The sequence below is a fragment of the Pseudomonas sp. KH_024_B2 genome (assembly GCF_057839965.1).
In genome coordinates this window covers 2,659,235-2,774,577 of sequence record NZ_CM174502.1, presented here as the reverse complement: position 1 = coordinate 2,774,577, position 115,343 = coordinate 2,659,235, and the positions used below count along the sequence as shown (strand labels likewise).

The following is a 115,343-nucleotide window of genomic DNA, read 5'->3' as shown; positions in this document are numbered from 1 at the left end:
CCGCGAAGTAGGAGGATTTGTCATGACTATTACCAACGATCCGATTGTTATTGTCAGCGCCGTCCGCACCCCGATGGGTGGTTTTCAGGGCGAACTGAAAAGCCTGAGCGCGCCGCAACTGGGTGCCGCAGCGATCCGCGCTGCCGTCGAGCGCGCCGGTGTTACACCTGATGCGGTGGAAGAAGTGTTGTTCGGTTGCGTGCTTTCGGCCGGTCTCGGCCAGGCGCCTGCGCGACAGGCGGCACTGGGCGCCGGGCTCGACAAGTCGACCCGCTGCACCACGCTCAACAAGATGTGTGGTTCGGGCATGGAAGCGGCCATTCTGGCCCACGACATGCTCGTTGCCGGTAGCGCCGACGTGGTGGTGGCCGGCGGCATGGAAAGCATGTCCAACGCACCGTATTTGCTGGACCGCGCCCGCAGTGGCTTGCGCATGGGCCATGGTCAGGTGATCGACCATATGTTCTTCGACGGTCTGGAAGACGCCTACGACAAGGGCCGCCTGATGGGCACCTTCGCCGAGGATTGCGCGCAAGCCAATGGCTTCAGCCGCGAAGCCCAGGACGCCTTTGCCATTGCCTCGACGACCCGTGCCCAGCAGGCCATCAGCGACGGCAGTTTTGCCGCCGAGATCGTGCCGTTGCAGGTCATGGTCGGCAAAGAGCAGAAGCTGATCATCGACGATGAACAACCGCCCAAGGCCAAACTGGACAAGATTGCCGGGCTGAAACCGGCGTTCCGCGAAGGCGGCACGGTGACCGCGGCCAACTCCAGTTCGATTTCCGACGGTGCGGCGGCATTGGTCTTGATGCGCCGCTCCGAGGCTGAAAAACGCGGCCTCAAACCGCTGGCAGTGATTCACGGCCATGCGGCGTTTGCCGACACCCCCGGGCTGTTCCCGGTGGCCCCGGTCGGTGCGATCAAGAAGCTGATGACGAAGACCGGCTGGTCGCTGGATGACGTTGAACTGTTCGAAGTCAACGAAGCCTTTGCGGTGGTCAGTCTGGTGACCATGAGCGAACTGGAAATCCCGCATGAGAAAGTCAATATCCACGGCGGCGCCTGTGCTTTGGGCCATCCGATCGGTGCGTCCGGTGCGCGGATTCTGGTGACATTGCTTTCGGCCTTGCGCCACAAAGGCCTGCACCGTGGTGTGGCGGCGATTTGCATCGGCGGCGGCGAAGCCACGGCCATGGCCGTTGAATGTCTGTATTAAGGAATCCTTATGCTCCCGACTGACGAACAACTACAGATCAGCGAAGCGGCCCGGCAGTTTGCCCAGGAACGGCTGAAACCGTTCGCCGCCGAGTGGGACCGCGAACATCGCTTCCCCAAGGAAGCCATCGGCGAGATGGCCGAGCTGGGCTTCTTCGGCATGCTGGTGCCGGAGCAGTGGGGCGGTTGCGACACCGGTTACCTGGCCTATGCCATGGCCCTGGAAGAAATCGCCGCCGGGGACGGCGCCTGCTCGACCATCATGAGCGTGCACAACTCGGTGGGTTGCGTGCCGATCCTCAAGTTCGGCAACGATCAACAGAAAGAGCAATTCCTTAAACCGCTGGCCAGCGGTGCGATGCTCGGGGCCTTTGCCCTGACCGAACCGCAGGCCGGTTCCGACGCCAGCAGCCTGAAAACCCGTGCCCGGCTGAACGGCGATCACTACGTGCTCAATGGCTGCAAACAGTTCATCACCTCCGGGCAGAACGCCGGGGTGGTGATTGTGTTTGCGGTGACCGATCCGAGTGCCGGCAAACGCGGCATCAGCGCGTTTATCGTCCCCACCGATTCACCCGGCTACAAGGTCGCACGGATTGAAGACAAACTCGGCCAGCATGCGTCGGACACCTGCCAGATTCTGTTCGAAGACGTGAAAGTGCCAATCGCCAATCGCTTGGGGGAGGAGGGTGAGGGCTACAAGATTGCTCTGGCCAACCTCGAAGGCGGGCGTGTCGGCATTGCCTCGCAATCGGTGGGCATGGCCCGCGCAGCGTTTGAAGCCGCACGGGACTATGCCCGCGAGCGGGAGAGTTTCGGCAAGGCGCTGATCGAGCATCAAGCCGTGGCCTTCCGGCTGGCGGACATGGCCACGCAGATTGCGGTCGCCCGGCAGATGGTGCATTACGCGGCGGCCCTGCGTGACAGCGGCAAACCGGCGCTGGTCGAGGCGTCGATGGCCAAGTTGTTCGCCTCGGAAATGGCTGAGAAGGTCTGCTCGATGGCCTTGCAAACCCTCGGTGGCTATGGCTATTTGAGCGACTTCCCGCTGGAGCGGATTTACCGCGACGTGCGCGTCTGCCAGATCTACGAAGGCACCAGCGATATTCAGCGCATGGTCATTTCGCGCAATCTTTGATTCTCTATTCCTCTATCTAAGGCAGGAGCCCCTTCATGAGTTATGAAACGATTTTGTTGGAAATCCATGGCCGGGTCGGTCTGATCACCCTCAACCGCCCGCAAGCCCTGAATGCGCTGAATGCGCAAATCGTCAGCGAGCTGAATCAGGCGCTGGATGGCCTGGAAGCCAACCCCGAGATTGGCTGCATTGTGCTCACTGGTTCGAAGAAGGCCTTCGCCGCCGGTGCCGACATCAAGGAAATGGCCGAGCTGACCTATCCGCAGATCTACCTCGACGATCTGTTCAGCGACAGTGATCGGGTGGCCAATCGCCGCAAACCGATCATCGCCGCGGTCGCCGGGTTTGCCCTGGGCGGCGGTTGTGAGCTGGCGTTGATGTGCGACTTCATTCTGGCCGGTGACAACGCCAGATTCGGCCAGCCGGAAATCAATCTTGGCGTATTGCCGGGCATGGGCGGCACCCAGCGCCTGACCCGCGCTGTGGGCAAGGCCAAGGCCATGGAAATGTGCCTGAGCGGGCGCTTGATCGATGCAGTGGAAGCCGAGCGCGCCGGGATCGTTGCGCGCATCGTGCCGGTGGATGAGTTGTTGGAAGAAGCGCTGAAGGTGGCGGCAGTCATTGCCGGCAAATCCCTGCCAATCGCGATGATGGTCAAGGAAAGCGTGAACCGCGCCTTTGAAGTCAGCCTGTCCGAAGGCGTGCGTTTCGAGCGCCGGGTGTTCCATGCGGCGTTCGCCATTGAAGATCGCAAAGAAGGGATGGCCGCGTTTATCGGCAAGCGTGAGGCGCAGTTTAAAGGGAAGTGATGCGCTGCTGAAGATCGTTCCCACGCTCCCGCGTGGGAATGCATCCCGTGACGCTCCGCGTCACATCCAGAGCGGACGCAGAGCGTCCAGAGCGGCATTCCCACGCAGAGCGTGGGAACGATCGGCCTTCTCCTGTGGGAGCGGGCTTGCCCGCGAAGCTTTTCAGCTTTTAGATTTGATAGTTCTTCAGTTCCCGCGCAATCACCATCCGCTGAATCTCGCTCGAGCCTTCATAGATCTGGGTGATCCGCGCATCGCGGTAATAGCGTTCTACCGGGTAATCCTCCAGATAGCCGTAACCACCGTGGATCTGTATCGCCGAGGAGCAAACCTTTTCGGCCATTTCCGAAGCAAACAGCTTGGCCTGTGACGCTTCCGACAGGCAGGGTTTGCCAGCACTGCGCAGACGCGCCGCATGCAGGATCAGCAAGCGGGCCGCGTTCAAGCGGGTGTGCATGTCCGCCAGCAGGTTGGCGATGCTCTGGTGTTCGATGATCGGCTTGTCGAACTGCACCCGGTCACGCGAATAAGCCAGCGCCGCTTCGAACGCTGCACGGGCAATGCCCAGGGCTTGAGCGGCGATGCCGATACGACCGCCTTCGAGATTGGACAAGGCAATCGCCAGCCCCTTGCCGCGCTCGCCCAGCAGATTCGCTTCAGGAATCGTGCATTGGTTGAGGGTCACGGCGCAGGTGTCTGAGGCGCGGATACCCATCTTGTGTTCGGAACGATCGACGATAAAGCCTGGGTTGTCGGTGGGAACCAGGAACGCCGACAGGCCTTTCTTGCCCAGGTCCGGATCGGTGACAGCGAAGACAATCGCCAGTTTCGCCCGTTTGCCATTGCTGACGAATTGCTTGGCGCCGTTGATCACCCACTGGCCGTCGCGCAGTTCGGCACGGGTGCGCAGGTTATGCGCTTCGGAACCGGCCTGGGGTTCGGTCAGAGCGAAGCAACCGATGGCCTGGCCGCTGGCCAGATCAGGCAGCCAGGTCTGTTTCTGCGCCTCGGTGCCGTAGTTGAGGACCGGCCCGCAGCCCACCGAGTTGTGGATGCTCATCAAGGCGCCAGTCGCACCGTCACCGGCGGAGATTTCTTCCACCGCGAGGGCGTAGGCAACGTAATCGACATAGGCGCCGCCCCATTCCTCGGGGACCACCATGCCGAGCAAGCCCAGCTCGCCCATTTTCGCCACCAGCGCATCGTCGATCCAGCCAGCCTTTTCCCAGGCCTGAGCGTGGGGCGCGATTTCACGGCGGGCAAAGTCCCGGGCCATGTCGCGGATCATGACTTGCTCTTCACTCAATTCAAGGTCGTGCATGGCTCAGCTCCCACTCTCGTCAAAACCGTTGAAGAAACTCGCGACATGCTCGCTATCAAGAGCTTGCAGGGTCGGCGGGTTCCAGCGCGGGTTCTTGTCTTTGTCGATCAGCAAGGCGCGCACGCCTTCGATCAGGTCGCCACGTTCGAACCACTGGCGGTCCAGATGCAACTCCAGGGTGAAGCACTCTTCCAGGCTCAGCTGACGACCGCGCCGCAGCATCTCCAAGGTTACGCCCATCGCCAGCGGCGAGCGGCTTTCCAGAAGGGTGGCGGTGGTCGTGGCCCATTCATGGCTGTCGGCCACCGTCACTTGGCGAAGTTGCTCGACGATACTCGGCACGTCAGGCAGGGCGAAGAAGTGGTCGATGGCCGGGCGCAGGGCGTGCAGCGGTGCGTCGGGCAGTTGTTGTACGGCAAGTTTTGCCAAAAGACCTTGCAGGTCTTTGAGCGGTGTTTCGTGCCATTCCAGGCTGTCGAGGCGCTGATCCAGCAGGCTCAGCTTGTCACTTTCCAGGAACCAGTCGGCCAACCCGCAGTAGAGCGCATCGGCGGCACGGATCTGTACGCCACTGACACCGAGGTAGATCCCCAGTTCGCCCGGGATTCGTGGCAGGAAATAACTGCCGCCGACGTCCGGGAAATAACCGATGGCCACTTCCGGCATCGCCAGGCGGCTGCGTTCGGTGACGACTCGCAAGTCTGCGCCTTGCACCAGCCCCATGCCACCGCCGAGGACGAAACCGTCCATCAGCGCCAGTACCGGTTTGCGGTACTGGTGGATGGCCAGGTCGAGGGCGTATTCCTCGACGAAAAAGTCCTGGTGCAGGGTTTGTCCGTTTTTGAAGCTGTCGTACAGCGAGCGGATATCGCCACCGGCGCAGAAGGCCTTTTCACCGGCACCGCGCAGAACCACCGCATGCACCTGTGGGTCATGGGCCCAGGCATCGAGTTGCTGGTGCAGGCAGCGGACCATGTCCAGAGTGAGGGCGTTGAGGCCGGCGGGGCGGTTGAGGGTCAGGTGGCCGATATGGTTGCGGACCTCGGCCAGCACTTCGCTTTGCGTGACATCCCCGGACCGTGCCGCTTGGAGTGAAACCTGAGCAGTCATCACTAACTCCCTGCTTTTATTGTTCTTTATAGAAGTGTTCGCGCGCGAACGATGGCGGATCGTAACAGTGCAAATTTGTCATGCACAAGCCGGATAACTGCAGGTCGGGTGTGCATTTTTGCAGGGATGTGTTTTGCAGCGTAACAGGGTCCCTTGTGGCGAGGGAGCTTGCTCCCGCTGGGTTGCGAAGCGACCCCAAAACCTGCAACCACATTTTGTCAGTCACACCGCATTCACCGACTTTGCGACTGCTGCGCACTCGAACGGGAGCAAGCTCCCTCGCCACAGTACAGCGCTTGTCTCAAGGCTCCTTGATTGACTGACATCGATGTAAGCAACAGTCACGACCGATTCGGCTGTGTGGTAGCGCTTATCAGCACAACCGGGCTGTCTACACAGGCCCTTACGACACCTGCCCGAGGCGTTCTGTTGGCATTCTGGCGTTCCATTGAAGCCGTCTGCACCAAGGGCTTCAGGGTGGGTGTGGCGACGCACCCGGTTAAAACAATAACAACACTGCTGCGGTGTATGCCGCATCGACTCATCACTCCTGCCCATAAATGTGGCTCGGTCGCACACCTGGCCGCGATAAATCCAAATAAATCGGGACTCACGAAGATGAACAAAAAATGGCTGGCCTTACCTGTACTCGCGATGCTGTTCTGTTCGGCAGGCGCTAGCGCCAAAGAGTGGAAAGAACTGCGATTTGGCGTCAACCCAAGCTACCCACCGTTCGAATCGACCACCGCTGACGGCGGCGTGCAGGGCTTTGGTGTGGATCTGGGCAATGCCATCTGTGCTGAACTCAAGCTCAAGTGCGTATGGGTGAGCAACGATTTCGACGGGCTGATCCCGGCCCTCAAGGCTGGCAAGTTCGATGCGATCGAGTCTTCTATGACCGTGACCGACGCGCGTAAAAAACAGATCGATTTCACTGATCGTCTGTATGCCGGCCCGACCGCGATCGTTACCCGCAAGGATTCTGGCCTGGAACCCACTGCCGAGTCCCTCAAAGGCAAGACCATCGGCTACATGCAGGGCACCATTCAGGAAACCTACGCCAAGGCCAAACTGGCACCCGGTGGTGTGAAACTGCGGGCCTATCAGAGCCAGGATCAGGTCTATGCCGACCTGGTGTTCGGTCGTCTCGATGCGTCGATCCAGGACAAGCTGCAAGCTCAGATGAGTTTCCTGACTTCGCCGCAAGGCGCTGAATTCAAGAACAGTGAGGGCATCAGCGACCCGTTGGTACCGTCGGAAATCGCCATCGGTATCCGCAAGGACAACGACGAGCTCAAAGGCATGCTCAACACTGCCATCAAGGCCCTGCATGAAAAGGGCATCTACGCGCAGATCCAGAAGAAGCACTTCGGCGATCTCGATCTTTACAACAACTGATCCTTGCACAGCCTGACGCTGCATCACCCTGTGCGATGCAGCGTTGGTCTGTGGCAACTCAAGACAGGTGACTGTGTGAATTCCTTCCTGAATGTTCTGGGCCTCGACATGTCGGCCCTGCAGGGCTATGGCCCGCTGTTGCTGCACGGCACGTGGGTGACGCTCAAACTTTCTTTTCTTTCGTTACTGGTGAGCATGCTGATGGGCTTGCTGGGTGCTGCGGCCAAGCTCTCACCGCTGCGCATCTTGAACCTGCCGGCGACCTTCTACACGACACTGATCCGCGGCGTTCCCGATCTGGTGTTGATGCTGCTGATTTTCTACAGCCTGCAAGGTTGGCTGAGCAGCCTGACCGAAGCCATGGATTGGCCTTATATAGAGATTGATCCGTTTGTGGCAGGCATCATCACCCTGGGGTTTATCTACGGCGCCTATTTCACCGAGACCTTTCGCGGCGCAATTCTCAGCGTTCCGCGTGGCCAGCAGGAAGCCGGTGCGGCGTTCGGCTTGAACCGCTGGCAACGGTTTCGCTTCGTGGTGTTCCCGCAAATGATGCGCTTCGCGTTGCCGAGCCTTGGCAACAACTGGCTGGTGCTGCTCAAAGCCACGGCCCTGGTGTCGATCATCGGCCTGTCGGACCTGGTCAAAGTCGCCCAGGAAGCCGGCAAGAGCACCTTCAATATGCTGGATTTTTTGCTGTTGGCGGCGGCGCTGTATCTGCTGATCACCAGTGCTTCGAACTATGTGCTGCGGGTGCTTGAGCGGCGTTACAACCAGGGCGTGCGGGGGATGACGCGATGATCGAGTTGATTTCGGAATACTGGAAACCCTTTCTCTTCAGTGACGGCTACAACTTCACCGGGTTGGCAATGACCTTGTGGTTGCTCTGTGTGAGCATCGTCCTGGGGTTTTTCCTGTCGCTGCCGCTGGCGATTATGCGGACCTCGCGCTGGGGCGTGCTGCGCTGGCCGGTTCAGCTGTTCACCTATGTGTTTCGCGGCACACCGCTGTATATCCAGCTGCTGATTTGCTACAGCGGGATCTACGGCATTGCCGTGGTCCGTTCGCAGCCGCTGCTGGAAGCGTTCTTTCGCGATGCGATGAATTGCACCTTGCTGGCGTTCACCCTCAACACCTGCGCCTACACCGTGGAAATTTTTGCCGGGGCGATTCGCAGCATTCCCTACGGTGAAATCGAAGCGGCCCATGCCTATGGTCTGAGTGGCTGGCGTTTGTATCTGCGGCTGATCCTGCCGTCGGCGTTGCGCCGGGCACTGCCGTATTACAGCAACGAAGTGATCCTGATGCTGCATGCGACTTCCGTGGCCTTCACCGCGACCATTCCGGACATCCTCAAGGTCGCCCGCGATGCCAATGCCGCGACCTTCATGACCTTCCAGGCATTCACCATTGCCGGGTTGCTGTACCTCGCGCTGTCTTTCGGGTTGGTGGGTGCATTCCGCCTGGCAGAGAAGCGCTGGCTGAGTTTCCTCGGGCCGGCCCACTGAAGGTTGGGGCCGGCTTTTTTCACTTCTATTTTTTCTGTCCAGAGTTGTGCCGATAGCGGTACGGCTGCAGGAGTGCTCCATGTATAAACTGACGGTTGAAAATCTGTATAAGCGCTTTGGTGACAATGAAGTGCTCAAGGGCGTCTCGTTAAACGCGCGTGCCGGCGATGTGGTGAGCATGATCGGCGCCAGCGGTTCAGGCAAAAGCACAATGCTGCGCTGTATCAACTTCCTTGAACGGGCGGACGAAGGTTCCATCGAACTGGACGGTGAACGGATTGCCACCCGGCCAGCCGCGGGCGGTATGCGGGTCACCAGCCCCGCGCAGTTGCAGCGGTTGCGCACGCGTCTGGCCATGGTGTTTCAGCATTTCAATTTGTGGAGCCATCTGACGGTTCTGGAAAACATCATACTGGCGCCATGCCGTGTGCTGGGTATCAGTCGCAAGGACGCCGAGGCGAGCGCCCGTGCGTATCTGGACAAAGTCGGCTTGCCGCAACGAGTGGCCGAACAGTACCCGGCGTTTCTTTCCGGTGGTCAGCAGCAACGGGTGGCGATTGCCCGGGCCTTGGCGGTGGAGCCGCAGATTCTGTTGTTCGACGAGCCGACCTCGGCGCTCGATCCGGAGCTGGTTGGCGAAGTACTCAAGGTAATCCAGGCGTTGGCTGAAGAAGGTCGTACCATGCTGATGGTGACCCACGAGATGGGCTTTGCCCGTCAAGTATCCACTCAAGTGTTGTTTCTGCATCAAGGGCGGGTCGAGGAGCAGGGGACTTCAGAGATTCTCGACCGGCCGCAAAGCGAGCGTTTGCAGCAATTTTTATCGGGCCGTTTGAAGTGAGGCAAAACGTACATGGCGGATATCCGCGATCTGACGATCGTGCTTGATCGTATCGATCAGGCAATCATTGAGGTGCTGCGCCACGAAGGGCGCATCACCTATCAGAAGCTTTCCGAGCGGGTACACCTGACTCCCAGGCCATGCCTGGAACGGGTGCGCAAGCTCGAACAGCTTGGGGTTATCCGCGGTTACGGGGCGATCCTCGACGAGAAGAAACTGACACCGGGGCTGTCGCTGCTGGTGTTGGTGGCGCTGTCGAACCAGAGCGGGCGAGCGGCGCAAAAGGCCTTCGAAGCCAAGGTCCGGGCCTGCCCGCAGGTGCTGGAGTGCCGCTTGATCAGCGGCGCGTTCGACTACAGCCTGCGTATGCGTTGTCGCGACATGGAACATTACCGGGTCCTGACCGAAGTCTGGTTCGATGACCCGGATCTGCACATCGACAAGCTGGTCAGCCATCCAGAATTGGCGATGGTCAAGACGTCGATGGAGTAAGCCGTTTCGGTCGCGCACGTCTTCAAAACATTCGCGGGCAAGCCCGCTCCCACAGGGTATATGCAGCCCATGTGGGAGCGGGCTTGCCCGCGAAGTCGTTTAGCCAGACGCCATAAATCGTATTGATCTACCTGGAATCCAGCACACTTCTTTTCCCCGCCGAATCGGCTGACAGCCCCCTCGCTTTCAGCCATTTCCATCACACCCACCCACGTTATCAGCCGGGTTTTCCCCTCAGCGAATCAGACAATGAGTACCTCTTAACCCTCATTGATTCTGTGCCCATGCAAACCACCAATACCGTTTTGATGATTCGCCCGACACGTTTCTCCTTCAATCAGGACACGGCTGCCAATAACCGCTTCCAGCGCCCGGCAGCGGCTGCCGAAGACGTGCAACTCAAGGCCCTGCAAGAGTTCGATGGCTATGTCGCCGCCCTGCGTGAGCAAGGTGTCACCGTCATGGTGCACAACGACAGTGAAGCGCCGCATACCCCGGACTCGATCTTCCCCAACAACTGGTGGAGCAGCCATCCCGACGGCACCTTGGTGCTGTACCCGATGCAGGGTCACAACCGTCGTCTGGAGCGGGACAAAGGCGTGCTGGACTGGTTGCGCGATGAGTACCGGGTCGAGCAGTTGCTGGACCTCTCCAGCCTCGAGCAGCAGGAAGTGTTCCTCGAGGGCACCGGCAGCATGGTGCTCGATCGTCAGCAGCGGATTTGCTACGCCGGTTATTCCACCCGCACCCATGCCCTGGCCTTGAATCAGCTGGTCGAGCACCTGGGTTATGAGCTCTGCGCATTCAACGCAGTGGACCGTCAGGGTGTCGCGATTTATCACACCAACGTGATGATGAGCGTCGGCACCCGCCTGGCGGTGGTGTGTCTGGAATCCATCAGCGATCTGAACGAGCGCACCGCGCTGCAGTCGCGGCTGGAAAGCAGCGGCAAGCAGATCCTGGCCCTGAGTTTCGATCAGCTGGAATCCTTCGCCGGCAACATGCTCGAAGTCCACAACGCGGCGGGCGAGCCCTTGCTGGTGATGTCGCGTACCGCCTGGCAATCGCTGGATGCTGCAGAACACAAGCTGATCGAGCGTCACGCCAAACCGCTGCCGGTGAACATCGACACCATCGAACGCATCGGCGGCGGCAGCGCCCGCTGCATGCTGGCTGAAGTCTTTTTACCTGAACGCCTGACTACCCAGGAGCAATCGCGATGATCGTCCGTCCTGCCACTATGGCTGACCTGCCTGCATTACTGTCCCTGGCCCACAGCGCCGGCACCGGTTTGACTACCTTGCCAGCCGATGCCGTGCGTTTGCGCCATCGTCTGGAGTGGGCGGAAAAGACCTTCGCCGGCGAGGCTGAACGTGCGGATGCCGACTACCTGTTTGTACTGGAAGCCGAAAACGGCCAAGCCGTCGGCATTTGTGCCCTGGCCGGCGCCGTCGGCATGCGCGAGCCCTGGTACAACTACCGCCTCGGATTATTTGTCGCGGCGTCGAAGAATCTGGGAATCAACCAGCATATGCCGACGTTGTTCCTGGGCAACGACATGACCGGTCATTCGGAGCTGTGCTCATTGTTCCTGCACGCCGATCACCGCAGCGGACTCAATGGGCGGCTGTTATCCAAGGCGCGGTTTCTGTTTCTGGCCGAGTTTCGCGAGCAGTTCGGTGACAAGGTGATTGCCGAGATGCGCGGTTATTCGGATGAAGAGGGCGTTTCGCCGTTCTGGGAAGGTCTGGGTCGACATTTCTTCAAGATGGATTTTGCCGATGCCGACTACCTGACCGGTCTGGGCAACAAGACCTTTATCGCCGAGTTGATGCCCAAGTTCCCACTACCGACCTGCCTGCTTCCGGAATCGGCACGCTCGGCGATCGGTCGGGTTCACCCCAATACCGAACCGGCGCTGGGCATGCTCAAGGCTGAAGGCTTCGCCCACAAGGATTACATCGATATCTTCGACGGCGGGCCGCTGATCGAGTGCGCCACCGGCGACATTCGTGCGGTGCGTGACAGCCAGGTGCTGCAGCTGAGTATCGGCACCACCGGCGAGCAGGCGGTGCCGTATCTGATTCACAACCGCCAGTTCGCCAATTGCCGGATCACCACTGCGCCGGCGCGGGTTGCGGCAGGCACATTAATTGTCGATGCGCATACCGCCAAAAGCCTCGGCTTGAGTGCCGGTGATTCGGTGCGAGCGGTAAGTCTGGCGGTACCGGCCCGTCAGCAGGCGGCGGCTTAAGGGCGACGCAACGGGGTCCGGTGCCGGGCCCCGGCGGATCCGAATCAGACTCTGCTGGACAGCACTGCACCGATGCTGCGGCGTCTGGCGTGCAGTTCGCTGGCGTGGATCAGTTGTTCAAGGTCCTCTGGCGTGACGTCGAAGAACGCTTGCATATCTTCCAGTGCACGCCGCAGGTCTTCGGCAGTGATGCCCGCAGGATCTTTGGGTGAATGATCGGCCGGAATCACCGCGACGGGCTCGTTATGACGCTTGGGGTAACGAATCCGCGTCAGATTGTTATAGGCCAGCGCACTGAGCAGCATGCACAGCGCGCCAAGCATCACCGGGCCCAACTCCAGCCAATCCATGGCGATGGTCGCCGGATCGGCCAGCACCAGCAGCAGCGCCAAGGCCCCGGCTGGTGGATGCAGGCAACGTAACCAGCACATCAGCATCAGCGCCATGCCGGCGGCCAGACACGCACTGACCAGCGTTCGGCCGAGCACATGGGCCACCAGCAGCGAAACCACGGCGGCGGTGAAGTAACCACCGAGTATCGACCATGGCTGAGCCAGTGCGCCGGACGACACGGCAAACAGCAACACCGCTGAAGCGCCCAACGGACCGATCAGGTGCAGCGCGACATCCATTCCGAACACATACCCGCAGAACCAGACACTGAACAACGTTGCGAGAGACATGCCGATGGCGGCACGACTCCATTCGGCGGGGCGGGTATTGATGGCAGCAGGTAACCAGCGAGCAAGCATGACGAAGACAATCCAGTTGCAGATGGTGGGTAAAAGAAGGGTTTGTTCTAACTCTCGTAGCAGCTGACGAGCTTGCGAGGCTGCGTCAGGCCCGGGCCGCGTTCGGACGAAGCGGTCGTAAAATCAGGCAACACGTTCTTTCAGGTAAATCGCGTACGCAGGATTTGCGAGGACTCCGGTCGAGCGCGACCCCGGCTCGAACGCAGCCTCGCAGGCTCGGCAGCTGCTACGGACACAGCCTTGGGGCAGGAACTGGCACAGTGTGCCGATCAACGTCATAGCTTACAAATTCATAATGATGCTGTTTAAGTGCATTATTTTTGCAGTATTGAGACTCTGCGCTGCCAGCCAGCCGATCGCCAGCAATGACACCGAGTCCGGGCGAGCGGCCAACCGTCGTGTCGATATCCGTCTAGTGCCGCAAGTGGGGGCCTGTGGGCAGCTCGCTGTGGGGGCGGATGATGGGCAAGCGTGAAGGACTACGCCCGTAGCAGCTACAGCTCCAAAGGCCTGGAGACGCGTTTGCCCAGCACCCGGTCATCGACCTCGTCATTGAAAAAATCTCTTTCAATACTCTCGCGCAAGCCCGGCTTTTCGGCCAATGGTCCCTTGAGCGCTACCAGCGCATCACGCAACTCTCTCAGTTTATGGAGTTGTGGCACCGGCACCGGTGGGGTGCCGTAGAACAGTGTATGTCGGACAAGTTGCTCGTTACCCTCGCGCAATAGGGGAGAAGACAAGAACGGTGGGTGTGCGCTGAGGGCGTTATCTTCGGGCATGGAGGCGCCTATGGTGTTTTAGCGAGAAGTTCAGAAGTGACTGTTCTGAATACCGCCAGTGATGGATCGGTTAATGGCTAAAGGACTTTATTGTAAGTCGGTTTTACAGGTTGATTATGATCCGCTAGAGGGACGCTCATAGGTGGCGATTACCGATAACGCTGTAGGATTTTGCTGCAAATAAATGCATGCATGTGGGAATAGGCAGGGCCGTCAGAAACATTTCTGACAGCTGATTCGCAGGGATTAGAAATTTAGCCCCGCGATCAGCAAACCGGGGAGCCCCCAACGATTGCCAGCGGATGGATCTCGAAGGGGGATTGGGGTCTAGGCCACGACCAATTGAGCATTCCATTGTTGGTAGGGAATAGGCAGGTTGCATGACGCGCCACGACCCATCGGGAAGTAGTGAAAGCCATTACGCGTCATGCGTTCAGCGTCGTACAGGTTGCGCCCGTCGAAGATCACCGGGGCGGACAAACGCTGACGGATCAACTCGAAATCCGGTGCCTTGAATTGCTGCCATTCGGTGCAGATGATCAGCGCATCCGCCTGCGACAGCGTCGATTCAGGGGTGCCCATCAACGTCAGACGCGATTCGTCCGGGTAGAGACGCTGTGTTTCCTGCATGGCTTGCGGATCAAACGCGCGAACCTGCGCACCGGCTTGCCAGAGTGATTCGAGCAGAACCCGGCTCGGGGCATCGCGCATGTCGTCGGTATTGGGTTTGAAGGCCAATCCCCATAGCGCGAAAGTTTTCCCTCGCAGGTCGCCTTTGTAGAAAGCATTGATCCGCTCGAACAGCTTGTGTTTTTGCCGCTGGTTGATGGCTTCCACTGCCTCTAATAGATCGCTGGAGCAGTGAGCTTCCTGAGCACTATGAATCAATGCGCGCATATCCTTGGGGAAGCAGGAACCGCCATAACCGCAGCCGGGGTAGATGAAGTGATAGCCGATGCGCGAGTCGGCGCCGATGCCCAGGCGCACAGATTCGATGTCGGCGCCGAGGTGTTCAGCCAGTTCGGCGATCTGGTTGATGAAGCTGATTTTGGTGGCGAGCATGCAATTGGCGGCGTACTTGGTCAGCTCGGCGCTGCGCAGGTCCATGAACATGATGCGGTCGTGATTGCGGTTGAACGGAGCGTACAAATCGCGCATCACGTCGCGTACTTCATCACCCCCGCAGCCAATGATGATGCGATCCGGGCGTCGGCAATCGGCAACAGCCGAGCCTTCCTTGAGAAATTCCGGGTTGGAGACGATATCGAACTGCAACAGGCGGCCTGCTTGCTGCAGTTTCTTTTCGATGTGAGCACGCAAGGTGTCGCCGGTGCCGACTGGTACGGTGGATTTCTCCACCAGAATCACTGGCTGTTCGCGATGGCGCGCCACAGCATCACCTACCGACAAAACATGACGCAGGTCCGCCGAACCATCTTCCCTTGAGGGGGTGCCGACAGCGATGAACAGCACCTGACCGTGCTGCACAGCGAGCTTTTCGTCGGCGGAAAATTGCAGCCGTTGGCTTTCCAGCCCCTCGCGAACCAGGTTGGCGAGCCCTGGCTCGAAAATACTCACATGTCCTTGTTGCAGCTGTTTGATCTTGTTTTCGTCAATGTCCATGCAGATGACATCGTGGCCGACTTCGGCCAGTACGGCGGCCTGTACGAGGCCTACGTAACCACTACCAAATACGCTGATTTTCATGGGGCATTCCTTGGGCCTGGCATGTGAGCGGATCGAGTATTGATGGTCATGACGCCGAGGATGACCAGCGCCCAGATTAGGCAGAAAAATGTGAACCAAATATGAAAAACATGGCAAACGACTGTTTATCTGAAGGTCATACAGCTACTGTTCGGGGTTCTCGCTCCAGCGACTTTTTCCGGAGAAAAACCCGTCATTGGTTAATGCCAATGTAGGAACAGCTGGTCGACGCTCCTACATTCATTCAAGGCCCTGTCAGTTTGATTGATCTACCTGATATCGATTCATCGCACACCTTCAGCACCTCATCAACAGTGCCTGAGGGGAAGGGGGCGGCTAATCCACTGACGCTTTATCTGGCCAGGCTGGCGCCCTCGAGTCAGCTGACCATGCGCTATGTGCTGCAGGACGCTGCGGACCGACTGGGTTTCGAAGATATCAATATCGAAGAAATTCCCTGGCATGAGCTGCAACCCGAGGACGTTATCGCTTTGGTTGCGACATTACGCAGCGATGGTTATGCACCCAATACGTCTTCGTTGTACGTCAATGCCGTGCGTGGCGTGATGAACGAGGCATGGCGAATAAGCCTGATCACTCAGGACCATCTATTGAAGATGCGCTCGGTCAAAGGCATCGCCGGCACACGTTTGTCCCAGGGACGAAATCTCAAACGGACGTTGATCCAGGAACTGATGGCTGTCTGTGCGGCCGATCCAAGACCACAGGGGCTACGAGATGCCGCTGTGATTGCGATCCTGTATGGCTCAGGCATGCGCAAATCCGAATCGGTGAATCTGGAACTCAAGCAGATAGACTTCGCTGAGCGCAGCCTGCGAGTCACGGCCAAAGGAAACAAGGAACTGATCAAGTACGCACCGGGCTGGGCATTCGCCAAGCTGGATGCGTGGCTGGCGTTTCGGCGTTCGCAGTTGGTCGAAGGTCAGGACGATGACTCGTTTCTGTTCAACAGGATTCGTCGCGGCAATCACATCACCCGTGAGCGGATTACCAAGCACGCGATTTATTACATCGCACGGCAACGTGGCGCGCAGGTCGGTGTGAAAATCATGCCCCATGATTTTCGTCGCTCATTCATTACACGAGTGATCGAAGAGCATGACTTGTCGATTGCGCAAAAACTCGCGCACCACACAAACATTCAGACGACTGCCAATTACGATGTTCGAGATGAAAACGAACGTCGTCGGGCGATTGATCGGTATGACCTTTGAAGTGAGGCGCTGCGTTGCAAGGACAGCAGGGGCCAAGTCTAAGGGGCTCAGGCCAGGCTGTCCTCTCCCGGTATTCTTTTTGCATTACTACTTGGCACTTCCGTTCCGTATGAAGTCTCCTGGTACATTTTTTAGAGCATTAATAGTGCGCCGATATTATTCGACGCGCCGGGCTGGATGCTTTGTATGACAAGGGAAATAAAAATAATGAGTAGAAATTTCCCGCTTATAGGGCAAAAAACGCACTTGAGTTGCTAATCGCACCATTTTTGCCCGCTCCAGAGTTGTGCAAGTTACAAGTGAGAAAAACGTTTCAGCGATCCTATCGAATCCGGTCTCAAAAATGAAACCAAATGTCGCTTGCGTGTCTTTTTGGAAGAGTTTTTCGTTTTTGTCAGTCGTAACAACACTTGGGCACAGCCCTTGCAAAAGTACTTTCAAACCACCGAAAGTGTGGTTTTTAACGAAAAAAGATAACGGGGAGCGTTATAAATGGGCGCCAGAAATAAAACCGCAAAGGCCAAATCTCTGGCGTCGGGACGCGTCAAGAGGTTGCCGGAGTCATGAGAAATTTATTTTCGCATGGGACAGGAAGTTAACGACGCACACTGAGGTGCTTGACAGAAACAGTACTCACTCAAACAACGTAAGGCCTTATTTTATTGAAATAGCGAAGTTATAAGAAAAATGCCGCATGTATCGCGGCAAGGAGTAGGGTATGTCCCGAGCTTTTTTTAACGAAATGTATGATGCGAGTGGTGGCTGCCGCCCACATTACCAGGAGTTCGCGCGTTGGTTGGCGGACACACCTCTGGAGTTGCTGGATCAACGTCGTCGCGAAGCCGACCTGTTGTTCCACCGAGCCGGCATCACCTTCACCTTATACGGGGACGAGCAGGGCACCGAGCGGTTGATTCCGTTCGACATCATTCCACGCAGCATCACAGCCAGCGAATGGCATACGGTCGAGCGTGGCTGCATTCAACGGGTCCAGGCCTTGAACATGTTCCTGGCCGACATCTACCACGGGCAACGTATTCTCAAGGAGGGCATTATTCCGGCCGAACAGGTGTTGGCCAACGAGGGTTATCAGGTCGCCATGCAGGGCCTGAATCTGCACCGCGGCATCTATGCCCACATCTCCGGGATCGACCTGGTCCGCGACGGTGATGGCAGTTACTACGTGCTGGAAGACAACCTGCGCACCCCCAGCGGCGTCAGCTACATGCTCGAAGACCGCAAGATGATGATGCGCTTGTTCCCCGAACTCTTCGCCGCCCAGCGTGTGGCGCCCATCGATCACTACCCGAACCTGCTGCTGGACACCCTCAAGAGCTCCAGCCCCCTGGACAACCCTACGGCAGTGGTATTGACCCCGGGTCGCTTCAACAGCGCTTACTTCGAGCACGCGTTCCTGGCCCGTGAAATGGGCGTGGAACTGGTTGAAGGCGCCGATCTGTTTGTCCGCGACGATCATGTCTACATGCGCACCACCGCCGGCCCCAGGCAGGTGGATGTCATTTATCGCCGCCTCGACGATGCGTATCTCGATCCGCTGTCGTTCAACCCGGATTCCATGCTCGGTGTGCCCGGCCTGATCGCTGCCTACCGCTCGGGCAATGTGGTCCTGGCGAATGCCGTCGGCACCGGCGTGGCCGACGACAAGTCGATCTATCCCTATGTCGGCGACATGATCCGCTTCTACCTCAATGAGGAACCGATCCTCAAGAACGTGCCGACCTGGCAATGTCGCAAACCGGAAGAGTTGTCCCATGTGCTGGCCCATCTTCCTGAGCTTGTGGTCAAGGAAACCCAAGGTTCCGGCGGCTACGGCATGCTGGTGGGACCTGCGGCCACGGCGGCGGAAATCGAGGACTTCCGCGCGCGCCTCAAGGCACGCCCTGAAGCCTATATCGCCCAACCAACCCTGTGCCTGTCGACGTGCCCGACCTTTGTCGAAAACGGCATCGCCCCACGCCACATTGACCTGCGCCCGTTTGTGCTGTCGGGCAGCGAAACCCGTCTGGTGCCCGGTGGCCTGACCCGCGTGGCATTGCGCGAAGGCTCGCTGGTGGTGAACTCGTCTCAGGGCGGCGGCACCAAAGACACTTGGGTAGTAGAGGACTAAGACATGCTTTCAAGAACCGCTTCGGACCTCTACTGGATGTCCCGTTACCTGGAGCGCGCCGAAAACCTGGCGCGCATGCTCGAAGTCAGTTACTCGCTGTCGCTGATGCCCCAGGCCGGGCGCACCGATGGCCGCGCCGAGCTGGCGATGTCGCTATTGGCCGCCGGCACGCTGGACGACTACAACGAACGCTACGGCGAACTCAACACCGAGCGCATGCTGCACTTCTTCGCGCTGGATGAAACCAACCCCGACAGTATCTATTGCTGCCTGCAGGCGGCTCGCTCCAATGCTCACGCCGTGCGTGGACGCATCACCGCCGATATGTGGGAGAACATCAACGCCACCTGGCTGGAGATGCGCAATATCGCCAGCAATGGCCTGGGTCGGTACGGCATCAGCCATTTCTGCGAGTGGGTCAAGGAGCGCTCTCATTTGTTCCGCGGGGCGACCTCGGGCACGATCATGCGCAACGATGCCTACAGCTTTATTCGCCTGGGCACCTTCCTCGAACGGGCCGACAACACCCTGCGGCTGCTGGATGCGCGCTACGAAATGTTCGGCGAGGAGTCGGAGGAGGTGAGTGACAATTCAGCCCGCGGCTACTACCAGTGGAGCGCCTTGCTGCGAGCCTTGTCGTCCTTCGAGGCATTCAACGAGATCTACCGCAATGCGCCGGGCGCCGAGCAGGTTTCCGAGATGCTGCTGTTGCGCGGCGATGTGCCGCGTTCGCTGCACGCCTGCATCGAGGAGCTGGACCAGATCCTTGCCAGCCTGCCGGGCAATAATGGCCGCCCGGCCCAGCGCCTGGCCGCCGAAATGAATGCGCGGCTGCGCTACACCGGGATCGACGAGATATTAGGTTCAGGCCTGCACCTCTGGTTGACCGATTTCATTGCCCGGATTCGCCACTTGGGCCAGACCGTTCACGAGTCCTATCTGGAGGTCGTATGAAACTGTCCATACGCCACGACACCACCTACAGCTACGCCGACGAAGTCTGCACCAGTATCCAGTTCCTGCGTTTGACGCCAAAGAACAGCGAGCGCCAGCACATTCTGGAATGGCACCTGGAACTGCCGCGCCTGGTGCGCAGCCAGCTCGATCCTTACGGCAACATCCTGCATGTATTGACGATGGACGAGCCCCACGGCGCCCTCGTACTGACCGCCTATGGTCAGGTTGAAATCGACCAGGCACTGGACGTGGAGCACGACAGTCAGTCGCCGTTGCCGTTCTTGCGCACCAGCCATCTGACCAGGACCGATGACGCCCTTAACGCTTTTGCCTTGCAGCACTGCGGCACGCGGCGTGACCGTGCGGCGCTGATCGACTTGATGAATGGCCTGGCCGATCACATGGTCTACAGCCCGGGTGCGACCACCGTGGACACCACCGCCGCCCAAGCGTTTGCCGCCGCAGGCGGGGTCTGTCAGGACCACACCCACGCGTTCCTGGCATGCGCCCGCAGCCTGGGGATCCCGGCGCGTTATGTCTCCGGTTACCTGTGCACCGAAGATGAAAGCCATCTGGCCAGCCACGCCTGGGCCGAAGCCTGGCTCGACGATGGCTGGTACAGCTTCGACGTGACCAACCGGCTGGCCCGGCCCGAGCGCCATTTGAAACTGGCGGTGGGCCTCGAGTACCTCGACGCCTGCCCGGTGCGCGGCATGCGTCGCGGGGGCGGGGCCGAGCAGATGCTGGCCCGGGTACAGGTGACGTCCCTGTTTCAGGTGCAGCACCAGTAGACCTCGCTCGCGGCAGTCACAGTAACCGGCCATACCCTCCTGGACAGGGTATGGCCGTTCATTCCAAATTCATGAGCTCACCAGTGATCTTCCACTGATATCCGGCGCTCATTCACAAACTGGTCTATAAACGAATTAATCACGCTAATATTCATGTCCTGGGATTCAAGGAGGAGGGAGCAACCACGACACCGTTCGACAGGGTGGTGATCAATAACCTTGATCGTTATCAGCTGGCAGGACATGCCCGAGGTTTTGCAGTGGCGCTGGACGTCTTGACAGTCCTGCGCAGGGATTTGATATAGATCAAAGCCAAGGAGATTCCAAGGGAGGAATTTGGGTCAACGCTGGCACCGAACCCAGCGAGGACGCGACGGCTGACCATCGGTAAGGGGCAGCGGCAGGCGTCGAAGCCCAACCTTTCTGGAGTCAGATCATGAGCCAGTATCAACGGTTATTGCTGATCATCAACCCGGCCCAGCGCCATTCCCCTGCGATACACCATGCTGCCGAGCTGGCCAAGGTCAGCGGGGCAAGTTTACACATTGCGGCGTTATTACCATCGCTGGATGTGCTCTCACTGTTCGAACAAGGCGACCGGCACAAGGCTCGGGAGAGTTACCTGCAGGACCATCGCGATTGGCTCAAGGACCAGGCAAAGGATATCCGTAGCACTGGGATCAACGTGACAACCGAGGTGGCATGGGCCGATGACGTGCAGCAGGAAATCCTTCAGCACGTCACGGACATGCAGCCCGATCTGCTGATCAAGCAAGTACAGCATGAACCCGTGCTCAAGCGCGCGTTCATCACGCCTATGGATTGGTACTTGTTGCGCCACTGCCCGGTACCGATGTATCTGGTCGGTGCGAGCGGTCATGCCTTGCCGCGCAAGGTAGTGGCGGCCGTTGACGCTTCAGATACGAAGTTGCAAGGCAGCGAGCTGAATGACCGGATCATCCAGCAGGCTTCCAGCCTCGCGCTGCAGTGTGATGCCGAGCTGCATCTGCTGTACGCCTGTGATATTTCGGCAGCCTGGCTGGCTGATCTGGGCGGCGGCCTGACGCCGTCAGAGCTTACCCGGGAACTGCGCAGGGACCTGGAAAAATCTTTTCTTAAATTGGCCGGTCGGTTTGGAGTGCCTTCTGACCGTCGACATTTCATTAAGGGGCAACCGGTCTCGGCGCTTAGTGAGTTCGCCAACGAGAATCAAGTGGATGTGATCGTGATGGGCAGGGTCCAATCCCACGGACTGCAAAAGCTTGTCGGCAGCACGACCGAGCATATTCTGTATCAGGTGCCCTGCAGCGTTCTGGCGGTCTAGGACAGCGCCCCCTGTCAGGGTTTTCCCACGTTTCGTTAGCGAGCCTCCAAGCCCTTGTGTATGCGCATTGTAGTGCTGGCCCTGGTCCTGACGCTGTTCGGCTGCGCTACCGCGTCGGGCCCGCCGAGGGGCGAGGGCGGCAGTTGGCGGTCCTTCTATGTAGTGAATCATGGCCTGCATACCGGGTTGGCGATTGCCCGCCCGGATCTGCTTCAGGTGCTTCCCGCGCTGGCCGAAGCGTTCAGCGACGGCGACTTCGTCGAGTTCGGCTGGGGTGACGAGGACTTTTACCGGGCCCCACAGGCCACCTTGCGCCTTGCCCTGCGGGCCTTGTTCGGGTCGACGGCAAGCGTGCTGCATGTGGTCAAGATTGCCGGGGACCCCAGGCGGCGTTTCGCCGCAAGCGAGGTCATCGAGGTGCGGGTGACGGAGGACGGCTACCGGCGACTGCTCGCATTTGTGGCCGGGACCTTCACCCACTCAGCGGCGGGCACCTTGGCGGCGCTCGGGCCTGGCCTGCATGGCGAGAGCTGGTTCTACCAGGCCGAGGGCAGCTATTCGCTGTTCTATACCTGCAATACCTGGGTCGCAGAGGCGCTGGCCGCGAGCAGTTGCCCAATGTCGCCTACAGTGGTGACGGCGGGGAGCGTCATGTCGCAGTTGCGCCGGGCGACAGCGGCCGGTGCATCTTGCCTGGCTGCCCGCTAACCCGCACCTGACCATCGCCCGCTCTTGTGTCTCGGTCATCATTCTTCTCCCGCAACTCGCGTTTTGCTCTTCGCAAAAGTCAGGCTCAGTATCACCGAAACCAGGACGATGCCGCCGACTATGGCCAGCGACCATTGGATCGGTATATGGAGCCACGGCGCGGCCAACATCTTGCCACCGATGAACACCAGCACGATAGCCAAGCCATACTTGAGCAAGTGGAAGCGGTCAGCCATGTCGGCGAACAGGAAGTACAGCGCGCGCAGGCCCATGATGGCGAAGATGTTGGAGGTGAATACGATGAAGGGGTCGGTGGTGACGGCGAAGATCGCCGGGATACTATCGACCGCGAACACCAGGTCGCTGGCCTCAATCAGCACCACCACCAGGAACAGCGGCGTTGCCCACCGCACGCCGTTCAGGCGCACGAAGAACTTCTCGGCGTGTAATCCGTCGGTGATGCGCAGGTGGCGGCGTAGCCAGCGCAGCAACGGGTTCTTGTCCAGGTCAAGCTTGTGTTTGGCGAAGATCAGCATCTTGATGCCGGTGATGACGAGCAAGGCGCCGAAGACATAGAGCAGCCAATCGAACTCCGACACCAGCCAGACACCGGCGAGAATCATGACGGCACGCATGACTATAGCGCCGAGCACGCCATAGAGCAGCACCCGGCGCTGCAATTCCGGTGGAACGGCGAAGTAGCCGAAAATCATGACGAAGACGAACATGTTGTCGACCGACAGCGACTGCTCGATCAGGTAGCCCGTCAGGAACTCAAGCGTCTTGCGCTGGGCGACCTCAGCGTCGAGTGTGCCGTTCAGATACCACCAGAGCAGTGCGGCGAAGAGCAGTGCCAGGCTGACCCAGGCGATGACCCAGGCCAGCGCCTCCCGGAACGAAACGCGATGCGCCTTGCGCCCGCCGAAGACGAACAGGTCCAGCGCCAACATGGCGATGACGAAGACTATGAAAGCGGCCCACATCCAGGGTTCGCCGATGCTCATGGGGGTCATCATTCCATCTCCTTCACCGGGGCATGCTCCAGCGCGGCGATGCGCTCATTCAGCGGCGGATGCGTCATGAACAGCCGCTTGAGTCCGCAGCCACCACCGCCACCGGTGCTGTCGAAGCGCCGCCATCGTGTCTGTAACCGTCCCAGTTGCTTGACGAGCATAGCTTCAAGTTTGGCTCTTGGGCCAATCAGGATCGGATCGACCAACCCTGCATCGCGGGCATTGAGGGCGGCCTCGAAACTCACTTCGTCGCAAGGATGCACCACCGCAACGCCGATCGGTTCCAGGAACTCCGCGTAGAGCTCATGGGTTTGATCCAGAATACGGGGGAGGGGAGGCAGGGTAGTTTCTTTGTTGCCTGTTGCGGCCCCATCGCAAGCAATCGAGCGTCGACCCTGCGCTACAGCGGTCTTGGATTGTAGCGGAACAAGTTTCAACTGGATTGTCCCGTTGTTGCTCGATCATTGAAAACGTGAAACCGATTTTTTGCAAAGTTTAGGCACTGGCGCAATCAAGCGTAGTCGGTTAGCGATCATTCGTGTTTTTGTAGAACACTACGAGACATTGGATAAATAACTCAACTAAATAGATGTTTAGTTGAGTTATATATTTTCCACATATAAGAAAGGACTCGGAGCAGGCCGGTTATTCGACAAAGACGCTTAACCAGACGGTATAGCCACCACAGGCTGGATCCTCCGTTACCTGCTCAACGACCCTGAAACCGTGGGTTTCAAGCAGCGCAGGCACTCCGCACGATCCAGGCTGCCATGATAAAGCGGTTCACCTTCAAACTGCCCAATCGCCTCGCCATGGGCCGTACCACTGGTAAACATCAGTGCCGTGCCGGGAAGCGAATGAGCCTGGAAGATCGGGAACATCTTGCGCTGATCGTCAGGCTTCAGGTGAAAAAAACTGTCCCAGGCCAGAATCCCGCTGTAGCACTCATTGAGCTTCAATTCACGCATATCGGCTACACGCCAATCGTGCTGCGGGAAACGTTGTTCGCACACCGCGATGAGCGACGCGGACGAATCGATGCCGGTGATCCGGTGTCCAGCGTCAATCAAGTAGCGCGCCATTGGTTTTGCGGCGCCACAGCCAATATCGAGAACGCGTCCACCAGCATTCGGCATCGCCAGACGAAAACGATCCAGCCATGACTGCTCGTTGAAGTGCTTGATGAAGTGCTTGATGAAGTGCTCGCAGCGAACGCGATCCCAAGCCTGAGCATGACGCTCATAGAGATCGATGATGTGATCGGCTGCTTCATGCATGAATAAAGCCCTTGATGGCTAAGAGATCGACTGCCGGGGTTGAAGCGTGAAATGTACTGTGGAGAAGCCCCTGATGGAATATATGATGCTACGCATAATGTATATTATGTTAAATCAGATGCTATGTCATAGATGCTCATTGTGTTAGCTGCACCTGAATACCGGAGTGAGGCAATCGCGAAATAAAGAGACTTCACCTCGAAAAATGCTTAATGGATTGATTTTAATGGATATTACGAAAAATGTAGTGCGGGCCTCACCATCTGTTGCAACGTAATCATGAGACTGCCACGTAGCCGACAGTTGGCCTGTAAGCCTTTATTTACGAGGGTTTCAGCCGATTCCATCATTTTTGTTACTAGCTCAGAGTCTATCAATTAATCGTGAGACAGCATCGTGTAACCACGCTTGCGCAATTGAGATAAAAACTAATAAATACAATCGGTTAGCTAGGTTTTAACGAAATCGCGAGACATAACCTGCAGCGTTTTTTGTGAAGATTTGACGAGACACATCTGGGCCCCGACCGCTTGGTGGCGTAGGCAGAATTCCGCGCCAAACCAGCGCTCGGATTGCCGAAGACCAAGCCTGACGCGGGCTAGCAATATTTGCCCAAAATGTTTTTCGGAAAAACTGGGCTGAGAACTGCTCTGCACTAGACCCCTCCTGGGGCTGCGGCTCTGGCTTTCCGGACACGAAATCGTGAGATCTCACCAGTGGACTTACACCCCCTGACTGCCCGCCACCCAGAAATTCCGGGCATTGGCGGGAGTGCGACGTTTTCACGATATTTAACCGTACCTACGGCGGGTAACGGAATCACGAGACTAAACGAGATTTTTTAACGAAACTACGAGGAATAGCCAGAAGGTACGCGAAGAAATTACGAGACAAATTGGCGGCCTCATTCGCAACCCGGTTTTCTGTAAAAGGTGTGTCGTTCTGAATATGACCCGAGCCAGCGGTGGACGGCGCGTTGCTCCGTTCGGTTAGTGTTACTCGCGCGCCCGAATCTCCGCACGCCCAATGAATAAGGATGTATTCGCAGATGCCACGTTTTCATCAGAGACGTCCGGCCCAATATCTGTAAAATAATCGGGAGACAAGTACTGGCTATTTAATGAAACTTTGAGATAAGTCCAGAAAGTTTGGGGTGGTAAGGAGCCATGGTTGCGCGATAGACACGCGCGCGATACCATCGGGCATTCTTAAATCCAAGTTGCATGAGAAGAGAGGCTGATTATGAAGAATAGGTCTCCGACTTCCGATTACTGCTATAACTGGAAGTCTCTCAATAGCACTAACTAACGTCTCTGGTGGTCATGAATGTCTCGCTCGCCGAAGCCCTTATTCAATACATACGAGTTTTTCCTTGATCAGGATTTCAGTTGCAGCGAGCCTACTACCCCGTGCGTCAAAGCTTACCTTGCTTCGTTCCCCTCTGCGCTAGGAGCTGCACGCGGTTATTTGGCCGTACGGTCTTTCCTGCGGGCATTTTCCGATAATGCTCAGACCTTCAGCTCGTATCGCATCCATATTGAGCGGTTGCTGCTGTGGTCATTGTTGATTAACCAGAAGCCGCTGAATCAACTTAAGCGCCAGGACGCCCAGGATTATTTGAATTTTTGCCGTAATCCACCTCGAGACTGGATTGGGCCTGTGACGCGTAGCCGTTTCGTGAAAAATAATGATGCGCAGAGTGCGCTCGAAGACCCTATTATTCCTAATCCTAATTGGCGTCCATTCAACATTAAATCGTCGAAACCGCTGATTGGCTCCGATGATCAAGAACAAGGAATAATCGAGAACAAATACAGCGCAACCAACAGCACCATGAATCAAGTTTTCTCAATTTGCAGTCGCTTCTTTGAATTTATGGTTGAAGATGGTTATGCATCGGCAAACCCTTTCCGAATGATCAAAAAGTCCGGCCGTTATAGCGATGATGGTCAAGATGAGGGCGTTACGCGTGCATTGACGCCGCTGCAATGGAACTACGTGCTTGAAACGGCTGAAAAGCTGGCGGAGTCCGAACCTGCTCGGTATGAGCGTACACTGTTTATACTTTCAACATTGTTTGCCATGTATCTACGCGTGTCTGATGTTGTCGGGCGACAAAACTGGAAGCCCTCTATGGGGGACTTCCGCCAAGACCCTGAGGGCAACTGGTGGTATCACGCCGTGGGCAAAGGTAACAAGGTCGGAAAGATTGCCGTCAGGGATGAATATATCAATCTCTATCTGAAGCGCTATCGTCGGTTCTTGGGTCTGCCCGAACTTCCTGAGATCGGCGAGACCACACCTTTGATCAAGACCCTCAGAGGACGTTCTGGTCTGTCGGATCGACAGGTACGCGCCCTCCTCCAGGTTGTCTTCGACAAGGCTCTTGAAAGTATGCGCATCGAGGGTCGTGCGGTTCACGAGATGGAAAGCTTAAAGGTCGCTTCTCTGCACTGGCTGCGCCATACCTCTGCGACCTTCGACGCGCCCTTGCGGAACGCCAAAGACCTGCAGGTCGATCTGCGTCATAGCAATCTCAGCACTACCCAGAACACGTACTACCACTCGCATGATCAAGAGCGTGCGCACTCGGTCAAGCGCTTGGGTTTACGCGACCGAGGTTGAGCACAGTCTCTGCAAGATCGTACGAGTGAGGAGCAGAACCATTTTCCGTAAGGGGGATTAATGGCGATGCGCTTTATCGGTCGCATTGAGAACGTTAGCAACACCGCACCCGTATACACATAGGGTGCGCAAATTTTCGATCGGCACGCTGATTGATCCCCATGTAGCCATTATGGAGAAGGACATGACCTTGAATCCTAGTTCTGTAACGTTCACTATCAGTGAGCCGATTTGCAAAGCCTACAGTCAGCTTTTTTTGAGAGATTTCTCTAAGAGCAACCTTGCGGAAGTTTTTTTCAAGAGCCAAGACTTCGATGCAACTGACTTTGATTACAGGTATGGGCTTTTTAACCAAGGGCTAATGGCTAATAGAGAGCGATTATAGAAGGGTGCTCGAAGCCAGCCTCTTCAGCACACATCACTACTTCTACCGGTCAGTTCGCCTTCCGACCTAGCTCACTTGCTGGCGTGACGTCATTTTGGTTTTCGGAGGTCGCCCCATCGAGCCGAAGGAGGAGTCACTAGAAAGCTTGATACACCGCCATCTTCGCCCTCGACCCCTTTAGCACAGGCAAAAAAAAGCCCCATTTAAGGGGCTCTGGCTTCACTGCATTACGATCATCGCTGACGCCCAAAACATCTGGCAGCTAATCAGGAGCGGCACGTCAACACAGCAAGAATACTGTATACTTATACATATGTTTCCGTCAAACATTTTTTTCAGACACCCGGCCCTCACACGTCGAGCCGGGCTTGCGCCCGAAGGAGCGATAGCAAAATAGCTACAGCTCTCCAGCCCACTAAACCGTCTAGTGAGTCTCACACAAGCACTCCCCTCTCCAGTCGGCCGATAAGATCGAAGACAGCTTTCGTTTCTACCCTCGTCCCCAGCATGTCGATTGGACACTTCGATCCGAGCCCTTGAGCCGGCGAGCTCATCCATTCCGTTGCTGAGGCCTTATCGTTTTCGAAGAGGGATAAGGCTTCGTCAAAGAGAGTTACCAATGCAACCAGGCGGTCGCTTTCTATAGTGTTGAACCACCCTGCTTTCGCCCTACGGGCTATCGTTGTGGGTGAGATGCAAATAGCCTTGGCAATAACCCTTGGCTGTACCTGCAGAAGGCTCGCTATCCGCTCGAGGAACTCGAAAGGCAGCCCTTCACGAACTAGCTCATGAAGCCTGGTACCGCGTGACGGCAGCCCGAGGGTCATCCAAATACTTGGTGGGATCTGAGGCCCTGGTTGGTATTCCTTGATCGATGACAGCACTTTCACCTCCATCTGAAAAACCTACCACCGAGCCGGGCCAGGTGGCCCGAACCAGCGACATCTCCAACCGTGCAGCAAACCTATAGGTTTATCCAGGTGTCGGGCCTACAAATTCAGGCTGGCAGCAGGTTTTCACCTCCAACCGTGCAATGAACCTACAGGTTTTGCCAGGCAGCGGGCCTAGAGATGCTGCCTGCCAGTAGGTCTTCACCTCCAACGGTGCAGCAAACCTATAGGTTTCGCCGGGTAGCACGGCCCACAGAATCAAGCCGGCAGCGGGTCTGCATCTCCAACCGCGCAACAAACCTATAGGTTTTGCCGGGTCGCTGGCCTGCAAATACGGGCGATCAAATACAGGCGATCAGCGGGTTTTCACCTCCATCCGTGCAATGAACCTATAGGTTTTCCAGGTCGCGGGCCTGCAAATACAGGAGCACAGCGGGCCTATATCTCCAACCGTGCAATAAACCTACAGGTTTTTCCAGGTCGCGGGCCCGCAAATACAAGTGAACAGCAGGTTTTCACCTCCAACCGCGCAATGAACCTACAGGTTTACCCCAGCAAATTCTCCCCGCCGTAATCGTCGTTGTGGCACGTGCAGGCAATCCTGCTGGCCGAACAGCGGCGGCAACCCTTCACTTGCGAGTGCGCGCGAGCGGCGACGGTTAGCCGCTCCTGGCCCCAAATGAGCCGATCTGACCGGAGTCTTGAGTGCGCTCTGGCTGGACTGACGTCGAGATAGTGGAATCGACCGGAAATTCGTGTACGCCCCGGTTTACGTGGCCTGCAGCCGACTTTAACGTACTGATCGGCTGTTTGAGTCGCTGAAAGGCGCCCCCTAGACCGGAATTTGGCGTACGGGCTAACCGCTCCAGGGCTTGGTGGAGCCGATCCGACCGGAATCTTGTGTGCGCTCTGGTTGGACTGACATCAAGGCAGTGGAGCAGACCGGAATTTCGTGTACGCCCCGGTTTACGGGGTCTGCAGAGCATCTGGATGGTCTCAGTGCCGACTTTCGACAGTTAAAACGAGGCAGTGGGCCGGAGTTTTCTGAGCCATGGAAGCAGGTGATTTAGAACATAGAAAACCGACCGGAATTTGTTGTACGCCCCGAATTACGAGGCCTGCGCCGACTTCAACGTTCTAATCAGCTGTTTGAGTCGCTGAAAGGCGCCCCTTAGACCGGAATTTGGCGTACGGTCTAGCCGTTTTAGGGTTCAATGGAACCGATCAGACCGGAGTCTTGTGTACGCTCAACAAACCGTTGTTGGCAGATGATGAATGAAGCAATGTCCTGTTATAGGTTTCCACGCAGATGATCACTGAGCATTGGCCAATTCCTACCCTCCCCAATTCGATTCCACCGTCGTTACTGGCGAGAGCAGACGTGCTTGTAACGAAGACGGCTTTCCTCGCTGGCATGGTCGCGCCTGAAACAGCTGCGTGCTTAAGCAACCTGCTGATGGACTCTGACGCCCACTATTCAAGCATCATCGACGGGTATCACAAAGAGCCAGAAGTTCTGAAGAATGCACTTAACTTAGCGAACCAGCAGTCCACGCTGATGAAGGTGCCTGAGCTTCGTCGGCGTATCGTAGCGGCGCTAGCCCACCACTTTCACCATCTCCAAACTCAAGAGTTTCCCGATGATAAAGGGGCTGTCGCGAGGGTGATCATGCACCGTTATTTGGATCAGCTCGGGCTGCATCCCCACCTATGGTCGCTTGCACGCGGCTTGGCCCGTAGGCATGTGGAATATCACGCTTTGGCTCCGACTCATCGCACGCGATTGAGCGAACCTGGTGGTGCCCAACCGTCAGGTAAATCCATTCTCAGCTTCATTGAATTCATGCTCGAGGTTTGCCTTGGAGAAGTGGATTACATGACTGCTGCGCTGAATCGCCACCGGCTTAGGGAAGCAGTGATGCATGCCTTCAGAACGAACTCGCGGTTAATAGAAGCAGGGATCAGACCGCAAACAGCGCCGGCATTCCTTGCCCTGCTGATCCAGGGCGCTCTACCGCGCAACGAGCTCGAAACCTTTACCGGGCTTCAGCCTATCGAAGCATCCGATCAGCTCAGCAGGTTGATTAATGTTGGCATTGCGGTGAGCGCGGCATCCAATCTCCATACGGTGCAGGTAGGCCTACCGCTCTGGTTTGCAAAGGATATTTTTTCTGATTTTTCTTTAGGGAAAAGCGAATTCGAGCCGGGCTAAAAGCCCGGAGGGCCGATAGTTTTTGGGCTGCAGATGCGGTCGATGTCTTGAGTATCGCGGCTATTGTCTCTTGGGCGATATCCGCCTGAATTCATCCCACCATCGACCTGCGACTCACGCTAGTAGTCTCCAAGACGTCCAGCGGCTCACTCCCTAAGGCTTCCATCAAACTGTTAGCTAGCCAAACTGCGTCACCCATGCTGAACGAATAGCTCATAAAGTCGAAAACGAGCTCTATTCCACCGTCATCGATTGTGTAGACACCCACTCCCCCAGTCATATCGTCCACACTGCTTAAAAGCTCACCAAAATAGATTTCACCCTCTGTTTCCGAGCAGTTGAACCTTCCGTCAGCTGTATAACTCCAGCATCCCGGCGCTATGTTACGAAACTCCCTCTCAAGCTTACTGGTGCGCCTGGCAGGTGTTGGTAAAAAGCCCGCCTTGTTTCCAACAGTCACGAAGACAGCATCGTAAAGACAGCGCGCGATCTCTTCAGCTATGGGGTTAGCAAACCTGATCGATACAGCATCTAAATTTAGACAGATACCATCATCGCCTTGGCTGGATACCTGACATGAATATTGGTCATCTAATTCACGATCTCGCCAACATGTAAAATCGCGGCCTGCGAGAAATGTTCCTGACTGCCCTTCATCTTTTCCCACAAACACCGCCAAAAGTATGCCCTTTAAAATCAAATCGGATACTTTAAGGGAAAACTTTAATGTTGAGGAGAAATAAATCTCCGTAACAACAAATTTAGTTAAAGACGGTTGCAACTTAGATGTGCTCGCGTGACTGCCTGCGCCGGGCCCAAACGCCCAAAAAAAGCAACACTTCCATCTACAGTACGAGCTTGTCGCGTGCAGACGGATTGCGAGCATCGGAGATGTATGACGAGGGCTATCGATGCATCGAGGCCAACGGTTTGCTCACTGCTCTATAGTTTTCTGCTCCTGCCCCAATGCTGCGTCGGATGGATGGCTCGGTGTAACCTGAACAGCCTCCAAGTAAGCTCTCCCCTGCCATGAACATTCAAGCAAAGCTTATTCACCTTCAATCCATCCAAAACCTCATCGCGCCGTATCGTTATCTGTATTGCGTAGACCTTGAGGCGACTTGTGATGAGGTTGATGGGTCGGAATCACTCATCTCACCGCCCGCGAGGTTTGTCAGGTGCTGCCGGACGTCGCGCTTGGCAAGCGCATCATAATGAGGAGCTCGTTCTTAAACCGAAGCGTCGACGCTGAGTCCCTCCTTTAGCGCGCTCGCAGTTGCAAAACGTTGAGAGATTCAAGTGTCTGTACCACTAGCTCCACGAGCCCTGCGTCAAAGTCCTCACGGTTTGCCTCCTCGTGAGTTCCTTTGTTCAGATACATCCAAACCAAGGACTGCTCGGGTATGCCCAATATGTGATCCAGCGCCTGGATGATCGGCGCTTTGTCAGCATGCTCAAAATTCGGGGAGCCCCTGAGTTTTGCTCTGATACCCTCGCAGAGGTTGCGAAGCGCTGGCTCAGCTCCAGAGCCTGCTATTTTCAAAGTAAGCATTCCTTGCTCACACCGCCCGAGCCACCCCCACACTTTACTGCTCAGCATTTCTAATGCTTGTCGCGCAGCGCCTAACGCCGCTCTATCATCACCTCGTTCAACAGCTGCACGAGCGTTAAGCAGGTAGGATTGAGTCGTGGCATTTCCCAAAACGCGAGGATGATAGTTACCACTGTGGTGCCTAAACGCATATGCATCCCAGTGCTCTGATGCGACGTGATTCTGGATATCCTTGATAAATTCGTTGCTATGGCAGGTCACAATGATCTGAGTTTCGATGAATCGGTCACTCTCAAATATCGCTTCTCGAATCCCCTGGCGATGCTCATGATCAATAGCGTTGATGGCGTCGTCGAACACGATCACAGGAGCTCTGATACTCAGACTCTTTGCTAACAAAATGGAAAGCCCCAAGCACCTGACGTGCCCTTCACTGAGGATCTGCAGTGCGTCTACGCGGGCAGCAGGGGTACCACGGAAACTTAATTCAATCCGCCCCTCCCCTGTCACTGGCAGGTACAGCGCTGACAGTTTGTCTCCGTCCAAATCACGCACGTTAAATTCGTTATAGAGTTCAAGAGTCAGAGCATTCAGACCGGCCATCAGCGTACCCGGCAGTTCGGTACGATAGCGACGGAGCAGAATCAAAAACTGGTCGTAAGCACTGCTGATTCGAGTGTCACACGCAATCGATTCCGCTTCCTGGGCAACCTGCTGAATAAGCAGTGCATTGTCAGCAGCGAATGCCGCGATTCGCCCTCTGGCAGCAGCTATCGCTTGCAAGCTTTGCTGACGATTGGAGGCCAATGTGGTGACTACAATGTGTGCCTGGTTCAGCCGGTCCGGCCTCGCCCAGACGACGATTTCCACCGATCAATCCATGGGCCTCGGGTAGAGCAGCTTGAAACTGAGCGTCCATATCACCATTCTCTGGGCTGAGGATAATGATGTTGTACTGATCTTTATAAGCCTCGAGCAGGCTTGGAGAGACGCGACTGAAGGCCAGAATCGTTTTTTTCATGACGCTTTATTTCACCTGTCTCAGGCTCAATTAGAACCGTGTTCTGACTTCAAATAGGTCTTTGCCCACTCTGCGGATTCCACGACACTTGGACACTCAGCCCACGATCATTTGGACACTCATTCCACGCTCACTTGGACAGGCAGTCGGAGCGCAGCGACGCAGGTTCGCATTGTTAGTCTGAAGTCCCGGTTGCAGTCAATTTCGTTGCGCGCCTGCGCATCGATTCGCCCTTCAGTTCGATGCGGTAAGCGTTGTGCACCAGCCGGTCGAGGATCGCATCGCCCAAGGTCGGATCACCGATTAGCGCATGCCATTTATCCACCGGCATCTGGCTGGTCACCAGCGTCGAGCGGTTTCCGTAACGGTCGTCCAGCAGTTCCAGCATGTCGCGCCGCTGCGCGGCGGTAAACGGTGCAAGGCCCCAGTCGTCCAGGATCAGCAGATCGGTCTTGGCATAACCCGCCATGAGTTTGGCGAAGCGACCGTCGCCGTGGGCCAGGCCCAGTTCTTCCATCAAGCGAGGCAGACGCAGATAACGCACGCTGTAACCGTCCCGGCAGGCCTTATGGGCCAGCGCGCAGGCGAGCCACGTTTTGCCTACGCCTGTCGGGCCGCCGATGATCAGATTCAGGCCGTCGCGCAGCCATTGGCCGCTACCGAGTTGCAGGATCAGGGCCTTGTCCAGGCCGCGCGGGCTGCGGTAATCGATATCTTCCAGGCAGGCGTTGTGGCGTAGTCTCGCGGCTTTGAGGCGAGTGGTCAGCCGAGCATCTTCACGCTCGGTCACTTCGCGGTCGACCATCAGGCCGAGGCGTTCGTCGAAGCTGAGATCGCTGATGTCGGGCGTTGCGTGTTGCTCGCTCAGCGCTTTGATCATGCCGTGCAGCCGCAGGGTTTGCAGCTTGTCCAGAGTCGGGTTGGGTAGCATCTTGATGCTCCTTTTCAGGTCAGTGGTAGTAGTCGGGGCCACGCAGGTTGATGTGTTCTTCGGGCAGCAGTGGCAGGTTTTGCTGGGTCAGCGGCAGCCGTTCCAAGCCTTGGCGCAGGATCGATTCGAGGCTTTTGTAACTGCATGCGCCGAGTGCCAGCGCACGCTGGCAAGCGGCTTCCAGCCGCTCTTCGCTGTGCTGTTTACTCAGGCGCAGGATGCCCAGACAGGCACGGAAGCCGTGCTGCGGATGAATTCGGCGCTCGAGGATGTAGGCGATGACGCCGGCCGTGTTCGGGCCGGTCTGCTCTGCCCAACGGATCAGCCGTTGTGGCGTCCACTCGGCATGTTCGCGGTGGCTCTTGGGCATGTGCTCGGTGTGGGTGGTGTGGCGACCTTTGTGCTGCGAGCGCAGATGACTGGCCACGCGCTGATTGGCGTGGAAGCACTCGACAGTCTGCGCGGTCAGCCGCACTTCGAGTTGGTGCTTCACCAGCTGGTACGGCACCGAGTAGTAATGGCCGTCGACTTCGACGTGGTAGTCGATGTGTACCCGCACTTTTTTCCACTCGGCGTAAACGTAAGGATGTTCCGGCAGCGGTTGCAGCACGGGCCGGTCGATGTTCTCGAAGGCCGACCGGCGCGAGCCGGGCAGCTTCTTGAAGGGCTTTTGATTGAGGCGATCCAGCAGCAGTCCGATTGCTATGTTGAGTTCGCCGAGAGAGAAGAACTGGCGGTCGCGCAAGACCGCTAGGATCCAGCGCTCGACCACTTGCACACCAACTTCAACCTTGGCTTTGTCCTTGGGTTTTCGGGATCTCGCGGGCAGCACCGCTACGCCGTAATGCTCGGCCAGATCACGGTAGCTGGGGTTGATGTCGGGCTCGTAGCGATGTGCTTTGGTGACGCCACTGCGTAGATTGTCCGGCACCAGAATCTGTGAGGTGCCGCCCAGAAAAGCGAAGCACCGAGTGTGCGAGCCCAGCCAGTCTGGGAGTTTTTGCGACCAGGTGGCCTCGGCGAAGGTGTAGCTTGAGGCGCCCAGGACGGCGACGAAGATCTGCGTCTGACGGATTTCGCCGGTTTTCCGGTCGATAACTGGCACGGTTTGGCCAGCGTAATCGACGAACAGTTTTTCGCCAGCTCGGTGCTCCTGACGCATGACCACATCGACCTTGGCGGCCCAGAGGCGGTAGTGCTCGCAGAACCAGCTGTACTGGAAGCCTTGCGAATGGCTGAGCCGATACTCTTGCCAGAGCAGAGCCAGAGTCACGCCGGGGCGGCGCAGTTCTGCGTGAACATGAGCCCAGTCGGGCATCGGCCGTTGATCGCTGGGAACCGTCGGCGCTGGCGGGAACAGACAGCGTTCCAGTTCAGCATCCGACAACGCCGTCGGCCAGGTCAGCCCGCAAGCGTTGAAGCGATGCAGGTAGTTGCCGGCGCTGCCACTGCTGATGCGAAGGCTGGTGGCGATCTTGCGCACGGACAGGCCGGCGTCGAACTTTAGGCGTAGTACCTCTCGGATTTTACGCATGGATATACGCTCCACGACGACCTCTTCGCTTCGAGAAAAGAGGTCGATGGTAGTGAATAATCCTGCGTCGCTGCCTGCCTGAGCATGGGTTGGGTCAGTGGAAAATCACTGTCCAAGTGCTCGTGGAATGAGTGTCCAAGTCAGCGTGGAATCACTGTCCAAGTGTTCGTGGAATGGGTGTCCAAGTGCGCGTGGAATCCCCATCTAGGGTTTGAACATGAACACTTTCAAGTGCTCAATCCGGCTCTCCAGCGAGAAGAATCCTAGGGAGTCCGACAACATCCCTATCAAGGAGCTGCCCCATGAACTCTCTCAAAACCTTGTTTCTGGTTGGCTCGATCCTGCTCTCGACCTCGGTATGGGCTGAGGGCGGCGGAGATCGAGTGATGGCGCGCATGGAAAATCTGCGCGATAAAGCCGAAGTCGTTCTGATTCAAGCCGAAAAGGCCCCTGAGGGGCAACGCCATGCGTACATGGCAGAGCATATGAAGATACTCAGCGATCTCATGAGCGAACTTCATAAGGATCATCCCGATGCATCGATGACACCTCAACAGCATCTCGCCTGGATGGAGAAACACGACAAAATCGTCGATGACGTTTTGAGCCAAATGCAACGCGAGCACAAATTGATGCTTTCAGAAAAGCATCAGTAAGGGCTCTATATTCGAGATTTTTTCGCACCTCATCAGATTCAAACGGCGTCGCTTCGACGTCGTGTTTTATTTCAGAAACTGACAGAAATGTAGTGTTCAGGTCAGTTAACTGGCAGCTCAGTTTCCTTAGCATAACCAGTGCTACCCACTTTCACTTTGAGGTCACTATGAAAGCAAAATTTGCTATCCCGGTTTGCGCTGCAATAACTCTTTTCCTCGGTTCTACAGCCATAGCCAGCGTTGGCCACGGGAAAGATGACATTGGTCAGCCTGGAGCAGCGGCCGAGGTTACCCGCACGGTTGAAGTGAAAATGGGCGATATTGCCTTCGAGCCCAAAAACATCGATGTCAAACCTGGGGAGACGGTTCGCTTCGTCCTGCGCAACGAAGGCTCGCTGCTGCATGAATTCAACATCGGCAAAGCCGCTGCCCATGCCGCGCATCAAAAAGAGATGGCAGCTATGTTCCAGAACGGCACGCTCAGTCCTACCGGACATGGGCAAGCGATGAGCGATATGGGACACAGCATGGGTGGTATGAAGATGGTCGGGATGGAGCACAACGATCCGAACAGCGTTTTGATCGAGCCTGGCGCAACCAAAGAGCTTGTCTGGACCTTTGCCAAGAGCACAGGCCTGGAGTTTGCTTGCAACGTACCGGGCCACTATCAGTCGGGAATGGTTGGTCAGTTTGAAGTGAAGTGACGCGTGGATTGATCGATATCACAGTCTCAAAGCGAGCGTTGACTACTCTCAGTCGCAAATGTCACCGCAACTCTTGCAGGCACAGTAGGAACAGAATCATGACTAACCATCCGCATTCGGTTGAAAATTCGCCTTCTTCCTTTTGGAGGAGCAAAACGGGTGTCGTACTGATCATGCTGGTTGCGATCGGGGTTTTCTACGTGGTCCGGGAACATTTCAGCCATGTTTCACCTTATCTGCCCTATCTGATCCTGTTGATCTGCCCGTTGATGCATTTTTTCGGGCATGGCCACGGCAGTCATGGTCGAGAGGCCGCTCACCATGAGAGGAATAACCATGTTCGTCTTGGACGTTTCAGGCATTGGTTGCGGTAGCTGTGTTAGCAAAATTACCAAAGCCACTCAGTCGTTGGATAGCGACGCAAGGGTTTCGGTAGATCGTGCTGCTGGCAAGGTCAACGTTGAAAGCATCGAAAGCCCAGAGCGAGTCCGCGCAGCTGTTGAAGCGTTGGGTTTTCCTTCCAGGGTCAGCGCCTGAGGCGGTGATCTGCTCCAGCGTTAACGCCCTCATGCACAGGCTCTCCCTTGGCTCATTTCAAATATGAGCGCAGGGCCGAGATGACCTGATCCAGGTCTTCTTGGCGTTGTTCAGGAGTAACGGCTTCAGCACCCAGGTGCTCACGGATATGCCCTTCAAGCACCTCTGCCATCAATCCGTTCACCGCGCCTCTCACCGCTGCAATCTGTTGCAGTACAGCAGAGCACTCTACTTCCTGCTCCAGCGCTCGCTCCAAAGCCTCCGCTTGTCCCTTGATGCGTCTGACGCGGGTCAGCAGTCGTTTCTTGTCTTGGATGGTGTGCGGCATACGGCTGTTCCTTCTCCATTAATCTATACTGGGGTATAGTATATTTTTGTTCATTAAGCGGGACTGAAACTCATGTCTTCAACAATCTCAGGCGGTCAGGGCCACTCTCACATCTTCGATGAGGGTAACCCCTTAGCCGAGAAAAACACCCGTCGGGCGATGATTCTAACTGCATTGATGATGGTTGCAGAGATTGCCGGCGGATGGTTCTACAATTCGATGGCATTGCTTGCTGATGGGTGGCACATGAGTTCCCATGCGCTGGCTCTGGGACTTGCTGTCCTGGCCTATGCGGCGGCAAAACGATTTTCCAATGACACCCGCTTTGCGTTTGGGACCTGGAAAATGGAAATTCTAGGGGGTTACACCAGCGCTATCCTGCTGATCATGGTGGCGGGGTTGATGCTCTATCAATCGATTGAACGGTTGATACTCCCCTCTTCGATTCACTACGACCAGGCCATCGCCATCGGTGTTGTGGGCTTGCTCGTGAATATCGCTTGCGCCTGGTTACTCAAGGATGGTCATGCCCACACACATCATGACCACGATCATGGGCATGGGCATGGGCATGGGCATCATGACTTGAACCTGCGCTCTGCTTACATGCATGTATTGGCGGACGCCGCTACGTCGGTGCTGGCCATTCTGGCGTTGATCGGGGGTAAATTCTGGGGGGCTGCGTGGCTTGACCCAGTCATGGGCCTGGTTGGTGCCGGCTTGGTTGCGAGCTGGGCCTATGGCTTGATTCGTCAAACCAGTCGCGTATTGCTGGATGCAGAAATGGATTCGCCAGTCGTCGAAGAGGTCCGGGAAGTCATCGCCTCCAGTCCCATTTCTGCACAGATTAGCGACCTTCATGTATGGCGAGTAGGCAAAGGGAAATATGCCTGCATCCTGAGTTTGACGACTGACCAAAATGCGACACCGGCTTACTTCAAAGACCTCTTGTCAGTGCATGAGGAACTGGTTCACATCACTGTTGAGCTAAACGCTGCCTAAAGCAAAGGCGTAACTGGCCTCAGCAGGCGTGAAGAGGCCTGTTCACATTGACGCGCAGCTCAGAGCTGGGCTCTTGCGACTTAGTGGCAGTGGTAGTCGTTCGTAGTCCCCTCAGCATTCGAAGCGGTAGGTTAGTTCGGTGCTCTTGATCTGCTTTTTGGGCCTGATGACTGCATGCGGCGGCGACGAGAAAGAAACAACCTCCGAGAGCGCTGACAGCGGGCAACTCTTCAGCGATGAACTCGAAAATATCGGTCATGGTGAGAATACCGATGAAGCCACCGAATTCAGTTATTACAAAAGCGATGTTACGCAAACGGTTGTTCAAGGAGGAAAGCGCAACCTGACGCAACTGTAATATTCACCTAAGGTTTCTGACAGGGTATGACGATTAAGGTGGCATCGAGCCTTGAGCTCAGCCCCAAGTATCATCTTTTGATGTTGATTCAACGGGGTAACCAAAAACTTATCCGAGGATACCCAAATGAAATCCATGAAAACCCTGTTGGTCATTGCAGCTTTGACCGTCTCTTCTCTGGCTATGGCCGAAGGCGGTGGTGACCGGGCATTTGCACGCATGGAAGAGGCCAGGAAGGACTCGATGGAGTCGTACCAAATTGCCCAAAAGCAAGGCACTCAACCCCCCGTAGCCGAGAGCAAAGCCAAAGCCGCCGACCACGCCAACTGCTGATCCGTTTGGCACATTCCCAAGCTGACAGAAATGTAATCACCCTGATAGTTAAAGTGTGGCAATTTCTGAGCTCGTCTGCCGTATGAGTTTTGTCATTTGCGGCGGCGGGCAAGGCTCAGGGGGATTCGAGACGAACTCCAGAGAAGTTGCCCCCCAACCGATAAGCAAAACGCACAAAGTGTTTCGCACGGCTTCCTTTTGACTGAGTGGACATAAACGGCATGCATTGCAAAACCTCTAGGCGGACCTTCGTCAAAGGCCTGGCCGCTGGTGGTATTCTCGGCGGTCTTGGCCTGTGGCGCACCCCTGTATGGGCAGTAACCAGTCCCGGTTTCCCGAACGTACTGACCGGCAATGAATTTGATTTGTTCATTGGCGAAACCCCAGTGAACATCACCGGCTCGGCGCGCACGGCGATGACCATCAACGGCTCTTTGCCGGGACCGCTGCTGCGCTGGCGTGAAGGGGAAACAGTCACGCTGCGGGTGAAGAACCGCCTGGACCAGGACACCTCCATCCATTGGCACGGGATCCTCCTGCCGGCCAACATGGATGGTGTACCGGGCTTGAGTTTCCATGGCATCGCACCGGATGGCATGTACGAGTACAAATTCAGGGTTCATCAGAACGGTACGTACTGGTACCACAGCCACTCGGGTTTGCAGGAACAGGCAGGTGTCTACGGTCCGATCGTGATCGACTCGAAGGAGCCTGAACCTTTCCAATACAACCGCGATTACGTGGTCATGCTGACCGACTGGACCGATGAAGATCCTGGTCGGGTCATGGCCAAACTCAAGAAACAGTCGGACTACTACAACCACCACAAACCTGATGTTGGCGACTTCATCGATGATGTCAGCGAGAAAGGCTGGGCCGCGACGGTGGCGGATCGCAAAATGTGGGCCGAAATGAAAATGAACCCCACCGACCTCGCAGACGTCAGTGGCGATACTTATACCTATCTCATGAATGGCCAGGCCCCTGACGGTAACTGGACCGGTATTTTCAAACCGGGTGAGAAACTGCGGCTGCGCTTCATCAACGGTTCAGCCATGAGCTATTTCGACGTCCGTATCCCGGGTTTGAAAATGACCGTGGTGGCTGCCGATGGCCAACACGTCAACCCTGTCAGCGTCGACGAATTCCGCATCGCCGTAGCAGAAACTTATGACGTGATCGTGGAGCCTGTCAGCAAAGAGGCTTACACCATTTTCGCCCAGTCCATGGATCGAACCGGATATGCCCGCGGAACCCTGGCCGTGCGTGAAGGGCTGAAGGCGCCGGTGCCGGCGATCGACCCGCGCCCTCTTCTGACCATGGATGACATGGGGATGGGCGGGATGGCTCACGGCAACATGGCAGGTATGGATCACAGCAAGATGGCCGGCATGGATCAAGGCGATATGTCCGGCATGACCGGTATGGATCACAGCAAGATGACTGGCATGGATCAGGGCGATATGTCCGGCATGACCGGTATGGATCACAGCAAGATGACTGGCATGGATCAGGCCGATATGTCCGGCATGGCCGGCATGGATCACAGCAAGATGGCAGGCATGGGCGCAGGAGCTATGCAGTCTCATCCAGCCTCCGAAACCAACAACCCCCTGGTCGACATGCAAGCCATGAGCCCGACGCCGAAGCTGAACGATCCCGGTATTGGCTTGCGCAACAACGGCCGTCGCGTTCTTACCTACGCTGACCTTAAGAGCACTTTCCAGGACCCGGATGGCCGCGAGCCCAATCGCACCATTGAGCTGCACCTGACCGGTCACATGGAGAAGTTCTCCTGGTCATTCAACGGCATCAAATTCTCCGACGCCGAGCCATTGCGCCTCAAGTATGGCGAGCGCCTGCGCATCACCCTGGTGAACGACACCATGATGACCCACCCCATCCACCTCCATGGCATGTGGAGTGACCTTGAGGATGAGAACGGTAATTTCATGGTGCGCAAACACACGATCGACATGCCGCCCGGAACCAAACGCAGCTATCGAGTCACCGCCGATGCTCTGGGACGCTGGGCCTATCACTGTCACCTGCTGTTTCATATGGAAATGGGCATGTTCCGTGAAGTACGGGTTGATGAGTAAAGGAGACGGGGCATGAGCACATATCTGAATCGTAAATCGCTGATCGGTTGCGCCTTTGTCGTTGGCCTGTCGGGTGGTATTTCTCCCATGGCCCTGGCAGCGGAAGGCTCAATGGAGCACGGTTCCATGGGCCAGGGTTCGATGGAAACCATGGATCACAGCAAGATGAACATGGACCAGGGCCAAATGGGGGACATGGAGAACATGGACCACAGCAACATGAGTATGGACGCAGGGGCGACTACCACGAGTCGAACCCCCATTCCCGTACTGACCGATGCGGACCGTAAGGCCGCCTTTCCTCTGGTCGCCGGTCATGGAGTCCATGACAAAACACTCAATTCCTTCATCCTGCTCGATCAGTTCGAATACCAGGACGCCGATAACGCCAGCGCACTGAGTTGGGATGCGAAAGGATGGATCGGCGGCGACCTTGATCGCTTGTGGCTTCGCTCGGAAGGTGAACGCAGCAACGGCGTAACGGAAAGCGCCGAACTCCAGGCGCTTTGGGGGCACTCGATCAGTCCGTGGTGGGAGGTCGTCACCGGCGTGCGCCAGGATTTTAAACCCGGCTCGCCGCAGACTTGGGGCGCCTTCGGCATCCAGGGCATGGCCCTCTACAACTTTGAAGCTGAAGCCACCGCTTTCATTGGTGAGAACGGCCAGACCGCCGCTCGGTTAGAGGGCGACTACGACATTCTGCTCACTAATCGCCTGATTTTGCAGCCCACCGCCGAAATGAACTTCTACGGGAAAAACGATCCTCAGCGCGGCATTGGCTCCGGTTTGGCCAATACCGAAGTGGGTTTGCGGTTGCGCTACGAGATTGTCCGCGAGTTTGCCCCCTATATCGGGGTTACCTGGAGTCGCTCCTATGGCAAGACCGCCGACCTCGCCAGTGATGAAGGAGAAGATACGAACGAGGCGCGATTTGTCGCCGGTATTCGGATGTGGTTTTGAGAGCCTGACATGAAAAGAACATTGAAAACATTGACTGCTGCCGGTGAAGCTCCAGCAGCCGCTCAGCCAAAAACTCATACCCATGCTGATGGGAAGGATCATACCCATGCGAAATAACTTTCCTCGTCCCGGCCGGGCACTTTGCCTCGCTGCATTCGCGGCTCTGTTCATCAGTTCAGCGGGTCATGCAGCAGAATCGTTGACGATCGACGTCCATCGTGACGCTAACTGTGGATGCTGCAAGAAGTGGATCCAGCACCTTGAAGCTAATGGCTTCACCGTCGTTGATCATGTAGAAACCAACATGAGCGCGGTCAAGCAGGACCTGGGTGTTGTACCGCGTCTCTCGTCATGCCACACCGCAGTGATCAACGGAAAATTTGTTGAAGGCCATGTACCAGCTGAGCAAATAGTTGCCTTGAGCAAACGCGATGACCTTATCGGGATTGCTGTGCCGGGTATGCCGGCAGGCTCGCCTGGTATGGAGGCTGGTGGGAAGCAGGATGCTTATCAGGTCATCGGCCTGAACAACGCAGGTACCGACCAAGTGATCGCGGAGTACCCAGAAAAATAATCTTCACCCCGGTTTTGGCATAGTCATCGCTCTACCCCATAGCGCCGATGACCACCCAGCGGCTTGGTGGGTTCATCCAGCAGGCCGAGCCGCTGGTAATAGCGAATTGTCTCGACACTCGCTCCAACAGCATCCGCCAGCTTTCCGATGGTCAGCTCTTTCGACACCCTATCCCCCTTGATTCCGTACCCAGGTACAGGGTTTACAATATCATCTGGGCAAACGGGTTCAAGGAATCCGACATGGCATTAATCACGGGAAAAAACTCACTGCTCGCCAGTGCGCTAGCCGCTATTGGTGCATCCGTATGTTGTGTCGGACCACTGATATTACTGACCCTTGGGATCGGCGGTGCCTGGGTCGCAAATCTGACAGCACTGGAACCCTATCGCCCGATCTTCATCGGGCTGACGCTGCTATTTCTCGGTTTAGCCTTCTACATGCTCTACCTTGTACCGCAGCCCGGCGCCTCGGGTTCGTCTTGCGCCGTCTCTCGCCCCCTCAAGCGGCAACGGTTGATTTTCTGGCTGGTTGCAGTACTGCTGCTCGGCCTGTTGGCCGTGCCTTGGCTCGCCCCACTGTTTTACTGAGAGAAGATCACCATGCGCCAACGACTGATTGCCCTGCTCGCCAGCTTACCCTTGGCAGCGCTGGCCGCCCCACCCGTATCCGTTACGCTCGCTGTGCAGAACATGACATGCGAGCTATGCCCGATCACTGTGAAGAAGGCACTGCAGAAGGTACCAGGCGTAGATGCCGTCACTGTCGATCTCGACAAGAAAACCGCCACTGTGACTTTTGACCCAGACCAAACCACGAACGAAGCGCTCACCGAGGCGACAATGAACGCGGGCTACCCCTCCACCGTGCAGAAGTGAGGCCCCATGAGTACCCTTGTTCTTGAGTCCGTGCTGACCTGCCCGCACTGTGGTTTCGCCAGGCAGGAAACGATGCCCACAGATGCCTGTCTGTACTTCTACGAATGCAGCAACTGCAAGAAGCTACTGCGCCCTGATCCAGGCGACTGCTGCGTGTTCTGCTCCTTCGGCTCGGTGAAATGCCCACCGATTCAAGCGCAGCGAGGATGTTGTGGACAGGAGATAGACCGGGCGTTTTGAGTACCTTCAGTCTCTATCCGACGGGCTTTTCCTGACAGATTGGTAATTGTACAGTCCGTTACCAACGACTAGACTCCCCGCATGAAACGCTACCTGCGGTGCTGCCTCATTTTTCTGATCAGCCTGGCGCTTCCCCTCAGCGGGATGGCGGGCGTTCAGGCACCGACAGAACCTTGCCCGATGAAAACGACGGGCATGGCGATGATCGGAGATATGGGCCAGGGCTGTTGCCACGACATGAAAAGCCCCTCCGATCATGGCAAACCCTGCAAGCCTGGCCAGGAATGCAGGACTGGCGGCATGCTGCAAGTCTCGATCATCACGCCTCCTGTCACCTTGTCCAGTCCCGTTGTGCTTTCCTTCCCCAGCGACTTCCTCCCTGCCCAGGCCCCGTCCGGGGTGTGGCGACCGCCTCGCGCTTGATTCCTGTACCACATTGAACCTCATTCCGCTTTAGCGGGATGGCCTATCTGCGCGCATGTCCAAGAGGCGCGCAGTGGATCATCACAGGAATCGTGAACATGAAACCCAAGTGCTACTGCACCGGTTGGTCCGTCGTGGCCGCCCTGGCGGCAAGCGTGCTGGCATTGCCGAGCCTGGCCGCCCCTCTGACACTCGATGAAGCCTTGCGACTGGCCGAAAACAATGCCCCGTCGCTGATGGCCCAAACCGCCAAACTGCAAGCCGCCAGTAGTGCTGCCATTCCAGCCGGCGAATTACCCGATCCGAAATTACTGCTGGGCGTGCAGAACTACCCCGTTGGCGGTCCCGATCGCTGGAGCATTGACCAGGACTTCATGACCATGCAAATGGTCGGAGTCATGCAGGAAGTGCCCAGCCGCGACAAACGCAAAGCACGTATCGAGGTCGCCGAGGCGGCCGTCGATCGAGCGGCGGCTGAAGGTCGTGTGGAGCGGCTGAATGTCCGTCAGGCTACTGCATTGGCCTGGATCAGCAGCTACTCAATCGAGCGTAAAGACGCACTGTTCCAGGACTTCTATCGAGAGAACCGTCTGTTGGCCGATACCGTCCGGGCACAGATCGCCGGCGGTCGCGCTCAACCTGCCGATGCAGTCACGCCGAAACAGGAAGCGGCTCAGTTGGCGGAGCAACAAGACGAACTGATTCGCCTGCGTGCCCAAGCCCGTGCCGCGCTCAAACGCTGGATTGGTCCGGCCGCCAATGACCAGCCAACCGGCAGCTTGCCGGAGTGGCCTATCGATACTTCGGGTTATACCCATAAGCTACAACATCATCCTGCGCTGACGGCCTTCGCCCCGATGACCCGTGAAGCGCAGGCCAAGGTGCGTGAGGCGCAAGCGGAAAAACAGTCCGACTGGAGCTGGGAACTTGATTACCAGCGCCGCGGGCGGGAATTTGGCGACATGGTCAGCGTGCAATTCACCTTCGACCTGCCACTGTTCCCCGGCTCCCGACAGAACCCGAAAATCGCCGCCAAACACGCCGAACTGAATCAGTTGGAGGCCGAGCGCGAAGCCCTGATACGCGAGCATACCGAGCAACTGGAGGCGGATCTGGCCGAATACGAACGCCTGAACCGTGCCGTGCGCCGCAGCCAGGACAGCCTGTTGCCGCTGGCCAAGGAAAAGGTCGGCCTGAGCATGGCCAGCTACCGCGCCGGTAAAAGCGACCTGGCACCGGTCATCGCTGCCCGACGTGAACTCATCGAGGCTCGCCTCAAACAGATCGACTTCGAGGAACAGCGAGCACTGACCAGTGCCCGCCTGTATTTCACTTACGGGGAAACCAGCCAATGAGCACCCGAATCTGGAAAGGGGCTTTGTTGACCGGTTTGTCGGTCGCCCTGGGTGTTGTCGGCGGTTACTGGATCGCTCAGCAGCGCATGAACGCAATGCCTGACGGCGCCACCGAACAGAGCCCCAAGACTCAAGACGAACGCAAGGCGCTGTATTGGTATGACCCGATGGTCCCGCAGCAGAAGTTCGATAAACCGGGCAAATCGCCCTTCATGGACATGCAACTGGTGCCCCGATACGCTGATTCCGCGGTGGACAGTGCGGCCATCAGTATCGACCCAAGCCTGACCCAGAATCTCGGCCTGCGCCTTGCAACCGTCACTCGCGCAGGCCTCGCCGCAAGCCTGGACGTGGTCGGCGTGCTGGCGTTCAACGAGCGGGATGTCGCGGTGATTCAGGCGCGTACCGCGGGTTTTGTGGAGCGGGTCTATGCCCATGCACCAGGCGATGTGCTCGAAGCCAATGCGCCATTGGCGGATATCCTGGTACCGGAATGGGCGGCTGCTCAGGAAGAGTTCCTCGCACTGAAGCGTAATGGCGATGCCGACTTGCTGGCGGCGGCACGCCAACGGCTACGCCTGACGGGGATGCCGACGGCGCTGATTACTCAGGTAGAGCGCAGCGGCAAGGTCCAGCCGAACCTGACCCTCACCAGCCCCATCAGCGGTGTGCTGCAAGAGTTGGATGTACGTACGGGTATGACCGTGGCGGCCGGCGAGACCCTGGCCCGCGTCAATGGCTTGAGTAGCGTCTGGCTGGCCGTGGCCGTTCCAGAGTCGCAGACGGGATCGATCGTCGTCGGTCAAACGGTCGAAGCACGCCTGCCAGCCTTCCCGGGGACAGTGCTCAACGGCACCGTCAGCGCCATTCTTCCCGAAACCAATCCGGACAGTCGCACCCTTCGCGTACGCGTCGAACTACCCAACCCTGACGGGCGCCTCAGACCCGGATTGACGGCGCAGGTGCGCCTGAATCGTTCGACTGAGCAAAGCGTGTTGTGGGTACCGAGCGAGGCACTCATTCGCACCGGCCGACGCGTCCTGGTGATGCTTGCCGAAGACGCTGGTCGTTACCGGCCGGTAGAGGTGCAACCCGGTCAGGAAAACGAAGGCAAGACGGTGGTATTGAAAGGTCTGGAAGAAGGCCAGCAGGTGGTTTCCTCCGGACAGTTCCTGCTCGACTCCGAAGCCAGCCTCAAGGGCATAGTGGCGAGAACGCTGGAAATACCACCACCTCCAGCCGCAGCCTTGCATGAGGCCGATGGGCAGATTGTCGAAATCAATAGCAAAGACGTGACGCTTGCCCATGGGCCGTTCAAGACGCTGGGCATGCCGGGCATGACCATGACCTTCCCGTTGGCAGCCCCGGCACTCATGCAAGGGCTCAAGGCGGGCGACAAGGTTCGGATCGCAGTGAGCCAGACCGATGATGGCTTGCGGGTTGAACGCCTGGAAAAAACCGGGAGCCAGCGATGATCGCCGCCCTTATCCGCTGGTCAGTGGCCAACCGCTTCCTGGTGCTGCTGGCAACGCTGTTCGTCACCGCCTGGGGCATCTGGTCGGTTCAGAGCACTCCCATCGATGCGTTGCCGGACCTCTCCGATGTTCAGGTGATCATCCGCACCCCTTATCCGGGACAAGCGCCGCAAATCGTCGAGAACCAGGTGACCTACCCGTTGGCCACCACCATGCTCTCGGTACCCGGAGCCAAAGTCGTGCGCGGCTATTCGTTTTTCGGCGACAGCTTCGTTTACGTGTTGTTCGAAGACGGTACCGACTTGTATTGGGCCCGTTCGCGAGTGCTGGAATACCTGAGCCAGATACAAAGTCGCCTGCCGGCTTCCGCCAAACCGGCTTTGGGGCCAGACGCCACGGGAGTGGGCTGGATCTATCAGTACGCACTGGTGGATCGCAGTGGCGGACACGACCTGGCGCAACTGCGGGCCCTGCAGGACTGGTTTCTCAAATTCGAACTCAAGACCCTGCCCAACGTTGCGGAAGTCGCCACCGTGGGCGGCATGGTCAAGCAGTACCAGGTCCAGCTTGATCCGCTCAAACTGGCCAGTCAGGGCATCACCCAGGCTGAGGTGACCGAGGCCATTGGCAAGGCCAATCAGGAAACCGGTGGTGCTGTGCTGGAGCTGGCGGAGACCGAGTTCATGGTCCGCGCCTCCGGCTACTTGAAAACCCTCAATGACTTTCGCGCGATTCCACTCAAGCTCGGTGCTGCTGGCGTACCGGTGACCCTTGGCGATGTAGCCACGATCCAGTTGGGGCCGGAAATGCGTCGCGGCATCACCGAACTCGACGGCGAAGGCGAGACCGTTGGTGGCGTGGTGATTCTGCGCAGCGGCAAGAACGCTCGCGAGACCATTGCCGCGGTCAAGGCCAAACTCGATGACTTGAAAAGCAGCCTGCCGGCCGGGGTGGAAATCGTCACCACCTACGACCGTAGCAAGCTGATCGACCGCGCCGTGGAAAATCTCAGCCACAAACTGCTCGAAGAGTTCATCGTCGTCGCGCTGGTCTGCGGGATATTCCTCTGGCACCTGCGCTCATCCCTGGTGGCCATTATCTCGCTGCCGGTTGGGGTGCTGATTGCCTTCATCGTCATGCGCTACCAAGGGATCAACGCCAACATCATGTCCCTCGGCGGGATCGCCATCGCCATCGGCGCCATGGTCGATGCCGCCGTGGTGATGATCGAAAACGCTCACAAAAAGGTCGAGGCCTGGTACGCGGCCCATCCCGGCGAAGAGCTGAAGGGCGAACATCACTGGCATGTGATGACCGAAGCGGCGACTGAGGTGGGGCCGGCGCTGTTCTTCTGCCTGTTGATCATCACCCTGTCGTTCATTCCGGTGTTCACCCTGGAGGCGCAAGAGGGCCGCCTGTTTGGTCCCCTCGCCTTCACCAAGACCTACGCCATGGCCGCGGCGGCCGGTCTGTCGGTGACCCTGGTGCCGGTGCTGATGGGCTACTGGATTCGCGGACGGATCCCCAATGAACAACAGAATCCATTGAACCGTTGGTTGATCAGGCTCTATCAACCGGCCCTGGACGCGGTGCTGCGTCGTCCCAAAATCACCCTGCTGGTCGCGCTATTGATCTTTCTCAGTGCGCTATGGCCGATCTCTCGCCTGGGTGGCGAGTTCCTCCCGGCGCTGGACGAGGGCGATCTGCTCTATATGCCTTCGGCCCTGCCAGGGTTGTCGGCGCAGAAAGCCGCGCAGCTGCTGCAACAGACTGACCGCCTGATCAAGACCGTCCCCGAGGTCGAACACGTCTTCGGCAAGGCTGGCCGCGCCGAAACCGCCACCGACCCGGCGCCGCTGGAGATGTTCGAGACCACTATCCAGTTCAAACCACGCGAGCAGTGGCGCCCCGGGATGACCCAGGAGAAGCTGGTGGAAGAACTGGATCGAGTGGTACGCATCCCTGGCCTGACCAACATCTGGATACCACCGATCCGCAACCGCATCGACATGCTCGCCACCGGGATCAAGAGTCCGATCGGAGTGAAAATTGCCGGCACCAACTTGACGGAGATCGACGCGGCTACTCAGGCGGTCGAGCGCGTGGCCAAAAATGTGCCTGGGGTCAGTTCGGCCCTGGCTGAACGATTGACTGGCGGGCGTTACATTGATGTGGATATCGATCGCAAGGCTGCTGCCCGCTACGGGCTGAACATCGCCGATGTGCAGTCGATCGTGGCCGGCGCTATCGGTGGTGAAAACGTCGGGGAGACGATTGAAGGGCTCGCGCGCTTCCCGATCAACGTGCGCTATCCCCGTGAGTGGCGTGACTCGCTCGGCGCCCTGGAGCAGCTGCCGATCTACACCCCTTTGGGAAGTCAGATCACCCTCGGCACTGTGGCGAAGGTCAAGGTCAGCGATGGCCCTCCCATGCTCAAGAGCGAGAACGCCCGGCCTTCCGGCTGGGTGTACATCGACGTGCGTGGCCGCGACATTGCCTCCGTGGTCGCCGACCTGCGCCGGGCCGTCAGTGAGCAGGTCAAACTGCAACCTGGAATGAGCCTGAGCTACTCAGGGCAGTTCGAGTTTCTTGAACGAGCGAATGCGCGGCTCAAGCTGGTGGTGCCGGCCACGCTGCTGATCATTTTCGTCCTGCTGTACCTGACTTTCGCCCGCTTCGACGAGGCTTTGCTGATCATGACCACCCTGCCGTTCGCCCTGACTGGCGGGGCGTGGTTCCTCTATCTGCTGGGGTTCAATCTGTCGGTGGCTACCGGTGTTGGCTTTATCGCCCTGGCTGGTGTGTCAGCCGAATTTGGCGTGATCATGCTGCTCTACCTGAAGAACGCCTGGACCGAACGAGAAGATGCCGGTGATAACACTGAGCGTGGATTGATCGCCGCGATTCGTGAAGGCGCGGTGCAGCGGGTCCGACCCAAGGCCATGACAGTGGCCGTCATCATTGCCGGTCTCTTGCCCATCCTGCTGGGCAGCGGCACCGGTAGTGAAGTGATGAGTCGCATCGCCGCACCCATGGTCGGTGGCATGGTCACTGCGCCCTTGTTGTCCTTGTTCGTCATTCCGGCGGCCTACCGCTTGATGCGCCGCAATCGTGGAGGTCTTTGACCATATAAACAGCCGAAGCCGGGCAAAGTGATGTGAACTCATCCGCGCTGGAAATCGTCTCGGGGGCCTCGCTACGCGGGGCTGCCCGATAGCCGTTTGCACTGAAGAACGTCGACGCTGTATCCGTCAGAAGATGCAGCCGTCGTACCCCATCGGTTACCGCTACGTGTTCTAGCATCGCCAGCACTCGACGACCATCCCCCTTGCCCCGTCGGCTCTCCACCAGAATGAGGGAACGCAGCAACCGATCCGGACCGTGCCCTTCGATCCCGCCAAAACCGAGCAACTCTGCAGCGCGGTCGAAGCGAAAGAACATTCGACCTGGTAGCGTCAGATCCTCAATCGGCAGTCCTGCCTCGCTCAAAAAATGACTGAGCTCGGGTATCTCGGCGCTGCTGAGTTGCCTCACTCGAATTTTATTCTGCTCGGTCATCGGTAACTCCTTGCGTGGTCACTGCCCATGCGAGCGATCTGTACCCTGTCGCACCAGCAGAAGCATAAGCGCTGCCGCGGAAAAAACCGCGCCGGCATAAAACGTCATCGCTGAACCCCAGGTTTGCCAAAGCAGTCCCGCAATCGCGCTTGCCAGCAACATGGATACACCACTCACCAGGTTGAAAATCCCGAACGCGGTTCCCTTCAACTCTGCCGGTGTCGTATCAGCGACAAGGGCAGCCAGTAGCCCCTGGCTGAACCCCATATGAAGCCCCCACAGAGTGACGCCGAGCATCAACATCGAGATTGACTCAGCGTTGGCCAGTACCAGATCGGACAGGATCAGCAGTATCAACCCGCCGGCGAGCAGACTTGTGCGGCTGACACGGTCGGAGAGCTTCCCCACTGGATAGGCCGAGAGCGTGTAGAACAAGGCCATCACCACCATCACTAGCGGCACCCAGGTGGCAGACAGTCCTGCTTGCTGAGCACGCAAGACCAGGAAGGCCTCACTGAAACGCGCCAGGGTGAACAATGCGCCGACTATCACTACCCACCAATAAGCCGGCGAAAAGCTGTAGAGCAGTTGCAGTCGTATGGGTGAACGAAAGCGCTGAGCCGACTGTTGATGTTCGGGCTCATCGATGCCGACAACAATCAGGCTGACGGCAACCAATGCCGGTATCACCGCGATCCATAACACCAGCGGAATGTCTTCACTGAAGGCATACATCAGGCCGATGGCTGCTGCTGGCCCGAGGAAGGCGCCTACCGTATCCATGGATTGACGCAAGCCGAAGCAGGCGCCACGGATCTGCTCTGGCGATACATCGGCGACCAGGGCATCCCGTGGAGCGCCGCGAATGCCTTTGCCAATCCGATCCAGAAAGCGCGCGGTGAACACCATTTCTGCGGAGTGGGCCAGTGGGAAGAGCGGCTTGGTGAGCGCTGCAAGACCATAGCCAACCAGCAGCAAGCCCTTGCGTCGACCGAAGTAGTCGCTGATCGCCCCTGAAAACACCTTCACTATCAGCGCCGTCGCTTCCGCAATACCCTCGATCAGACCCAGGGTGATCATGCTGACGCCGAGCGAACCCACCAGAAACATCGGCAGCAGGCTATGCACCATTTCCGAAGACAAGTCCATGAACAGGCTGACGAAACCCAAGGCCCAGACCGTACGGGGAATGCTGCGTGTCGCTATTGTCTGGGACATATTCCGGCTTCCTCAGGCGTCGCAACACAAGTGTATTCCACAGGGCTTTAAAATGGGTCTCACAACGTTTAATGTAGAGAGAACTACTATTTGTAAATCTATCTCTACATGAAAAATTGGCTCACTCTCATTCTCGGCTTACCCACCTCAAATGCCACGGAACGCATGCGCGCCTGGCGTGCGTTGAAAGCCAGCGGTGCGGCCGTGCTACGCGATGGGGCCTACCTGTTGCCGGATATGCCCTCCTGTCGTGAGGCATTGGCCGCAGTCGAGCGAGATATTCTGGCTATCAATGGGACTGCCTGGCTGCTCCCCGTACAAGACCCCGACGGTGAACGCTTTATCGAGCTGTTCGACCGTAGCGACGACTACGCCAGGCTGAGCGCAGAGATCGAAGAGTGCCGGGCACAGCTCAATGCCGAGAATGCGCTGGTCACGACCCGGCACATCCGGAAACTGCACAAGACCTGCGCTCAGTTGGCGCGCATCGATTACTTCCCGGGTATTGCGAAGCAACAGATCGAATCGGCCTTGCAAGAGCTTGAAGCCGCGGTCAGCAGAGCCCTGTCAGCGGACGAGCCCCATAGCCAGGACCAACCCATAACCCTACTGAGCCGAAGCGACTATCAGGGTCGTGTCTGGGCCACTCGCAAGCGCCCATGGGTCGACCGACTGGCATGTGCCTGGCTGATCCGGCGCTTCATTGACCCACACGCTCGAATCCTCTGGCTGAACAGCCCGCAGGACTGCCCGGCAGATGCCCTGGGTTTCGACTTCGATGATGCAACCTTCAGCCATGTCGGCAACCGCGTGACCTTCGAAACCCTGCAGGCCAGTTTTGAACTCCACGAGTCTGGCCTCAATCGCATTGCCGCGCTGGTGCATTACCTCGATATCGGCGGCATTCAGCCGATCGAAGCGGCCGGCATCGAACGTGTATTGGCCGGGCTACGCCAAACCCTGGCCCATGACGACCATTTGCTCGCTGCGGCAAGCGCCATCTTCGATGGCCTGCTGGCAGAGTTTGTGAAAGAGGAAAACCCCAATGAGTGACGCGTCCCAACCAACGATCGAGCAGGATCTGCCGCGACCCGAGGCGGTCAGTTTGCGTGAAGCGTTCTGGTTCTGGCTCAAGCTGGGCTTTATCAGTTTCGGCGGTCCTGCGGGACAGATCTCGATCATGCATCAGGAGTTGGTCGAGCGCCGGCGCTGGATTTCGGAACGGCGGTTTCTGCATGCACTCAACTACTGCATGTTGCTCCCGGGGCCGGAGGCGCAGCAATTGGCGACCTACATCGGTTGGCTGATGCATCGGACCTGGGGTGGCGTGATCGCCGGACTGCTGTTTGTGCTGCCCTCGCTGTTCATCCTGATCGCCCTGTCCTGGGTCTATATCGCCTTCGGCGACGTGCCGGTGGTGGCCGGACTGTTCTATGGCATCAAGCCCGCCGTGACGGCCATCGTGGTGCAGGCGGCTCATCGAATCGGCTCGCGGGCGCTGAAGAACAACTGGTTATGGGCGATAGCGGCGGCTTCGTTCACCGCGATATTTGCGTTCAATGTGCCTTTCCCGTTGATCGTGCTGGGTGCCGCATTAGTCGGCTATGTCGGTGGGCGTCTGGCGCCCGAGAAATTCAGAACCGGGGGCCATAGTTCGGCGAAAAAATCCTTCGGCCTGGCATTGATCGATGACGATACTCCATCCCCTGAGCATGCCCGATTCAGCGGATCGAAACTGGCGATATTGATGGTCGTCGGTGCTGTGTTGTGGGCATTGCCGATGGGGATCCTGACCGCACTCTTTGGCTGGGAAGGCACTTTGACCCAGATGGGCTGGTTCTTTACCAAGGCGGCGCTGCTGACCTTTGGCGGTGCCTATGCAGTGCTTCCGTATGTCTACCAGGGCGCGGTCGGTCACTATGGCTGGCTGACCCCGACACAAATGATCGATGGCCTGGCCCTGGGGGAAACCACGCCCGGCCCATTGATCATGGTCGTGGCTTTCGTCGGTTTCATCGGCGCTTATGTGTTACAGGTTTTCGGTCCCGAAAACGCATTCCTGGCCGGAGCCGTCGCGGCAACTCTGGTGACATGGTTCACCTTTCTGCCCTCGTTCCTGTTCATCCTCGCCGGTGGCCCGCTGGTGGAGTCGACTCATAACGAACTCAAGTTCACCGCGCCGCTCACCGGGATCACTGCCGCTGTGGTTGGGGTGATTCTCAATCTGGCGTGCTTCTTCGGCTATCACGTGCTGTGGCCCAAAGGGTTCAGCGGCAACATCGATTGGCCATCTGCGCTGATCGCGATTGCCGCGGCGATTGCCTTGTTTCGCTTCAAGCGAGGTGTGATTCAGGTGTTGATGGCCTGTGCACTCATTGGTTTGGCGGTGCATCTGCTGCAGAACTGAATCGCCGCGGATTCTCTGTGGGAGCGAGCTTGCTCGCGATGGACGTTAACGATAACGCGTGTTTTCTGAATAAACGCGTCGCCTTTGAGTCCTTCGCGAGCAAGCTCGCTCCCACAGGGGCGCGGCAAGGCAGCTCAATCGTCCTCATGTAACCTGATGCCGCGGGCATGAAGCAGATGCGGCACCAGCAGCACCAGCAGCGTCAGCGCGAGGACCGCGGCCGAAATGGGTTGCGTCACGAACACCGACCAGTCTCCCTGGCTGATGGACAAGGCGTTGCGCAGTTGTTTTTCGGCCATCGGACCCAGCAGCATGCCGACGATCACCGGAGCGACGGGAAAGTCGAAACGCCGCATCAACACCCCGCCCCAGCCGATCGCCAGCATCAGCAGCAGGTCGAAGGAAGAGTGGCGCATGCCGTACACGCCGATGGTGGCAAACACCAGAATCCCGGCATTCAGGTACGGCCGCGGAATCTGCAACAGCTTGACCCAGAGGCCCACCAACGGAAGATTCAACACCAGCAGGATGGCGTTGCCAATGTACAGCGAGGCCACCAGGGTCCAGACCAGTTCTCCTGAGGTCTGGAAGAGCAGCGGACCCGGCTGCAGGTTGTAGTTCTGGAAAGCCGCCAACAAAATCGCCGCGGTGGCGGAGGTCGGTATGCCCAGCGTCAGCAGCGGCACCAAAGAACCCGTCGCGCTCGCGTTATTGGCGGCTTCGGGGCCAGCCACCCCTTCGATGGCGCCCTCGCCCTTGCTGGCGGCAAACTCTTGCGGGTGTTTACTCAATTTGCGCTCGGTGGAATAGGACAGAAAAGTCGGAATTTCAGCGCCACCGGCCGGAATGGAACCAAAGGGAAAACCGATCGCCGTTCCCCGTAGCCAGGCGGGAATCGAGCGTTTCCAGTCCGAGCGTGTCATCCACAACGAGGTCAACCGGTGTCGACCGGCCGTTTCTTCTTTTTGATAGAGCAGGCTGTACAAGGCCTCCCCCACGGCAAACAAGCCGACCGCCACCAGCACCACCTCGATGCCATCGACCAACTCGGGAACCCCCAAGGTGTACCGGGCAATGCCCGAGGTCGAATCCAGGCCGATCAAGCCAATGGTCAGTCCAATCCCCAGCGAAGCGAAGCCTCTGAGCATCGAAGCGCCAAGCACCGCCGACACCGTCGTGAACGACAACACCAGAATCGCGAAATATTCCGCAGGACCAAACTTCAGCGCCAACGTGGCCACGATGGGGGCAAACAGCGTGAGCAACAACGTCGCGATGGTACCGGCCACAAATGAACCTATGGCTGCCGTCGCCAAGGCGGGTCCTGCCCGTCCATTGCGGGCCATGAGATTGCCTTCCAGGGCCGTGACCATGGAGGACGATTCCCCTGGCGTATTAAGCAGGATCGAGGTGGTGGAGCCGCCGAACTGCGCGCCGTAATAGATACCGGCGAACATGATCAAGGCGCCGGTGGGATCGACCTTGGCGGTAATCGGCAGCAGCAAGGCCACCGTCAGCGCCGGCCCGATACCCGGCAGAACACCGATCGCGGTGCCCAGCAGGCAGCCGATAAATCCCCACATCAAATTGATCGGTGCCAGCGCCGCGCCAAAGCCTGTTGCCAGGCTTGAGAGAATGTCCATGTCCACCCTGTTTACCTCCTCCAGCCCGGATCAGATCCAGGCGTTGACAAGGGGCGGCAGGGAAACCCCTAGCCCGGTGTTGAAAAGCCAGTAAATCGGCAGGGTCAAGGCAATGCCAATGGCCAGGTCGTGCACCGGACGGCGGCTACCGAAGCCGCGGGCCGCACAGGCAAACAGCAGCGCCGCGGCCAATACGAATCCGATCAGGTTGATGAGCAAGGCGACCCCCAAAAGACCTCCGGTCACCCAGGTCGCGCCGAGCTTGCCTCCGGGTTCGGTTTTGTCGCTGCCGGCCGCAAGATTACGAAAACCACCAGTGACCGCCTGATAGCACAGCAATACGCCTACGACGCCCAGAAACGCCGCTACGGCGTAGGGATAGACATAGGCGCCCATAATGACGAAGCCCATTTCGGCAGGAAACCGCGAGGCTCCAACCGCCAATACCGCGCTGATGGCGACAACACTGACGCCAACAGCTAATTGGGCCGGCACTACCCTCCAAAGCCCGGCCATCTCAAAGCAGCCCGACCTTGACCAGCATCGCGCGCAAGCGCACGTGCTCATCGTCGACGAACTTGCCGAACTCATCCCCGGTCAGAATGCTCGGTGACCAGACGTTGGTTTTTACATTTTCTTGCCATACGTTGCTTTTGGTGGCGGCCAGGACGGCGTCGGTCAGCTCTTTGCGGTGCTCTGGCGTGAGGTTCGCTGCGCCGTAAACGCCACGCCAGTTGCCTATGATCACGTCCAGCCCACCCTCCTTCAGGGTCGGTGCATCAATGCCCGCAACACGGTCAGGCGCACCGATGGCGAGTACACGGAACTGCTTTGACTGGACGTATTTGGCAAGCTCGGCATAGCCACCTGTGATCACCGTGAGGTGGCCTCCAAGGGTCGCTGCAACGACTTCGCCCCCTCCTGCGTAGGCGACGTAATTCACCTTGTTGACGGGGATATCCATCTTGCCCGCCAATTCAGCGATGCCGATGTGATCGATCGAACCCTTGGAGCCACCGCCCCATTTGATGCTGGACGGGTTGGCTTTGAAATCTTTCAACAAGTCGTCCAGCGTTTTGTAGGGCGACTCCTCACGTACGGCAATCACGTTGTATTCGGTAAACAGCCGGGCGATCGGTGTCACGTCCTTCAAGGTAATTTGCGGCTTGTTCTGTTCTATGGCGCCGACCATGATCGCGCCGACCACGAGCAGCGCATTCGGGTCGCCCTTGGTGCTGTTGGCAAATTGCGCCAACCCCAGCGTTCCGCCTGCTCCGCCTTTATTCTCGAAGGTGGTTGCTTTGGCCACTTTGGCCTCGAGCAGGGCTTTGCCCAGGACCCGTGCGGTCTGGTCATAACCGCCACCCACTGAACCTGGGGCCATGAACTTGACGGTGTCTAGCGCAAAGACCGGTGTTGCGAGCGAAGCAAAGGCAATGACAGCTGCAAGGTAGCGGCTGGATCGACGGAACAAGGCGAACATAGTTGTCTCCCGATAGCAGGGTTTTGTGGACGCCGGTTGAATTTCGATCAGGGAGCAAACCCTGTTCATTGAGCATGCGTCTGCGGATAAGCGTAGGCCATAGTTCTGTTTGTTGTTTCTTCGGCTATTACATCTTTGGCCCGGAGGGTTCAGCGGTTCGGCGGTTCGGCGGTTCGGCGCGCAAGCTCCCACATTAGATCGGCGTACGCCCAACCAAACAAACAGGCCGGCCGGTAGGCCGCCGTGCTTTGGCTTTTGATCTGGCTTTTGATCTGCCCGCCCCTTCGGCAGGCCGAGTGGAGGTGTTCATCAGGGGACTGGCGCGCAGCGCCCCTCGGCGAAGCCGAGGACATCGCATGGAGGTCGTCGCGCAGCAGACCGGAGGGCGATGCGCCCTGATGGACACCGGAGCGAGGGAACGCCGAGCCTTGGCGAGGTGCCGAACGCTTGGGGCAAGCCTTTTTGGGTCCTTTTGTGGCGTTCCCTCCGTGTCAGGCTACCTGTCGCCCTTGTTGATTGACTCATTCATTCAAGGGGGCGAAGGTGCATAGCAATGTCTAAACGTTACACCGACGACTTCAAAGACTGGGCCGTACAGCAAATGATGCCGCCCCTCAATCGTTCAGTGGCGGACCTCGCTGTTGCACTCAATGTCACGCCACAGGCACTGCGTAATTGGAGGCAAATGGCTAGAGATAACGGTTTGATCGTGCCCGGAAACGGGAAGACCAGTGATCAATGGTCCAGCGCCGATAAATTCAATGCCGTCATGGAAACCGCACCGCTGAGCGAGGTGGAGATTTCTCAATATTGCCGAATCAAGGGCATTTATCCTGAGCAAATCCAGCAGTGGCGCGAGGCCTGCCAAAACGCCAATACCCTCGCTGATCTGAAGCCCAGCGCAGAGAAAACTGCCGAGCAGCGACGGATCAAAGAGCTGGAGCGTCAGTTGATCCAATCCGATGCTGGACGTGCCGAAGCGGAGGCTTTGCTGGAACTCAGAAAAAAAGCCAATGCGATTTGGGGCAAGGACAAGGAAGATTGATCAGCGCCCCCGATCGTATGCAAGCCATGAAGTTGATTGCTGAAGCGGTGCTGAGTGGGGCTCGTCGATATCGGGCGTGCAATGAACTGGGGCTGAGCCTGCGCACGGTTCAACGTTGGCAACACACCGACTGCGACAGGCGTCTGCTGGCTCAGCGGGCAGCTCCGTCGAACAAGCTCAGTGAGGCGGAGCGCCAGGCGGTGCTCGATGCCGCCAATCAGGCTGGCTATGCCAGCCTCACGCCACACCAAATTGTTCCCAAGCTGGCAGATGAGGGCATCTATCTGGCGTCGGAGTCGACGTTCTATCGCGTGTTAAAAGCTGCGAATCAAAACGTTCGCCGTGGTAGGGCCAAAGCGCCCAAACGCAGGGTACTGACGACACATCGTGCTGACGGTCCCAATCAGGTGTGGTGCTGGGATATCACCTGGTTGCCTAGCACCGTCAAAGGCCGTTTTTTCTACTGGTACATGGTCAAGGACATCTACAGCCGCAAGCTAGTAGCCAATGAAGTGCATGAGGTGGAGTGCGCTGAGCATGCGTGCGAACTACTCGAAAAGGGATGTTTGCGCGAACACACGGCCGGTCGTCCATTGGTGCTGCACTCGGACAATGGCCACGTCATGAGAGGCTCTCTTCTGCGTGAAAGCATGGTTTCGCTAGGCGTAGAGCCGTCATTTAGCCGACCGCGCGTGAGCAATGACAATGCGTACGCCGAAGCACTTTTTCGTACCGCAAAGTACTGCCCACTCTGGCCGGACCAGCCGTTTGATACGGTCACGCAAGCAAGGCTTTGGGTGCAAAAATTTATCGAGTGGTACAACGAAGATCATCGTCATAGTGCCTTGAAATACGTGACGCCGAACGAGCGCCACGAAGGCAAAGCAACAGCTCTATTACAGGCCAGAGCAGCGCTTTATGAAGATGCCAGGGAGGTCAATCCGAGCCGCTGGAGTACCAGGACACGCAACTGGAAATTGGCAGATGCGGTGTATTTGAACCCCGAACGCCCTGAAGTTAAGGGCGCAATGGGTTAGCCGCAGCAGTACCAAGGCGACAGGTACCTTGACACGTACCGCGTTTGACAAAAGGGCCTCGCCGTAAGGGCGAAACCCTAAGTGGCCGTTACCGCAGAAATGGATATGTACACCCGCAAGAGACAGGTCGGCTGTCAGGCCGCCTTCGCAGGCAAGCCAGCTCCCACATAAGATCGATGTACATCCGCGAGAGCCAGGCCGGCTGTCAGGCCGCCATCGCGAGCAAGCTCGGCTCCTACAAGGGCGCCGCACTGTAAATACGCTCACCGGCGGTGCTGCGTTTACCGCTCTCCAGCGCCAGCGCAATCCTGGAAGCCGGCTGCAGAAAGCCGAGTAAAGCCTGCTGGGTATCGTGCCAGGCCGTCTGATGTTCCATATCGAGGAAGTGCCCGGCGTTCTTGATGGTATGGAACCGGGCCTGACGGGCATGACCGGCAAAAAGCCGGGCGTCGTCCACCGAGGTGTACTCATCCCATTCGCCGTTGACAAACAGCAGCGGAATTTCGATGGCCTCGGCACAGGCGATGTAGCAATGGGTATCCTGGGTCAGCACTTCATTGATATGGAAATGCATCTGCCGGTATTCGTGTTCGGCCAGGCTGCTGACATGGCGCAGATTAAAGCGTTTGAACAACGATGGCAGGTGCTTGCCGATCGTAGTGTTGATCAAGCGACCGACTTTGGTGCGATCGCAGTCCTGAAGAAAATTCAGGCCGCTCTCCAGGTAATCGCGCATCGGCGTATTGATCCGCGCGGCGAATGAATTGATCACCGCCTTCTCGATTCGTCGCGGCTGCTGGGCCAGTGCCAGCAGGGTAGCCGCCGCGCCCCAGGAGAAGGACAGCACATGCTGCGCGCCAAAGTGTTCGATCAATTCCAGCAGTATTTGCGCCTCGTCTTCCTTGCGGATCGGTTGGCCGTGGAGGTTGTGTTGTTTTGACTGACCGGCGTAGGGCTGGTCGTAGAGAACCACATTGAATCGTGGCTGCAGGTAACGCACCGTTTGAGCAAAGGATGCGGTCGTTGCCAGCGAACCGTTGACCAGAATGACGGTCTTGTCAGCGGCGGTGTTGAGATAGTGCTCGGTGTAAACCTTGTACTTCTGGCAAATCTCGACGATGGCAGTTTTCGGCATCATGTCTTTATCTTCCTTGAACAAATTGAACTTGAATCTGACAGCACGGACGAGCAACAACAGTGCAAGAGCGCTCAGATGCTCGCTGTGACTGACAAGTCACTGATTGACCCGAGGACCAGAGTTAAGCATGAATCCCCTCGTATGCAAGAACGCAAACCAGTTATTCCGACGAGTCGCCCAGGTGGCGATTGCGGATAGTCGAGCCCGGTGCAGAGGCCCTGGTGCAGGTATGTGTACCGATGAAAAAGCGACCCGATTTTTGCTGAACCTCCCCACCACTGCCGACTCCAACGATAAAGACCGGCCAGGAGAATTGTCATGTCCCTGCACAGCGTCGCCCGCTTCACCGACCTACGTGAAGACCGTGGCACTCGGGTAAAAATCGGTTCGCTGAAAATAATCCTGCTGCGGGCCGGCGAACGGGTCTATGCCTACCAGGCCGAATGTCCGCACGCTCAGGCCCCCCTGGCAAAAGGCGCCATCTGCAACGGGCGGTTGGTCTGCCCCTGGCACAAGGCGACGTTCACGGTCGAGGACGGCCAGGTGTGCGAGCCGCCGGCCCTGAGCGGACTGACCCGCTACCCGGTCAAGGTAGTCGATGGCGACGTACAGGTGGACGACCAGCCACTGGCGCCTGTCGAAGCGGCTCGCCCCCCTGACTCACGCTGCTTCGTGATCATTGGTGCCGGCGCTGCGGGAACAGCCGCAACCGCCGCCCTGCGTGAAAAAGGCTTTGCCGGCCGCCTGGTATTGATCGATCGCGAGGCGGTTCCTGGCTATGACCGCACCGTACTGAGCAAATTTGTTCTCGCCGGGGAAATGCCCCCTCAGGACACACCGCCGCTGCTGGATGAGTCCTTTTACAACGAACAGCAGATCGAGCGCGTTGAAGGTGAGGTCATCCGTCTCGATGTGGCAGCCAAAAGGGTTTCTCTGGCTGACGGACGCACTTTCGACTACGACGCCGCGCTCCTGGCCAGCGGCGGCGAACCCCGGCCGCTGTCGGTAAAGGGCGCACATCTGCACAACATCCTGATGTTGCGCTCCAGAAAGGACGCCGAGCGGATTCTCGAAACGGCCAAGCCCGGTGCCCGCGTGGTCATCATCGGTGGCAGCTTCATCGGCCTGGAATCGGCATCGGCCTTGCGCCGCCATGGTCTGGAAGTCAGCGTGGTCGCGCGCCATGAAACGCCGTTCAGCAAACAGTTCGGTGAACGCATCGGCATGGCGATTCTGTCCCTGCACGAAGACAACGGCGTGGTCTTTCACGTCAATACCGAGCCCAGGGAGTTCGAAGGCCAGGACAAGGTCGAGGCCGTTCTGCTGGAAAATGGCGAACGACTTCCCGCCGACCTGGTGTTGATCGGCATCGGTGTCAGCCCGGCCACCGAGCTGCTCGAAGGCGTGGAGCTGGACGACGACGGCGGGCTGCCGGTAAACGACGGCATGGGCGCGGCGCCCGGTCTTTGGGCCGCTGGCGACATCGTGTCCTTTTCGCTGCAAGGGGTCCCCACGCGCATCGAGCACTGGCGTCTGGCCCAGCAGCAGGCGCGGATCGCCGCGCAAAACATGCTGGGTGTCGAGACGGGCGACGCCCATGTGCCGTTCTTCTGGACCTATCACTTCGACAAGACCTTCGAGATGCTCGGTCACGCCGATCAATGGGACCGGATTGTCTTCGAAGGCAACCCCGAGCAGTACACTTTCATCGCGCTGCTGTGCAAGGGGGAACAGGTCGAGGCGGTAGTCGCCTGCGAGTACTCACGGCAAATGGCGCACCTGGCCGAACGCATGAAACAGCCCTTGCTGCGTGAGGAGGCCTTGCAGACGATTCGGCGGATGGCGGCGCAAGAAGGCTAAACGACCGTAGCAGCTGGCGAAGCCTGCGTTCGGCCGCGTAGCGGTCGTAAAATCAGACACCGCGGTTTTTCAGGTTAATCGTGGAGGCAGGATTTACGACTGCTGCGCCCGAGCGCGGACCGAGCCGAACGCAGCCTGGCGGCAGCTGCTACGGGAATGTGCGGAGCGGAGATTCTCCTTAACGCCAATCGATGTCCTCGTTGAGCAGATTCACCGACTTGCGAAACAGCTCTTTGCGCTTTGCCGACTGCCCTGCGTCCCAATAGCGCATGTGGGTGAATCCGCCCGACCTACCATCGACACTCGACAGATCGATGTCCTCAACGGCCGGTCCAAACGTGGCTGCCAGCGGACCACCGATCAGGTCGCCTTTATAAATGGCCCGGTCGGGATCAAAGACATTGGTCCAGCGGACCACGGCGAAAGGTCCACCATGATGCACAGTCCAGACACGCGGAGCGTCTTTTCCAGCCGCTGCGGCTTTCCCGGGAAAGGACATGAGTGTGGGGGGCTCGGCACCGTCCAGACGGTCCAGCATTCCGCTCTCTCGAGCGATACTCAAGGTCGCAGGTTCGAGTTCTTCGCGAACGGGTGGAGCGGTGGGCAACTCACGTGCTCGCTGGCGGTCCTTCAAGTCTTCCCGACCTGAAGCAAGCAGAAATTCCGAATGGGTCAACGGACTGCCGAACGTCACGAAATCACTGATCAGCCAGCGCCCACCCGTTGAGGACTTGCCGGAATCAGCATTCCCGGCAGCGAGGGACCGCCAGAGATCGGCCTGGGCTTGCCGGTATTCCAGTCGAGCCGCCGCAGTCGCCGCGGGTGTCGAATGCTCGGCCGCTTTTTCCAGAAGCGCTGCCGCCTTTTCGACTCGGCAAAGCGCATTGAAGGCCGCGGTTTTTTCGACAACCGACGTCGAGTCAGACTTCTCGGCCCAAAAATAGCTGAGCAGATCGTAGGCCAGGATCGAGCCGAGGCTGTGGCCGACAAGGATGACGCGATCATACTTGTCGCCTGCGTGGATCGCCCGCAACAACTTCAAACCGCGCTCCCTGACCGCCGCTCGCGCCGCGATGTTCGCGGGCTCGGCGCGCGTATAGCGCACGACACGGCCAAAGGTGCGCGTCGTTACTTTATGAAGTGCAGCGGTGAGTGCGGCTGCCAACCCCAAAACCACGCCCTGGGGAAGCCAGCCCGGCATGACCTTTGCCCAGATGTCCTTGGGAACCAGGCCAATCGATCCCAGACAAAGGATAAACAGTGTCACGAACCAGAGTGCGCCCCAAGCCGTGCGAACCCGCTGCGGCACCTTGCTCAAAGGACGCAAAAGCAGGGGTCGGACCCAGCCAGTGAATTGATCCCAGGTCGATCCTGCGGTCAAATCGGCCCAGTACAGTTCAAAGAAGTCGGATCTGACACCGTTCGCAAAACCGCTCGATTTTTTGCTATTACGCGTGGTGATGCGACGCAACTCCAGCGACCCAGTGCGCTCATCCGGTTTGCTCCAGACCTGACTCGCCTTGGCATCCCCTTCATCCTGCCACAGTGTTTTGACGAACCCCTTGATCGCGTCCATGGGGATCTGCTCGCCCATTCCATGCACCAGAATGATGGCTTGTCGGGCAGCGGCTCGGCTTGCTTGCTCTTTTACTGCACGCTCGCCTGTATCAACATCAGGCCCCTCTTGGGCGGGAGCCTGGGTGCAGTCATTTCTGGTCATTATTCAAACACCTTCCTGAAGTATGAATACGCGCTCAGTTCAGAAAGGAAGGAGTGGACTCGACGTGAAGTTTTTCTTCAGTCAGCGCCCCTCCCTCCCCCGAAAAAACGGCAGCCCGCATGTATCCCTTTGTGTACAGATGCCATCGCGACGCCATATTAACAACTCCAAAGGAAACACCCCCGATACACAAGCGCGATGAACTATGCGTGTCGGTCGGTTGAATGCAAATGCGGCACCACTATCCAGTCTTGATGCCTTCAAGTGGAAGGCTCCGGCCCTTTCGCCTGCGCCCTTTACCATAGATCAAACGAAATCAAGTAAATGCAAACAACTATCTCATCAGCATTGAAGGCGCTGCGCCTGAATCTTGATCGAACAGCAGACTGGATCGTGCCTCTGACCCTGCGCATTTTTCTGGCTTGGGAGTTTTTCGAATCGTGGCTGGAAAAATGGACCGGCACAAAGTGGTTCGCGGATATTCAGACCGCCTTCCCGTTCCCCTTTAACCATATTCCGGCCACGTTGAACTGGGAACTATCCATGTGGGCAGAATTGCTCTGCTCCATTGCCCTGCTTACAGGCCTGGGAACACGCCTCTCGGCATTCATTTTGATCGTGGTCACCTTGGTGGCAACCGCAGCGGTTCACTGGCCAGCCGACTGGTCGACCTTGAGCGAGCTTGCCCAAGGCTACTCCATCAACAACAAAGGCCACGGCAACTTCAAGCTCCCCATGATCTATCTCTCAACGCTCTTGCCGTTGCTGCTTACGGGCGCCGGCAAGCTGAGCCTGGATGCGTTTTTCAAAGGATACTTCTGGCGTCAGCACATACGGTGAAGACTGCCAGGAGGCTGAACACCAGTATTGTGCTTTCGCAAAACGTGAATACCCATTAACAGACCTGTGTTTCGACAGTGCCTCTGAAAGGGAGCAGGTGCAGGCGTTGCCAAGCTTCCAGGCCACACTGCCACCGCTTGACAGAGGCACACAATCGGCCATAAGTCAGCTTAGGCTCTAAACCCTCGGCCCCGTCCAACTGCCCCTTTTTCAGTTATGCATGGAGAGTCAAAGTTACATTTCAGCTAGCCCCAGCGGTGAGCCAACTGGTGTCGGGCTCGCAACAAGCCAAGAGCAAACCGAATATCCCCGCTCAACGCGGGCACGAACCGACCCGGGGGCCGTTTGTTGACTATTCTCCTTATCTCGGACCTGCACAGGTCGCAGCATGACCCTATTGAGATGGGGCCTTGCTTGTGGAGTAAGACCGATATTTTTCACTCCACGGAATGCAGCGATCGAATGAAGCCCATGCACATTTCGTGAGACTGAACCGTGCTAAACCTTTTTTGAAGGCTGAAGCTCCGTTTACAAAGAGCCCCCTCCCCCGAGCATGTCGGCACTAAGGGACTCAATGGGCAATGGGTGAAGTCCATAAGCGAGCAAGCGATTGCCCTGATTTCTTTCCCTTTATGCTGGACCTCACGGACGCACTGCCATGATGGAACTGCTTAAACACCTTTGGCCCAACTTCACATCACTCACGCTAGGTACTACCGAAGCCTTGAGCGCCTGGTTTTGGATTGTTATGGCCACCATCGCTGCGGGTTGTATCGTCTTCCTGCTGCGTGACTGGTTTAGATTCCAGGTGCGTATGCGTGCCTTGGATAGCCTGCTAGAAGGGCAAGGCCGCGAAAATCTGGCATTGAACCGTCGGGGAACACTGCAAAAAGCCCTGGCATTAAAGTCGACGGGCATTGGGGCGCTCTGGCGCGAATTCGACGACAGCCTGGTCAGCTCCAGCGATCACAAACAGTTGTTTAACACGCTGGACGCCGAACAGTTTTTTAACCCCCGCACGCTCGCTTCAGGGCTAACCTCCAGCCGTTTGCTGGCCTCCCTACCTGGTTTTTTGGTAGGACTGGGTGTTTTAGCCACTTTCGTAGGGCTGACAATTGGTCTCTCGAAACTGAAACTCGACAGTCATGCCGGAGTGGAACAACTGCGTTCTGGCATTGACGTAATGATCCAAGGCGCGGCAGTTGCCTTTATGACCTCTGTGTGGGGCGTATTCTTCAGCCTGCTGCTCAATTTTATCGAAAAGTTGGTCGAGCGCTTCGCATTGGGCCAAATTCATGCTTTGCAGCATCGGATTGACTCTCTCTACCAGCTTATCCCCGCCGAACAATCGCTGGTGCATATTGCCGACTACAGCCGTGAGAGCAAGGAAGCCCTCCAAGAACTGCACGAACGCATTGGTGACCGCTTGCAGGAAAACCTTGCAGGTATGGGCGATGCGATGCAGCAAGCGATGACAGATGCGTTGAACAACATCATGGCGCCAGCCATCCAGACCCTGGTCAGTACCAGCAGCCAGCAGTCCACGCAAATGCTGGAGAAGCTGGTCGGTAACTTCATGTCTGGCATCACTTCGGCCGGCCGCGAGCAAGGTAATCTGATGCAGCAGGCTGCTGCCGATGTGAACGCAGCGGTGGGGGGCATGACCGCGCGGCTCAATCAGTTGTCCCATACACTGAGCGACCAACAAACTCGACAATTGGAGGGCAACCAGCACCAAAACCGACAGTTCGAAGAGCAACTGGGGCGCATTGCCTCCGCCGCGGAGCAAAGTCAGCAACAAACGGAAAGTCGCTTTAACGAGCTGATGACCGGCCTGACCAGTCAGCTGAATAGCCAGCTCGGTTCGGCGCAACGCCGCGATGAAGAGCGCCAGACGATGGTTGAGCGTCTGCTGGCCGAGGCGAGCGCCAGTCAATCAGCGTTGCTGGACAGAGTCACCAATTCCAGCCGTGAACAACTGCAGGCGCTGTCCGAGGCCGGTAACCAGCGGCATGACAACCTGGAGAAAATGTTCTCCCGCTTGATGACAAACCTCAATACTCAACTAGATTCGCAAATGGGCGCCGCGGAGCAGCGCGAACAGGAACGATCCTTGCGCCACGAGCATCAGCAGGCTTCTGGCTTTGCTCAGCACCAACAGCAAGTGAGCGATCTCGCCGAAGCCTCAGCCGCGCAGCAACGTGCACTGGAAGAGACGGTTGGCAAGTTGCTGAACAATTTTGGTGAACAAATGGCCGGCCAGGGTCAGCAGTCCGAACAGCGTGAACAGTCGCGTCAGCAACGCTTCAACGAACAGTTGGAAAGCATGACGATGCAGCAGCAGGAGCTGCTTAAAGGTATCGCCAGCGCAGTGCAGGTTACCCAGCAGCAGAGCCGACAGATAGCCGATCAACACCAGCAACTCATGGGTGGGCTACAACAAGCGAGCGACGCCGCTTTTGCCAGTAGTCGGCACATGGACAACAGTGCCAATCAACTTGGCCTGCTTTCCACCAATGTTCGCCAAGCTGCCGAGTTGCTTGGTCAGCGCTTAGAAAGCGTGACACAAAGAATCGAATCCGCGGGCACCCAAAATGCCCAGCTGGCCACCCAGCTGAACAGCCAGGCAGAGGTTCTCGCAAAGCTGCAGCAGGCATTGCTCGACGGTGCGCAGCGTTTCGAACAGGCAGCGGGCGAGGCACGCAATGGCTTTGGCGAGATGAGGAGCCATCAGCAAGAGTTTCTTACCGGTGTTCGTGGCGAATTCACCGCATTGGGCGAGGTTTTACGCAAACAGGTGGAAGGCGTCGAGCAACAGGCAGAGCAGTGGCTGCGTGCCTACGCCAGTGAGGTACGCCAGCAGGTGCATGAGCGAATGGACCAGTGGAACAAGGAAACCCTCAGCTTTGCGAACACGATGCACGCAGCCGTGCAAGCAATCAGTAACGTGGTCGATGAACTGGAGGCCCGTTGAAGCGCTGGCGCAAGTCCAATGAAGCCCCGATGGAGGATGAAGATCCTTACTGGAAGTCCTTCGTCGACATCATGTCGGCTCTTCTGGTGCTATTCATCCTCGCCTCGGTGGTACTGATTCTTCAGTTATTGGAGAAAAGTGCGCAGTTCGATAAACAGGTTTCCCAGTTGGAGCAGGCGGAAAAAGTTCGCCGCACTATTCTAGACGAAGCCGTGGAGGAACTGCGCAAGCGTGGAGTCAAGGTTCAGGTCACCGAGAATCATACCGTGTTGCGAATCCCCAACGAGTTGCTTGGCTTCGATACGGGCGCTTTCGAGATTCAACCGCGTTATCAGCCGACAGCACTCGAGATTGGCGAGGTGATTGCCCAAGTCATCAAACGGGATGATCGGATCAATTATCTGGACACCATTTTCATCGAGGGACATACCGATAATCGGCCATTCCCCGGTTTCATGGGCAAAGGCAACTGGGGACTTTCGACGTTTCGCGCCATTTCATTGTGGCAGTTTTGGAGCTCTGAACTACCCGAGGCGCAGCGCCTGGACCGGCTGAGCAACCAGGACGGTGAACCGTTGTTCTCGGTCAGCGGCTATGCCGAGACCCGACCGGTGAGCAAGGATCAGGGAAGCGAAGATAGCTATCGCTTAAACCGCCGCATCGACATCCGCTTTACCATCCGCCGCCCACAGAGCACAGAATATGAGGCACTCAAGACGCTTCTTGAGAACTCCCAACGATGAAGTTGCCAGCCATCGAAAACCATTCTGGTGAGTGGTCACCAACAGTTACTGAGGGCTGGGGGCAGTTGGTGGAAAAAACCAACCGAATGAAGACCAAAGTGGGCAGCAGCGATGCATTTGAGCGCACACTCGCCGCGCTTCGAGACATGGCTAGCACCGGGCGCTTCGATGACTTACGAGAACTGCTCGGGTGTCGGCTAGGAGCCCGAGCACTGACTTGGCTATGGTTGCACGACGAGGTAGTGGGTAAGCGATTGTTTAATGCAAGGATACTTGACGTGCTGGTCGAATATCAGCAACCACGGTTGAGTCGCTTGACTCTGATTCAACTGATCCAGTTATATTTTCGTTATTTTGACGATCTGGATGCGCACAACAAGCACGGTGAAGACAGCTTGCGTAAGCGGCTTGAATTGCATCTGTTCGAGCAGATAAACCGTATCCCGAGTCGGCCAACGACCTTCGGAGCGGATCCCTTGATGACCTTGAACCGAGAGGGTGAATGGCTGTTAACGCTCGACGGTCCGGTGCAACTGGTCAATAGGGTACGCGACGAGGGTGGAGAGCTAACTGAGGCCTTCGAGAAGATGGGCTTGACTGGCTTCGATGTCGGGCGCTACGGCGATGTTTGTCGGGCGCATTACTACCTGGCAGTGCTGCGAGAACTGTCGCCGGGGGAGTGGAGCGATGTGCTCGACGAATTGCTTAAGCCTGAGGTGAACAAAGCGCCGTACGAGGATGGTAGGCGCATTGGCCATGCTGCGCTAGAGATAATGATCGACCGCGCAGGCAGCGAGCCTGGAGAGGCATGGCAAAACTTCATCCTGAGTCTGGCTGGCGACCCACGTATTGCCAGCGCTTCCAAAAATTTCCGTGAATGGTGGCAACCGCTGGGCGAGGAGCGCATTGGGAAGGTCCGTGGCTGGTTATCCAAAGAGGATCTACGTCTATTCCTTCAGGCGGTCCAACAGTACGGAGTGGAGTCGGGGAAGCAAGATCTGCAACGCATGTTTCCAGCCCGCAAGCTCTTTCTCGAAGGCCTGTACCGGCTGGGGTTGATTCGCCATACGCGATTGATGCTAGGTCGCCTTGCCAAGGAGTCGGTGCATCGCATCCTCGGCGAAGAAATGAAAACCGAGTTTGCTCGTATGGACTGGGGATTCCACGCGCACTTGGACACCCATTCCACGAACACTTGGACAGTGATTCCACGCTGACTTGGACACTCATTCCACGAGCACTTGGACAGTGATTTTCCACTGACCCAACCCATGCTCAGGCAGGCAGCGACGCAGGATTATTCACTACCATCGACCTCTTTTCTCGAAGCGAAGAGGTCGTCGTGGAGCGTATATCCATGCGTAAAATCCGAGAGGTACTACGCCTAAAGTTCGACGCCGGCCTGTCCGTGCGCAAGATCGCCACCAGCCTTCGCATCAGCAGTGGCAGCGCCGGCAACTACCTGCATCGCTTCAACGCTTGCGGGCTGACCTGGCCGACGGCGTTGTCGGATGCTGAACTGGAACGCTGTCTGTTCCCGCCAGCGCCGACGGTTCCCAGCGATCAACGGCCGATGCCCGACTGGGCTCATGTTCACGCAGAACTGCGCCGCCCCGGCGTGACTCTGGCTCTGCTCTGGCAAGAGTATCGGCTCAGCCATTCGCAAGGCTTCCAGTACAGCTGGTTCTGCGAGCACTACCGCCTCTGGGCCGCCAAGGTCGATGTGGTCATGCGTCAGGAGCACCGAGCTGGCGAAAAACTGTTCGTCGATTACGCTGGCCAAACCGTGCCAGTTATCGACCGGAAAACCGGCGAAATCCGTCAGACGCAGATCTTCGTCGCCGTCCTGGGCGCCTCAAGCTACACCTTCGCCGAGGCCACCTGGTCGCAAAAACTCCCAGACTGGCTGGGCTCGCACACTCGGTGCTTCGCTTTTCTGGGCGGCACCTCACAGATTCTGGTGCCGGACAATCTACGCAGTGGCGTCACCAAAGCACATCGCTACGAGCCCGACATCAACCCCAGCTACCGTGATCTGGCCGAGCATTACGGCGTAGCGGTGCTGCCCGCGAGATCCCGAAAACCCAAGGACAAAGCCAAGGTTGAAGTTGGTGTGCAAGTGGTCGAGCGCTGGATCCTAGCGGTCTTGCGCGACCGCCAGTTCTTCTCTCTCGGCGAACTCAACATAGCAATCGGACTGCTGCTGGATCGCCTCAATCAAAAGCCCTTCAAGAAGCTGCCCGGCTCGCGCCGGTCGGCCTTCGAGAACATCGACCGGCCCGTGCTGCAACCGCTGCCGGAACATCCTTACGTTTACGCCGAGTGGAAAAAAGTGCGGGTACACATCGACTACCACGTCGAAGTCGACGGCCATTACTACTCGGTGCCGTACCAGCTGGTGAAGCACCAACTCGAAGTGCGGCTGACCGCGCAGACTGTCGAGTGCTTCCACGCCAATCAGCGCGTGGCCAGTCATCTGCGCTCGCAGCACAAAGGTCGCCACACCACCCACACCGAGCACATGCCCAAGAGCCACCGCGAACATGCCGAGTGGACGCCACAACGGCTGATCCGTTGGGCAGAGCAGACCGGCCCGAACACGGCCGGCGTCATCGCCTACATCCTCGAGCGCCGAATTCATCCGCAGCACGGCTTCCGTGCCTGTCTGGGCATCCTGCGCCTGAGTAAACAGCACAGCGAAGAGCGGCTGGAAGCCGCTTGCCAGCGTGCGCTGGCACTCGGCGCATGCAGTTACAAAAGCCTCGAATCGATCCTGCGCCAAGGCTTGGAACGGCTGCCGCTGACCCAGCAAAACCTGCCACTGCTGCCCGAAGAACACATCAACCTGCGTGGCCCCGACTACTACCACTGACCTGAAAAGGAGCATCAAGATGCTACCCAACCCGACTCTGGACAAGCTGCAAACCCTGCGGCTGCACGGCATGATCAAAGCGCTGAGCGAGCAACACGCAACGCCCGACATCAGCGATCTCAGCTTCGACGAACGCCTCGGCCTGATGGTCGACCGCGAAGTGACCGAGCGTGAAGATGCTCGGCTGACCACTCGCCTCAAAGCCGCGAGACTACGCCACAACGCCTGCCTGGAAGATATCGATTACCGCAGCCCGCGCGGCCTGGACAAGGCCCTGATCCTGCAACTCGGTAGCGGCCAATGGCTGCGCGACGGCCTGAATCTGATCATCGGCGGCCCGACAGGCGTAGGCAAAACGTGGCTCGCCTGCGCGCTGGCCCATAAGGCCTGCCGGGACGGTTACAGCGTGCGTTATCTGCGTCTGCCTCGCTTGATGGAAGAACTGGGCCTGGCCCACGGCGACGGTCGCTTCGCCAAACTCATGGCGGGTTATGCCAAGACCGATCTGCTGATCCTGGACGACTGGGGCCTTGCACCGTTTACCGCCGCGCAGCGGCGCGACATGCTGGAACTGCTGGACGACCGTTACGGAAACCGCTCGACGCTGGTGACCAGCCAGATGCCGGTGGATAAATGGCATGCGCTAATCGGTGATCCGACCTTGGGCGATGCGATCCTCGACCGGCTGGTGCACAACGCTTACCGCATCGAACTGAAGGGCGAATCGATGCGCAGGCGCGCAACGAAATTGACTGCAACCGGGACTTCAGACTAACAATGCGAACCTGCGTCGCTGCGCTCCGACTGCCTGTCCAAGTGAGCGTGGAATGAGTGTCCAAATGATCGTGGGCTGAGTGTCCAAGTGTCGTGGAATCCGCATATGGACGGCATCATGAATGATAAAGCCGTAATCTATTTGGATTGCGGCGATTTTCACCTGATCGAAGGTTCGCATAGCTTCAAGGTTTGGGTATACCTTGCTCAGCCGGGAACCTCATTGCAATCTTACGAACGCAATCATTTCACGCATTCAGACCTAATCTCTGGATTGCCTCATAAGTATCGGGAAACGTACCCCTCCCTTCCATACGAAGCGATTGTTCACAATGGTACTTGGCAACGCAAGGTATTCGAGTTCCTCGCGAATAATGGTATCGGGCTGGATTTGGAGCAGTTGCTAAGCAGGCAGGAGTACAGGTCATATTTGAGCAGATTTGGCATACCCGTTGTTAGACGCGAAAGTGCACAGGTCCTGGAACCTAAAGAGCGATCTACCTGGGCAGCAGCCCCTACTTTTGTGCAGACCGAAAGAGGCGCCGTTGCGCCCACGCGGCCTCAGCAAACGGGTTTGAATTCGGCACCGAGACCTCCCCCACAGCCGGAGGAGCCGCACTCAAGTACCATTTCAGAATCTATCCAGCCTTTGCCTGAGAGCGGGAATGATCCACTGAAGGATCTTCTGAGCCACCTCGGTCCGTTTGAGCTAAACGTACTGCGCTACTTCGCCACCAACCCCGGCGACAAGGTGCGTTACGCAGCCAATGTACTGACGGTCGAATCACGCGAAATCAATCAGGTTCTATACGGCCGACTAAATGCTTTGTGCCAACAAACTGATAGTTTTGGTTGGTCGGTACGTGCAGATATCGCTGCCGCCCTAGACCGTCTGCCCGCAGGGGATTGAGGAACATGGGACTAGTCGAAATCTTCAAAAGCCTGCTGGGAGAAGGCAGCGCCAAGCTGAGTACACTGCAGGGTTTTATCTACCATACAGATTCGGAAGGTCTAAATGTCTACCTGGATCGAAAGGTTTATGCAGATCTTGTCGAGGGTCAGGGCAACGCGCTGCAGAAGATTCAACTGGTAGTCCTGCATATGCTCGAAGAGCAGGGTATTGCTTTACCTCTTGCCAATGGCTTTCATCTTTCCGCGGAAGACGCGGCGGGCCTAGACGATGAACAGGCAGAAATTCTGCGTCTGCCGCGTCGCTTCAATATGGGGTTTGTCAGTCGGCTCAGCGGTCGAACCGGGAATAGCAGTTTCAAGGCGCAGCTGTTGGTATCGTCTGACTCAGGCGAGATGCCATTTACCCGCAAGGGGCCGTTGCTCTATTTGAGCTTGAGTGAGGCCTACCGCCTTACGCCTGCGGAGCTAATGGGATTGATGGCTTGGGAGCATCACCAGAAACTGCAGCCCGAGCAACGTGGGGAGTCGGCCAATTTGCGGCTAATGGCCGAACTCCAGACTGCAGCACGCAGCGGCATGCGCATCGACCTCAGCCACTTCGAGCGGTTGGAGGTGGTGGTGCCCGAAAATGTTGGCGTCGTCGCTACCCGCTTGCCTGATGGCAGCTTGATGCTCTGCCCCAGTCTAGGTGATGGCTCAACGCCGGATCAATTAGAGAAGCGCTGGTCACAGCTCGACATGGGCGCTGATGGGGGCGTGCTGCGCATCGATAATCGCGTGGTGCTCCTAGACCAGCAGAAAATGCAGGCAATCAAGGAGGTTCTGGGTAACAAGCGTATTCCTGCCGACAAGGTTGCCGAGTTCATCGCGACGCCGAGTGCTTTTCTGGATGCCGCATTGGTCAATCTGGACCTAGGCTTTTCCATTCGTGTGGCTGGCATCGGCAAGCTCCAGCATATGGAGTTCGGCGAGCTTGATACCAAAAAGCAAGACTGGTTCAGTCTTGACACTCGCGCGGCTCCTGTCGAGATCATTTCCAAGTTGGTGCAGTCAGAGGAGGATTTGGTGCGATTCTCGGATGCCTACGCAGCAGCAAAACAGCAAGGTGCGGAGAGCCTAATCTTCGATGGGGAATCGGTGGATATCTCCAACTCGGAGCGGGTGGAGGAACAATTAGCAAAAGCCAAGACGGCTTTCAGCATATCGAAGACCGACACACCGGATGATTCTAACGCGGCAGACGACACAAAAGAACGAGTCAGCGTCTTGTTGCACGATGCTAATAAAATAAACAACGAGCTTTTGCGTATGGCTAGCCAGGCCAAGGCAGTTCGCGAACCAAACTGGGAAGCCTATGCACGCCAGCCGTTTCCCCACCAGCGCGAGGGTATCGATTGGATGCTCGGGTTGTTGGCATCTGCGCTGCAGGCCGACCATGACGACCTTTACCGACTACAGGGCAGCCTGCTGGCAGACGATATGGGGCTCGGCAAGACCTATATGTCTTTGGTTACGGTAGGTGAATACTTGTCTGAACAAAAGGCTGCAGATCAGCCACAGAAGCCAGTCTTGGTCGTGGCCCCGCTAAGCCTCTTGGAAAATTGGGAGGATGAGGTCAGTCATACCTTCAACGGCATTCCGTTCCGCGACATTGTCGTGTTGCAATCAGGAAGAGACCTGAGTCGTTTCCGAATCAAAGGTGCAGAACGGGAATCCAGCCAGTTGGCCTCATTGATGGACGATGAGGGGCAAATGGCTGATGACGCTCTTCGGTATGCATTGGCCATTGGCCCCGAATGCGGCGCTCATCGCCTGGACATGGATCGTCGACTGGTGCTGACGACCTATCAGACTCTGCGTGATTACCAGTTCTCGTTGTGCCGAATTGATTGGGGCCTCGTCATCTTCGATGAGGCACAGAACATTAAAAATCCCAATGCCGCGCAGACCCGCGCGGCCAAGGGCCTGAAGGCTGACTTCAAATTGCTTGCCACCGGCACCCCCGTGGAGAACAGCCTTGGGGATTTCTGGTGCTTGATGGATACAGCCCAGCCTGGCTTATTGGGTGGCTGGAGCGAGTTTCGTGACACCTGGATCAAGCCAATATTGAATGCAGTCGATGATGAGCGAGATGAGGTCAGGCGTGATCTCGGCGGCAAGCTGCGCGATGCCGTCGGCGCGTTCATGTTGCGCCGGGTCAAGGAGGACCAATTAAGAGGGCTTCCGAGTAAAACGATTCACAGCGGCGCGCCCCAACCTGAAGGCAGTCTGCTTAGTTATGATACCCAGCTCGCGCAGTGCATGAGCGGAGCGCAATTGAGGGCCTACGACGCCGCACTCGACAACTATCGCAGCCAGCGGGCCACGGAAGATATGCGTGGGCGCGCACTAGGCGTGCTGCAGAACCTCCGAGAGATTTCCCTGCATCCGTGGTTGCGGCAGGAGAGCCACTTGTTGGCCGGAAATGCCAAAGAAGCGCGTACGCGAATGTCGGAATCCGGGAAGTTGGTCGTTCTGTTAAATGTGTTGGATCGAATCCGCAAGCGGGAAGAGAAGGTGATCCTCTTCATGGTGACCAAACGCTTACAGCGCGTGGTGAAGCTTTGGCTGGACCAGATTTTTGATTTGAATATTTCGATCATCAACGGTGACACTGCTGCGGTACCCAAAAAGTCTGATGTGCTGACCCGTAAGCAACTGATTGCAAAGTTTGAGGTGCAGGCTGGCTTTAACGTGCTGATCATGTCGCCGGTTGCCGCGGGTGTCGGCCTTACCGTAGTCGGAGCCAACCACGTTGTACACGTGGAGCGCCACTGGAACCCTGCCAAGGAGGCTCAGGCTTCAGATCGGGTTTATCGAATAGGTCAGAAAAAGGAAGTCCACATCCATCTGCCCATCGCGCTTCACCCAAAGCATGACTCATTCGATGTCCATCTTGATCGTTTGCTGCGCGGGAAACTGATGCTTAAGGATGCGGTGGTCACACCAGAGATAGTGGGTGAAGTTGAGATGATTCAGTCGATGGGGTTGTAGATGGTGTGTCTCTGCCCTAAGCGAATACCCTGGGTATTGGCCGCCAGACCTTGCCACTCTCGTCCTTTCGCCATCACCTTAGCCCTCGCGCAATGAGCGTTAAAGCTATAAGTGATCGGAAATTAACGCCTCCTACATTGAATCCTTCTCCAGCGCAGATGAGCCTCATTACATAGTGATCCACTGGAAATGGCCAAGGGGAGTGATGCCCTTACCTCGCTTACGCAAACAACAACGATATGTCGTTAATCACGAAAAGAGTCGCCAGATGTACAGGTCGACGTATCAATCAGAATCGATCTCGCCGTCGTCGGACTTCTGAGGAAAAGAGGCCAAATAAAGGATTATCTGCGCGTCCTATCGTATTGACAGTCTATGCTTCAAGAGCGCAATGCCCTCATCTAGATATCAATGCTTTTAACCGGAAACTCCTCACGAAAGGATTTCACGATGCCTCAGGACCTCGCCACGCTCGCAATTTTTTGTGCCCTCAGCCTCGCGTTTCTACTAATGGGCTATTGGATTGGAAGCCGTTTTTTCGCTAGCAAAGCGGCTCAGCTGACCGCCGAGCTGCACAGCAAAGCACAAACCGACCAACAGCAATTGTCGAGTGACCTGGCTCTGGCCAAACAACGCGAAAATCAACTGGTCAATGAGCTTTCGGAGCAACAGGCTCAGCATCAAGAATTGCGCAATGCGTTGGACGAGATGCGTAATATTGAGAAAATCCTGGCTACACAGGTGAGCGCCTCGCAAGAAAAGCTGGTAGCAGAGCAGGCGCGGACACAGGACAAAATCGCTCAAATTATTACGCATACCAAGCAAATCGAAGAGCATTCGGCGCAGATCCGCGAGCAGCAAAATGAGAACACAACCCTACGGGAACAACTTGGGAAGAGCTTGGAGCAAGGCAAACAGCTGGCCGAACTCAAAACTGCCAGCGAGGCTCTGGGCCTTCGTTTCGAAAAAGCCCAAGAGCAGTTGAAGGCACAAAGCGAGCAGTTGGGCCAAAGCGCAGAGCAATCGCTACAGCTGGCCGAGGTCAAGAGCCTGAACGCGGAGCTGAATCAACGGTTGGAAAATATAAGTGAAGAGTCCGAGAAACAGCGTGAGCAGCTAGGGCAGAGCCTGGAGCAGAGCAAACAGTTGACCGAACTCAAAACTGCCAACGAGGCTCTGCACCTTCGTTTCGAAAAAGCCCAGGAGCAGTTGAGGACTCAAAGCGAGCTGTTGGGCCAAAGCGCGGAGCAATCGCTGCAGCTGACCGAGGTCAAGAGTCTGAACGCGGAGCTGAATCAACGGTTGGAAAATATAAGTGAAGAATCCAAGAAACAGCGTGAGCAGCTTGGGCAAGCCGTAGAACAAAAACAGAACCTCGACGATACGCGAGCGAAAGTGCTTAGCCTGGAAAGCGAACTGCGTAACCTGCGCAATACGCTGAGCGAAGCTCAAGCAGACGTCGCGCAACTCAACACCGGCCGACAGAAAGACCAACAGGCGGCAGATGAAAAACTCCAGTTGCTGCAAGAGAACAAGGAGCAGCTCAAACAGGAGTTTCAAAACCTCGCCAACCATATTTTTGATACCAAGCAGCAAAGCTTTTCAGAGCAAAGTCGCCAAGGGCTCAACGCCTTGCTGAAACCTTTCAAGGATCAGCTGGAGTCTTTTCGGCAGCGGGTCGATCAGGTGCATACTGATACAGTGCAGGGCCAAAGCTCGATGAAGAGCGAATTAGGCAAGCTGATGGAGCTGAATGCGCAGATCACCACCGAGGCGTCAAACCTCACCAAGGCGCTAAAAGGTGACAAAAAGCTGCAGGGGACGTGGGGCGAGCAGAAGGTTGAAATGCTGCTTGAGCAAGCAGGTTTGCGCAAAGGCTTCGAGTACCAACGAGAAGCCAACTTCAAGAATGACGATGCTGAAAATAATCGACCAGATTTTGTCATTCAATTACCGGAAGGCAAGCACATCATCATCGATAGCAAGATGTCCTTAGTGGCCTATACAGACTATGTATCAGCAGAGACCGATGAGGGACGTGCCACCGCACTCATTGCACATGTATTCGCACTGAAAACCCACATTAGCAGCCTCGCCGGTAAGAAATACCCGGAACTGACCGGGATGAACTCACCTGATTTCGTGTTCTTGTTCATGCCCGTGGAACCTGCGTATCTGGTCGCCGCAGAACACAGCCCATCCGTTTTTCAGTCAGCCTATGAGCAACGAATTGCAATTGTCACCGCAACCACACTGTTGCCAGTACTGCGTGTCGTTTCAAACCTCTGGAGTATTCAGCGACAGAATCAAAGTACCTTTGAACTCGCCCAGCAGGCCTCCAAGGTTTACAACAAATTGCGGGTGTTTGTGGAGAAAATGGAAAGGCTGGGCAACCAGATCTCAACCGTACAGAAGACGTACACAGAAAGTATGACCACCCTGAGCGGTGAACACGGCAGCCTGACCAAAACAGTCGACAAGTTCGTCGACTTGGGCGTGAAGGTAATTAAACGTCTGCCTGCATCCATGACGATCAATGATGACGACGAACATGGCGAGGCAGAATTGGTACCTATCGAAGAAGCTGCAAATGAGTGAGAGGTTCAAACCTTGACGCCCCTCGCATGGAGAACGAAAACACAGGCAATATCCGCGAGATGCGGACCCTGAATTATTACGGTCCGCATCTGCGCTCAGCTGCTCGAATCATCCGATGCTTTATCTGTCGCAATTAGCGGGTCAATGCCCCAGTCCCCGTGCAAATACCAGTCGTCGCCGATCATCTCGGCTGGATGCATTGTGCGATCGGAGCCATTTCCACAGGCCAGGGAACTCGCCGGACAGTACCTGTCGCAGCCCCAGCAGATGCGCTCGGGGTGCTTGGGGTGTAGGGGAAAATTCTTGGCCATGCTCATACTCCAAGTGACGGACAGCAATGCCTCGAGCCTACAGAGCCTGCCCGCACATGCGCTTGATACCGATCAAGAACATGCATTCACTACGTGGGTTTAACGAGACTGTTTCACCTGCCCGATTCGCAGGGCAAAACCCATCGCCGCAAAAATTGACAATAATCATTATTATTCGCAAGAAAGCTTCCTAGACTCGGGTTCTTACTCCTCAGTACCCAGGAAGACCTCATGCGTACCCCCTTTTCGCTGTCACTCGCCCTGCTCTTGCTCGCACCGCTGGCCCACGCCAAGGAATACCCGATCGGGGAGCCGCAATTGTGTCCGGGACTGGAAGTCGGGGCGGTGTATTTGCAACCGATCGAGATGGCCCCTGCCGGAATGATGCGGGCCACCGCGGATTCCGATGTGCATCTGGAAGCCGACATTCGGGCCACCGCCGACAATCGCCAAGGCTTTCAGGAAGGCAGTTTCGTGCCTTACCTCAATGTTTCTTTCAAGCTGAAAAAGCAAGGCAGCGAGCCAGAACTCAAAGGCGACTTCCATGCGATGGTGGCCAATGACGGCCCGCACTATGGCGACAATGTGAAGCTGCTCGGCCCTGGCAAATACCAACTGACCTTCACCGTGCTGCCACCTGGCGGTCATGGCTCCCTCGGGCGTCATACCGACAAGGAAACCGGTGTGGCGCCCTGGTTCGAGCGCTGCGAACTGCACTACGAATTCATCTATGCCGGCATCGGCAAGAAAGGTGGCTATTGAATGAGCCGCACGCCGTCTGAGCGCCGCACCCGATCGAGACACCTCGCCTGGCTGATTCTGGCCTGGGCGGTCACGCCATTAACCGCCTTTGCCCAATTGCCCAGCTACGAGCTGAGCCTGCGCGACGGACACTTCACCCCTGCCTTGCTGGAAGTACCTGCCGGGCAACGCTTCAAGATCGTCCTGAAAAACCTCGGCCAGGGTCCGGCGGAATTCGAGAGCACGCCGCTGCGGGTTGAAAAAGTGCTGTCACCGGGGGTGACAACTTTCGTGGTCATTCACCCCCTCAGACCCGGTCACTATCCATTCTTCGACGAATTCAATCCGCAATTGCCCGAGGGCGGCATCCTCGCCAAATAACCTGGTCGCACGGAGCTTTCCATGAATCAATCAATGTTCATCGTCTGGCGCGAAAGCGTCGAGGCGCTGCTGGTGATCGGCATTCTCCAGGCCTGGGTCAGCCAGCAAAGCCAGGGCAACCGCCTGACCCGATATTTGTGGGCCGGTGTGGTGTTGGGGTTGATGCTATCGGGACTGTTGGCGGTGCTGATTCTGTTTGCCGGCGAAGCCATGAGCGGATCGGCCAGCGAATGGTTCCAGGCCGCACTGGCGCTGGTCGCCAGCCTGCTGATCGTGCAAATGGTCGGCTGGATGCACCGCCACGGACGCACCCTCAAACATGATCTACGACGACACGCCGATGCTCATCTGGCCCGGCAAGGCGGCCTCGGCCTATTGCTGCTGGCGATGCTCGCGGTCAGCCGCGAAGGCAGCGAAACCGTGGTGTTTCTCTATGGCGCAGGTGCGCAGTTGCGAGGTCCACAGCTCGGACTGTTCGCAATCGGCGGGGTATCGGGACTGGTGCTGGCGGTGTTGACCATAGCGTTGCTGCACAGCAGTCGCCGGTTCATTTCATGGCAGAGATTCTTTGCGATCAGCGAAGCCCTGTTACTCATGCTCGGTGCGGCATTGCTGGTCAGCGGCACCGAGCGAATCGGCGGACAACTGCTCGCCCTGGATCTGCCGGAGATAATCTATAGCGGTGTTGGTGAAGCCCTCTGGGACAGCAGCGCGTTGCTGAGTGACAGCCATGGGCTGGGTGGTTTCCTCGCCGGTTTTGCCGGTTATCGGGCGACTCCCAGTGGCGTGACCTTGCTGGTATGGATCGGTTATTGGCTGGCCGTCAGCGGCTGGTTTCGGCAACGCTCGATGGGAAAAATTCCATGCCCGACCTGAGTCGCCGCAATCAATGGCTCCAGCGCCTGGGTGACGGCATGCGTCGCCACGCGCCAGTGATTCGTGCGGTGCAATGGGCAGTCGTGCTCATCTACACGCTGCTCTTGGTGATACCAGCCGTGCTGCCAATGCCAGACAGCCAGGCAAGGATCCTCGACAACCTGACCTTGCTCGCGCAGTTTCTGTTCTGGGGCATCTGGTGGCCGTTCGTGTTGTTGTCGATGGTACTGTTCGGCCGGCTGTGGTGCGGCGTGCTGTGCCCGGAAGGTTCACTGAGCGAATGGGCCAGCCGCTACGGCAAAGGTCTGGGCGTACCGCGCTGGTTACGCTGGGGCGCCTGGCCAACCTTGGCGTTCTGCCTGACAACCCTCTACGGCCAGTTGATCAGTGTTTATGACTACGCTCAGGCAGCCCTGCTGATTCTGGGCGGCTCGACGGTCGCGGCGGTCATCGTCGGCTTGCTGTTCGCCCGGGGCAAGCGGGTCTGGTGCCGTTACCTGTGCCCGGTCAGCGGAGTCTTCGCCCTGCTCGCCCGACTGGCACCCGTGCATTTTCAGGTGGATGAACAACGCTGGCTGGAAAATCCCGCGCCACGCCTGCCACCGCCCAACTGCGCACCCTTGCTCGATATCCGACGGATGCAAGGCGCCAGCGACTGCCACGCCTGCGGACGTTGCAGCGGTCAACGCGGCGCGGTCCGGCTGATCGCCCGCTCCAGCAACCAGGAGATACTTCAGTCGACGGCACACCCCCTGCCCGCCTGGGATGCTCGATTGCTGCTGTTCGGCGTGATCGGTCTGGCCATGGGCGCTTTCCAATGGACGGTCAGCCCATGGTTCATCGCCCTCAAACAACAGCTCGCCCAATGGCTGGTCGAACACGACCTGCTTTGGCCATTGCAAGACAACGCGCCCTGGTGGCTGCTCACCCATTACCCGCAGCTCAACGACAGCTTCAGCTGGCTCGACGGCTTCAGCATCATCGCCTACCTGAGCTTGAGCTCAATGCTGCTGGGTACGGCCTTGCTGATTCTGTTGCGTCTCACGGCGCGGCTGACGGGAAATTCGGCGCTGTATTCACCCCTTGCCCTGACCCTGACGCCCCTTGGTGGCGCCGGGCTGTTTCTCGGGCTCTCTGCGACTACCGTGAAGTTACTGCGCTATGAAGGTTTGCTGCTGGAGTGGGTGCAACCGGCAAGGGCGTTGTTGTTGATGGCGGCGATGGGGTGGAGTTTGGTGCTGGGGTGGAAGGTGCTGGACCGAGTTTCGTTGACCAGGCGACTGTCAGGCAGTGGATGCCTGTTATTGGCCAGTGGGTTGGTGGGGTATGGCTGGTGGCTGCAGTTTTGGGGTTGGTAGCAGTAGTTTTTTTGCTTTGCTTTGCTTTGCTTTGCTTTGCTTTGCTTTGCTTTGGCTTTTGATCTTGATCTACCCGCCCCTTCGGCAGGCCGAGCGGAGGTGTTCATCAGGGGACTGGCGCGCAGCGCCCCTCGGCGAAGCCGAGGACATCGCATGGAGGTCGTCGCGAAGCAGACCGGAGGGCGATGCCCCCTGATGGACACCGCAGCGAGGGAACGCCGAGCCTAAGCGAGGGGCCGAACGCTTGGGGCAAGACCTTTTGGGTCCCTTTGGGGCGTTTGCCAAAAGGGCCTCGCCGTAAGGGCGAAACCCTAAGTGGCCGTTACCGCAGAATGGATATGTACACCAGCAACAGATGGGAGTGTCAGGCCGCCTTCGCAGGCAAGCCAGCTCCCACATTTGATCTGGGTACATCCGCAAAAGACAGGCCGGTTGCCAGGCCGCCAACGCGAGCAAGCTCGGCTCCTACAGGGGGGCTGTGTACACCAGTAAGAGACAGTCCGGCTGTCAGGCCGCGGGATCACCCACGCAACACAAACTCCGGAAACAACTCGCGCATCGCCGCCCAAAGCTCCGCCTGCTCAACCTGCGCCGAAACACTCGACAAATGCGGATCCAGCATCCGCGCAGTCCTGACCAACTGCACCGCAAAACGCTTGACCCCCAGAGCACTCAAACGCTGCGCCAGAACCAATAACCGCGCAGGCTCGAACAAATGCCAATGCACCGTAGTGCGACACTCATAGTCGACACCACTGGCCAACAAATGCTCCAGACTGCGCCAGTTGGCGGCACCACTGCCCCCGACCCGGGTGATGATCTGACAATCCTCAGGCAACGCCTTGATATCGAAACCGACCCAATCGGCCCCCGTCACTGCCCTGGCAAAAGCCGCCGGTTTGATCCCCGCACTGTGCAAACCGATGCGAAACCCCATCTGCCGCACTTCATCCATGGCAGCTGACAAAGCGTCCTGCAACGTCGGCTCACCGCCGCTGAACACCACAGCGTCGAGCAAGTCCTGACGACGTTGCAGAAACGCCAGCACCCGACACCACTCCACTTCTTCGCTGCCGCGAGGCGGGATCAGTTGCGGGTTATGGCAGTAACGACAGCGCCAGGCGCAGCCCTGGCAAAACAACACGCAGGCGAGCTGTCCCGGATAGTCGAGAGTGGTCAGGGGCACCATGCCCCCGACCCGAAGCGTTCGACTCATTGGCGCCCGGCCAGCGCCGCGCTTTCAGTGAAATGGACCCGCTCGCGGTGCTCGGACTGCTTGCCCGGATTGAACGCCGCTACCGGGCGGTGATAGCCCATCACTCGGGTCCAGACTTCGCAGCGTTGACGTTGAGTCTGGGGCAATGTTTTCAATGCATTCATGGTGAAGTTCCTTGGGGTTGAGTGAATCGAAATCAATGAACAGTGCCTAGGTTCTGCTCGCGCAGCAGAAGTACCTCATCGCACTTGGGGCAGAATTCATGCTCGCCATCGAGGTAGCCGTGTACCGGGCAGATGGAGAAGGTCGGGGTTACGGTCAGGTAAGGCAGACGGAAACGTCCGAGGGCCTTGCGCACCAGTTGCTTGCAGGCTTGGGTCGAGGAAATCCGCTCGGCCATATACAGATGCAGCACCGTGCCGCCGGTGTATTTGCATTGCAGTTCGTCCTGAAGCTCCAGGGCCTCGAAGGGATCGTCGGTGTAGCCCACCGGCAGTTGCGAAGAGTTGGTGTAATACGGCGCCTCGACGCTACCGGCCTGGAGAATGTCCGGGTAACGCTTGCGGTCTTCCTTGGCGAAGCGGTAGGTGGTGCCTTCGGCCGGAGTCGCTTCGAGGTTGTACATGTGGCCGGTTTCCTCCTGGAATCGCAGCAAGGTGGCGCGCACATGGTCCAGCAGATTCAGGGCGAACTGCCGCCCCTGCTCGGTGTGCATACCCTGCTCGTCGCCGGTGAAGTTGCGCAGCATTTCATGCAGACCGTTGAGGCCGATGGTGGAAAAATGATTGCGCAAGGTGCCCAGGTAACGCTTGGTATAGGGGTACAAACCGGCGTCCATGTGATGCTGGATCACCTTGCGCTTGACCTCCAGGCTCTCCATCGCCAGTTCCATCAGGCTGTCCAGACGCTGCAGCAAACCACTGGTATCGCCCTTGAACACATAGCCCAGACGCGCACAGTTGATGGTGACCACCCCCAGCGAGCCGGTCTGTTCCGCCGAGCCGAACAAGCCGCCCCCGCGTTTGAGCAACTCGCGCACATCCAGCTGCAAACGACAGCACATCGAGCGCACCTGATTGGGCTGCAGATCCGAATTGAGGAAGTTCTGGAAATACGGCAGGCCGTAACGCGCGGTCATCTCGAACAGCCGGTCGGCGTTTTCACTGTCCCATGGAAAGTCATGGGTGATGTTGTAGGTCGGTATCGGAAAAGTGAACACCCGCCCTTTCGCATCGCCGGCCTGCATCACCTCGATATAGGCGCGGTTCAGCAGGTCCATTTCGACCTGCAGGTCGCCATAGGCAAACGGCATTTCCTCACCGCCAATGACGGGAATCTGCTCACGCAAATCCTGGGGGCAGACCCAGTCGAAGGTCAGGTTGGTAAAGGGCGTCTGAGTGCCCCAGCGTGAAGGCACGTTGAGGTTGTAGATGAACTCCTGGATCGCCTGGCGCACGTCCTGATAGCTCAGCTTGTCCTGGCGCACATAGGGCGCCAGATAGGTATCGAACGAGCTGAACGCCTGGGCGCCGGCCCATTCGTTTTGCAGGGTGCCGAGAAAATTCACCATCTGCCCCAGGGCGCTGCTCAGGTGTTTCGGCGGGCCGGCTTCGACGCGCCCGGGCACGCCATTGAGCCCCTCGTGCAACAGGGTGCGCAGCGACCAGCCGGCACAGTAGCCGGCGAGCATATCCAGATCGTGCACATGCAAATCCGCCTCGCGGTGAGCCTGGCCGATCGCTTCGCTGTAGACCTCGTCCAGCCAATAGTTGGCGGTGACCTTGCCCGACACGTTGAGCACCAATCCGCCCAAGGAGTAACCCTGATTGGCGTTGGCTTGCACGCGCCAGTCTTCACGGTCCAGATACTCGTTCATCGAGGTCGCCACCTCGACCATGGTCCGGCGGTCGCGACGCAAACGCCCGTGCTGTTCGCGGTAGACGATATAAGCGCGCATGGCGAAGAAGAAACCGGCGTCCATCAACACCCGTTCGACCCGATCCTGGATCTGCTCGACATGCAGTCGCGCCTGCCCTTCCAGCCGGGCCAGTACCGCTTCGAGCAACCCCTCGACCTCGGGCTCGGCGTACTCGCCGGTGGCCTTGCCGGCGGCGATCAACGCCTGACGGATCTTGTCGGCATCGAAGGCGACCAGACTGCCATCGCGTTTGTGCAAGCGGTTACATCCCACTGTGATCAGTGTGCTCTGCATTCGGCCTCCAAACACTACATATAGATGTTTTAAATTTTAAAAACACAACATGCGGTGAAGGCTACGGACAAAGCACTGATCTGCAATTGATCGGCGTCAAGAATTGGCGGCAAAAAAAACCGCCCGAAGGCGGCGAAAGGGAAACCATTGAAAACCGGGGATCAAGCCTTGACACCATCTAATGTGGGAGCAGCCGGTCGACGCTCGATTGCTCGCGAAGAGGCCATCACATTCAACATCAATGTTGTCTGATAGACCGCTATCGCGAGCAAGCTCGCTCCCACATTAGTTTTCCTGTGTTTTACAAACCGCATAGGTCAGCTTAACCGCCACTCATGTTCATAAACCGCACAATCTGCACCTCGCCTTCCGGGTTGAAATCATGGCGCAACGGCTTGCCACGCAAAGCCTTCTGCACCGCGTTAATCACCGGCTGGTCATCCAGCGGATAACGCCGCAGCAATCCGCGCAAATCCAGCGAGTCCTCCTGCCCCAGACAGAGCAGCAACCGCCCTTCAACCGTCATCCGCACCCGGTTGCAGCTGCCGCAGAAGTTGTGACTGTTGGGTGAAATGAAACCGATTCGGGTATCCGGATGACGTTCCAGCCGCACATAACGCGCAGGTCCGCCGCTGCTTTCGGTACTGTCGAGCAGCCCATGACGACTGGCGATCAGTGCGCGCACCTCGTCGCTGGAACAAAACGACTCGCCCCGCGAACGCCCGACATCGCCCAAGGGCATTTCTTCAATAAAGCTGATATCAATCCGTTGCTCGATGGCGTACTGCACCAACGCCGGGACTTCATCGAAGTTGCGCCCTTTCATCACCACGCAGTTGAGCTTGATCCGCTCAAAACCCGCACCGCGCGCCGCTTCGATGCCGCTTAGCACCTGATCGAGATCGCCGTTGCGGGTGATGGCGCGAAACTTCTGCCCGTCCAGGCTATCGAGGCTGATGTTCATCCGCTTGACCCCGGCCTCCGCCAACGGCCGGGCCAGACGGCCCAGCTGCGAGCCGTTGCTGGTCATCACCAGTTCGCGCAGACCGGGCAAGGCGGCAATGTTGCGGCACAGCCCGACAATACCGGGGCGAATCAGCGGCTCACCGCCGGTCAGGCGGATTTTGCGCACCCCCAGGCCGACGAACAACGTTGCCAACCGCTGCAATTCTTCAAGCGTAAGAACCTGCTGACGTGGCAGAAAGGTCATGTTTTTCGCCATGCAATACACACAGCGAAAATCACAACGATCGGTCACCGACATCCGCAGATAATCGATCTGCCGCCCAAAACCATCCTGCATCACAGCGCTCATCACATCTCCCGGTTTGCCAAGTGGTCACTGCACCAGCGGTGAGTCGGCACCCTGCAAGTGGATACCGCGAATATCCGCCGCACCGATCAGGGTTTGCAGGTATTGCACCAGGGCTTTTTGCCAGACGCCCTGCTGCAACTGCGTGCGGATCGCCGTCGACACCACTTCATAGGGCAGCGGCATGCCTTCGATCCGTTGATCGACACTGACCACATGCCAGCCGTAACGACTCTCCAGCGGTTTACTGGCCAGCCCCGGCGCCAGAGTGAACAGCTGACGCTCCAGTTCGGGCACGGTCTGACCCTTGCTGATCTGCCCCAGGGAACCGCCCTGAGCCTTCGACGGACAGGCCGAATAGTTCAGCGCCAGTTCGGCGAAGCTGCCGGGGAAATCCGCCAGCCGCTGCAGCAGCACTTCGGCCTGATCGTGCGCCAGGCCGCGGGCCTCGGCATCGTCCGGGGCACATTCGAGCAGGATGTGCCGCACCGCCAGCAACGGCGCGCTGTGGAAGCGCCCGCGATTGCTTTCGTAGTAACGAAGGCTGGTCGCCTCATCACACTGGGGCACCTGCACCTCACGTTCGAGCAACAACCGGGTGGCCGCTTCCTCTTCGTTCTCGCCGGCGCCGATCTGCAACGACAGGTCGAGTTCGGCGATTCGCTGCTGCAACAACTCGCGAATCACCAACGCCTTGGCGGCCAGATAGACTGCCTCCTCGCGGCTTTCGGCCGGGTGATATTGCAGTTCCTGGGCCAGAGCCTCAGGAGTGATAGAGACCTCGTTGACGCTGATGATCGGCCATTCCTGTTCGCTGCTGGCGATCAACTGCGCCGGGGCGCCATCGGCAGCTGCCGGTTCAACCGGGAGTGCTTCAAACTGCAGCTCCCCGGCCGGCGCGATGTCGACGATGTCGGGCGCCGAAGACTCCGCCTGTTTTGAAGAACCGCAGCCACCGCTGCCCCCTTTACCGCCACCACATCCACATCCACCTGACATGATTGTCTCCTCAGATTTTCTGCCGAACGATTTGATAACGCCGTCCCAGGTACCAGATCGGTGCACTGACCATGTGTACAAGACGGGTGAAGGGGAACAGCACGAACAGGGTCAAGCCGAGAAACACATGCAGCTTGTAGATCAAGCCGACCGGCGCGATGGCCGCCGCTGCTTCCATCGGGCGCAACAGCACGGTGTTCTGCGCCCAATCGGCGAGCATCACCATCACCGAGCCGTCCATATGCGCGGTGGACGCCACAATGGTCAGCAGCCCGAGCACCAGCTGCCCCAGCAGTACCAGCAGAATCAGAATGTCCGAAACGCTGGAGGTGGCGCGAACCCGTGGATCGGTCAGCCGCCGATTGACCAGCATCAGCAGGCCGATCAGGCACAACAGGCCGAAAAACCCGCCGGAGACCATCGCCAGCAACTGTTTGTTCTCGGTGCTGATCACATGGTGGTAGACCGACGCCGGGGTCAGCAGGCCGACGAAGTGCCCGGCCAGCACGAACAACACACCTATGTGGAAGAAGTTGCTCGCCACGCGCATCCCACGCTGGTTGAGCATCTGGCTGGAGCCGGCCTTCCAGGTGTACTGCGAGAGATCGAAGCGTGCCCAGCTGCCAATCAGGCAAATGGCCAGGGCGACGTAGGGATAGATCCCGAATAACAACAGATTCCATTTAGACATTGCCGACCTCCTTGGCTGGCACGGCGGCCAGCCCTTCATGCTGAAAATCCACCCAGTGCAACGGCACCGCACTTTCCTCGCGGGCCTTGCCCGGTGCGCTTGGCAGTCCACTGCAACGGTCCTGCTGTTCGGCCTGGAGAAAGTCCACGGCCTCCTCTTCCCAGATCTTGTCGAGGGCTTCGAGGGAGTCGTCGCGCGGTTCCGCTGCGACCTGTGCCCTAAGGTCAGCCACCGCTTGATGGGGCTCGGCCCCGGCAATTTGCAGCAGCGCCCGGAAGCAGCTGGCGTAAGCGCTTTCGCGCTCCTCCAGACGTGCCGCCAGCAAGGCCAACAGGTGCGAAACATCGGCCAGGCCCTCGCGAGCCTCGAGGTCTTCGCGGGTGGACAGGAACTCCAGGTACAGCGGGATATAGTCCGGCAGCTCCTTGACGCCGATGGCAAAACCGGCGGCTTCGTATTGCGCCATCATGTCGACCATGGCCTGACCACGGTCGCGGGATTCGCCGTGGACATGCTCGAACAACAGCAGCGACAGCGAGCGCCCCCGACCGAACAGCGCACCGTAGTGCTCCTGCCCATCCATCAGGTCATTGGCGCAGATCAGCTCGAGCAATTCGAACAACGCGCCGCGCTGCTTGGGGCTGATTTCCCGGGACTGGATAATCGCCTGCTCCAGTTCGTCACGGCCGGCGATCAAGGTCTCGGTCGGATAGTCGAGCAGCAGCGAAATCACTTTGAGAATTTGCATGCTCATTCCTCCCACAACTGGACGGTTTTCAGGATGTCGCGGCGGTTGGCTTTCTTGGCGCCGAACATGTTGGTGTCGGAGCTGCCGCTACAGCCGCTGCCGAAACTGAAACCGCAGCCCGAGCGTTCGGCGAACGCATCGCTCATGGCGTCTTCACGGTGGGCACTGGGCACCACAAAACGGTCTTCGTAGTTGGCGATTGCCAGGTAGCGATACATCTCCTCGACCTGAGCCACGCTGAGCCCGACATCCTTGAGCACTTGCAGGTCCTGGACGCCATCGACTTGCTCGGAACGTTTGTAGGCACGCATCGCCAGCAAGCGTTTGAGTGCGCGTTTGACCGGTTTCTCATCGCCCGCGGTCAGCAGGTTGGCCAGGTAACGCAGTGGGATACGCAGGCTGTCAACATCCGGGATCACCCCGTTCATGCCCACGGTGCCAGCGGTCGCAGCGTTCTGGATCGGTGACAGCGGCGGTACGTACCAGACCATCGGCAAGGTGCGGTATTCCGGGTGCAATGGCAGTGCCAGCTTCCAGTCCACGGCCATCTTGTAGACCGGCGAACGCTGTGCGGAATCGATCACCGACTGCGGCACACCGTCGGCCAGGGCCTGACGAATCACCGCCGGGTCGTTCGGATCGAGGAAGATCTCCAGTTGCTTCTCGTACAGATCCTGCTCATTGGCAGTGCTCGCCACTTCGCTGATGCGGTCGGCGTCATACAGCAGCACACCGAGGTAGCGAATACGCCCGACACAGGTTTCGGCGCAAACGGTCGGCATCCCGGCTTCGATACGCGGGTAGCAGAAGATGCACTTCTCGGATTTGCCGCTTTTCCAGTTGAAGTAGATTTTCTTGTACGGACAGCCGCTGATGCACATCCGCCAGCCGCGGCATTTCTCCTGGTCGATCAGGACAATCCCGTCTTCTTCGCGCTTGTAGATCGCCCCGCTCGGGCAGGCTGCTGCGCAAGTCGGATTGAGGCAGTGCTCGCACAGACGCGGCAAATACATCATGAAAGTGTTTTCGTATTCGCCGTAAATGTCCGCCTGGATCTTGTCGAAGTTCTTGTCCTTACGGCGCTTGGCGAATTCGGTGCCGAGGATTTCCTCCCAGTTCGGGCCCCACTCGATTTTTTCCATGCGCTTGCCGGAGATCAGCGAGCGCGGCCGCGCGGTGGGCTGGTGCTCGCCCAACGGTGCGGTATGCAGGTGCTGGTAGTCGAAGTCGAACGGCTCGTAGTAATCGTCGAGGCTCGGCAGATCCGGGTTGGCGAAAATATTCGCCAACACGCGGAATTTACCGCCGATCCGCGGGTTGATCGTGCCGTTGGCATTGCGGATCCAGCCGCCCTTCCACTTGTCCTGGTTTTCCCATTCTTTCGGGTAACCGATCCCGGGTTTCGACTCGACGTTATTGAACCAGGCGTATTCCATGCCTTCGCGGCTGGTCCAGACGTTCTTGCAGGTGATCGAGCAGGTGTGGCAACCGATGCACTTGTCCAGGTTCAGAACCATGCCGATCTGTGAGCGAATCTTCATCTCAGTTCTCCTCAATATCAGTCGGCAGGGGACGCGGCAGATCATCGCCACTGGAACCATCAAGCCAGTCGACTTTGGCCATCTTGCGCACCACGACGAATTCATCGCGGTTGCAACCGACCGTGCCGTAATAGTTGAAACCGTAGGCTTGCTGCGCATAGCCGCCGATCATGTGGGTCGGCTTGAGCACTACGCGGGTGACCGAGTTGTGATGGCCGCCACGGGTCTTGGTGGTTTCCGAGCCGGGCACGTTCACGATCCGTTCCTGGGCGTGGTACATCATCACCATGCCGTCCTTGACTCGCTGGCTGACCACCGCCCGGGCGGTCAACGCGCCGTTGACGTTGAAGCACTCGATCCAGTCGTTGTCTTCGATGCCGGCGCGTTTCGCGTCGTTCTCCGAGAGCCAGACAATCGGCCCGCCACGGCTGAGGGTGAGCATCAGCAGGTTGTCGCTGTAGGTGCTGTGGATGCCCCACTTCTGGTGCGGGGTGATCCAGTTCAGGACGATTTCGATCTCGCCGTTGCTGCGCTTGCCTTTCACCCCTTCGATGGTGCGGGTGTTGACCGGTGGCCGATAACTCATCAGCTGCTCGCCGAACGCCTGCATCCACGGGTGATCCTGGTAAAACTGCTGGCGACCGGTGATGGTGCGCCATGGGATCCCTTCATGGACGTTGGTGTAGCCGGCGTTGTAGCTGACGTGATCGTCTTCGAGCCCCGACCAGGTCGGGCTGGAAATGATCTTGCGCGGCTGTGCCTGGATGTCGCGGAAGCGAATTGCCTCGTGGGCCTTGGACAGTGCCAGGTGGCTGTGATCGATCCCGGTGAATTCCGACAGTGCAGCCCAGGCCTTGACCGCCACCTGGCCGTTGGTTTCCGGCGCCAGGGACAGAATCACTTCAGCGGCATCGATCGCCGTGTCGATTTTCGGCCGCCCGTGGCTGATACCGGCGGTGCCTTCTTTGTGATTGAGCTCACCGAGGAATTTCACTTCGTCGTCGGTGTTCCAGTTGATGCCCTTGCCACCGTTGCCGTGTTTTTCCAGTAATGGCCCAAGGGAGGAGAACTGCTTGTAGATATTCGGGTAGTCACGCTCCACCACGTGCAGGTTCGGCGCGTTCTTGCCCGGCTCCGGTGCCACGCCGGCGCTTTTCCAGTCGGTGCCGCCGAATGGCTGCGCCAGTTCGCCGACGCTGTCGTGCATCAGCGGGATGGTCACCAGATCCTTTTCAACCCCCAGATGCCCGACCGCCATGCTGGAAAAGGCCTTGGCGATGCCTTTGTAGATTTCCCAGTCCGAACGGGATTCCCAGGCCGGATCGATGGCCGCCGACAATGGGTGAATGAACGGGTGCATGTCCGAGGTGTTCATGTCGTCTTTCTCGTACCAGGTTGCGGTCGGCAACACGATGTCCGAGTAGACGCAGGTCGAAGACATGCGGAAGTCCAGCGTGGTGACCAGATCGAGCTTGCCGATGGCACCTTCGTCCACCCACTCGGCTTCTTCCGGTTTGCAATCGCCGACCTGGCCGATGTCTTCGTTCATCACCCCGTTTTTGGTGCCGAGCAGGTACTTGAGCATGTACTCGTGGCCCTTGCCCGAAGAACCGAGCAGGTTGGAACGCCAGATGAACATGTTGCGCGGGAAGTTCACCGGGCTGTCCGGCTGTTCGCAGGAGAAGCGCAGGGAGCCGTCCTGCAACGACTTGACCACGTAGTCTTTAGGGTCCATGCCGGCAGCGGCGGCATCGCGGCAAATATGCAGCGGGTTGGTGTTGAGTTGCGGTGCGCTGGGCAACCAGCCGGCGCGTTCGGCGCGGATGTTGTAGTCCAGGGCATGCTCGGGGAACTGACTTTTGTCGGCCAGTGGCGAGAGCACGTCGTGCATGCTCATTTTCTCGTGGCGCCATTGCGAGCTGTGGGCGTAGAAGAAGCTGGTGCCGTTCATTTGCCGCGGCGGACGATTCCAGTCCAGGCCGAATGCCAGTGGCAGCCAGCCGCATTGCGGACGGAGTTTTTCCTGACCGACATAGTGCGCCCAACCGCCACCGGTCTGGCCGACACAACCGCAGAGCATGAGCATGTTGATCAGCCCGCGGTAGTTCATGTCCATGTGGTACCAGTGATTCATCGCCGCGCCGACGATGATCATCGAGCGACCCTTGGTCTTGTCGGCGTTGTCGGCGAACTCACGGGCGATCTGGATGGCTTTCTCACGGCTCACGCCAGTGATCTGCTCCTGCCAGGCCGGGGTGCCAGGCACGCTGGCATCGTCGTAATCCTTGGCGACGTTCGCACCGCCCAACCCGCGATCAATGGCCAGGTTGGCCGCCGACAGGTCGAACACAGTGGCGACTTTCGCCACGCTGCCGTCCGCCAGAACCACGTTGTGTACCGGCACGCGGCGGTATTGCACGGCATCGCCGGCCACGTGCTGGAAGTGCTCGTGGGACTCGCCGGCAAAATACGGGAACGCCACTTCGGCGACGTCATCACCGATCAGGCTCAGCTTCAGATCGATCTCACGCCCTTCGCCGCCTTCACGGGGGAGGATGTTCCACTTGCCCTTCTCGCCCCAGCGATAACCGATGGAGCCCTGAGGTGAAACCAGCTCACCGCTGACATCCAGGGCGATGGTTTTCCATTCCGGATTGTTCTCCTGGCCGAGGTTGTCGGTCAGGTCCGAGGCGCGCAGGAAGCGATCCGGCTGGTAACCGGCGCCCGGTGCTACGTCGACCATTTGCTTGAGCAGCACCAGCACCGGCAAATCGGTGAAACGCTTGGCATAATCGGTGAAATAGGCGCTCGGTTTGTCCAGGTGGAACTCTTTGAAGATTACATGGTTGAACGCCTGGGCCAGCGCCGCATCGGTGCCCTGCTTGGGGTTGAGCCACAGATCGGTGAGCTTGGCCACTTCCGAGTAGTCCGGAGTAATGGCGACGGTCTTGGTGCCTTTGTAACGGACTTCGGTAAAAAAGTGCGCGTCCGGGGTACGGGTCTGCGGAACGTTGGAACCCCAGGCAATGATGTAGTTGGAGTTGTACCAGTCGGCCGACTCCGGCACGTCGGTTTGCTCGCCCCAGACCATCGGCGAGGCCGGTGGCAAGTCGCAGTACCAATCATAAAAACTCAGGCACGCGCCGCCGATCAGCGACAGGTAACGCGAACCCGCGGCATAGCTGACCATCGACATCGCCGGAATCGGCGAGAAGCCGACGATCCGGTCGGGGCCGTATTGCTTGATGGTGTAGACGTTGGAAGCGGCGATGATCTCGTTGACTTCCTCCCAGTTGGAACGAATGAAGCCACCCATGCCGCGTTTGCTTTTATAGGACTCGGCCTTGACCTTGTCCTCGACGATGCTGGCCCAGGCTTCCACCGGTGCCATGGTCTGCCGCGCGTCGCGCCAGAGTTTGAGCAACGGCTTGCGGATTTTCGGGTACTTGAGCCGGTTGGCGCTGTAGATGTACCAGCTGTAACTGGCGCCACGCGGGCAACCACGGGGCTCATGGTTAGGCAGATCGTTACGGGTGCGCGGGTAGTCGGTCTGCTGGGTTTCCCAGGTGATCAGACCGTTCTTGACGTAGATTTTCCAGGAACAGGATCCGGTGCAGTTCACCCCGTGGGTGGAACGCACGATCTTGTCGTACTGCCAGCGGGAACGGTAAACGTTCTCCCAATCGCGGGACTCTTTGCGGGTCTCTCCGTGACCGTCGGAAAACTCGTTTTGCTTGCGGTTGAAAAACCGCAGTTGATCCAGTAAATGACTCACGGTGTAGTCCTCTCAGGCTTTGTCGCGGAGTCTGTGCCCCGCCCACGCAATAATTGAATTCGGGTCGGCTTAGCAGGGCGTCGCGGCGCCTTTGCGCGCGTACCACCACCAGGTCACCACGATGCAGCTCAGGTAAAAGCCGACGAACATGTAGAAGGCCATCTCCGGGCCGCCGGTCTGGGCCATCGAAGTGCCGAAGGATTTGGGAATGAAGAACGCACCGAAGGCGCCCATGGCCGAACTGAAGCCCAGGACCGCGGCTGACTCTTTGCCGGCATTCTTCAGCGCTTGTTCACGCACGGCGGGCGGTTTTCCGGCCGAGGCTTTTTCGTGCTGGGTGCGGAAGATCACCGGGATCATGCGGAAGGTGGAGCCGTTGCCGATGCCAGTGGTAATAAACAGCAGCATGAACATGCCGAGATAGCCGTAGAAGTTGCCGGGCTCACCGTTCTGCGGCAGGAAGTGCATGACGCCGAAGACCATCACGATCATCGCCACGAAGTTCCACAAGGTCACCTTTGCGCCGCCGAGCTTGTCCGCCAGCCAGCCGCCCAATGGGCGTACCAGCGCACCGACCAACGGGCCGAGGAAGGCGAATTTCAACGCGATGACGTCAGGGAAAGAGGTTTTGATCAGCAGCGGAAACGCGGCGGAGAAACCGATGAACGAACCGAAGGTCGCCAGGTACAACCAGCACATCAGCCAGTTGTGTTTGCGTTTGAAGATGACGGCCTGCTCGCTGAAGGAAGCGCGGGCACTGGACAAGTCATTCATGCCGAACCAGGCCAGCACCGTCACCAGGACAATGAACGGCACCCAGATGAAGCCGGCGTTCTGCAACCACAACTGACCGCCGTCCGGCAGTGCTTGCGGCGAGCCACCCATGAAGCCGAACACACCGAAGGTAATCACCAGCGGTACACAGAACTGCATCACCGAGACGCCCAGGTTACCCAGCCCGGCGTTGAGGCCAAGGGCCGTGCCCTGCTGCGACTTGGGATAGAAGAAGCTGATGTTGGACATGCTCGAGGCAAAGTTGCCGCCACCAAAACCGCAGAGCAAGGCAATCAACACGAACACGCTGTAGGAAGTGCTCGGGTCCTGCACGGCGAAGCCCATCCAGATCGATGGCAACAGCAGTGACGCGGTGCTCAGGGCAGTCCAGCGGCGGCCGCCGAAGATTGGCACCATGAACGAATAGAAGACCCGCAACGTCGCCCCGGACAGCCCCGGCAACGCCGCCAGCCAGAACAGCTGGTCGGTGGTGAAGGTGAAACCGATGGCGTTCAAGCGCACGATCACCGTGCTCCAGACCATCCACACCGCAAAGGCCAGCAGCAGCGCAGGAATGGAAATCCACAGGTTGCGCGTGGCGGTCTTTTTGCCGCTACGCCCCCAGAAGGCTGGGTCCTCGGGGCGCCAGTCATGAATGACCGGGCCTTTGTCAGGCTTTTGCAGAACGGACATGTTCTTCTCCTTGGGCAATGCTGGAAAACGGGGGAACGGTCACCGGCAGCGCTGTACCAAACACCGGGCTCTTGCGTATTTCGCTGAAGTACATCCAGGTGAGGGAGACCCAGACCACGCCGTACATCAACATGAAGCAGGAGGAGCGCACGCCGGTCAGGTCCACCAGCGCACCAAACAGAATCGGCAAGACGAAACCGCCCAAACCACCGGCCAGCCCGACAATGCCGGACACCGCGCCCATGTTTTGCGGGTAGTCATTGGCGATGTATTTGAAAACCGAGGCCTTGCCGAAGGCGAAGGCGATGCCCATGACGAACAGCAGCACCGTGAACAGCGTGGCGTTCAGGCCGATATGAAAATTCAGCGGGCCGTTGATGGTCTGCACTTGCAGTTGGGTCTGGGGATACGAGAGCAGGAACAGACAGATCCAGCTGACCCACAGCACCCACCAGGTCACGCTCTGGGCGCCCCAGCGATCCGACATCCAGCCGCCAACGGCGCGCAGCACGCCGCCGGGCAGGGAAAAGCAGGCCGCCAGCAGCGCCGCGCTTTGCAGGTTGAAACCGTATTCCTGCACGTAGTACTTGGTCATCCACAGCGCAAGGCCGACGTAGCCACCAAAGACGATCGAGTAGTACTGGCAGTAGCGCCATACCGCAGGATCCTTCAGTGCCCTCAATTGCTCACGCAAGCTGGCGCCGGTGGCACTGCGATGCCCCTTGTTTTCTGTGGTCAAGAACCAGAACAGCAGCGCGGTGATGAACAGGATCGCGCTGAAGACTTTCGGCACCAGCTGCCAGCTGCCGGCGGCGATCAGCGCCGGGGCAAGGAATTTGGTCACCGCCGCGCCGGCGTTACCGGCACCGAAGATGCCCATGGCGAAGCCCTGGTTCTGCTTGTCGAACCATTTGGCGACGTAGGCAATCCCCACTGAAAACGAGCCGCCGGCCAGGCCGACGAACAAGCCCAGTACCAGGAACTGCCAGTAGGCGGTGGCGTGGCTGATCAGGTACAGCGGCGCCACGCAGGTCAGCATCAGCAGGAAGAACACGCTGCGCCCGCCGAAGCGGTCGGTCAGCAGACCTAGTGGCAAACGCGCCAGCGAGCCGGTCAACACCGGCGTGGCGGCCAGCAGGCCGAATTGGGTTTCGTTGAGCTGGAGAAGCTCCTTGATCGGCACGCCGAGCACGGCAAACATCATCCAGACCATAAAGCACATGGTGAAGGCCAGCGTACTCATACCCAGCACAAGGCCTTGTTGTACACGCGGTTGGGTCACAACGCTCTCCAGTCAGTTAGCCATGGCCGCAGACTAGAGAGGCGAACCCCGCAGAAACTTGATCCATGTCAACGAAGCCCATGGCGGTATAGGCCTATGCTTGCGCTGTCTACCTCTAAGGAGGTAGTTCGAAAAACAGAACAAAGCCTTTATTTATCAATGTATTAACTTCGTCTGCCGACGCTTTTACCGACAGGGAACGGCCGACAACTCTTTAGAGGTAGTGCGCCCGGAACGGGCTGCAAAATCCTCGGCAGTCACCCTCTGGAGCTCCACATGCCCGGTTTCCTCAGCTTTTCCGCGGATCGTCGCTGATGATGCGCTGGCTGCGCAGTTCCCTGCCCGCGCGCGCCGGGCTGGCGGTGATCCTGATCGCCATCCTGGCCCTCGCCAGCTCCCTGAGTGCCGGGCTGATCGCCTGGTTCAGCCAGGGCGACGCGGCGGCCATCAACACCGCCGGTTCCGTGCGCATGGAGACCTATCACCTGAGCTGGAAACTGGCCTCCGGTGCCAGCGGCGAAGAAATCGCCACCATCACCCATAGCCTGCAACAGCGCCTGGACAGCCAGTCACTCAAGGCGGTGCTGGAAGATGGCCCGGCTACTTCCCTGCAAAGCAGCTACCAACACATCCAGCAACGCTGGAACGACAATTTGCGCCCGGCGCTGGAGCGCGGCGACGGGTTGTTTTTTCAGGCTAATGCTCTGCCGTTCGTTGAACAGCTGAACCAGTTCGTCAGCCTGTTGCAGCAACAAAGCGAACACAAACAAGGCTGGCAGCAGGCGATCCAGGGCATGGCCCTGTTCACCACCATGATCATTCTGCTGATCGGTCTGTACGAGTTGCAGAACGGCGTGGTCACGCCCCTGCAAGAGTTGGTGGACGCCACCCAGCGCTTCCGTGGAGGCGATTTCAAAGTGCGGGTCAATCATCAGTCACAAGATGAGCTGGGCCAGTTGGCCATGAGTTTCAACGCCATGGCCGAGGCGATCGAAGAGTCGCACCGCACCCTGGAGAGTCAGGTCCAGCAAAAGACCCTGAACCTGCAACAAGCCAATGCCGCCCTGGAACTGCTGTATCAAAGCAGCCAAAGCCTGGCCACCCGCCTGGCCAATGCCGAAGGGCTGGATCAATTGATCCGGCGCTTCCAGCAACGCTTGCCGGGCTTGCGGCTGTCGCTGTGCCTGCGCGGCGCGGTGCAGGCGCCCGCCTCGCACATGCTCGCCCTGCATGGCGAAAACGACCGTGAGGTCTGTGCCAGCAGTGAATGCGCCACCTGCCAGAAACACACTAAAGCCAGTCCGAAAACCTTCAGCATCAGCAACCAGGGCAACGAGCTGGGTGAGCTCAAGGCGTATTTTGACGACGGGCATCGGGCACAGAATTGGGAAGCCCAACTGATCCAGGCGCTGGCCAACCTGATCGGCACCTCGCTTTCACTCAAACGCCAGCGCGAACAGGATCATCGCCTGCTGCTGCTCGATGAACGCACCATCATCGCCCGCGAGCTGCACGACTCACTGGCCCAGGCGCTGTCGTACATGAAGCTGCAAGTCAGCCGCATGCAGACCCTGATGCGCCGTGGCGAACCGGTGGAAACCCTGGAAACCGTCACCGCCGAACTGCGCGAGGGGCTGAACAATGCCTACCGCCAGTTACGCGAACTGCTGACCACCTTTCGCTTGCAGATTCACGACGCGGGGCTGGTGCAGGAACTCAAGGACACGGCGCAAGAGTTCTCCCGCCGGGGGGACTTCCAGGTGCACCTGCACGCCGACACGCTGGCCTTTCAGCTGTCGGCCAGCGAGCAAATCCACATTCTGCAAATCACCCGCGAGGCGCTCTCCAACTGCTTGCGCCACGCCCATGCGCAAAACGCCTGGCTGCAACTGCGTCAGGACGGCGAAACCGTCAGGCTCATCGTCGAAGACGACGGTCGGGGCTTCAGCGGCCAGACCGACCAACGTGAACACCACGGCCTGACCATCATGGATGAACGCGCCCGCAGCTTGCGCGGCCAACTGCAGATATTTTCCCGAGCGCCGCAAGGCACCCTCGTCCAACTGGAATTCCAACCGGAGTTTCTCGGGCAGCACACAGAAGGTAGCGTTTCATGAACCCTCCCCTGCAACACCGAATCCTGCTGGTAGACGATCATCCGATGATGCGTCACGGCATCCGGCAAATGCTCGAACTGGAAGATGATTTCGACATCGTCGGCGAAGCCGGCAACGGCGAAGAAGCCCTTAGCCTCATCGAACCGCTGCAACCGGATCTGGTGTTGCTCGATAACAACATGCCGCTGATGAATGGCATCGAAACCCTGCGCCGGTTACGGGCGATGCACTACAGCGGGAAGGTGCTGCTGTTCACCGTGTCGGATGCCGAAGACGATATTCGCGATGCGCTGCGTCTGGATGCCGACGGCTATCTGCTCAAGGACATGGAACCCGAGCTGTTGATCCAGTACATCCATGATGCGCTGAACGGCGAACTGGTGATCAGCCCCGGCCTGACCCAGGTCATGGCCCAAGCGCTGCGCTCACCGCCACGCCAGGCCGTGGTGGAACTGACCGAGCGCGAACGCCAGGTGCTGAAAACCATCGCCAGCGGCTTTAGCAACAAGGTCATCGGGCACAAGCTGGGCATCACCGAAGGTACGGTCAAGGTTCACGTCAAGAACCTGCTGCACAAACTCGGTTTGCGCTCGCGGGTAGAAGCGGCCGTGTGGGCCATGGAGCATCTGCGCAGTGCGGGCTGACGGGCATCCCTCCTTGGAGGTAGACCTGTCGAGGCATAGGCCAGGCGGTCCGCGGTCTCTACTATGAGCGTCAGCGGAGGTACGCCATGCTGACCCACCCTTCAATCGTTTTAATCTTGCGCCGTCATCACCTGTTCAGCCAATTGCCGGAAAAGGTCTTCCAGGACGTCTGCTCCCTGGCCAATCTCAAACGCCTGAGCTGTCACACCACACTCATGCACCAAGGCGATCCGGCCAAGCGGTTTTTTCTGTTGGTCAGCGGTCAGATCAAACTGCACCGGGTCACGGGTGAAGGTCAGGAAAACCTGGTGGAGATCATCCACGCCGGGCAAACCTTCGCCGAAGCCTTGCTGTTCAGCCAGGCCCGCCTCTACCCGGTGAGTGCCACGGCATTGAAGGACAGCGTGCTGGTCAGTATCGAAGGCGCTCACTACCGCACCGCCCTGGAGGACCAGCCGAAGGTCTGCCTGGCGATCCTCGCAAGCATGAGCATTCACCTGCATCAACGCCTCAAGGATATCGACACCCTGACCCTCGCCAACGCCAGCCGCCGGGTGATCAATTTCCTGTTCCAGGAACGCGACCCGGTCAATGGCCAGATCGTCTTGCAGGTCTCCAAGCGCCTGGTGGCCTCGAAACTGGGTATTCAGCCGGAGACCTTCTCGCGCATTCTGCATCGCCTGGTCGAGAGCGGCCTGATCGCCATGGAACGGCGCAATATCCGCATCCTCGCTGAAGAGGAGCTGGCTGCTTACCAGCAGTAGCGGGCTTGCGGCAGCCTTGACCATGGTCAAGGCGCAATGCAGCCAGCCTTGCACACTGACAGGGTCCACCTGTGGAGAACCCTCATGCCCGATTCAAGCCTGCCTTTGGTCTACTCCTGCTCCGGTTGCTCGAACGTCGCACAGCTGGCCAACACCCTGGCCTTGCGCCTGGATCGCAGCGGCCTGGCCGAAATGTCCTGCATCGTCGGGGTCGGCGGGCATGTGGCTGCACTGGTCAACAAAGCGCGCTCGGGACGGCGAATCCTCGCGCTGGACGGCTGCCCGCTGCAATGCGTCGAAGGCTGCCTGAACCAGCACGGCCTGCACGCCGATGTGCACCTGATTCTGAGCCAGCATGGACTGCGCAAGCGTTATGGTGAGGATTGCACCGAGGAGCAGAGTGATGAGTTGTTTGAGGAGGTTAAACGGTTGATTGCCAGTGATGGCCTACAGGAAAAAAACCGGATGATCGAAGCCTCGGAGACGATGGCTTGAGGGGCAACGAAAATCGAATGTGGGAGCGAGCTTGCTCGCGATGATGGCGGCACATTCAACATTGATGTCGACTGTTCTACTTCTATCGCGAGCAGGCTCGCTCCCACAGTTGATATGGGTACAACCGCGGGAAATAGGCCGGCTGTCAGGCCGCCTCGCTTTGGTTTTTGATCTGGCTTTTGATCTACCCGCCCCTTCGGCAGGCCGAGTGGAGGTATTCATCAGGGGACTGGCGCGCAGCGCCCCTCGGCGAAGCCGAGGACATCGCATGGAGGTCGTAGCGCAGCAGACCGGAGGGCGATGCCCCCTGATGGATACCGGAGCGAGGGAACACCGAGCCTTGGCGAGGTGCCGTACGCTCGGGGCAAGCGTTTTTTGGTTACTTTTTTTGGCGTTTGAAAAAAAGTGACACGCCGTAAGGGCGGAACCCTAAGTGGCCGTTACCGCAGAAACGGATATGTACACCAGCAAGAGATTGGTCGGCTGTCAGGCCGCCATCGCGAGCAAGCTCGGCTCCCACAGTGGATCGGTGTACATCCGCAGGAGACAGGCCGGCTGTCAGGCCGCCTTCGCGAGCAATCGAGCGTCGACCGGCTGCTCCCACAGAGGTCAGGCCAGGCTTTTGCTGACGACTTCGAAGACGTCACTGGAAAGCTCACCGGATGCACGAATCCGCTCCAGCTCCCCCTTCATCAACGCCTGACGAGCCCCATCGTACTTGCGCCAGCGAGTCAACGGCGCCAACTGCCGCGAAGCAATCTGCGGATTGAACCCATTAAGCTCAATCACCAGATCCGCCAGGAAACGATAGCCAGAACCATCGGCCGCATGGAAATTGATCAGGTTCTGCCCGGCAAACGCCCCCACCAATGCACGAACCTTGTTCGGGTTCTTGATGTTGAACGCAGGATGCTTCATCAGCTGCTTCACGCGCTGCAAGCCGCCTGGCAAACCGCTACCGGCCTGGACACTGAACCACTGGTCCATGACCAACGGGTTGCCCTTGAAGTTTTCCGCGAAGGTCGCCAGAGCCTTGGCCTTCTCTTCATCGAATGGCGAGTTGACCAGCACCGCCAGCGCGGTCAGGCGCTCGGTCATGTTGTCGCAGGTATCGAACTGCTCCAGGGTCGCAGCCAGAACTTGCGGCTTGCCGCTGAGCATCAGGTAGGACAGCACAATATTTTGCAGGCTGCGACGGGCAAAGTGCTCGGCTTCGGCAATGTAAGCGGTCTTTTTCGACAGCTCGCGATTGGCCTGATAACGCTGCCACAAGCCGTCGAACAGGCCGTCAGCCAATTGCTTGCGAGCGAACTCGCGAGCAGCATGGATCGCGTCCACGTCGGCCACTTCGCTGATTTCGGTGAGGTAGGCTTCGCTTGGCAACGACAGCATCTCCGCGACCATCGCCTGATCCAGCGTCTCGTCCGCCAGCACTGTGCGCAATGCCGTCACCAGGCGTTGATCCAGTACCAACGCGGTGCCCTGCTGATACTGAGCGATCAATTCCTGCAGCACCTGCACCGACAGTTGCTGGCCGGCTTCCCAGCGGTTGAAGCCGTCGCTGTCGTGTTGCATCAGGAACATCAACTGGTCGCGATCGTACGGGAAGCTCAGCTTCACCGGCGCCGAGAAGCCACGCAGCAAGGATGGCAACGGCTTTTCAGCGATATCGACGAAGCTAAAGGTTTGCTCGGCTTCAGTGACCGACAGTACCCGAGAGGTACCTGCAGCAACCGTCTCACTTGTCAGACGCAACGGCAGCGCGTCACCCTTGGCGTCCAGCAGGCCGAGTTCGACCGGGATCACGAACGGCAGTTTTTCAACTTTGTCCGGGGTCGCCGGGTAGCTCTGGCGGAAGGTCAGGCTGTAGGTTTTCGCCGCGCTGTCATAAGCCTCGCTAACGGCCAGACGCGGTGTACCCGCCTGGCTGTACCAGCGTTTGAACTGGGTCAGGTCGACGCCGTTGGCATCTTCCATGGCTTTGATGAAATCGTCGCAGGTCACGGCCTGGCCGTCATGGCGCTGGAAATACAGGTCGCTGCCTTTACGGAAACCTTCTTCGCCGAGCAAGGTGCGAATCATCCGCACCACTTCCGAACCCTTTTCATAGACGGTCAGGGTGTAGAAGTTGGAAATTTCGATAAAGCTTTCCGGGCGCACGGCATGAGCCATGGGGCCGGCATCTTCGGCGAACTGGTGAGTGCGCAGATAAGCCACGTCCTCGATGCGCTTGACCGTGCGCGAGTTCATGTCGGCGGAGAATTCGGCATCGCGGAACACCGTGAAGCCTTCCTTGAGCGACAGCTGGAACCAGTCGCGGCAGGTCACGCGGTTGCCCGACCAGTTGTGGAAGTATTCGTGGGCGACCACCGCTTCGACCCGCTGATGCGCAGCGTCGGTGGCGGTTTCGGCACGGGCCAGCACGCAGCTGGAGTTGAAGATGTTGAGGCCCTTGTTCTCCATGGCGCCCATGTTGAAGTCGTTGACCGCAACGATCATGAAAATGTCCAGGTCGTACTCTCGGCCATAGACCTCTTCGTCCCAGCGCATGGACTTTTTCAGGCTGTTCATGGCGTGCTGGCATTTGTCGATGTTTTCCGGCTCGACATAAATGCGCAGCGCCACCGAGCGTTCGGTCATGGTGGTGAAGGTGTCTTCGACGCACCACAGGTCACCGGCCACCAGCGCGAACAGGTAGGCCGGTTTCATGAACGGGTCTTCCCAGGTCGCCCAGTGCCGACCTTCCTCCAGCGGGCCACTGGCAATCGGGTTGCCGTTGGACAGCAGCACCGGATAGCTGTGCTGCTCGGCGCTGACCGTGGTGGTGAACTTGCTCATCACGTCCGGACGATCGAGGTAGTAAGTGATCTTGCGGAAGCCTTCGGCCTCGCACTGGGTGCAGAACATGCCGCTGGATTTGTACAGGCCTTCCAGTGCGGTGTTGGTTTCCGGGTGGATCCTGACGCTGGTGTCGACGGTGAACGAAGTGCTCGTCGGGTGCAGGGTCAGGTGATGCTCTGTCAACTGGTAGTCAGCAGCGGTCAGGTCGCGGTCAGCCATGGCGACCGACAACAGTTCGAGCTGCTGGCCATCCAGCACCAACGGCGGCAGGCCCGAACCACGGGCCGGATTGCGGCGCATCACCAGTTGCGCATGGACCAGGCTGTGGTCCTCGAACAACTCGAAGGTCAGGTGCGTCTCGTCGATCAGGTACTCGGGCGCCTGATAGTCCTTCAGGTAGATCATCTTCGGTTGTTCGGTGCGCATGCTGGAATCCTTCTACTGATGCACGGCGAGCTGGTAGGCCGTGTATTTACGAATATTGATAACGCCGGTATCGAAGATCAGGTACTGGCCCTTGATCCCCATCAGCGTGCCTTCGGCAATCGGGTTCTTGTCCAGATTGAAACTGACGATCTTGGCCGGGTACTGCTCGACTGGATAACGAATTTCGATCGGTTCGATATCATTGACCACCTGGATGGCCTGCAGACCAAAACGTTCCTGCAAACCCAGCAGACCTTCGGCACAGCTGTCGAAAAGCTGTTCACGAACCTGCTTGAGATCCACAGCTGTGGCATCACCCTTGAGCAAAGCACGCCAGTTGGTTTTGTCGGCGACCTGACTGCGGAACAGGTCTTCGACGAAACCCGATTGCTGACGGGTCGAGACCCGCATGATCGGCAACGCCTGGCTGGCGCCCTGATCAAGCCAGCGAGTCGGCAGCTGCGTGGCGCGGGTAATCCCGACTTTGACGCCTGACGAGTTGGCCAGATAGACCACATGATCGGTCATGCAGAACTGCTCGCCCCAGGCTGGATCGCGACAGGTGCCTGCGTCGTAGTGGCAGCGCTCCGGGCTCATGATGCAGATATCGCACTGGGCCAGTTTGGTCATGCACGGGTAGCAGTAGCCCTGGCTGAAACTGGTTTTGGTCTTGCGTCCGCAATGGGTGCAGTGGATCGCCCCCAGATACTCGAGGCGCACCGTGGTACCGATCATTGGATTGACCGGCACCTCGCTATCGCCCAGGCGAAAAGCGTATTGAACAGCCGACGCTTCGAGGCGCGCCGACATCTTGCTGATTGCACCGCGGCCAATCTCGATCAATGGATGGCGTCCGATTTGAACAACAGGTTCGGAACAGGTTCCGACTTGGAGCCGCACTCCTGCGGGCCCATGTAACCGGTGCGCTCGTCCTCGGGCAGATTCTGGATTTCCCAGGCGATCATGGCTTGCAGCGACAGTTCGCGCTGCTCGGCGGTCAGTTTGCCGCCGTCGGGCCATTTGCCGATCTCTACCGCCAGTTTCAGGTTCTGGTAGATATCCGGGGTGATGTTGTTGATCATTTCGTTAAAAGAGGACATCAGGTTCTCCGCGCTCTTTATTCAAATAACAATTCAGGCGGCCAGTTTACGGCGGCTGAACAAGCCACCCAACAAACCGGTGAAGCATCCGACGAGCAACCCGCCGACATGCGCCGCATTGGCAATTTCGCCGAAGCCGATCATCGAGATCAGCCCGGACATACACAGCAGCAGCCACACCAGCATCATCACCAGCACCCCACGGGGCAAGCGATAAGCCGGGTTCGGCGACAGCCATTGATAGATCCAGCAATGCCCGAGCAGGCCGTAAAGCACGCCGGACAGCCCGCCAAACAGGGTTGGACCGCTGAAAAGATACTGGGCGTAATTGGACACCAGGCCGAACAACAGTGTCAGCCCCAACAGGTTGATGCTGCCCTGGCGAATCTCGATACGCCGCCCCAGTTCCCAGTACCACATGCCATTCATGGCCAGGTGGAGAATGCCGAAGTGGATCAGGATCGGCGTCACCAACCGCCACCACTGCCCCGCCGCCAGACTGTCGGCCAGCGGTGTGAACTGGATGTACTCGCCCGCCACGCGGAACTCGAGGAAGGTCAGCCAGCGCAGGGTTTCGAGGTTGTCGCCGAGCAGCGTCACGCCGCCAACGATCAGGCTCAGCAGCAGGATCAGTGCGGTCACCGGACTGTGACGCAATTGCTCGACAAAGCCCGGGCGCGCCGTGGCCTGGGTTTCAGGGATATCCAGTTGCTGCTCGGGATCACCGGCCGGGAAACGTTCGTACAGCGAACGCACGTCCTCGCTGATGCTGGCAGGTACCCACAGCACCTGCTCGCCAGCTTCCTCGCTGACCCTATGCGGCACTTGCATGCGTTGCAGCAGTTTGACGAAACCACTCAGATCGACCGCCAACGGCAGGCGCAACACCGCAACGGCACTCATTGCAGCACCGGTGGGCGTTCGACCTTGACCCAGACGAATTTATGCGGATCGAGGCGGGTTTCCTGATCCAGTCGATAGGCGACCAGTTTGCCGTAGAGCACTGCGCTGTAGTCCAGACAGGCCAGATTCGGCCGGATTGGTGCCGGTTTGCCGCTGCGCCAGTAGTGCCCGACGAACAACAGCGGCTCGTCGATGCCGTAGCGCAACAAGGTGTCTTTCTGGATGGAAGACAGGGGTGTGCGGGCCACAGGCTCGGGTAAGGCGTCGGGTTGGAACACAATATCTCCGTAGGTTTGCGGGTCGTCTTCCCAGAACTTGGTGCGGAAGAACGCCCGGGTCAGGCCGTCGCCACTGGTCATGGTCAAGCCGTGGGGCAAGCGCATGTCGGTGCCGCGCAACAGCCGATCGAACACCGTGCAGGCAAAGCTGCCGGGCACCGCGGCAGCCTGGAGGAAGTGCTCATCGATACAACCATTGTGATACTGCGCCCGCAACGGTTCGATCAGCCCCGCATCCCAGCAGGCATGTACCACGCGAAAACGCCCGGCGTCGACGAACAACGGCATCTCATAGAACCATTGGAGGAAGTCGTGCCAGTCCGCCGGATGCTCCGCGAACTGGCTCAGGGTCTCGTCGATCAGTCGCGCGTGACGTGGCGTGTGTTCGCGCACATATTGCTTGCCGCTGCCCGGCGGAGCCGGTGTGCTCCAGCCCAGCGCGTTGAATTCATGGTTACCCATGATGCACAGCGCCTGACCGGCCTCGGTCATGTCGTGAACGATATGCAGCGCTTCGCGAATTCGCGGGCCACGGTCGATGATATCGCCGAGGAACACCGCCATCCGCGACGGATGGCGCCAGACACCGGCGATTTTTTGGTAGCCGAGCCGGTCGAGCAAATGCTCAAGGGTATGAGCGCAACCGTGCACGTCACCGATCAGGTCGTAGCTACGCGCGGGATCGAGCATCAGTCGCCTCCACCACCCAACCGGCTGCCCCAGCCGAGCTTGGTCCGGCACACTTCGTAGTAGTTGTGGTCCAGAGGATGGATCAGCCGCAATTTTTGCGGCTTCTTGCTGATGGTGATGGTGTCGCCGGGGGCGCAGGTGAAGTGATTCTGGCCGTCACAGGAGACTTGCGGGTAAATTTGCATATCTTTGGACACGACGATTTTCAGCTCACTGTTGCCATCGACCACAATCGGCCTGCCAGACAAGGTATGGGGGTACATGGGCACGATAACAATGGCATCGAGTTTGGGATGCATGATCGGCCCGCCTGCCGACAGCGCATACGCGGTCGAACCGGTTGGCGTCGCGATGATCAGGCCGTCGGCCTTCTGGCTGCAGACGAACTGGCCGTCGATGTACAGCTCGAACTCGATCATCCGCGTCGACTTGCCGGGGTGCAGCACGACGTCGTTCAGCGCATCGCCCTGGCCGATGGCCTCGGCGTGGCGGCGGACTTCGGCTTGCAGCAGGAAGCGGTTTTCCACCAGATAATGGCCGTCGAGCACTTCAGCGACCTTGACTTCCAGCTCGTCGGGGCGGATATCGGTCAGAAAGCCCAGGTTGCCACGGTTGATCCCCAGCACCGGTACATTATGTCGCGCCAGCGCCCGGGCGGCGCCCAACAGGCTGCCGTCACCGCCGACGACGATCACCATGTCGCAGACTTCACCGAGCATCTTGCGCGACGAAGTTTGCAGTCCGTGGCCCGGCAGGACTTCGGCGATGGTGTCTTCGAGGATCACATGCAGGTGTCGCTCGAGCAGAAACCTTTTCAGTCGGCGAACCGTGTCGAGTACCTGGGAACTGCCCAGGCGACCGATGATGCCGATATTACGAAATTGCTCCATGGGGTTCCTGCAAAGTTCTGGGACGGGCGAAGAAGTCGATTATGGGCGAAAGCAGCCCGCAGACAAAATCCTTTCAGCTTATGCGTTTGGAGCTATGCTCGCAGAATGATCCTGTTTCCTGGCTTGCTCAACCTGCCCCGCCAGTTGCGCCATCCTGAAGTGCGCGACCTGGCGTGGGTCATCCTCGCGCCGCCGATGCTCAGTGAAACGCCTTGGCCGCAGCGCCATCCTCTGGCGGGCAGCGATTGGGTGCAGGCTCCCGAACAACTGGCGCGGTGGCTCAAACAGCTGGATAAAGACAGCGGCCCTCTGCTGCACTGGCTGGCCCTGGGCCCGACCCGGCGTCTGGGTCTGTATTACGAACGCCTGTGGCAATTTGCCGTGCAGCACGCGCCCGGCGTCGAATTGATCGCCGCCAATTTACCGATCCGCCGCGAAGGCCACACCCTCGGCGAACTGGACATGCTGCTGCGCGATCGCGATGGCGTGCATCATCTGGAGCTGGCGATCAAACTCTACCTGGGACCGCAATGCGGTGACGGTCAGGACACCGCCCTGTGGCTCGGCCCCGGTTGTCATGACCGTCTGGATCGCAAGCTGGCGCACCTCAGCCAGCATCAATTACCGATCTCCGCCCGCCCCGAAAGCCGCGAAGCCCTGGCGGCATTGGACATCCTGCACTTCAGCGCGCAGCTGTGGCTGGGGGGCTATCTGCTTTATCCGTGGCCGGGCAAGTCTCAGCCACCAACGGGCGCCCACCCGCAACACTTGAACGGCCGCTGGTTGCACCAGCGCGACTGGGCGACATTTGTCGTTGATAGACCGCCGGGGCGCTGGCAACCCTTGCCCCGTCATGCCTGGCTGGCACCGGCGCATTACCCTGCCGATCAGACCTGGGACGCCGCCCGGCTGGAGGCCTGGCGGGTCGATCTGGATCCGCAGGCACCCGCGCAGTTGCTGGTGCGCTTGACGGAAAACCCCACAGGTGACTGGGAAGAAGCCGAGCGGCTGTTTCTGGTGGCGGATCTTTGGCCGAATGTGCCGGGGACAGGCTGAATTTGCTTTGTTATTGAGGGCCTCATCGCGAGCAAGCTCGCTCCCACATTGGTTTTGCGTCGTAGCACGATTTTGTGAACGACACAGGTCAAGTGTGGGAGCGAGCTTGCTCGCGATTGGGGCGACGCGGTCTAAGGAATACCCATCGACTCGCTTCAAACCTTCTTGTGCTGCTCGACCCAATCCCCGTAGGCATTGATAAATTTCTGCAAAAGCGGTCGCAGAGCCTCGGACGGCTTGCCCGCCTCATCGAACGCAGAGTCTGCACGACTCAGGTAGGCTTCGGGTTGCTGCATGCACGGAACGTTGAGGAACACCATGGACTGACGCAGGTGGTGGTTGGCGCCAAAACCGCCGACAGCCCCCGGTGAAGCGCTGATCACCGCGCCCGGCTTGCCGTTCCAGGCGCTTTGGCCATAAGGACGGGAGCCGACGTCAATCGCATTCTTCAATACACCCGGCACGGAGCGGTTGTATTCCGGGGTTACGAACAACACCGCGTCGGATGAACTCACCTGTTGTCGGAAAGTGCTGTAGGCTGCCGGCGGTGACGCGTCAATGTCTTCGTTGTAGAGCGGCAGATCACCAATCTCGATGATGTTCAGCTTGAGATTGGCGGGTGCCAGGTCTGCCAATGCCAGCGCGACTTTCCGGTTGATCGACTCTTTTCTCAAGCTGCCGACCAGAACTGCAATCGTGTAGACGTTGCTCATTGAGAACTCCCGACTATCTGGCTATAGGAGCCTGTAGTTATAGATGATTCGGGCGCCCGCTTCGAGAGAATCGGTCCTCGCGACTATTTTTTTCCACCCGGAAAACTTACTCCGCCCAACTACGGTCTACACCACCGCAAATTGAGTGATTTACCTCCAGAGGTTCTAAGCAGATGGCAGCAGTACTCGTCGGACAATTCCATGCAAGAGATGCGGAAGGCCGTGTCTATTCAGTGCATGAGTTCCAGGAATCCACCCCGTCGCAAGACGGTCTGGCCGGCTCGGAGCCCGTTACCAGCTATCGTCTGGCCATTGGCGATCGGGTCGATAAAGTGACTGATAACGAATTTACGTTGAAACAATCGGGCGTCACCATCGTTCGCGAACCCGAAACATACGTCGCCTCATAACCCCGTGTTATGAGCTGAAGTCATAGGCGCGGACTTGGGTTAGGATTCAGTCATTGAATCCCTCACCTGCTGGACATGGACTTCAAGCATGCGTTTACGTCATATCGAAGTGATCCAGGCGCTGCTGCAAACCAGTCATCTGGGCACCGCTGCCGAGTTACTGCAATTGCCCGTGGCCGAGGTCGAAGCGATCCTGCGCGATGCCGAGGATCAACTCGGCTTCATGCTGTTCGCCAGCGTGCGCGGGCGGCTGCAAGCCACTCGCGAAGCACGGGAACTGCAAGTCGGGATCGCCCACGTATACGAAGCGTTTGAGCCGGTGCAGCGATTGGCCAGCAGCCTGAAGCAGTATCAGGCGCCGCCTTTACGGATCATCTGCACGCCCCCGCTTGCCCAGCATTTACTGCCGCAAAGCATCGCGGCCCTGCGCCGAAACTTCCCCGATGCACCCTGCAATCTTTCCAGCCAACCCACTCGCGACATCGTCAAAAGCCTGTTGTTACGGGAAAGCGATCTGGGTTTGAGCCTGCACAATCCCGACCATGGCGATATCCACTGCGAAGTGCTCGCTCAGGGCAAATTGCAGCTGCTGGCCCCCCATGGCTGGCTGCAACCCAGGCAGAAATATATTTCGTTGCAGGATCTGGCGGGGCAGTCGATGGTCGGCCTGGAAGGTCATGATCCGCTCAGCGTGATGCTCGACAGCAAGCTGCAAGCCTTGCGCCCGGCACCGATGATCCAGATCCGGGTACAGACCTATCAGATGATGCGCAGCATGGTCGAGGCCGGGGAAGGCCTGGCCATCGTCGACCCCTTTACCGCCATGGGTGCACGAGCCGGCGGCCTGGACGTGTGTCCACTGTCACCGCCAGTCCCGATCACGCTTTATGCTCTCGCGCTCAAGGACAACACGCCCTCGCCCGCCTTGCAGGCATTGCTTGCGATGGTCACGGAGAAAGCCGAGGCGATGCTGGCGGGCTGATCGAAGGCTTATCCGACGGATCTTCAAACAACCGATACCAGAAAATCGCCACCTCGGCGGTGTGCGGGTCGATCCCTCGATAGCGCAGATGATCGATCCCGCCGATCACGTAACCACAGCGTTCGTACAGTCGACAGGCGCCCAGATTATTGTTCTGGGTTTCCAGCATGATGCCTGGCAAGTTCTTCTTGCGACTCCAGAACTGCGCGACATCCAGTAACGCCTTGGCCACCCCGTGTCGGCGCGCCGGTGCATGCACTGCCAGCTCATCGATATGAGCAAAACCGTTCCAGTTGGTACTGACCACCACATGCCCCACCGGCTGATCATCGAGCCAAGCCATGAAAATCGCGCTGTCAGCAGCGTCGCGGTAACTGCCGAACTCTTGCGGGTCGATGCCATAACACTTGCGATAAGGCGCAATTTTCTCCAGCGGCCATTGATCGACGCTTTGGCCGACTTGCGCCGCCCCATAGGCACTGACGTCAAAACTGAAATCACTGCCCCACACGTAGGCCGCGAAACCATCGTCGGCAACCCGTACCGACAAACCAGGATATTTTGGATTCATGACAGGCTGCATGGCAGGAAAAGTCCTCAAACCTTGATGCAATCGACGGTGTAGCAACGTCCATTGCCTTGATCTTCGTGCTGTAAACCATGCACGTCCGCGACAAAGCCGGGGAAGCTGCTGTCGAAGGTGCGGGCAAACGCCAGATAATCGATGATCGAGCGGGTCGACTCGGTAAAGCGCTCGCCGGGCATGATCAGCGGTATACCCGGTGGATACGGCACCAGCATCACCGCGGCGATCCGTCCCACCAGGGCATCGATGGAGACGGCTTCAACTTCGCCTCGTACCAGTTGATCATAGGCGTCTGCGGGTTTCATGGAGATTTCCGGGAGCACGGTGTACATGCGCTTGAGGTGTTTGGCCGTGGCATTGCTGCGATAACAGGCGTGCAACTGGTCACACAAATCCCGCAGGCCCATGCCCTGATACCGGGCAACGTCCTGTTTCGCTACGCACGGCAGGCAGGTCGCGAGGCTGACATTGGCGTCGTAGTTGCGTTTGAACTCCAGCAACTCGGTGAGCAGCGTGCTCCACTTGCCTTTGGTGATGCCCATGGAGAACAGCACCAGAAACGAATACAGACCGGTTTTTTCCACCACCAGCCCGCGCTCCCAGAGGAATTTGCTGACCACCGCTGCCGGAATGCCGCGCTCGCTCAACGCGCCGCCAGCGGTCAACCCGGGCATGACCAGCGTGACCTTGATCGGATCGAGCAACACGTAATCTTCGACAATGTCACCAAAACCGTGCCAGTCCGCCTCGGGCTCAAGCAGCCAGTCAGCGGTGGTGACCCGATCGATACCCTCAACCGACGGCGGCTGCCAGATCGAGAACCACCAGTCATCGGCGGCGATATGCTGGCGCAGATTGGCCAGCGCACGACGGAAACTCAGCGCCTCATCGAACATTTCCTGCAACAGCGAACGCCCCGCCGTGCCTTCCATCATCGCCGAAGCGACGTCCAGCGAAGCAATGATGCTGTACTGCGGTGAAGTGGAGATATGCATCATGAACGCTTCGTTGAAACGATCACGATCCAGCTGCCGCGCGCCGCCGTCCTGCACATGGATCATCGATGCCTGACTGAAAGCCGCGAGCAATTTGTGCGTGGAATGGGTGGTAAACACCAAAGGACTGTCTGCCGTGCGCGAAGTGCCCATGCCGTAACGTCCGGCAAAGAACTCATGAAACGCCGCGTAGGCATACCAGGCCTCGTCGAAGTGCAACACCTCGACGCTGTTACCGAGCATCTGCTTGATCAGTTCGGCGTTGTAGCACAGACCGTCGTAAGTGGAGTTGGTGACCACCGCCAGCTTGACCTTGGGTGGCCGGCCTTGGGTTAAAGGGCTGGCATCGATCTTGGCCTTGATCGACTCAGGGCTGAATTCGCTCAGCGGAATCGGCCCGATGATGCCCAGCTCATTGCGCTCCGGGCACAGGTACAGCGGAATCGCGCCGGTCATGATGATCGAGTGCAACACCGACTTGTGGCAATTGCGGTCCACCAGCACCAGATCGTCACGCCCGACCATCGAGTGCCAGACGATCTTGTTGGCGGTCGAGGTGCCGTTGATCACGAAAAACGTGTGATCGGCGCCAAAATTGCGCGCAGCGCGAGCCTCTGCTTCGGCCAACGGGCCGGTGTGGTCCAGCAGCGAGCCCAGCTCCGGCACCGAGACCGACAAATCCGAACGCAGGGTGTTTTCCCCGAAAAACTGATGGAACGCCTGCCCCACCGGACTCTTGCGATAAGCCACACCACCGCCGTGACCGGGGGTGTGCCAGGAGTAATTGGAATCTGCGGTGTGCTGCACCAGCGCCTTGAAAAACGGCGGCAACAGGCCGTCAAGGTAATTGCGTGCG

The 115,343-nt window shown here is 58.1% G+C and carries 102 protein-coding genes and 3 pseudogenes (2 of these 105 running past the window's edge); 62 read left to right on the top strand and 43 right to left on the bottom strand.

Going from position 1 to position 115,343, the window contains the following annotated elements; translation table 11 throughout:
* The 4 genes in view from AC3I0A_RS12995 to AC3I0A_RS12980 are tightly spaced (at most 35 nt apart) and all read left to right on the top strand, a layout consistent with a single transcriptional unit that may run on beyond the window.
* A protein-coding gene (locus tag AC3I0A_RS12995) for an SDR family NAD(P)-dependent oxidoreductase (RefSeq protein WP_489378223.1) crosses the window boundary here: on the top strand, positions 1 to 11 show its 3' end. It extends 757 nt beyond the left edge of the window; 11 of the gene's 768 nt are visible here — the last part of the coding sequence; its start codon lies beyond the left edge, outside the window; its stop codon occupies positions 9 to 11.
* Positions 12 to 22: 11 nt separating this feature from the next.
* Positions 23 to 1,216 carry an acetyl-CoA C-acyltransferase gene (locus AC3I0A_RS12990; RefSeq protein ID WP_489378222.1) on the top strand — a complete coding sequence of 398 codons (1,194 nt, stop codon included), beginning with the start codon at positions 23 to 25 and terminating at the stop codon, positions 1,214 to 1,216.
* Between the two features lie 9 nt (positions 1,217 to 1,225).
* A complete protein-coding gene (locus AC3I0A_RS12985; protein WP_489378220.1) occupies positions 1,226 to 2,353 on the top strand; it encodes an acyl-CoA dehydrogenase in 1,128 nt (375 codons plus the stop codon).
* Between the two features lie 35 nt (positions 2,354 to 2,388).
* Positions 2,389 to 3,162, top strand: coding sequence for an enoyl-CoA hydratase (locus AC3I0A_RS12980; protein ID WP_489070373.1), 774 nt, complete (start codon positions 2,389 to 2,391; stop codon positions 3,160 to 3,162).
* A gap of 169 nt (positions 3,163 to 3,331) precedes the next feature.
* On the opposite strand, the gene AC3I0A_RS12975 is transcribed toward AC3I0A_RS12980, so the two are convergent.
* Together AC3I0A_RS12975 and AC3I0A_RS12970 are read right to left on the bottom strand one after the other, a co-directional pair.
* A complete protein-coding gene (locus tag AC3I0A_RS12975; RefSeq protein ID WP_489378219.1) occupies positions 3,332 to 4,483 on the bottom strand; it encodes an acyl-CoA dehydrogenase family protein in 1,152 nt (383 codons plus the stop codon).
* A 3-nt stretch (positions 4,484 to 4,486) separates the two neighbouring features.
* Positions 4,487 to 5,593, bottom strand: coding sequence for an enoyl-CoA hydratase/isomerase family protein (locus AC3I0A_RS12970; protein ID WP_489378218.1), 1,107 nt, complete (start codon positions 5,591 to 5,593; stop codon positions 4,487 to 4,489).
* A gap of 618 nt (positions 5,594 to 6,211) precedes the next feature.
* Between AC3I0A_RS12970 and AC3I0A_RS12965 the strand changes: the two genes are divergently transcribed.
* From AC3I0A_RS12965 to astA, 7 genes are all read left to right on the top strand, one after another.
* Positions 6,212 to 6,991 carry a transporter substrate-binding domain-containing protein gene (locus tag AC3I0A_RS12965; RefSeq protein WP_489378216.1) on the top strand — a complete coding sequence of 260 codons (780 nt, stop codon included), beginning with the start codon at positions 6,212 to 6,214 and terminating at the stop codon, positions 6,989 to 6,991.
* A gap of 108 nt (positions 6,992 to 7,099) precedes the next feature.
* Complete coding sequence (locus AC3I0A_RS12960; RefSeq protein WP_489378493.1) at positions 7,100 to 7,792, top strand: ABC transporter permease; 693 nt, start codon at positions 7,100 to 7,102, stop codon at positions 7,790 to 7,792.
* Entirely contained in the window at positions 7,789 to 8,499 is a 711-nt protein-coding gene (locus AC3I0A_RS12955; RefSeq protein WP_489378214.1) for an ABC transporter permease, read from the top strand. Before AC3I0A_RS12960 ends, AC3I0A_RS12955 begins: the two co-directional genes overlap by 4 nt.
* 79 nt (positions 8,500 to 8,578) lie before the next feature.
* Positions 8,579 to 9,340: an ABC transporter ATP-binding protein gene (locus AC3I0A_RS12950; protein ID WP_489378213.1), complete on the top strand. Its 762-nt coding sequence runs from the start codon at positions 8,579 to 8,581 to the stop codon at positions 9,338 to 9,340.
* Between the two features lie 12 nt (positions 9,341 to 9,352).
* Positions 9,353 to 9,832, top strand: coding sequence for an Lrp/AsnC family transcriptional regulator (locus AC3I0A_RS12945; protein WP_489378211.1), 480 nt, complete (start codon positions 9,353 to 9,355; stop codon positions 9,830 to 9,832).
* A gap of 284 nt (positions 9,833 to 10,116) precedes the next feature.
* Positions 10,117 to 11,055: a citrulline utilization hydrolase CtlX gene (gene ctlX, locus AC3I0A_RS12940; protein ID WP_489378209.1), complete on the top strand. Its 939-nt coding sequence runs from the start codon at positions 10,117 to 10,119 to the stop codon at positions 11,053 to 11,055.
* Positions 11,052 to 12,086: an arginine N-succinyltransferase gene (gene astA, locus AC3I0A_RS12935; protein WP_489378207.1), complete on the top strand. Its 1,035-nt coding sequence runs from the start codon at positions 11,052 to 11,054 to the stop codon at positions 12,084 to 12,086. Before ctlX ends, astA begins: the two co-directional genes overlap by 4 nt.
* A gap of 44 nt (positions 12,087 to 12,130) precedes the next feature.
* Here astA and AC3I0A_RS12930 read toward each other — a convergent pair whose 3' ends face one another.
* Entirely contained in the window at positions 12,131 to 12,838 is a 708-nt protein-coding gene (locus AC3I0A_RS12930; RefSeq protein WP_489378206.1) for an HPP family protein, read from the bottom strand.
* A 343-nt stretch (positions 12,839 to 13,181) separates the two neighbouring features.
* Between AC3I0A_RS12930 and AC3I0A_RS12925 the strand changes: the two are divergent.
* A pseudogene (locus tag AC3I0A_RS12925) lies at positions 13,182 to 13,313 on the top strand (OmpA family protein); the annotation flags it as partial.
* 19 nt (positions 13,314 to 13,332) lie between these two features.
* Here AC3I0A_RS12925 and AC3I0A_RS12920 read toward each other — a convergent pair.
* Together AC3I0A_RS12920 and AC3I0A_RS12915 are read right to left on the bottom strand one after the other, a co-directional pair.
* Positions 13,333 to 13,617, bottom strand: a complete 285-nt coding sequence (locus AC3I0A_RS12920; RefSeq protein ID WP_489378205.1) for a hypothetical protein — start codon at positions 13,615 to 13,617, stop codon at positions 13,333 to 13,335.
* A gap of 327 nt (positions 13,618 to 13,944) precedes the next feature.
* Positions 13,945 to 15,324, bottom strand: a complete 1,380-nt coding sequence (locus tag AC3I0A_RS12915; RefSeq protein ID WP_489378204.1) for a UDP-glucose dehydrogenase family protein — start codon at positions 15,322 to 15,324, stop codon at positions 13,945 to 13,947.
* Positions 15,325 to 15,638: 314 nt separating this feature from the next.
* Between AC3I0A_RS12915 and AC3I0A_RS12910 the strand changes: the two genes are divergently transcribed.
* The 7 genes and pseudogenes from AC3I0A_RS12910 (at position 15,639) to AC3I0A_RS12880 (ending at position 22,467) form a co-directional block, all read left to right on the top strand.
* Positions 15,639 to 16,559: a site-specific integrase gene (locus AC3I0A_RS12910; RefSeq protein WP_489378492.1), complete on the top strand. Its 921-nt coding sequence runs from the start codon at positions 15,639 to 15,641 to the stop codon at positions 16,557 to 16,559.
* 718 nt (positions 16,560 to 17,277) lie between these two features.
* Entirely contained in the window at positions 17,278 to 18,687 is a 1,410-nt protein-coding gene (locus AC3I0A_RS12905) for a circularly permuted type 2 ATP-grasp protein (protein ID WP_489378203.1), read from the top strand.
* Between the two features lie 3 nt (positions 18,688 to 18,690).
* Positions 18,691 to 19,641, top strand: a complete 951-nt coding sequence (locus AC3I0A_RS12900; protein WP_489378202.1) for an alpha-E domain-containing protein — start codon at positions 18,691 to 18,693, stop codon at positions 19,639 to 19,641.
* Entirely contained in the window at positions 19,638 to 20,435 is a 798-nt protein-coding gene (locus AC3I0A_RS12895) for a transglutaminase family protein (RefSeq protein WP_489378200.1), read from the top strand. Before AC3I0A_RS12900 ends, AC3I0A_RS12895 begins: the two co-directional genes overlap by 4 nt.
* A 98-nt stretch (positions 20,436 to 20,533) precedes the next feature.
* Positions 20,534 to 20,674, top strand: a pseudogene (locus AC3I0A_RS12890) (phosphoketolase family protein); the annotation flags it as partial.
* Positions 20,675 to 20,871: 197 nt separating this feature from the next.
* Complete coding sequence (locus AC3I0A_RS12885; protein WP_489378199.1) at positions 20,872 to 21,759, top strand: universal stress protein; 888 nt, start codon at positions 20,872 to 20,874, stop codon at positions 21,757 to 21,759.
* 60 nt (positions 21,760 to 21,819) lie between these two features.
* A complete protein-coding gene (locus tag AC3I0A_RS12880; RefSeq protein WP_489378198.1) occupies positions 21,820 to 22,467 on the top strand; it encodes a DUF2459 domain-containing protein in 648 nt (215 codons plus the stop codon).
* A 38-nt stretch (positions 22,468 to 22,505) separates the two neighbouring features.
* On the opposite strand, the gene AC3I0A_RS12875 is transcribed toward AC3I0A_RS12880, so the two are convergent.
* The 3 genes from AC3I0A_RS12875 to AC3I0A_RS12865 all read right to left on the bottom strand — a co-directional run bounded on the left by AC3I0A_RS12875 (position 22,506) and on the right by AC3I0A_RS12865 (position 24,757).
* Complete coding sequence (locus AC3I0A_RS12875; protein ID WP_489378490.1) at positions 22,506 to 23,480, bottom strand: TerC family protein; 975 nt, start codon at positions 23,478 to 23,480, stop codon at positions 22,506 to 22,508.
* Positions 23,480 to 23,917, bottom strand: a complete 438-nt coding sequence (locus tag AC3I0A_RS12870) for a hypothetical protein (protein ID WP_489378197.1) — start codon at positions 23,915 to 23,917, stop codon at positions 23,480 to 23,482. Before AC3I0A_RS12870 ends, AC3I0A_RS12875 begins: the two co-directional genes overlap by 1 nt.
* A 264-nt stretch (positions 23,918 to 24,181) precedes the next feature.
* Positions 24,182 to 24,757 (bottom strand): class I SAM-dependent methyltransferase, encoded by a 576-nt coding sequence (locus AC3I0A_RS12865; protein ID WP_489378196.1) that lies wholly within the window; start codon positions 24,755 to 24,757, stop codon positions 24,182 to 24,184.
* 1,326 nt (positions 24,758 to 26,083) lie between these two features.
* On the opposite strand from AC3I0A_RS12865, the gene AC3I0A_RS12860 reads away from it, so the two are divergent.
* Positions 26,084 to 27,382 (top strand): tyrosine-type recombinase/integrase, encoded by a 1,299-nt coding sequence (locus AC3I0A_RS12860; protein ID WP_489378195.1) that lies wholly within the window; start codon positions 26,084 to 26,086, stop codon positions 27,380 to 27,382.
* Positions 27,383 to 28,201: 819 nt separating this feature from the next.
* On the opposite strand, the gene AC3I0A_RS12855 is transcribed toward AC3I0A_RS12860, so the two are convergent.
* The gene (locus AC3I0A_RS12855) at positions 28,202 to 28,663 is read right to left on the bottom strand and encodes an Xre family toxin-antitoxin system antitoxin (RefSeq protein WP_489378194.1); all 462 of its coding nucleotides are present in this window, start codon (positions 28,661 to 28,663) and stop codon (positions 28,202 to 28,204) included.
* Positions 28,664 to 29,966: 1,303 nt separating this feature from the next.
* On the opposite strand from AC3I0A_RS12855, the gene AC3I0A_RS12850 reads away from it, so the two are divergent.
* Positions 29,967 to 30,869, top strand: coding sequence for a Fic family protein (locus AC3I0A_RS12850; protein WP_489378193.1), 903 nt, complete (start codon positions 29,967 to 29,969; stop codon positions 30,867 to 30,869).
* 91 nt (positions 30,870 to 30,960) lie between these two features.
* Here the strand turns inward: AC3I0A_RS12850 and AC3I0A_RS12845 are convergent, their stop codons facing one another.
* The 4 genes from AC3I0A_RS12845 to istA (AC3I0A_RS12830) form a co-directional block, all read right to left on the bottom strand.
* Positions 30,961 to 31,650 carry a hypothetical protein gene (locus tag AC3I0A_RS12845; RefSeq protein WP_489378191.1) on the bottom strand — a complete coding sequence of 230 codons (690 nt, stop codon included), beginning with the start codon at positions 31,648 to 31,650 and terminating at the stop codon, positions 30,961 to 30,963.
* Between the two features lie 480 nt (positions 31,651 to 32,130).
* Positions 32,131 to 33,291 (bottom strand): hypothetical protein, encoded by a 1,161-nt coding sequence (locus tag AC3I0A_RS12840; protein ID WP_489378189.1) that lies wholly within the window; start codon positions 33,289 to 33,291, stop codon positions 32,131 to 32,133.
* Positions 33,292 to 33,617: 326 nt separating this feature from the next.
* Positions 33,618 to 34,373, bottom strand: coding sequence for an IS21-like element ISPsy14 family helper ATPase IstB (gene istB, locus AC3I0A_RS12835; protein WP_489374734.1), 756 nt, complete (start codon positions 34,371 to 34,373; stop codon positions 33,618 to 33,620).
* Between the two features lie 19 nt (positions 34,374 to 34,392).
* The gene (istA, locus tag AC3I0A_RS12830; protein WP_489374736.1) at positions 34,393 to 35,907 is read right to left on the bottom strand and encodes an IS21 family transposase; all 1,515 of its coding nucleotides are present in this window, start codon (positions 35,905 to 35,907) and stop codon (positions 34,393 to 34,395) included.
* Between the two features lie 302 nt (positions 35,908 to 36,209).
* On the opposite strand from istA (AC3I0A_RS12830), the gene AC3I0A_RS12825 reads away from it, so the two are divergent.
* The 4 genes from AC3I0A_RS12825 (at position 36,210) to AC3I0A_RS12810 (ending at position 37,804) form a co-directional block, all read left to right on the top strand.
* Positions 36,210 to 36,563, top strand: coding sequence for a co-regulatory protein PtrA N-terminal domain-containing protein (locus tag AC3I0A_RS12825; RefSeq protein WP_489378188.1), 354 nt, complete (start codon positions 36,210 to 36,212; stop codon positions 36,561 to 36,563).
* A 167-nt stretch (positions 36,564 to 36,730) separates the two neighbouring features.
* Positions 36,731 to 37,267 (top strand): cupredoxin domain-containing protein, encoded by a 537-nt coding sequence (locus tag AC3I0A_RS12820; RefSeq protein ID WP_489378187.1) that lies wholly within the window; start codon positions 36,731 to 36,733, stop codon positions 37,265 to 37,267.
* A 98-nt stretch (positions 37,268 to 37,365) separates the two neighbouring features.
* Positions 37,366 to 37,641, top strand: coding sequence for a DUF2933 domain-containing protein (locus AC3I0A_RS12815; protein ID WP_489378186.1), 276 nt, complete (start codon positions 37,366 to 37,368; stop codon positions 37,639 to 37,641).
* On the top strand, positions 37,604 to 37,804 hold the full coding sequence (locus tag AC3I0A_RS12810; RefSeq protein WP_489378184.1) for a heavy-metal-associated domain-containing protein: 201 nt from the start codon (positions 37,604 to 37,606) through the stop codon (positions 37,802 to 37,804). The genes AC3I0A_RS12815 and AC3I0A_RS12810 overlap by 38 nt, the downstream gene beginning before the upstream one ends.
* Positions 37,805 to 37,856: 52 nt before the next feature.
* Here the strand turns inward: AC3I0A_RS12810 and AC3I0A_RS12805 are convergent, their stop codons facing one another.
* The gene (locus tag AC3I0A_RS12805) at positions 37,857 to 38,132 is read right to left on the bottom strand and encodes a metal/formaldehyde-sensitive transcriptional repressor (protein WP_489378182.1); all 276 of its coding nucleotides are present in this window, start codon (positions 38,130 to 38,132) and stop codon (positions 37,857 to 37,859) included.
* Between the two features lie 72 nt (positions 38,133 to 38,204).
* On the opposite strand from AC3I0A_RS12805, the gene dmeF reads away from it, so the two are divergent.
* From dmeF to AC3I0A_RS12775, 6 genes are all read left to right on the top strand, one after another.
* A complete protein-coding gene (gene dmeF, locus AC3I0A_RS12800) occupies positions 38,205 to 39,134 on the top strand; it encodes a CDF family Co(II)/Ni(II) efflux transporter DmeF (RefSeq protein ID WP_489378181.1) in 930 nt (309 codons plus the stop codon).
* 157 nt (positions 39,135 to 39,291) lie between these two features.
* The gene (locus AC3I0A_RS12795; protein WP_489378180.1) at positions 39,292 to 39,492 is read left to right on the top strand and encodes a hypothetical protein; all 201 of its coding nucleotides are present in this window, start codon (positions 39,292 to 39,294) and stop codon (positions 39,490 to 39,492) included.
* Between the two features lie 126 nt (positions 39,493 to 39,618).
* Positions 39,619 to 39,825 carry a co-regulatory protein PtrA N-terminal domain-containing protein gene (locus AC3I0A_RS12790; RefSeq protein WP_489378178.1) on the top strand — a complete coding sequence of 69 codons (207 nt, stop codon included), beginning with the start codon at positions 39,619 to 39,621 and terminating at the stop codon, positions 39,823 to 39,825.
* Between the two features lie 221 nt (positions 39,826 to 40,046).
* Positions 40,047 to 41,927 (top strand): copper resistance system multicopper oxidase, encoded by a 1,881-nt coding sequence (locus AC3I0A_RS12785; protein ID WP_489378177.1) that lies wholly within the window; start codon positions 40,047 to 40,049, stop codon positions 41,925 to 41,927.
* A gap of 12 nt (positions 41,928 to 41,939) precedes the next feature.
* Complete coding sequence (locus AC3I0A_RS12780; RefSeq protein WP_489378176.1) at positions 41,940 to 42,887, top strand: copper resistance protein B; 948 nt, start codon at positions 41,940 to 41,942, stop codon at positions 42,885 to 42,887.
* A gap of 106 nt (positions 42,888 to 42,993) precedes the next feature.
* Complete coding sequence (locus AC3I0A_RS12775) at positions 42,994 to 43,461, top strand: DUF411 domain-containing protein (protein WP_489378175.1); 468 nt, start codon at positions 42,994 to 42,996, stop codon at positions 43,459 to 43,461.
* 29 nt (positions 43,462 to 43,490) lie between these two features.
* Here the strand turns inward: AC3I0A_RS12775 and AC3I0A_RS12770 are convergent.
* Positions 43,491 to 43,628 (bottom strand): annotated as a pseudogene (locus AC3I0A_RS12770) (MerR family DNA-binding transcriptional regulator); the annotation flags it as partial.
* Positions 43,629 to 43,703: 75 nt separating this feature from the next.
* On the opposite strand from AC3I0A_RS12770, the gene AC3I0A_RS12765 reads away from it, so the two are divergent.
* The 7 genes from AC3I0A_RS12765 (at position 43,704) to AC3I0A_RS12735 (ending at position 50,957) form a co-directional block, all read left to right on the top strand.
* Complete coding sequence (locus AC3I0A_RS12765; protein WP_489378174.1) at positions 43,704 to 44,051, top strand: mercuric transporter MerT family protein; 348 nt, start codon at positions 43,704 to 43,706, stop codon at positions 44,049 to 44,051.
* 12 nt (positions 44,052 to 44,063) lie between these two features.
* Entirely contained in the window at positions 44,064 to 44,339 is a 276-nt protein-coding gene (gene merP, locus AC3I0A_RS12760) for a mercury resistance system periplasmic binding protein MerP (protein ID WP_489378172.1), read from the top strand.
* 6 nt (positions 44,340 to 44,345) lie between these two features.
* Positions 44,346 to 44,579 (top strand): GDCCVxC domain-containing (seleno)protein, encoded by a 234-nt coding sequence (locus AC3I0A_RS12755; protein ID WP_489378170.1) that lies wholly within the window; start codon positions 44,346 to 44,348, stop codon positions 44,577 to 44,579.
* 81 nt (positions 44,580 to 44,660) lie between these two features.
* Entirely contained in the window at positions 44,661 to 45,002 is a 342-nt protein-coding gene (locus AC3I0A_RS12750; RefSeq protein WP_489378169.1) for a hypothetical protein, read from the top strand.
* A gap of 98 nt (positions 45,003 to 45,100) precedes the next feature.
* Complete coding sequence (locus AC3I0A_RS12745; protein ID WP_489378167.1) at positions 45,101 to 46,357, top strand: TolC family protein; 1,257 nt, start codon at positions 45,101 to 45,103, stop codon at positions 46,355 to 46,357.
* Positions 46,354 to 47,832 carry an efflux RND transporter periplasmic adaptor subunit gene (locus AC3I0A_RS12740; protein ID WP_489378166.1) on the top strand — a complete coding sequence of 493 codons (1,479 nt, stop codon included), beginning with the start codon at positions 46,354 to 46,356 and terminating at the stop codon, positions 47,830 to 47,832. The genes AC3I0A_RS12745 and AC3I0A_RS12740 overlap by 4 nt, the downstream gene beginning before the upstream one ends.
* Entirely contained in the window at positions 47,829 to 50,957 is a 3,129-nt protein-coding gene (locus AC3I0A_RS12735; RefSeq protein WP_489378164.1) for an efflux RND transporter permease subunit, read from the top strand. Before AC3I0A_RS12740 ends, AC3I0A_RS12735 begins: the two co-directional genes overlap by 4 nt.
* Here AC3I0A_RS12735 and arsN2 read toward each other — a convergent pair.
* Together arsN2 and AC3I0A_RS12725 are read right to left on the bottom strand one after the other, a co-directional pair.
* Positions 50,908 to 51,390: an arsenic resistance N-acetyltransferase ArsN2 gene (gene arsN2 / locus AC3I0A_RS12730; RefSeq protein WP_489378163.1), complete on the bottom strand. Its 483-nt coding sequence runs from the start codon at positions 51,388 to 51,390 to the stop codon at positions 50,908 to 50,910. The genes AC3I0A_RS12735 and arsN2 overlap by 50 nt on opposite strands.
* Before the next feature lie 18 nt (positions 51,391 to 51,408).
* On the bottom strand, positions 51,409 to 52,608 hold the full coding sequence (locus tag AC3I0A_RS12725; RefSeq protein ID WP_489378162.1) for an MFS transporter: 1,200 nt from the start codon (positions 52,606 to 52,608) through the stop codon (positions 51,409 to 51,411).
* Positions 52,609 to 52,716: 108 nt separating this feature from the next.
* Here AC3I0A_RS12725 and AC3I0A_RS12720 point away from each other — a divergent pair, with 108 nt between their 5' ends.
* Both AC3I0A_RS12720 and chrA read left to right on the top strand, forming a co-directional pair.
* Entirely contained in the window at positions 52,717 to 53,661 is a 945-nt protein-coding gene (locus tag AC3I0A_RS12720) for a chromate resistance protein ChrB domain-containing protein (protein WP_489378161.1), read from the top strand.
* Positions 53,654 to 55,015, top strand: a complete 1,362-nt coding sequence (gene chrA, locus AC3I0A_RS12715; RefSeq protein WP_489378160.1) for a chromate efflux transporter — start codon at positions 53,654 to 53,656, stop codon at positions 55,013 to 55,015. Before AC3I0A_RS12720 ends, chrA begins: the two co-directional genes overlap by 8 nt.
* A gap of 134 nt (positions 55,016 to 55,149) precedes the next feature.
* Here the strand turns inward: chrA and AC3I0A_RS12710 are convergent, their stop codons facing one another.
* Genes AC3I0A_RS12710 through AC3I0A_RS12700 form a run of 3 tightly spaced genes read right to left on the bottom strand, consistent with a single transcriptional unit; the run spans position 55,150 to position 58,141 of the window.
* Positions 55,150 to 56,658 (bottom strand): tripartite tricarboxylate transporter permease, encoded by a 1,509-nt coding sequence (locus AC3I0A_RS12710; protein WP_489378159.1) that lies wholly within the window; start codon positions 56,656 to 56,658, stop codon positions 55,150 to 55,152.
* 30 nt (positions 56,659 to 56,688) lie between these two features.
* A complete protein-coding gene (locus AC3I0A_RS12705) occupies positions 56,689 to 57,174 on the bottom strand; it encodes a tripartite tricarboxylate transporter TctB family protein (RefSeq protein ID WP_489378158.1) in 486 nt (161 codons plus the stop codon).
* Position 57,175: 1 nt separating this feature from the next.
* Positions 57,176 to 58,141: a Bug family tripartite tricarboxylate transporter substrate binding protein gene (locus tag AC3I0A_RS12700; protein ID WP_489378156.1), complete on the bottom strand. Its 966-nt coding sequence runs from the start codon at positions 58,139 to 58,141 to the stop codon at positions 57,176 to 57,178.
* Positions 58,142 to 58,694: 553 nt separating this feature from the next.
* On the opposite strand from AC3I0A_RS12700, the gene AC3I0A_RS12695 reads away from it, so the two are divergent.
* Positions 58,695 to 60,223 (top strand): IS3 family transposase gene (locus AC3I0A_RS12695; RefSeq protein ID WP_489373385.1). Its coding sequence is split into 2 segments (ribosomal slippage): positions 58,695 to 59,136 and positions 59,136 to 60,223, totalling 1,530 coding nucleotides; the frame shifts between segments, so codons are not numbered across the junction.
* A 235-nt stretch (positions 60,224 to 60,458) separates the two neighbouring features.
* On the opposite strand, the gene AC3I0A_RS12690 is transcribed toward AC3I0A_RS12695, so the two are convergent.
* A complete protein-coding gene (locus tag AC3I0A_RS12690; protein WP_489378154.1) occupies positions 60,459 to 61,361 on the bottom strand; it encodes an alpha/beta fold hydrolase in 903 nt (300 codons plus the stop codon).
* Positions 61,362 to 61,679: 318 nt separating this feature from the next.
* Between AC3I0A_RS12690 and AC3I0A_RS12685 the strand changes: the two genes are divergently transcribed.
* Positions 61,680 to 63,221, top strand: a complete 1,542-nt coding sequence (locus AC3I0A_RS12685) for an FAD-dependent oxidoreductase (protein ID WP_489378153.1) — start codon at positions 61,680 to 61,682, stop codon at positions 63,219 to 63,221.
* Positions 63,222 to 63,399: 178 nt separating this feature from the next.
* Here AC3I0A_RS12685 and AC3I0A_RS12680 read toward each other — a convergent pair whose 3' ends face one another.
* The gene (locus tag AC3I0A_RS12680) at positions 63,400 to 64,815 is read right to left on the bottom strand and encodes a hypothetical protein (protein ID WP_489378151.1); all 1,416 of its coding nucleotides are present in this window, start codon (positions 64,813 to 64,815) and stop codon (positions 63,400 to 63,402) included.
* 450 nt (positions 64,816 to 65,265) lie between these two features.
* Between AC3I0A_RS12680 and AC3I0A_RS12675 the strand changes: the two genes are divergently transcribed.
* The 9 genes from AC3I0A_RS12675 (at position 65,266) to AC3I0A_RS12635 (ending at position 79,687) form a co-directional block, all read left to right on the top strand.
* Complete coding sequence (locus AC3I0A_RS12675; RefSeq protein WP_489378150.1) at positions 65,266 to 65,781, top strand: HvfX family Cu-binding RiPP maturation protein; 516 nt, start codon at positions 65,266 to 65,268, stop codon at positions 65,779 to 65,781.
* Between the two features lie 658 nt (positions 65,782 to 66,439).
* Entirely contained in the window at positions 66,440 to 68,755 is a 2,316-nt protein-coding gene (gene zorA, locus AC3I0A_RS12670; RefSeq protein WP_489378149.1) for an anti-phage ZorAB system protein ZorA, read from the top strand.
* Positions 68,756 to 68,784: 29 nt separating this feature from the next.
* Entirely contained in the window at positions 68,785 to 69,498 is a 714-nt protein-coding gene (locus AC3I0A_RS12665; RefSeq protein WP_489378489.1) for an OmpA/MotB family protein, read from the top strand.
* The gene (locus AC3I0A_RS12660) at positions 69,495 to 70,715 is read left to right on the top strand and encodes an EH signature domain-containing protein (protein WP_489378148.1); all 1,221 of its coding nucleotides are present in this window, start codon (positions 69,495 to 69,497) and stop codon (positions 70,713 to 70,715) included. The genes AC3I0A_RS12665 and AC3I0A_RS12660 overlap by 4 nt, the downstream gene beginning before the upstream one ends.
* Before the next feature lie 140 nt (positions 70,716 to 70,855).
* Entirely contained in the window at positions 70,856 to 72,370 is a 1,515-nt protein-coding gene (gene istA, locus AC3I0A_RS12655) for an IS21 family transposase (protein ID WP_489374736.1), read from the top strand.
* A 19-nt stretch (positions 72,371 to 72,389) separates the two neighbouring features.
* Positions 72,390 to 73,145, top strand: a complete 756-nt coding sequence (gene istB / locus AC3I0A_RS12650) for an IS21-like element ISPsy14 family helper ATPase IstB (protein ID WP_489374734.1) — start codon at positions 72,390 to 72,392, stop codon at positions 73,143 to 73,145.
* A gap of 117 nt (positions 73,146 to 73,262) precedes the next feature.
* Positions 73,263 to 74,054: an EH signature domain-containing protein gene (locus tag AC3I0A_RS12645; protein ID WP_489378147.1), complete on the top strand. Its 792-nt coding sequence runs from the start codon at positions 73,263 to 73,265 to the stop codon at positions 74,052 to 74,054.
* A 5-nt stretch (positions 74,055 to 74,059) separates the two neighbouring features.
* Positions 74,060 to 77,089, top strand: coding sequence for a DEAD/DEAH box helicase (locus AC3I0A_RS12640; RefSeq protein WP_489378146.1), 3,030 nt, complete (start codon positions 74,060 to 74,062; stop codon positions 77,087 to 77,089).
* Between the two features lie 450 nt (positions 77,090 to 77,539).
* Complete coding sequence (locus AC3I0A_RS12635; protein ID WP_489378145.1) at positions 77,540 to 79,687, top strand: DNA recombination protein RmuC; 2,148 nt, start codon at positions 77,540 to 77,542, stop codon at positions 79,685 to 79,687.
* A gap of 95 nt (positions 79,688 to 79,782) precedes the next feature.
* On the opposite strand, the gene AC3I0A_RS12630 is transcribed toward AC3I0A_RS12635, so the two are convergent.
* Positions 79,783 to 79,998, bottom strand: a complete 216-nt coding sequence (locus AC3I0A_RS12630; RefSeq protein ID WP_489378144.1) for a DUF3079 domain-containing protein — start codon at positions 79,996 to 79,998, stop codon at positions 79,783 to 79,785.
* 231 nt (positions 79,999 to 80,229) lie between these two features.
* Here AC3I0A_RS12630 and AC3I0A_RS12625 point away from each other — a divergent pair, with 231 nt between their 5' ends.
* The 4 genes from AC3I0A_RS12625 to AC3I0A_RS12610 are packed head-to-tail and all read left to right on the top strand — an operon-like array spanning position 80,230 to position 83,354.
* A complete protein-coding gene (locus AC3I0A_RS12625) occupies positions 80,230 to 80,760 on the top strand; it encodes an iron transporter (RefSeq protein ID WP_489378143.1) in 531 nt (176 codons plus the stop codon).
* Entirely contained in the window at positions 80,761 to 81,120 is a 360-nt protein-coding gene (locus tag AC3I0A_RS12620; RefSeq protein WP_489378142.1) for a cupredoxin domain-containing protein, read from the top strand.
* Between the two features lie 21 nt (positions 81,121 to 81,141).
* On the top strand, positions 81,142 to 81,996 hold the full coding sequence (locus AC3I0A_RS12615; protein ID WP_489378141.1) for an FTR1 family iron permease: 855 nt from the start codon (positions 81,142 to 81,144) through the stop codon (positions 81,994 to 81,996).
* Positions 81,984 to 83,354, top strand: a complete 1,371-nt coding sequence (locus AC3I0A_RS12610) for a 4Fe-4S binding protein (RefSeq protein WP_489378140.1) — start codon at positions 81,984 to 81,986, stop codon at positions 83,352 to 83,354. Before AC3I0A_RS12615 ends, AC3I0A_RS12610 begins: the two co-directional genes overlap by 13 nt.
* 520 nt (positions 83,355 to 83,874) lie before the next feature.
* On the opposite strand, the gene AC3I0A_RS12605 is transcribed toward AC3I0A_RS12610, so the two are convergent.
* The 11 genes from AC3I0A_RS12605 to AC3I0A_RS12555 all read right to left on the bottom strand — a co-directional run bounded on the left by AC3I0A_RS12605 (position 83,875) and on the right by AC3I0A_RS12555 (position 98,597).
* Positions 83,875 to 84,570, bottom strand: coding sequence for an anaerobic ribonucleoside-triphosphate reductase activating protein (locus tag AC3I0A_RS12605; RefSeq protein WP_489378139.1), 696 nt, complete (start codon positions 84,568 to 84,570; stop codon positions 83,875 to 83,877).
* Positions 84,567 to 84,734 (bottom strand): anaerobic ribonucleoside-triphosphate reductase, encoded by a 168-nt coding sequence (nrdD, locus tag AC3I0A_RS12600; RefSeq protein ID WP_489378137.1) that lies wholly within the window; start codon positions 84,732 to 84,734, stop codon positions 84,567 to 84,569. Before nrdD ends, AC3I0A_RS12605 begins: the two co-directional genes overlap by 4 nt.
* A 32-nt stretch (positions 84,735 to 84,766) precedes the next feature.
* Positions 84,767 to 86,782, bottom strand: a complete 2,016-nt coding sequence (locus AC3I0A_RS12595) for a ribonucleoside triphosphate reductase (RefSeq protein ID WP_489378136.1) — start codon at positions 86,780 to 86,782, stop codon at positions 84,767 to 84,769.
* 322 nt (positions 86,783 to 87,104) lie between these two features.
* Positions 87,105 to 88,097 (bottom strand): GTP 3',8-cyclase MoaA, encoded by a 993-nt coding sequence (gene moaA, locus AC3I0A_RS12590; protein ID WP_489378135.1) that lies wholly within the window; start codon positions 88,095 to 88,097, stop codon positions 87,105 to 87,107.
* Between the two features lie 24 nt (positions 88,098 to 88,121).
* A complete protein-coding gene (locus tag AC3I0A_RS12585) occupies positions 88,122 to 89,093 on the bottom strand; it encodes a peptidylprolyl isomerase (RefSeq protein ID WP_489378134.1) in 972 nt (323 codons plus the stop codon).
* A 10-nt stretch (positions 89,094 to 89,103) separates the two neighbouring features.
* The gene (gene narI / locus AC3I0A_RS12580) at positions 89,104 to 89,784 is read right to left on the bottom strand and encodes a respiratory nitrate reductase subunit gamma (RefSeq protein WP_489378132.1); all 681 of its coding nucleotides are present in this window, start codon (positions 89,782 to 89,784) and stop codon (positions 89,104 to 89,106) included.
* Positions 89,777 to 90,532 carry a nitrate reductase molybdenum cofactor assembly chaperone gene (narJ, locus tag AC3I0A_RS12575; RefSeq protein WP_489378131.1) on the bottom strand — a complete coding sequence of 252 codons (756 nt, stop codon included), beginning with the start codon at positions 90,530 to 90,532 and terminating at the stop codon, positions 89,777 to 89,779. Before narJ ends, narI begins: the two co-directional genes overlap by 8 nt.
* A gap of 2 nt (positions 90,533 to 90,534) precedes the next feature.
* Positions 90,535 to 92,073 (bottom strand): nitrate reductase subunit beta, encoded by a 1,539-nt coding sequence (gene narH, locus AC3I0A_RS12570; protein WP_489378130.1) that lies wholly within the window; start codon positions 92,071 to 92,073, stop codon positions 90,535 to 90,537.
* A gap of 1 nt (position 92,074) precedes the next feature.
* Entirely contained in the window at positions 92,075 to 95,848 is a 3,774-nt protein-coding gene (locus tag AC3I0A_RS12565) for a nitrate reductase subunit alpha (RefSeq protein ID WP_489378129.1), read from the bottom strand.
* A gap of 69 nt (positions 95,849 to 95,917) precedes the next feature.
* The gene (locus tag AC3I0A_RS12560; protein ID WP_489378128.1) at positions 95,918 to 97,315 is read right to left on the bottom strand and encodes a NarK family nitrate/nitrite MFS transporter; all 1,398 of its coding nucleotides are present in this window, start codon (positions 97,313 to 97,315) and stop codon (positions 95,918 to 95,920) included.
* Positions 97,293 to 98,597: an MFS transporter gene (locus AC3I0A_RS12555; RefSeq protein WP_489378127.1), complete on the bottom strand. Its 1,305-nt coding sequence runs from the start codon at positions 98,595 to 98,597 to the stop codon at positions 97,293 to 97,295. Before AC3I0A_RS12555 ends, AC3I0A_RS12560 begins: the two co-directional genes overlap by 23 nt.
* Positions 98,598 to 98,911: 314 nt before the next feature.
* Here AC3I0A_RS12555 and AC3I0A_RS12550 point away from each other — a divergent pair, with 314 nt between their 5' ends.
* The 4 genes from AC3I0A_RS12550 to AC3I0A_RS12535 all read left to right on the top strand — a co-directional run bounded on the left by AC3I0A_RS12550 (position 98,912) and on the right by AC3I0A_RS12535 (position 102,617).
* On the top strand, positions 98,912 to 100,714 hold the full coding sequence (locus AC3I0A_RS12550; RefSeq protein WP_489378125.1) for a HAMP domain-containing protein: 1,803 nt from the start codon (positions 98,912 to 98,914) through the stop codon (positions 100,712 to 100,714).
* Positions 100,711 to 101,358 (top strand): two-component system response regulator NarL, encoded by a 648-nt coding sequence (gene narL / locus AC3I0A_RS12545; RefSeq protein ID WP_489378124.1) that lies wholly within the window; start codon positions 100,711 to 100,713, stop codon positions 101,356 to 101,358. Before AC3I0A_RS12550 ends, narL begins: the two co-directional genes overlap by 4 nt.
* An 86-nt stretch (positions 101,359 to 101,444) precedes the next feature.
* Entirely contained in the window at positions 101,445 to 102,122 is a 678-nt protein-coding gene (locus AC3I0A_RS12540; RefSeq protein WP_489378123.1) for a Crp/Fnr family transcriptional regulator, read from the top strand.
* 84 nt (positions 102,123 to 102,206) lie between these two features.
* Positions 102,207 to 102,617 (top strand): putative zinc-binding protein, encoded by a 411-nt coding sequence (locus AC3I0A_RS12535; RefSeq protein WP_489378122.1) that lies wholly within the window; start codon positions 102,207 to 102,209, stop codon positions 102,615 to 102,617.
* Positions 102,618 to 103,226: 609 nt separating this feature from the next.
* Here the strand turns inward: AC3I0A_RS12535 and pepN are convergent.
* From pepN to AC3I0A_RS12505, 6 genes are read right to left on the bottom strand one after another with little or no spacing between them, the layout of a single operon-like run.
* On the bottom strand, positions 103,227 to 105,884 hold the full coding sequence (gene pepN / locus AC3I0A_RS12530) for an aminopeptidase N (protein WP_489378120.1): 2,658 nt from the start codon (positions 105,882 to 105,884) through the stop codon (positions 103,227 to 103,229).
* A gap of 12 nt (positions 105,885 to 105,896) precedes the next feature.
* Complete coding sequence (locus AC3I0A_RS12525; protein ID WP_489378119.1) at positions 105,897 to 106,727, bottom strand: DUF2797 domain-containing protein; 831 nt, start codon at positions 106,725 to 106,727, stop codon at positions 105,897 to 105,899.
* Positions 106,724 to 106,984 (bottom strand): YeaC family protein, encoded by a 261-nt coding sequence (locus AC3I0A_RS12520; protein ID WP_489378118.1) that lies wholly within the window; start codon positions 106,982 to 106,984, stop codon positions 106,724 to 106,726. Before AC3I0A_RS12520 ends, AC3I0A_RS12525 begins: the two co-directional genes overlap by 4 nt.
* 33 nt (positions 106,985 to 107,017) lie before the next feature.
* Positions 107,018 to 107,887 carry a rhomboid family intramembrane serine protease gene (locus AC3I0A_RS12515; RefSeq protein ID WP_489378117.1) on the bottom strand — a complete coding sequence of 290 codons (870 nt, stop codon included), beginning with the start codon at positions 107,885 to 107,887 and terminating at the stop codon, positions 107,018 to 107,020.
* Entirely contained in the window at positions 107,884 to 108,858 is a 975-nt protein-coding gene (locus AC3I0A_RS12510; protein ID WP_489378488.1) for a metallophosphoesterase, read from the bottom strand. The genes AC3I0A_RS12515 and AC3I0A_RS12510 overlap by 4 nt, the downstream gene beginning before the upstream one ends.
* Positions 108,855 to 109,745 carry an NAD(+) kinase gene (locus AC3I0A_RS12505; protein WP_489378116.1) on the bottom strand — a complete coding sequence of 297 codons (891 nt, stop codon included), beginning with the start codon at positions 109,743 to 109,745 and terminating at the stop codon, positions 108,855 to 108,857. Before AC3I0A_RS12505 ends, AC3I0A_RS12510 begins: the two co-directional genes overlap by 4 nt.
* A 105-nt stretch (positions 109,746 to 109,850) precedes the next feature.
* Between AC3I0A_RS12505 and AC3I0A_RS12500 the strand changes: the two genes are divergently transcribed.
* Positions 109,851 to 110,801 (top strand): DUF1853 family protein, encoded by a 951-nt coding sequence (locus tag AC3I0A_RS12500; RefSeq protein ID WP_489378115.1) that lies wholly within the window; start codon positions 109,851 to 109,853, stop codon positions 110,799 to 110,801.
* 155 nt (positions 110,802 to 110,956) lie between these two features.
* On the opposite strand, the gene AC3I0A_RS12495 is transcribed toward AC3I0A_RS12500, so the two are convergent.
* Complete coding sequence (locus tag AC3I0A_RS12495) at positions 110,957 to 111,514, bottom strand: NADPH-dependent FMN reductase (RefSeq protein ID WP_489378114.1); 558 nt, start codon at positions 111,512 to 111,514, stop codon at positions 110,957 to 110,959.
* Positions 111,515 to 111,687: 173 nt separating this feature from the next.
* On the opposite strand from AC3I0A_RS12495, the gene AC3I0A_RS12490 reads away from it, so the two are divergent.
* Together AC3I0A_RS12490 and AC3I0A_RS12485 are read left to right on the top strand one after the other, a co-directional pair.
* Complete coding sequence (locus tag AC3I0A_RS12490) at positions 111,688 to 111,924, top strand: hypothetical protein (protein ID WP_489378113.1); 237 nt, start codon at positions 111,688 to 111,690, stop codon at positions 111,922 to 111,924.
* Between the two features lie 88 nt (positions 111,925 to 112,012).
* Entirely contained in the window at positions 112,013 to 112,906 is an 894-nt protein-coding gene (locus tag AC3I0A_RS12485) for a LysR family transcriptional regulator (RefSeq protein WP_489378112.1), read from the top strand.
* Here AC3I0A_RS12485 and AC3I0A_RS12480 read toward each other — a convergent pair.
* Together AC3I0A_RS12480 and AC3I0A_RS12475 are read right to left on the bottom strand one after the other, a co-directional pair.
* Entirely contained in the window at positions 112,872 to 113,489 is a 618-nt protein-coding gene (locus AC3I0A_RS12480; protein ID WP_489378111.1) for a GNAT family N-acetyltransferase, read from the bottom strand. The genes AC3I0A_RS12485 and AC3I0A_RS12480 overlap by 35 nt on opposite strands.
* Positions 113,490 to 113,503: 14 nt before the next feature.
* Positions 113,504 to 115,343: the 3' portion of an Orn/Lys/Arg family decarboxylase gene (locus AC3I0A_RS12475; RefSeq protein WP_489378110.1), read on the bottom strand. It continues 416 nt past the right edge of the window; 1,840 of the gene's 2,256 nt are visible here — the last part of the coding sequence; its start codon lies off the right edge, out of view; its stop codon occupies positions 113,504 to 113,506.

Coding starts and splice junctions, on each gene's coding strand:
- AC3I0A_RS12500 (WP_489378115.1), top strand. CDS start 109,851: ATGATCCTGTTTCCTGGCTTGCTCAACCTGCCCCGCCAGTTGCGCCAT.
- AC3I0A_RS12785 (WP_489378177.1), top strand. CDS start 40,047: ATGCATTGCAAAACCTCTAGGCGGACCTTCGTCAAAGGCCTGGCCGCT.
- AC3I0A_RS12640 (WP_489378146.1), top strand. CDS start 74,060: ATGGGACTAGTCGAAATCTTCAAAAGCCTGCTGGGAGAAGGCAGCGCC.
- AC3I0A_RS12515 (WP_489378117.1), bottom strand. CDS start 107,887: ATGAGTGCCGTTGCGGTGTTGCGCCTGCCGTTGGCGGTCGATCTGAGT.
- AC3I0A_RS12480 (WP_489378111.1), bottom strand. CDS start 113,489: ATGCAGCCTGTCATGAATCCAAAATATCCTGGTTTGTCGGTACGGGTT.
- AC3I0A_RS12985 (WP_489378220.1), top strand. CDS start 1,226: ATGCTCCCGACTGACGAACAACTACAGATCAGCGAAGCGGCCCGGCAG.
- istA (WP_489374736.1), top strand. CDS start 70,856: ATGCGTAAAATCCGAGAGGTACTACGCCTAAAGTTCGACGCCGGCCTG.
- AC3I0A_RS12625 (WP_489378143.1), top strand. CDS start 80,230: ATGCGTACCCCCTTTTCGCTGTCACTCGCCCTGCTCTTGCTCGCACCG.
- AC3I0A_RS12975 (WP_489378219.1), bottom strand. CDS start 4,483: ATGCACGACCTTGAATTGAGTGAAGAGCAAGTCATGATCCGCGACATG.
- AC3I0A_RS12855 (WP_489378194.1), bottom strand. CDS start 28,663: ATGGAGGTGAAAGTGCTGTCATCGATCAAGGAATACCAACCAGGGCCT.
- AC3I0A_RS12595 (WP_489378136.1), bottom strand. CDS start 86,782: ATGCAGAGCACACTGATCACAGTGGGATGTAACCGCTTGCACAAACGC.
- AC3I0A_RS12505 (WP_489378116.1), bottom strand. CDS start 109,745: ATGGAGCAATTTCGTAATATCGGCATCATCGGTCGCCTGGGCAGTTCC.
- AC3I0A_RS12675 (WP_489378150.1), top strand. CDS start 65,266: ATGCAAACAACTATCTCATCAGCATTGAAGGCGCTGCGCCTGAATCTT.
- zorA (WP_489378149.1), top strand. CDS start 66,440: ATGATGGAACTGCTTAAACACCTTTGGCCCAACTTCACATCACTCACG.
- AC3I0A_RS12980 (WP_489070373.1), top strand. CDS start 2,389: ATGAGTTATGAAACGATTTTGTTGGAAATCCATGGCCGGGTCGGTCTG.
- narH (WP_489378130.1), bottom strand. CDS start 92,073: ATGAAGATTCGCTCACAGATCGGCATGGTTCTGAACCTGGACAAGTGC.
- AC3I0A_RS12950 (WP_489378213.1), top strand. CDS start 8,579: ATGTATAAACTGACGGTTGAAAATCTGTATAAGCGCTTTGGTGACAAT.
- AC3I0A_RS12620 (WP_489378142.1), top strand. CDS start 80,761: ATGAGCCGCACGCCGTCTGAGCGCCGCACCCGATCGAGACACCTCGCC.
- AC3I0A_RS12775 (WP_489378175.1), top strand. CDS start 42,994: ATGCGAAATAACTTTCCTCGTCCCGGCCGGGCACTTTGCCTCGCTGCA.
- AC3I0A_RS12875 (WP_489378490.1), bottom strand. CDS start 23,480: ATGACCCCCATGAGCATCGGCGAACCCTGGATGTGGGCCGCTTTCATA.
- AC3I0A_RS12615 (WP_489378141.1), top strand. CDS start 81,142: ATGAATCAATCAATGTTCATCGTCTGGCGCGAAAGCGTCGAGGCGCTG.
- AC3I0A_RS12790 (WP_489378178.1), top strand. CDS start 39,619: ATGAAATCCATGAAAACCCTGTTGGTCATTGCAGCTTTGACCGTCTCT.
- AC3I0A_RS12745 (WP_489378167.1), top strand. CDS start 45,101: ATGAAACCCAAGTGCTACTGCACCGGTTGGTCCGTCGTGGCCGCCCTG.
- AC3I0A_RS12630 (WP_489378144.1), bottom strand. CDS start 79,998: ATGGCCAAGAATTTTCCCCTACACCCCAAGCACCCCGAGCGCATCTGC.
- AC3I0A_RS12680 (WP_489378151.1), bottom strand. CDS start 64,815: ATGGGCGAGCAGATCCCCATGGACGCGATCAAGGGGTTCGTCAAAACA.
- pepN (WP_489378120.1), bottom strand. CDS start 105,884: ATGCGCACCGAACAACCGAAGATGATCTACCTGAAGGACTATCAGGCG.
- AC3I0A_RS12750 (WP_489378169.1), top strand. CDS start 44,661: ATGAAACGCTACCTGCGGTGCTGCCTCATTTTTCTGATCAGCCTGGCG.
- ctlX (WP_489378209.1), top strand. CDS start 10,117: ATGCAAACCACCAATACCGTTTTGATGATTCGCCCGACACGTTTCTCC.
- chrA (WP_489378160.1), top strand. CDS start 53,654: ATGAGTGACGCGTCCCAACCAACGATCGAGCAGGATCTGCCGCGACCC.
- AC3I0A_RS12690 (WP_489378154.1), bottom strand. CDS start 61,361: ATGATGCCGAAAACTGCCATCGTCGAGATTTGCCAGAAGTACAAGGTT.
- AC3I0A_RS12915 (WP_489378204.1), bottom strand. CDS start 15,324: ATGAAAATCAGCGTATTTGGTAGTGGTTACGTAGGCCTCGTACAGGCC.
- AC3I0A_RS12765 (WP_489378174.1), top strand. CDS start 43,704: ATGGCATTAATCACGGGAAAAAACTCACTGCTCGCCAGTGCGCTAGCC.
- narI (WP_489378132.1), bottom strand. CDS start 89,784: ATGTCTAAATGGAATCTGTTGTTATTCGGGATCTATCCCTACGTCGCC.
- AC3I0A_RS12815 (WP_489378186.1), top strand. CDS start 37,366: ATGACTAACCATCCGCATTCGGTTGAAAATTCGCCTTCTTCCTTTTGG.
- AC3I0A_RS12850 (WP_489378193.1), top strand. CDS start 29,967: ATGATCACTGAGCATTGGCCAATTCCTACCCTCCCCAATTCGATTCCA.
- AC3I0A_RS12710 (WP_489378159.1), bottom strand. CDS start 56,658: ATGGACATTCTCTCAAGCCTGGCAACAGGCTTTGGCGCGGCGCTGGCA.
- AC3I0A_RS12520 (WP_489378118.1), bottom strand. CDS start 106,984: ATGTCCTCTTTTAACGAAATGATCAACAACATCACCCCGGATATCTAC.
- narJ (WP_489378131.1), bottom strand. CDS start 90,532: ATGCAAATTCTCAAAGTGATTTCGCTGCTGCTCGACTATCCGACCGAG.
- AC3I0A_RS12665 (WP_489378489.1), top strand. CDS start 68,785: ATGGAGGATGAAGATCCTTACTGGAAGTCCTTCGTCGACATCATGTCG.
- istB (WP_489374734.1), bottom strand. CDS start 34,373: ATGCTACCCAACCCGACTCTGGACAAGCTGCAAACCCTGCGGCTGCAC.
- dmeF (WP_489378181.1), top strand. CDS start 38,205: ATGTCTTCAACAATCTCAGGCGGTCAGGGCCACTCTCACATCTTCGAT.
- AC3I0A_RS12585 (WP_489378134.1), bottom strand. CDS start 89,093: ATGTCAGGTGGATGTGGATGTGGTGGCGGTAAAGGGGGCAGCGGTGGC.
- moaA (WP_489378135.1), bottom strand. CDS start 88,097: ATGAGCGCTGTGATGCAGGATGGTTTTGGGCGGCAGATCGATTATCTG.
- merP (WP_489378172.1), top strand. CDS start 44,064: ATGCGCCAACGACTGATTGCCCTGCTCGCCAGCTTACCCTTGGCAGCG.
- AC3I0A_RS12700 (WP_489378156.1), bottom strand. CDS start 58,141: ATGTTCGCCTTGTTCCGTCGATCCAGCCGCTACCTTGCAGCTGTCATT.
- AC3I0A_RS12635 (WP_489378145.1), top strand. CDS start 77,540: ATGCCTCAGGACCTCGCCACGCTCGCAATTTTTTGTGCCCTCAGCCTC.
- AC3I0A_RS12685 (WP_489378153.1), top strand. CDS start 61,680: ATGTCCCTGCACAGCGTCGCCCGCTTCACCGACCTACGTGAAGACCGT.
- AC3I0A_RS12560 (WP_489378128.1), bottom strand. CDS start 97,315: ATGTCCGTTCTGCAAAAGCCTGACAAAGGCCCGGTCATTCATGACTGG.
- AC3I0A_RS12485 (WP_489378112.1), top strand. CDS start 112,013: ATGCGTTTACGTCATATCGAAGTGATCCAGGCGCTGCTGCAAACCAGT.
- istA (WP_489374736.1), bottom strand. CDS start 35,907: ATGCGTAAAATCCGAGAGGTACTACGCCTAAAGTTCGACGCCGGCCTG.
- AC3I0A_RS12820 (WP_489378187.1), top strand. CDS start 36,731: ATGAAAGCAAAATTTGCTATCCCGGTTTGCGCTGCAATAACTCTTTTC.
- AC3I0A_RS12810 (WP_489378184.1), top strand. CDS start 37,604: ATGTTCGTCTTGGACGTTTCAGGCATTGGTTGCGGTAGCTGTGTTAGC.
- AC3I0A_RS12605 (WP_489378139.1), bottom strand. CDS start 84,570: ATGAGTCGAACGCTTCGGGTCGGGGGCATGGTGCCCCTGACCACTCTC.
- AC3I0A_RS12550 (WP_489378125.1), top strand. CDS start 98,912: ATGATGCGCTGGCTGCGCAGTTCCCTGCCCGCGCGCGCCGGGCTGGCG.
- AC3I0A_RS12740 (WP_489378166.1), top strand. CDS start 46,354: ATGAGCACCCGAATCTGGAAAGGGGCTTTGTTGACCGGTTTGTCGGTC.
- AC3I0A_RS12990 (WP_489378222.1), top strand. CDS start 23: ATGACTATTACCAACGATCCGATTGTTATTGTCAGCGCCGTCCGCACC.
- nrdD (WP_489378137.1), bottom strand. CDS start 84,734: ATGAATGCATTGAAAACATTGCCCCAGACTCAACGTCAACGCTGCGAA.
- AC3I0A_RS12965 (WP_489378216.1), top strand. CDS start 6,212: ATGAACAAAAAATGGCTGGCCTTACCTGTACTCGCGATGCTGTTCTGT.
- AC3I0A_RS12645 (WP_489378147.1), top strand. CDS start 73,263: ATGAATGATAAAGCCGTAATCTATTTGGATTGCGGCGATTTTCACCTG.
- narL (WP_489378124.1), top strand. CDS start 100,711: ATGAACCCTCCCCTGCAACACCGAATCCTGCTGGTAGACGATCATCCG.
- AC3I0A_RS12955 (WP_489378214.1), top strand. CDS start 7,789: ATGATCGAGTTGATTTCGGAATACTGGAAACCCTTTCTCTTCAGTGAC.
- AC3I0A_RS12905 (WP_489378203.1), top strand. CDS start 17,278: ATGTCCCGAGCTTTTTTTAACGAAATGTATGATGCGAGTGGTGGCTGC.
- AC3I0A_RS12945 (WP_489378211.1), top strand. CDS start 9,353: ATGGCGGATATCCGCGATCTGACGATCGTGCTTGATCGTATCGATCAG.
- AC3I0A_RS12535 (WP_489378122.1), top strand. CDS start 102,207: ATGCCCGATTCAAGCCTGCCTTTGGTCTACTCCTGCTCCGGTTGCTCG.
- AC3I0A_RS12805 (WP_489378182.1), bottom strand. CDS start 38,132: ATGCCGCACACCATCCAAGACAAGAAACGACTGCTGACCCGCGTCAGA.
- AC3I0A_RS12540 (WP_489378123.1), top strand. CDS start 101,445: ATGCTGACCCACCCTTCAATCGTTTTAATCTTGCGCCGTCATCACCTG.
- astA (WP_489378207.1), top strand. CDS start 11,052: ATGATCGTCCGTCCTGCCACTATGGCTGACCTGCCTGCATTACTGTCC.
- arsN2 (WP_489378163.1), bottom strand. CDS start 51,390: ATGACCGAGCAGAATAAAATTCGAGTGAGGCAACTCAGCAGCGCCGAG.
- AC3I0A_RS12885 (WP_489378199.1), top strand. CDS start 20,872: ATGAGCCAGTATCAACGGTTATTGCTGATCATCAACCCGGCCCAGCGC.
- AC3I0A_RS12895 (WP_489378200.1), top strand. CDS start 19,638: ATGAAACTGTCCATACGCCACGACACCACCTACAGCTACGCCGACGAA.
- AC3I0A_RS12720 (WP_489378161.1), top strand. CDS start 52,717: ATGAAAAATTGGCTCACTCTCATTCTCGGCTTACCCACCTCAAATGCC.
- AC3I0A_RS12825 (WP_489378188.1), top strand. CDS start 36,210: ATGAACTCTCTCAAAACCTTGTTTCTGGTTGGCTCGATCCTGCTCTCG.
- AC3I0A_RS12920 (WP_489378205.1), bottom strand. CDS start 13,617: ATGCCCGAAGATAACGCCCTCAGCGCACACCCACCGTTCTTGTCTTCT.
- AC3I0A_RS12495 (WP_489378114.1), bottom strand. CDS start 111,514: ATGAGCAACGTCTACACGATTGCAGTTCTGGTCGGCAGCTTGAGAAAA.
- AC3I0A_RS12865 (WP_489378196.1), bottom strand. CDS start 24,757: ATGCATGAAGCAGCCGATCACATCATCGATCTCTATGAGCGTCATGCT.
- AC3I0A_RS12970 (WP_489378218.1), bottom strand. CDS start 5,593: ATGACTGCTCAGGTTTCACTCCAAGCGGCACGGTCCGGGGATGTCACG.
- istB (WP_489374734.1), top strand. CDS start 72,390: ATGCTACCCAACCCGACTCTGGACAAGCTGCAAACCCTGCGGCTGCAC.
- AC3I0A_RS12735 (WP_489378164.1), top strand. CDS start 47,829: ATGATCGCCGCCCTTATCCGCTGGTCAGTGGCCAACCGCTTCCTGGTG.
- AC3I0A_RS12900 (WP_489378202.1), top strand. CDS start 18,691: ATGCTTTCAAGAACCGCTTCGGACCTCTACTGGATGTCCCGTTACCTG.
- AC3I0A_RS12725 (WP_489378162.1), bottom strand. CDS start 52,608: ATGTCCCAGACAATAGCGACACGCAGCATTCCCCGTACGGTCTGGGCC.
- AC3I0A_RS12880 (WP_489378198.1), top strand. CDS start 21,820: ATGCGCATTGTAGTGCTGGCCCTGGTCCTGACGCTGTTCGGCTGCGCT.
- AC3I0A_RS12705 (WP_489378158.1), bottom strand. CDS start 57,174: ATGGCCGGGCTTTGGAGGGTAGTGCCGGCCCAATTAGCTGTTGGCGTC.
- AC3I0A_RS12960 (WP_489378493.1), top strand. CDS start 7,100: ATGTCGGCCCTGCAGGGCTATGGCCCGCTGTTGCTGCACGGCACGTGG.
- AC3I0A_RS12490 (WP_489378113.1), top strand. CDS start 111,688: ATGGCAGCAGTACTCGTCGGACAATTCCATGCAAGAGATGCGGAAGGC.
- AC3I0A_RS12930 (WP_489378206.1), bottom strand. CDS start 12,838: ATGCTTGCTCGCTGGTTACCTGCTGCCATCAATACCCGCCCCGCCGAA.
- AC3I0A_RS12755 (WP_489378170.1), top strand. CDS start 44,346: ATGAGTACCCTTGTTCTTGAGTCCGTGCTGACCTGCCCGCACTGTGGT.
- AC3I0A_RS12780 (WP_489378176.1), top strand. CDS start 41,940: ATGAGCACATATCTGAATCGTAAATCGCTGATCGGTTGCGCCTTTGTC.
- AC3I0A_RS12610 (WP_489378140.1), top strand. CDS start 81,984: ATGCCCGACCTGAGTCGCCGCAATCAATGGCTCCAGCGCCTGGGTGAC.
- AC3I0A_RS12660 (WP_489378148.1), top strand. CDS start 69,495: ATGAAGTTGCCAGCCATCGAAAACCATTCTGGTGAGTGGTCACCAACA.
- AC3I0A_RS12860 (WP_489378195.1), top strand. CDS start 26,084: ATGTCTCGCTCGCCGAAGCCCTTATTCAATACATACGAGTTTTTCCTT.